Here is a 113,316-nt window from a genome sequence, read left to right as displayed (position 1 = left end):
GATGCCAGGATATCCTGATGACGTGATTATGGCAGCAGGTACATTTGTGCAGGGAGCAAGTATTGAGTTATCGGCCGATGGTCCTCTGCGCCCGCCATATACGGGTTTTTTACAGGGAGGGCTCACTTATGCACATGGGAAAGCAGGTATATTAATCGCTTTAGATCGTATGTTGACAACAGGAAAAATGAAAAAGGGGTAAAAATATGGATATATTCTGGTGGTTCGTTATTGCTGTGTTATTTGTCCTCGCATTTGCAGGTTTATTTTTGCCAGTGTTGCCGGATAGTCCGCTTGTGCTCGTTGCATTTATTGTATATCACTTTGCAATTGATCAGACACAATTAGGAATAGGTTTTTGGATTATCGCGAGTATCTTAACGGTGCTGATCATTGTGATTGATTATGCCGCCAGTGCGGTCGCTGCCCGTACCACAGGTGGATCGCGAACAGCGATGTGGTCAGCTCTTGCTGGAGCAATTATTGCTCCTTTCCTTTTAGGGCCACTAGGGCTGATAGTAGGTCCATTTGTGGCAGTTTTTTTGGTTGAACTCTATAAACGCCGTTCTTGGCAGGAGGCGTTAAAGGTTGGTGGAAGTACTCTCGTCGGGTTCTTAGGCGGTGTTTTTATGAAAGGGATCCTTATGTTTGGGATGATTGGTTGGTTTTTCTTGCTTATTTGGATATGATGTAAAAAAAACTAACATCATTTTGGTTATTAAATTGACAATAGAAGGGGAGATGAGTATAATGAAAGAGAAGAAAGTGAGAGGAGGATGTTGGAATGAACGATGATATCCGTCGTAGTATGCCTTTGTTTCCTATGCGCATAATAACGAAGTTGACCGAGCTTACTCCGAGGCAAATTCGTTATTATGAGCAACAAGGGCTCATTCAACCTTCTCGCACCCAAGGAAACCAACGTTTGTTTTCGTTTCATGATGTGGATCGCTTGCTAGAGATCCGCTCGTTGTTGGAGAAGAAAGTGAACATTGCGGGAATCAAGGAGATGTTGAGACAAGGTCGCTCGGGTGAAGCGATCGTGCAGGAGCCTTCATCTTCTGTAGATGCGAAAGCACAGCAACAAGATATGTCAGATGAAGATTTGCATAAGCTCTTGAAAAGACAACTCAGTGATTCTGCCAGCAAGAGAAACCACTTAACTCGCGGAGACTTAGCGCGCTTTTTCCACTAATCTTACCTACTATCTGAGAGGGGAATTCATTGATGGCACGTACCTTTACAAAAGATGAAATTTTGGCTTCCGTAGAACGAGAAAATGTCCAGTACATTCGCTTGATGTTTAGTGATTTGTTAGGAACCATCAAGAATGTAGAGATACCACGCAGTCAATTGGGGAAAGCCCTTGATAATAAAATGATGTTTGATGGTTCTTCGATCGAAGGTTTTGTTCGTATTGAAGAATCGGATATGTATTTGTACCCTGATTTAAACACTTGGATGATCTTCCCGTGGTCGTCTGATTCAGAAGGTGGAAAAGTAGCAGGTCTGCTTTGTGATATTTACAATGCCGATGGTACGCCATTTGCTGGCGATCCGCGCGGTATTTTAAAAAGAGCGCTGGCCGAAGCGAGCGATATGGGCTTCACTGCTATGAATGTAGGCCCAGAGCCTGAGTTTTTCCTCTTTAAATCGGATGAAGCAGGCGAACCGACAATGCGCCTAAATGATAAAGGTGGATATTTTGACTTAGCTCCTTTAGACTTAGGGGAAAACTGTCGCCGTGAAATTGTGGTAACACTAGATAAAATGGGATTTGAAGTGGAAGCATCTCATCATGAAGTGGCCCCAGGTCAGCATGAGATCGATTTTAAGTATGCCAATGCTCTGCAAGCGGCTGATAACATCCAGATGTTTAAGCTGATGGTTAAAAACATTGCACGTCAGCACGGTTTGCACGCTACTTTTATGCCAAAGCCGCTATATGGTGTGAACGGTTCAGGTATGCATTGTCATCAATCTCTATTTAAAGGAAGCGTCAACTCGTTTTATGATGAGCAAGATGAGCTTGGTTTGAGCAAAACGGCACGCCAATATTTAGCGGGTATATTAAAACATGCACGCGCGTTTGCTGCTGTTACCAATCCGGTTGTTAACTCATATAAGCGTTTGGTTCCCGGTTTTGAAGCTCCTTGCTATGTAGCGTGGTCACCGAAGAACCGAAGTCCATTAGTGCGGGTTCCGGCATCTCGAGGGATGAGCACACGGATTGAATTGCGTAATCCTGATCCTGCAGCTAATCCGTATTTAGCCTTAGCGGTTATGCTTAAAGCAGGACTAGATGGAATTAAAAACGAGTTAGATCTGCCAGAACAGACTGATCGCAATATTTATGTGATGGATGAATCAGAACGGAAGGATGCAGGAATCGAAAGTTTACCTTCTACGCTAGCTGAAGCGCTGGATGCACTTAAGGAGAGTAAAGTGATTCGTGATGCACTGGGCGATCATGCCTTCCAGCATTTTGTAGAAGCGAAAGAGATTGAATGGGATATGTTCCGTACGCAAGTACATCCTTGGGAGCGAGAGCAGTATTTATCGCTTTATTAAGAGCTTAAAACCCTTAACACCTGCAGGTGTTAAGGGTTTTTTTAGTAATAAATTGGTGGAGAACTTAAACTAGGGAAGAATGTATATTCTATGTTAGAAAACATGACATTATTTCTTGACCCTTTGCTGTTACTGTGCTAATATTGGTGACAAGAAGATTTTGTGTTAGTAAAGTTAACATAATGGGGGTAAAGAAATGGACGTAGCTAGTGTAGCGGCAGCAGTAGATATGGTTTGGGTTATGTTGGCAGCAATATTGGTAATTTTTATGCAGGCTGGCTTTGCTCTTTTGGAAGCAGGTTCTACTCGGATGAAAAACGCAGGGCATATTGCCGGGAAACAAGTGCTCAGTTTTGCGATAGCCGCGCTTTGCTTTTGGGCATTCGGGTATGCAATCACATTTGGTGAAGGAAATGCGCTTTTTGGCACCAGTGGATGGTTTCTCAACTTTGCCGGTGAACAAGAATTTCCGATCGAAATTATGTATTTATTCCAAATGGCATTTGTGGCTGTATCATTGGCGATAGCGTGGGGAGGTTTCGCTGAACGTGCTAAATTAAGTGTATATTTCATCTTTGGAGCTTTATTTACCATTATTATTTACCCGGTTGTTGGCCATTGGATATGGGGCGGAGGGTGGCTTTCAGAATTGGGTAAGCAAGATTTTGCGGGTTCGACCGTCGTCCATCTACAAGGGGGAATAGCTGCATTGATTGCTACACTTCTTCTTGGTCCTCGGCTAGGAAAATTTAATAAGGATGGCTCGTCGAACATGCTACCTGGTCACAATCAGGTGTATACGGTTTTAGGGGTATTAATTATTTGGGTTGGATGGTTTGGTTTTAACGCGGGAAGTACGTTAGGAGCTATGGACGGATTTTTTGGATATGTCGCATTAACCACTCAATTGGCAGCAGCAGCGGGTGCAATTGCTGCTCTTGTAGCCGGAAGGTTGATTGTAGGTACTTTTGAAATACCCGCGCTTCTTAATGGAGTATTGGCGGCATTAGTCGCGATTACAGCAGCATGTGCGTTTGTAGAACCGTGGGCAGCGGTTGTGATCGGAGCAATTGCAGGGTCTTTGACAGCATGGACTTCACATTTCTTTGAACGAAAAGGGATTGATGATCCTATCTATGCTTTTTCTGTACACGGGATCGCAGGGATCTGGGGGACTTTATCTACTGGATTTTTCGCATCTCCACGCTTAGTAGAGATGACGGGTGTCGGAAGAGCTGGTCTGTTTTATGGTGGAGGATGGAGCCAACTCGGGATTCAAGCTCTGGGGATACTGGTCGTCTCGCTCTACGTGGCTAGTGCAAGTTTTCTTATCTTGTGGGGACTAAAAAAGACGATTGGGTTGCGTGTGTCAGAAGAAGAGGAATGGAATGGCTTAGATTTGAGTGAACATGGTAGTTATGGTTATGGAGAGCAGATCCACTATTTTGGTCTACAAGAGACTGCCACCACTGCCTTAACAGATGAAAAGGTAATGCAGAAGACGAGCTAAAAGATAAAGTCTCACTTCTCTATATGGAAATTTCTAATCAGCTGCTTCGGCACTTGCTGAAATGAGTTAGATTACAAAAAGCTGGGTGTAAGCTGCCCAGCTTTTTGTAATCAATTAAGCTGCCGTGCTCATTTCTATATAATTTTACATATACTGGTAGAATAGAACGATAGAAAGGAGAGAATAAGGTGCCAAGAATAGGAGCAGAGGTAGAAAGAATAGAGAATGGGGCTAACGAGAGTGACGGATTTACTTTTATGGTTCGCAGGCAGTTTACATTTCTTGCCGATGATCAAACATATAGTTGTATCTTAGATGCGCTAGTAGGTGTAGGCGTTAATGTTACAGCGGTTATTACTCGGAAGTTACCATCGGGACTAAATCTAAATCTGATTGTCGTGGGTCCACCAGGTGAAAATGTACTACAGCAAAATATATTGATGCGGGGAGTATTGAGATTTTTTGGCATTCAAAGTAGGGAGAATAACGTGTTGCAAGTCTCTGATTTTCCACCCGGAATGCCTGGTATTCTTAGTCCTATTTTCGGAGGGTTATGGTGTGAAATGAGGGTAAGTACTATATATTTGGGAGAGGACAATCGTCTATACCTCGATGTCTCGGATATCCCTAAGGCAATTCGAATCTTATCGCAAACGCCGATCAAGCAGTGCCCTAAATCGTGCACGAGATGAAGAAGGTAAAGTGTGCAATAAATAAAAGGGGATGGTTTATGCTGACAAGAATTATTTTTGTGTCTCTGCAGTTGGTGAAAACACAGGGAATGCTTGGTGTTTTTCCATAAGTGTGGTCGTATTTTTCCAAGCGGCCGAGATATTGTTTTGTGGCACCTGCGGCACATCTTCAAAGGTGGGGTTCGCACTCGTAATGGGTAAGATACTAAAATGACGCTTTCCCGCTGCAGTATACTTGTGACGGTACGTTGGAATATAGGAAGCTTTTTCAAATGAAATCTGTTTTGTATGGGGGTCTTCAGTTAGGGTCACATATACTAAAATTCCTTCATCAGTATAATCGATGGTTTGTCCAGATATAGCGTTACCCATGGAGTAGATTACGAATTTTTCTTCTCCTTCTACTTCCGTCTGTTTCATCGGCTGTAAGACGTGTGGATGCCCACCTAGGACCACATCGGCTCCAAATTTAAAGGCTTGTTCCACAATTTTTTGTTGTTGTTCACTTGGTGAACGCTGATATTCGGGTCCAAAATGAAGCCCGACTATAACCGCTTCGGCTCCCAGCTCCTTACTCAGCTCAATATCTTTTTTCATTTTAACAGGATCGATTAAGTTGACTAGGTATTGTTTCTCCGCGGGTACAGGAAGTCCATTAGTGTGTTCCGCATAGGCGAGGAAAGCTAATTTAATTCCATTTTTCTCAACGATGACCGGTTTTTGTTCTGCTGCGGTAGGTGCTGTACCTACAGGGATAAGGCCACTTTTTTTCAATTGAGTATAGGTACGAATAACTCCCTTTTCGCCTGTGTCCATAGAATGGTTGTTTGCGGTGGTAACTAAGTCGAAACCAGCACGCAAAACGGCATCTGCAAAGGCATCGGGAGCATGAAAACGTGGGTATCCACTATAGGGGCGCTCTTCCCCAGCTAATGTGGTTTCAAAGTTGGCAATGGCTAGATCGGCTTCTTTTAGGTATGGTTCAATCTCAGTAAAGAAAGAGTCGTATTGGTAGCTGCCGTCTGCTTGTTTACCCGCTTGAATTTGATCACTATGCATCATTAAGTCACCCATTGCAGCAATGGTAATCGTTCGTGGAGGAGGCGGTTCTTTAGGTACCTTTGTTGTTGTTTCTTTTGGGAGATTGGCAGCAGGTGTTTCGGTGTCTGCGGACAGGGAACAAGCGGTTAGTATAACGATCATAAGAAGTAAAGTAAGGGATTTGCTTATCTTTTTAGCCATCACACATTTAGCCTCCATATTTAGATACGATATATGTATTAATGAAGTTTATAATGAAACTGCTATGAAAACAAGGATTAGTTGGGAGATAAATGAAAACAGGAGTTGCGAATATCTTTTTTCGCAACTCCTGTTGATGTTTTAATCCCTAACCAAAAATGATTCTAGCATCCAACTGTGCTTTTCAATGTTGGTACGAATGTGTGTGAGCATATCTGCTGTGGCATGATCGTCTTCGCTCTCCGCGATATGAATGCCTTGATGAAGGTCAGAGACAAGCATACGGAAGTCGTTATTTATACTTCTCACCATTTGTTCGGTACTCTCATTCCCTGTTGCCTCTGATATGGAAGCTTCACTCAGGTATTCTTTCATACTGCCGATTGGCTTGCCTCCAATGGCTAGTAGGCGCTCTGCCAGTTCGTCTACATAGGCAGCAGCTTCAGTATAAAATTCTTCAAATTTGGTGTGTAACTCGTAAAAGTGTTTTCCTTTTACATACCAGTGGAAGTTGTGCAACTTCACATACAGAACGCTCCAGTTGGCAACTTGCTTGTTTAAAACGGTTGCAATCGTTTTGGTTGCTACATCTTGGATCATTTCATCACCTTCAACTTTTTTGTGGGTGGTGGTCTATCTGTGATCATTTCCTTTAACAAAAGCTTTCATACTGGTGATTCTTTCTAGTGGTTCGTTGACGACTGGACAACCCAGCGGTATAATGGCTTAAAGTTTATATGGCTATAGGAGGAAGGCGAGTTATGCCAACGTTGATTAAAGATGTGTCTAGTCATGTAGGGGAAGAAGTAAGAATTGGTGCATGGCTCTATAACAAGCGATCAAGTGGAAAAATACAATTTTTACAATTACGAGATGGAACGGGATTTATTCAGGGTGTGCTATTGAAAAAGCAAGTACCGGCTGAAATATGGGAAGCAGTTAAAAATTTACCGCAAGAAAGTTCTTTGTATGTTTGGGGAACGATACGGGCTGATGAACGCGCCCCAAGTGGGTATGAATTGGATGTAACACAAGTAGAAGTGATTCAAGCGGCGGAAGAGTATCCGATCTCGCTTAAAGAGCATGGTATTGAGTTTTTAATGGATCATCGCCATTTATGGCTTCGCTCTCCACGGCAACAAGCGATTTTGCGTATTCGTGGTGAAATTATCCATGCGATGCAGGATTGGTTGAGTCAGCAAAGCTTTACGCTGGTGGATCCACCTGTACTTACCCCGTCTTCATGCGAAGGGACGACAGAGCTCTTTCATACAAAATATTTTGATGAAGATGCGTATCTATCGCAAAGCGGACAATTATATATGGAAGCCGCTGCGATGGCGATGGGTCGTGTCTATTCCTTTGGTCCAACTTTTCGTGCGGAAAAATCAAAAACGCGTCGTCATCTGATTGAGTTTTGGATGATTGAACCGGAGATGGCTTTCGTGGAACATGAAGAGAGCTTAGTGATGCAAGAAGAATTCCTCAGTCATATCGTAGATCATGTGTTAAAAACATGTCGATCGGAGTTAAATACATTGGAGCGTGACGTCTCTAAGCTGGAGCAGATAAAAGCCCCCTTTGCTCGTATTACATATGATGAAGCAGTGGAATTCCTTAATAAGGAAGGGTTCGAATTTACGTGGGGGGATGATTTTGGTTCCCCGCATGAGACGAAGATTGCAGAAAGCTATGATCGACCTGTTTTTATTACGCACTACCCGACAGAGTTAAAATCGTTTTATATGAAGCCCGATCCACAAAGACCTGAGGTGGTTCTCTGTGCGGATTTGATTGCGCCTGAAGGGTACGGGGAAATTATCGGAGGTAGTCAACGTATTGACGATCCTGCCTTATTAGAACAGCGGTTTGCTGAGCACAAACTATCAACAGATGTTTATCAGTGGTACCTTGACTTACGTAAATACGGCTCTGTCCCCCATTCGGGATTTGGGATTGGCTTGGAGCGCACAGTCGCCTGGATATGCGGTTTGGAACATGTACGTGAAGCGATTCCGTTCCCACGTATGCTCAATCGGATGTATCCATAGGGTAGGGATTTTGAACCATTTCTTATAATCTGAGAGTAGAAAATCAGATTGTGGGTGTTATGGCTTGACGCATCGGGGAACCCGATGCGTCTTATTTTTTCAAGCCTGTTTTTTTCTTTTTGTGGTTGCTATAGTAAGAGTAAGAGGTGGGAACGATGAAAGATGTAAATAGCGCTGTGGTTACGGTAGTACAGATCTTGGAACAGGGGAATGTATCCGTACCCGCATTGCTTATATCTGAGTACGCTCAATTGGGGCTTTCAGAAGGTCAAGTGATGTTGCTGATACAACTCATCCACTTCAAAGAAAAAGAAGGTAATTCTTTCCCGACAGTAGCAGAACTGGAGGGCCGGATGAGTGTAGCAGCAGATCAGATTGTAGGTTGGTTACACACCTTAATTGGTGAAGGGTTTCTTACAATCGAAAAGAGCGTAGATGAGCAAGGGCTTCATAGTGAACAGTATCATCTGCTACCCCTTTACCAACGATTGGCGGAATTTATTCTGGAGCGCGAAGAAAAAGTAGGGGTATCTGAGGAAAAAGCTGACTATCAAAGCGTATTTCAGTTATTTGAGCACGAATTTGGGCGTCCTTTATCACCGATGGAATGTGAGACGTTGGCTCAGTGGATCGATGAAGATGGGTACCGTGAGGATGTAATTCGGGTTGCTTTGAGAGAGGCAGTATTTTGTGGGAAAATATCATTTCGTTATATCGACCGTATCTTGTTAGAATGGCAGAAAAAAGGGATTAATTCAGCAGAAGCTGCGATTGAACATACTAAGCAATTTCGTCAGCAAGGTATGTTATATCAAACCTCTGCACAACCAGCTGCCAACTATGAATCCGGCAATTTTTCTTTTTATAAATGGGTTAAGTGAAAAATAGACAGCGTTATTATGCGCCTGTCTATTTTTATTGTTTTTTCGGGGAGCGCCCGTTCCTTTTGTCCTGTATGGCATATGGATATAGGGAAGAAGGAGGGGATCACGTGGCACAGATTGTAGGTGTATTGGTCAGCAAGGGCACCTTGAAAAACGGGCTAAAAGGGTGTTCCCCATATGAATCCTTTGCCCTCTATGATCTATATGGATCTAAGCACGGTGTCAAGCCAATCTTTTTCTCACTTGATGATATTAGGTTTTCTCGCAGAGAAGTGCGTGCTTATATACGAACAGGGGCGGGACATTACGAATCTCGTATGTTTCCACTACCACGTTGGATACACCATCGCACGCGACCTTTCGGTAAATCTGTCAAAAAGTTGATTCAGTTGAAGTCGCTTCATGGACTTACGTTGTACAATGCTAATAATCGCCTTGATAAGTGGGATGTATATTCTAAATTAGTACAAAACCCTGAGATAAAGCCGCACTTGCCAGAGACGTCACTCCTTACTTTGGAAGAGTCGGAGCGGTTATTGGATACCTACTCTTGTGTCTATTTGAAACCAACGAATAAAAGTTTGGCGATCGGTCTGGTGAAAGTAGAAAGAGTAGGCGGGGATAAAGTACGTGTTTCGTACCCCCGGAAAACGCCAACACGTATATTGGCATCATCAGATTGGAGAAAACTTCAACATAAATTGATGAAGCAAGGGAAATATCTTGTGCAACAAGCCATTCCTCTCGCCAGCCTAGAAGGATGTCCGTATGATCTGCGTGTATCAGCTTTGCGTGGTCGAGAAGGGAAGTGGCAAGTGGCAGGGCAAGTAGCTAAAGTAGGACCGAGCAGTGGGATTGCAACCAATGTATCAGTTGGGGGAAGGGCGCTACCTTTCTCATCCGTTTATCACTTAAGTGCTTATTCCTTTGAGGAGATTTCGGCTAAAATTGATGAAGTCGTACTTCGAGCTGCCGATCAACTGGGTGAAATGGATGCGGGCTTAGCAGATCTGGGCTTTGATGTGGGGATTGATCACAGTGGCAATGTATGGATCATCGAAGTGAATGGGCGGGATTTACGTATTACGTTCCGGCAAGCGCGTGAGTTTCAGTTATGGAATCGTACTTTTGAGTATCCGATGGCTTATGCGGCCTACCTAGCGGAACAAAAAGAAGAGTATGAGTGTACAGAGGAGAAAAGACGAGGAAAAGCCGTCGTAACACCTGGTAATTTACCAATGCAAGGACTTGGGGCAGGATCGGTCGAGATTTCTGTACGTGAACGGGTCTCCCGTGAAGCGGGGGAATATCCGGTTACGGTTTTCGGAAAAAATGTTCCGCCTTTAGGAAAAGCAATTGCGTTTCAGACTGGCATCAGCCCCACCTCCCTCTATCTCAAGCAGGTGACAGCAGAATTAGTGCGTTTACAGCCGGAAGTAATTCAAATCGAAAATCGCCCTTTGTTTATTTCTGCTATTCGGAGAGCGTGTCCGTCGGCGAAGATCGTATTATATCTACACTCAGAAACGTTTATTCGTCCTCCCAATGGGAAGCCGAAGACGATTGGAGCAGAGTTGGCGCAATGTGATCTGATTTTGACAAACAGTGAGTTTATGAAGAGGAGAATAGCGGAGCGTTTTCCAATGTGCCTTCCTAAGATCGATGTGTTGCCACTCGGGGTAGATGTAGATCAATTTCATCCGATAGATAAGGAGGATGAGAAAAGGATAGCGGTACGGGAGAGACTGAGGATCGCCAACAAAAAAGTGATTTTATATGTGGGCAGAATTATCGCACAAAAAAGTGTGCACGTACTGCTTGATGTATTTCCGCAGATTAAAAAAGCTCATCCTGATGCCCACCTGCTCGTGGTGGGTAGTACACACTATAGTGGGGATAAAGAAACGCGCTATCTCCAGCTGGTAAGGAAAAGAATGGAGCGTGTAAAAGGTGATGTGACATGGATTACTGCGACTGCTCATGAGAAATTAGTCACCTATTATCAAATTGCGGATCTGCTTGTTACCCCTTCACGTGGGAGTGAAGCGTACGGTCTTGTAAATTTAGAAGGTATGGCGACGGGTTTGCCTGTGGTTTCAACGACAAATGGTGGGATTCCAGAGGTGATTCAGCATGGGAAGAACGGGATCCTCATTGAACCAAAAGAGCTACAGACGCGCCTAGCAGAAGCATGTATCGAATTGTTGTATGACCCTGTAAAGGCAGAGCAGCTAGGGAAAGCGGCCCGTCAACGAGTGCAAGAAAAGTTTTCTTGGGAAGAGGTAGCAAAAAAGGAGATACAGTTGACGCGGTCATTGATCAGTTGTGATGATCAATTGAAGAAAGCAACTAACCAATAGTAAAAAGTACAAAGAAAAACCCCTGCTATATAGATGCAGGGGTTTAGTTATGCCGTTGCAGAAGTGATCGAATGATATTTTCGAAACGAAATTTGCGCGAGGCTTTAAAGTATATTGCGGCTTTTTCAGGTGCGACGCGGGCCAAGTAGGAGGCAACTTGATTGGAACTTTGAAAGTGAATCACGCGATTGCGAGCAAATCCGTTTTGAATGGCTGTATCACTAATTTTTTTGGCATGGGTGCCGACGGTAACTAGCCGATAGAGAGGCATGGTGGCGACCATTTTACCTATATGCTTATGCCAATAGGAAGAATGAGCACCTAGCTCGAGCATATCGCCTAAAACAGCGATGGCGGGTCGATGAGGAGCAATTTGCGCAAATACTTCCATTCCTGCTTTCATGGAAGAGGGACTAGCATTCCATGCATCGTTAATTAACAGTCTACCTCTACCTGCGGAAATTGGTTGCATTCTCATTTTGGGAGCACTCATTCGTAGCAGACCACTACGAATTTCCGCTAACGACAACCCCATCTCTGTTGCGATACCAATGGCCGGTAAACAATTGTATACGTTGTGAACCCCGATCATGGGGACAGTCATTTCCCCGCACTTGACTCCATTCATGGTGAGATGAAAGGACATTCCCTTGGTTGTATAACGGATGTTACTAGCCCGCAGATGCGCTTTATTATGAATAGAAAATGTTTTTACAGTCCCAGGATAGCGATTTGTTTGTAATTTAGTGGAACGTTTGTCATCTGCATTGAGAAAGATCGTGGAGTTTTTACGCATACCGTTGATCAGTTCCTGCTTAGCTTTGACGACAGTATCCATCCCACCAAGGCTTCCTACGTGAGCTTCGCCTACATTCGTAATCGCCCCGAGTTGGGGGCGTACAACAGCACATTGACGAGCAATGTTGCCAAGGGACTTCATCCCCATTTCCAACAGGAGGACACGATGGGATTTGTTAAGCATAGTTAGATATCGAGGAAGGAACGAGACAGTATTTAGATTTAGATGATACCCGTTTGATTTAGGGGAGTTCTGAAGAAAAGTATGGAGGCTCTGTGAGGGTTTATATGTGGAAGAATATTTCTAACTCAAAGTCATCCTTCTTTGTTCGCTTTGTTCGACTAAACAAAACCTTTTTAATCACCGACTTTAGTAGCTTGTTTTTTTCTTCCACATCAGTTGTATCTTCGTATCTATCAGTTATATTTTGTAATTTAGGTATTAATTCTTTTTGTTTTTTTTGACTCTCTGTCTTCAGATCAACCTCATCTTTGAGGTTTTTTATATGGTCAGAGTTTGCCTTTATTTTTTCGGTAAGCTTAGATTGTCTCTCCAAAAATGTACTAACGTCATATATTCCTTGTTCGAGAAGGTCATGCAATTTCTCTTTTTGGTTCTGGAGTTTTTTAATCTCTCCTTCTTTCTTGATAATCACGGCTTTTTTCATGGAAAGTGAAGAATCATCTTCTTGAGTTTCTACTGCACCCAATTTGTAACTCGTTATTGTCTGTTCTACAGATTCTAAGATCCTAGTTTCCACTAGCCTTAGTAAGGCTGACTTCTGTATACCTATACAGCCAGGGCTCAAGCACCTAACCATGGCGCAGTTGTTTTTATCTGATTTTCTATGCATTGAGTATCCGCAAATACGACAGTAGAGAACTCCAGCTAATGGGTTTTTCAAGGTCTTGCCTGGTTTAGTTCGTGGGCTATCCAGACCATACGAGGCATGAGCTTTGTCCCATAACTCTTGGTCGATTAGGGGCTCATGAGCGTTTTCTTTTATATTCCACTTTTCTTTTGGTAATTTTTTTGAGGTTGTTTTTCCATTTATTTTCTTAAACTTAGTCTTCCCCCATACAATGTGTCCAAGGTAGGCTTCGTTCATCAGTATGTTTTTTATAGTAACTACATTCCAATAGGGAGCGTTACCAGGGCTAGGGATGCCTAAGTTTTGCAATTCATTGAGGATACTTAATCTGCCGAAGCCTGTAGCGCACAACTCGAATATTTTTTTGACGACCCAGGCTGTATCTGGATCAGGGTATAATTTATGATTGTTGTCCCGTAGGTAGCCATATGGGGGTTTCTTTGAGATGGATTTCCCCTCGTTGACTGAAGCAATCCTGCCTCTTTGCATTCGTTTTGTGATGGATTTTAATTCTTCACGAGAAATAAGTGATTTAACTCCAAAAAGAAGCTCTGCGCCTTCATCGTTTGGGTCTATAATCTCATTAGGAGTAACTATTAAAGTATCACTATGCTGAACAGCACGATAAATACTGCCCATGTCAAACATATCACCACGCCCTAAACGATCTAAGTCCACAATTAAGATTGCCTCGACTGCTCCAGACTCTACTTGGCGAAGCATGCGTTGAATTTCAGGTCGCTCGATGATATATTCTCCGGATACCACTTCCTGAAAAATCTCAATGATTGAGTGCCCCTCTTTACGCGCAAGATCTAATAGTTGTTTGCGGTGCCTATCTAAAGTATCAAAATGATTACCTTCCTCAATAGCTTTTCGCTCCTCTTCTTCATCTGTTCGTGATTTGCGGAGATAGATAAATACATCGAGATTCTTTGGTCTGTTCATTAATCTCACCTATTTCGATTCATTATCGTTTGTGTTTTTTTGGGCTTCTAATTTAGCGAGCTTTAAAAGCTGTTTAAAATACTCGATTCCTTCAGGATGTGCAGGAGTGTTCTCATCCCACATGATGTTATCTTGATCAAGAAACTCTTCCATGCTCAAAAGAGTGGGTTGGTGTTCTTCGCGACCCAGAAGATAATCTGTAGAAACTGAGAAAAACTCACTCAGTTTTTGCAGAGTCTCGTAATCAGGATGTCTGCGATTGGTTTCATATTGGCTGTATGTGACTCGATTTATATTTAAACGGTGAGAAAGTTCCTGTTGCGATATTTTTCGTCTACTGCGTAACTTTCTAAGCCGATCACCAAGTTTCAATTGAATTCATTCCTTCCAAGTCTATATAGGCATATCATCATTATATGATGCTAATAGCATCAAGTAAAGGGAAAAGGATTGGATTTTAACGGAAAATAAGTTTCGAATAGAACCAAAAATGTTGTTGACTTGTTTCTTTTCGCATCATATAATGAATTTAATGAATGATGCGAAAAGAAACATACAGGGAGGCATGATGAGTTAATGAAACGGAAATGGCTAGTAGATATTCGAAAGAGCCAGGGATATACGCAACAAGATATAGCAGATAAAGCTGGAGTGCATAGATCAACTTACAGTCAGTACGAGCAAGGTATTAGGAACCCCAGTATTACTTCAGCAAAAAAAGTAGCAAATGCTTTAGGCTTTAGGTGGGAAAATTTTTTTGAAGAGACTAGATGCGAAAAGAATCATACGATTGCATGAAAATAGGAGGATTTGAATGCCTGTACTTATGTCCACATCACATAAGATATCCCATAGAGGTTACAAAGCAGGTGGGATTCAAAATGAAGGAAAGTAATTCAGACTATAAAAAGCCTAAAGAATATAAATTTGGGAATACTCGCTGCATAGTACATTCTATATTTTCATGGATGAGTGATGAAGAGCAAGAAGAGTGGTTTCGTGAAGAATATGCCAAGAAAAATCCATTTGTTCTTAATTTGAACAATGCAATGTCTTCCTGCTATAGGAGTATTGTTCAAAACGAACAGAAAAATGAACCTAATCCAAAGTGAACGCCATTGATTGTGACCTTCAGATATGACCGAGCTTCGGCTCGGCACAGTGGACGAGCCTAGGAGGGAGATGAGGAGATGGACAAGCTTCAGCGAGTGTTCGACTACAACGGTTCAGATGTGAGAACGCTCACCCAAAACGGGGAACCTTGGTTTGTCGCTAAGGATGTATGTGAGGTGCTGGATATTAGCAATCATCGGGATGCCGTTTATCGATTGGATGATGATGAAAGGGGGTCGGTATTAGTGGACACCCTTGGAGGCAAGCAAGAAGTAGCTGCTATCAATGAACCAGGACTATATACACTCATCCTGAGAAGTCGCAAACCCGAAGCGAAAACATTCAAACGGTGGATTACACATGAAGTTATCCCAACCATCCGAAAAACCGGACAATATCAAAAGGAACAACCGAGCCAATCTGAATTGATTCTGATGCTCGCTCAACAGAACGTCGACAACGAGAAGCGAATCAAACGATTGGAGGACAAAGCAGAGGCAGCGCATCATCGTATCGACAACTTGGACAAGCTCGATACCATTGGTGATCCGCAACAACGCTTAAACGCCATGGTGAGGAAGTATTCGACAGATAATGGACTAGGCTTCCAGAAAGGGTGGCATGATTTCAGGCAGGCGTTTAACACAGCGTATCGTACCAACCTGACCATGTTGATTGAGAACTACAAATACAAACATAGCATCAAGAAGCTGACCATGCCGGAGTACTTATCAAGAGTTGATCGCTTGGATGATGCGATTCGTGTCGCGGACAAGATGCTCAATCAGCAAAAAGCACAATAAAGGAGCTGGTCACATGGCAATGGGAACGTACTACGAATGTGACATCTGTGGGAAGACGGAGAAAGATTGCAACGCTTGGTGGATTCGAATATCTATGAGAGCTGTGGATGAGGAGTTTTTTGAACTGTACGATGGGGAGTTTCTATTGTGCAGTGAAGCATGTGCACATCAGCTTATTAAAAAGAACGAGAAAGAAAGGGAGGTGATCAAATGAACGTCAAGGTTGGGGAATGGCGCAAGCTCAGTTGGAGCGAACAGATGAATCAATTACGCCAAAAGAGCCTGGAACAAATGAAAAACCGCCACCGATTGGAGCGGTAGCGGAAACTTGAGCTTCCAAAAGTTCAACTAACAGAATCCTATCATATTTCAAGTGATAGGACAAGAGGAGGCTTAACTCATGGGGTGTATGACTGACGGAGCCTTGATTGCGCTCAACTTTGTAATAGCAGTTTTGATTTCACTTGTGATCCAATGTCTTATGGACAACCGCCGCTGAGTCAATCTTTCACTATTGACGTGATGATGATACACAATATACCCACAATGATGGGGATCAGTGCCTTTTCGAACAACATCCTTTTTAAACTTTTCCAATTACTCTCTTTGTATGTTTTTCCGTCATAAGTGACGGAGATGTCATTGAGGGTATCGTCAGCCTACTGAGAATGGGAGATGATCACTTGAAAACAGCCACATTCGAAGTCACCCATCACAATAAGCGCTATGTTTCGATCGGAGGATACCTGCAACATGAGGCGCATGTGACGGTTAGCGATCCAATTGAAGAGGACAAAGAGTCTATTGATAGATTTGCTTTTCAAGTAGCTGAGTCCGTTCGATATAGCCCATACGGATACGACATGTTCAACGTGGTAGTAGAGAGAATGAAGGAGGATCAATACATTGTCACGTGGGGTTCATGGACAACATGCGATTGAGGAGTGTGGAGATGGAAATTACTGATCAACTAACGTGTACTTGCTATAGCGACAGTGGTGGACATTTAGAACATACAGTATGGGTCAACTGTTACGAGAGGATAGTTGACAAGGAATCGATCAACAGGCTTGTCTTTCAGATCGTTTGCGAGACGGGATATGATCCCTACAGCTATGGTATGTGGAGCGTGAAAGTAAAACGGATTGACGACTATAAGTATATGGTTGACTGGAGATCGGGCTGGGGAGAGTTAAAACCGTCTGTAGAGAGCGAAACAGATCCAGGAGGGATGTTCTGATGAGCGGTTGCTACTACTGTGAGGAAGAAGAGCACATCACGCAAGTCGGGGAAAAGTTGTACGTGTGTGACGACTGTTTGGACGAGCTACTTTGTAAAGCCGCTGGGGGCGAGGTCAAATGAGCAAGGAGAATAGCGTCCAAGTCATTGAACAGCAACAACCCGCTGGACTGATTACCCCAGCGGGATCAGTTGAAGAGACGGTAAATCAGTTCAGACTTTATCAAGAGCTGAAACAGAAGATAGGACAGGATGAGGACTTTCAAAAGATCGGAGAAAAACGTCACCCCAAGAAATCCTTTGTTCGCAAGGTTCAACGCTTCTTCAATCTATCGTGTGAAATTGTCCAAGATGAGCCTTTGAAGGAAGATGGAAAGATCATCGCTTGGCTAGCAAAAGCAAGAGCCGTCCATCTTGGAACCGGGGCATATCAAGAGGCAGATGGGGCGTGCTCCTTTGATGAAAAGGTAGACAGACAAGGAAAACCAGTAAAGAAGCAGCAAACCATCCACAACATCCGAGCGCACGCAATTACGAGGGCGAAAAACCGTGCCATTCTCGACTTGGTGGGATTCGGTGAAGTATCCGCCGAGGAGATCAACCATCAAGAGTACCAGCATCAACAGCAGAGACCACAACAACAGTCGAAACAAGATCCGCTCGTTCTCAAGAAGAAAGAAGCCCTTCAAATCGGACGAAACAAGGGGCTCACAGATGAACAGATCGTTCAGCTTCTCAATGTGATCATAGACCCTGGAGACAGAGAGCCGACTGTAGCAGAAATGGACGAGCTCATTGGGCATATCAAAAGCAACACCAAGGAGGAGCTACTTGAGCTAATAGCACCACCATCTGAGGAAGATGAAGCCGAAGCGAAAGAAGTTGAAGTGTTGGATGTGAGTGATCCGAAAGAGGACGAGGTAGCGGAGGTGTTGGGGCTCAATGAGTGAGATTCGAACCCATGAGTCGCACAGCCGTTACGACGGGATGATGTTCTACTTTCAGCTTGTCAGCGAGGATGGACACTTCGATCACTGGACGATGATCCGTGAAGGTAAACACAGATGGGAAGTCTATAACCACTACCAAGGGGAGTATAGGCTTCTATACAAAGGCATGAAGATTGGACAAGCCGTTCGAGCGGCACAAGAGTCCTTATAGGAGGTGGAGGAAGATGCAGGAGTGGGGTGGGAATCAGCTTATAAAAGATACGCCATTATCTGAACGGAGGCTCTACTACTACGAAATGCTAGAAAGTGACTTAATAGCAATTAAACAGGCATGTGCGCTAGGGGAAACTGAGGCAATTACAAGCCTTGTGAGGGGAAGCGAGTGGGCACTGGAGGAGCTATTTCTACTAGAGGGGGTAGATCAATGGGATTAAATGAGTATAAGGTGCGCTGGACGTTCGATAGAGAGGGAGAAGGACTGAATTATCTAAAGGGAGGGGACAAGCTGGTAGTCGAGGGTGTCAAGGAGCAATGCGGGGTGCGCTGGGTGAGTCGACAGAATGACGAAGTGGTCTATGGATGTACGAATATTGGAATTGTGTACGCACGGGAGCTGACACGGATTTAAGTAAGCAAAGGGCGGCTACGGTCGCCCTCATCTAGGGGGAGGGGAAAGAAAATGGCTCGGAAACGAATGATTGACCCCAACTATTGGACGGATGAAAAGTTAGGCACGTGCGAACCGATGGCAAGGATGACATTTATGGGCTTGATAAGCAATGCAGACGATGAAGGAAGACTGAGCGGACACCCTGCATTGATTAGCTCACTTTTGTTTCCGTATGACTCACACATCACTCATGTACAAGTCAGTGAATGGTTAAAACAGCTTGAAGATAAAGGAATGATCCATTCATATAAGGTGGATGGACAGACCTATATCCAATTACCTAATTTCTCGAAGCATCAAACAATAAATCGCTCAACCGCATCAAAATTACCTGCCCCTAGTAAAGCAGATCCACTTGAAAATCCGGTAGAAGAGAGAGGAGAAATAGAGGTTGAAGAATCCAACGATAATCACTCATTGAATACTCACGGAGGACTCAGTGAGGGCTCACTCCTAAAAGAAACTAACGGAAGAGAAGAAAAAAGAAAAGAAAACAAACCAACAAAACAACAAAACGATGATCGTTGGTTGGACAATGATCTTCCATCAACGCCAATCATGAATCAAGAGATAGAAGCTTACTTTATTCAGAGACGGAACAAAGGGACACTGTTGTGTGCAAAAGATATGCAATTAATTCAAGAGTTGATCGACGATAAATTTACGCTTGATGAGGTTAGACGAGGGATTGACCATGCCTTTGACCACTACAAGCCGAAGCATAAACGAGATAGCATCAAGTCGTTTGCTTACTGTGACACGGTCATTCGAGCCATGAAAGCGAAGGAGGTAGGGTCTCATGCAGGCAGACGGGATGAAGAGCATAGCTCCGATGATGGAACAACTGCAGGCAAGGGTCGAAGCGCTCAAGCAGAAGAAACGGGACAGGGATACTACGACCAGTTCGACGGACTCTTCGGGAACTAAATGCCCAACGTGTAAGGGGATGGGGTACCTTCTCGATCCAGATGATAGGTGGAAGTACCTTGGGCAGTGTGAATGTTCGATTCGTGAGCAAGCCAAGCAGAGGCTTCATGCAGCGATGATTCCCGATGAATTCAAAGAGGCTTGGTTTGATCAGTACAAAGTGAGCAACGGGGCGCAGAAAACACTGTACAATGCGTCTCAGGAATACTTGAGGGACTTTCCTAAGCTATTACAAGATAAGAACGAGCATCGGCGAAGCATCGGTTTTATTGCTAAGTTCGGTGAGCAGAGGATGAAATCTATCAAGAATCTTTCTGAGAGAAGAGAGAAGAAGAAACAGCATAACAACTATGGGCTAGGGAAAACGCATCTTCAAGTGGCGATGGCGAAGGACTTGATTGCAAAGGGGAGGCGAGTGTTGATCATCTCAGACGTGTTATTCATGGACGAGTTGATGCAGTCCAAGATGATCGGTGACGGGGGAGTGGAGATGAATCGCATTCTAGGGCTGGTGACAAGGGTTCCTGTCTTAGTCTGGGATGACATCGGTAAGAGCAACCCGACCGAATCAAAACAAAGCATGTATTTTCAAATCATCAATGAGCGATATAAATCCAAGTTGCCGATTATCTACAGCTCAAACGAGGATTCAGAGACCCTAGAAGAGCGGATTGGAGGAGGAGCAACATCGAGGCTGTTTGGGATGTCACATGGTCGAATTTATCCCGTACAGGGACCAGACTATCGTTTATGGGGAGGGAAATAGATAGATGACTGGAAGAGAGATGCCTGTTGCTACACCGTTTGAGCGCAGATTGTTGTATGTGGCGTTGGAAGACCTCGATTTTGTTTGGGACGAAGCGGAGGTACCACAGGTGGTGGAGATGTGGCGGGATGGACAGAGCCTTCACGATATTGCAAAGACGCTGGACAGAGACCCAGACGAGGTGACGCTACTTGTTATGGACTTGGCTCGGCAAGGGCGGATCAGCAGACGAAAACGTGGAGCGAGAGGGGCGTGAAGAGGTGGAAGTGTTTCAAGTACTGATAATCGCATTCATGGTAGCTTCCGTCGTGTTTTATTTCTCTATAGGGAATGCGGATTTAAGTGATGACTCCGTAATTTTGCTCCTAATCATGTTCGTCGGTTCATCAATTGCTCTAGTTACTTGGACATTAGCAATGGCTTACTTTGAGAAGGGGGTGTAGAGGTGACTTTCCGCCTGGAGGATCTTGAGCCAATATTGGATGAGGCACACAATTGAGAAGAAAGGGATACGTATTATTGAGTCAGATCCTAGTGGAGGCGCACTCTGCTATGAGAAGAATTTTTTCTTTGCCTATGGCGGGAGTATTACAAGCTCTCTCACGGTTTGAAAGAGGCGCTGAGGTATAAGGATTGGCGAAACGATGAGGTTGAGTGCCCACAAGTGCAGAAGAAAGGAATGCATTCGGTAGAGGTGGAGGACATGAGGGGAGGAAGAAATGAAGATTAACTGGATTGACGAATATAAACCGGAAACATTCACTCGACCAATGTTGAACTATTCGAGACTTAAGAAGGGTGATGTCGTCTATAAGAACCAGGATGAAGAACAGATATACAAAATACTTGAGATCATTGAGATAAGAGATGAGGAGTCTTTTATCAGAGTCACAGGGCGGTGGCGACGGATGAGCCCGAACGAGATCGAGGAGGCAGACCTATCGACATTTAAATTTGATCTGAGGTGAGCGGATGGAACCTGTGTCTATGGTCTTCCGAGGTGTGAATGAGATATTCTCCCTAGCAGATGTGGCTTGGGTGAACCGAGGAAATACGATTGAGAATGAGGTCTTGGTCATTTTGAAGTGTTCAAGATGGGATTTCGAATATGAGGAATGGGCAAACATCATTGTCTTGCTGGGAGATGAAGCTGACGAATTTCTGGAGCGGTGGGTCAGCTACAAGGAAAGAGGGGGAGCAGAACAATGCTGAAGACAGGTGATCGGGTGGTCATGTACGGGTGTGGGGAGGCGGATTTGAAAAAATTCCGTGGCAAGGTGTGGATTTGTAGATCGGATGAGCAGAGATGGACTGAAGATACCATGGTTGTTTTACTCGAAGGTTACAGGGGTTATTATGCAACGAAGTATCTGAGATTAGCCACTGAGGAGGAGATTATCAATGGTTGAACGCTACGGATTTCAAGTGTTCAAACAAGGAAAGAAGAGTCGGCGATTTGTGCGTGATGGGATGATTAGCTTCACGGTAGTGGGTCGTCCTGTCCCAGCGGTGCGGATGACGCAGAGGGGGAAATGGACACGACCTAATGCCAAGCGATATCTCGCATACAAGAACAACGTGGGATGGGCGGCGAAAGGGGCGGGTGTCCGTCCCACGAAAGCCCCTGTGAGGGTGGAAATAAGGGTGTACCTGCATGGCAAGAGAGAGGGCGACGTGGACAACTACAGTAAGTCGATTCTGGACGGAATGAACGGGATTGCGTACGAGGATGACAAACAAGTTCGGAGGCTGGAGATTGAGAAGGTATCTGTTATTTCCAAGGCAGAAGAACGAGCAGAAGTCACTGTAGGGGAGGTAAATTGAATGACCGTCATCTACTATAATCCCGTGGCATTCGAGAATAGATGCGAGGTTTGCGGGGAGGATCGGGAGGTGAATTTGAAGGTGTCGGGTGTGTGGGTATCGGTACAGGACGGTAGGGGAGATCGACTGGGATTTATACAAAGGATTGATGGAGGATTGAAACCAGAAAGGAATGCGAGAGTTAAATTAAAAGGGAGATGATGGGGGGTGGGATTCAAAGTAGGAGAGTTGTTGAGCGGAGAGTTGCGATCATTCGGGTTTACATCTTGTGATTTGACAGTGGAGCAGGCAAGTGAGATTCACAAGGAGTATGGCACGAATGGAGCGATCGTATGGGATGATGAGTTGGGCGGATTCCGTAGTGCGACATTAGAAGAGGTCATAGAGAAGGTGTCGCCGTCAAATACGATGTCGCCCTCGAAGATTTTCCAACACATTCTATTGTCAAAACAGATGGATGTCAGCATAGAGCAGTTGGATCAGGCGTTGATAGGAAAGGGCTCGTTGGAAGGGACAGGTTTCACATTTAAGGCGGCGGCAGACATATATGGGGTGGATCCAGTGTATCTGATTGCACACTCGCTTCTGGAAACGAACCACGGGGCAAGTGCGCTGGCAAATGGTACGGTAAAGGACTATGAAGGGTATTACAATGTGTTTGGATTAGCGGCATATGATGGCGACGCATCAAATCTCGGTGCCGCATTCGCGAAACAGAAGAACTGGAACAACGTGAAGAAGGCGATCATTGGCGGAGCCAAGTGCATCTCTGACTGGTATACGTATTCCAGCCATGATCAGGATACGCTCTATAAGATGTTGTACAATCCAGCGAATCCAGGGGTACATCAGTATGCGACGGATATTGGATGGGCAGAGAAGCAGTCGAACATGATTTACAGGATTTGTAGAGACAATGGGATGGATGAGTTGGAAGTAGAGATCGACTATCCGGTATATAAGTAACCGTTACAATTAATCCAATATGGGGGTGCAGGTATGGAATCGGTAGCAGCAGGGACTAAAGCAGCGAACAAGAAGCCTGTGCATCGGCGAAAGGTAGAGGAGCTATTGAAAAACTATCGTACCTGGAAAGCAACCTTGCAGATGGAAGAAGAGTTCCCGTCTTGCACCCCTGTCTATGAAGAGCGGACAAGCCCTGGTTATAGTGCGTATGTGTCGACCACAGAGCAATATGGGATTCGGCGAACAGAACAGAGAGAACGGCTAGAGTGGATGGAGGTAGAGGTGAAGCGGATTGAGCGGTCATTGGCTGTGTTGGATATTGATGAGCGGCTGGTGTTAGAGGAACGGTACATGCAGAATCGGCTGGATAAAGAGGTGCAGGCGAGGTTGATGTGGAGTGAGAGTACGTATAGGAGGATTAAGAAGGAAGCGATGCGGAAGATGGCGGTGATGTTGGGGGTTGTGTGAGGGGGCGGGTAGGTTGTGTAATAGTATCTATAAGGTATTTGAATACCTTATAGATACTATTACTCATATCCTTTTGTGTGTGGAACTGGAATTATTATACTTCCATGTTATACCAACAAATGCTATAATATCTCTTTAAGAAAGTAAATATTATTACTATTTTTGAGGTGAGCTACTTGTATATGCTGTCTAAAATGCGAAACTTTTTATTGTCTCCTCGCTCTTTTTTTGAGGAGTTAAACAATGAGTCTATACCATTATGGAAGCTGTTTCTATTAACATACCTCTTGGGATTGGTAGTTGCATTCAACGGCGCATTCAAAAACTACATAGGGTTAAATCTAGACTTGCTACAAGTACTAGCAACAGTTTTGTTCAACGGACTACTAAATGGTCTTGTATTAATCGTTGTTTTTGTGCCTTTGTTCAAGTGGATAGGCAATATGCTTAAAGGTGAAGGCACATGGAAGAGAATTTATCAGATGATCTTATTTGCATCCCTTCCCCTGATAATGACGTTGATTTTATGGGTAATTGAAATCGCTATATACGGTAATTTTTTTACGAAAGGGTTTATTTACTACCATGCATATGGGAGTATGCGTGTTGACCAGCCTATACGGTTTTACATTCATTTAATCGTTTCCGTGCTTCATATTCTAGCATTTTTTCATACGCTTATTCTTCTTTTCATAGGGTTAAGTAAAGCTCACAGCATAAAATTCTGGAAGTCAGTGATTGTACTCATTTTGTCATCCGTCGTGGGCTTCTTTATTATTGCGTTGCTAGCTTCTATTGTTCATGCATCAATTGTTGTATTTGGTGGTGTGTGATGATAAAACGACTCAAAGATATTATTAGTTCTAGCAAGGGTTCTTCGACAATTGAATATGTTATCATCCTGATGGCAGGTGTACTACTTGCTACCATTCTGCTCAATGTGTTCTCAGAGGATAATGATATAACACGTGCATTACAGAATAAGGTTAAACAGACTTTGATGGGTGAGGTTAGCTCACCAGAGGATAATGGCTCTAATAGTGATCATAATGGAGCGATTTTATCCTCAGGAGATAATACTGCACAAGATGATGGGATAGAAATTGTTACGAAGTGGGATAAAGATAAAAAAACATATAATGAGTTAATTTATTCTCCATCGAATGACCCGCCTACGCTTGGAGAGCTAGGGAAGGCAACTTATTCATCGAGCATCATTGGGATTACTCCACTGGATCACGATGATGAAACAGATTCGACGAATTCATGGTGGAAAGAATTCGGAGAAGAGTCGGCGGACTACTTTGGCGACATTATTGATGAGGTTTTTGAACGACCCAAATTAGATATTAAATCACTTGCTAAGTGGACTCTCACGCGTAATCCATTTACAATTGTAGGTTCTGCTTACCTCGAGGGAGAACCAGCTGGAGAAACCCAAGGCGAAATTGATTCTGCCCTTGATAGAGGATCATGTAAAAGTTGTGAAGACGAAGATGCAGGCAATCAAAAACAAGATAAGAATTTTAGCTCTCTTAAGCCTGGAGACCCTGATTTTTCATATGATATTGTAGACTCTGAGTATGCCAATGGTGACATTAAGAAAGTAGCCGAAACATCAGATGATAGGGAAATTCCCCTGGTAAATAGTAAATATGCTGGTAAGTTGCATAACGGAGTATATTATAATGATGATGGGTTTCCGGTTTTTGACGAGTGGACAGTGGCAGAGATTAACATTCCTGATGAAAAGGTTGTGGGCAAAAGCCCTAAACAATTGGCATTAGCTACAGAGCTCTTTAAGCAAAAATATCCTGATTGGGAGACCCGTTTTGACCTTCCTGAGAAAACTAAGCAAGATATTAGAAAAGGTAAAGGTAGTCCTAAAGACTATACTTGGCATCATCATCAAGATACGGGTAGAATGCAGCTGATACCTAGAGATGTTCATGAAAGTGCACGACATACTGGCGGGCACGCCATTTGGGGAAAACAAAGCGAGACTAGTGATGAAATAGATGACATTAATAAAAAGAAAAAGAAGAAAAAGAAATAGGAGGCTGTCACGCATGTGGGAATCAGTAAACAAGAGTTTGGATGTACACAAAGTGAAGCAATCTTTATCAACATTAAATATATCTTTTCCAAACAGGTTTTACGAATGGTTATCCGAGTTTCATGGAGCTGTGGTTGAAGATGAAATTGAGATTATAACGAAGGATGGTGAAGAACAGTACTTCTATAAAGTGTTTACCCTTGATCAAATGATTGATAAATATAAAGAAGCACTAGAAGATGATGAAGGGTTTGAGTTTATTTTCCCTTTTGCATGGGATGTAGGCAAAAATCACTTCTGTTTCGATTATCGAGGCGGAGACCCAACAATCATATTTTTGGATACTGACTACTTCATTTCACATAATCCAGAGGCAGCAGAGCCCATATGCGATTCATTCGATGAGTTTCTAGATGAGTATCTTAAGTAATTACAGATAAAAGGATATATATGACCGCTATTACGAGGAAAACAGTGCTATTAAGGAGAGAAAAGCGATCCTACTCAAAGTGAGCGGATCGCTTTTCTATATAAGAAGAGCCTTCGAAGCTCTATTCATATTTATGAGGAGGATATACCCTCGTTCTGATCTTCTGTTGATACACGTACGTGGTATTCACCCCATATTCACGAGGAGGATATACCATAAGCCGTCGCTCATCCTTTTTTCTTAGTGGTATTCACCCCATATTCATGAGGAGGCTTCGACTCGAGCGACGTGGTATTCACCCCATATTCATGAGGAGGATATATCAGACCCTCAAAAAAGCCCGTGATTATGGGGATTAGGATGCTTGCTCCTCTTGAAAAATGAGATGATTCTCGGGAAATCCCGTCTAGTGACAAGATATTGACCGAGCTTAGACGGTCTACCCGACCGCAAAATTGGAATGGTCTAGAAGCGGTGCTTATGCCGATTTCTGCATGTTATCCAGGGCTTTCAGAAGGATATTTTTTGCCGCATTGATGTCTCGATCTTCAGAATAACCGCAAGAACACACATGCATTCGATCCTTTAGTGCTTTCTTGACAATCTGTCCACAAGCTGAGCAGGACTGCGTAGTATTGTATGGATCCACTTGGATCACTTCCTTACCAGCATATTCTGCTTTGTAAGTAGTGAACTGTACAAGTTGTCTCCATGCAACATCGACTATGCTTTTTGCTAGGTTGTGGTTTTGAACCATGCCTGTGATATTAAGCTTTTCGAAGGCAATGAGATCATACCGATCAACAAGGTTCCGGCTGATTTTATGGGCGAGATCTTTTCGCTGATTAGCCACTCGTTCATGTAGTTTAGCGAGTTGACTTACTCCCTTTCTTCTTCTGTTAGAACCCTTTTTTCGCCTAGAGACGATTCTTTGAAGCTGTTTGAGCTTTTTCTCTGACTTCTTAAGATGTTTGAGATTAGCAAAGAATTCTCCATCTGAAGAGATGGCGAGATGCTTTACTCCGAGGTCTATCCCTACTTGCTTACCTGTAAAGTGTGTATGATTGGTAGGTTCGATTTCACAGGATAAGCAGGCATAATACTTATTACTTTTTCGTACGATAGTGCAGGTTTTGATTTTTCCCTCCATTTGTCTGTGGCATTTAATACGTATATCCCCTATCTTAGACAACTTCAGGTATTTGCCTTCGAGAGAGAATCCGCTTTGGGGATAGGTGAAGCTGTCGTATCGTTTCTTTCCTTGAAAACGTGGATACCCTGGCTTTTCACCTAGTTTGACTCTGCGGAAAAAGTTTTGAAATGATTTGTCCACACGAGCCACGACTTCTTGAAGCACTTGGGCGTACACTTCCTTGAATGCCGTGATTTCCTTTTTTAAATCTGGTAACTCATTTTGTTGCATACGACGGTTGACAGAAACCCCTCTACGTGTGTATGCGAATCTCCGTTGTTCAAGACAAGAGTTGTACAACCAACGGCATAGATTTAAATTGAATTCAATGTTTTTGGTCTGTTGTACATTCGGCTCAAGTTTGAACTTGTATGTCCTGAACATTACTTGTTTAACCCTCCTTCTGTTGAGTGTTTTTCTGATGCTATCATGATTAATTAACTATATAGTTCCTTATGAATTTGTTTTTATGTAGGAAAGGTTAATATTTCTTTTTGTGAAGATGATTTTGATTGTACAGATCTGACCGCTTTTTGACCGGTTTCTGACCGCTATTACCGTGAAAACCGTGCTATTATGGTAGTGTGATCGTATGCCGCTAAGGGTGGCTGGGACGTTATATATTGATGAAGAATACAATCCTGTTTCTCCTTAACGCTCAAGTGTCGCTTGGGTAGGGAGAACAGGATTTAATTTTTGCTCAAATCACTTAATTTAGATATAATAGAGGTAGATTATAGAGTAGGTGGTGCATTCTGTGATTGTACGATCCTATAATGAACAGTGGGGCGGGTATCCACTAGAGCCTGTTGATACGGGTCTTGTTGAGAGCAAACGTATTGATACAGAGGGCGTGTGATTAATTTACATATGGAGGCGGTAATATGATTCGATTAATTGAAGATCCACAAGGTTCATCACCAGTTAGAGTCCAAGAAGAGTTCGATGGTAGTCCGCTTAAAATCAGTGAAGAGCCAGGCTGGAATCCGCTTAGATATACTGATCCGGTTGGTGGATCTCCAGTTAGATCTTATGAAGATGATGATGGAAGCCCGTTGAGATGTCAAGAGGAACCTAGCGGCTCACCAATACAATAACGAAACAGCGAAGCACTCTCATGGCGAGGGTGTTTTTGTTTTGCCATGAAAAGGAGAGATTTGATGGAATCCACGGAAGCGATCAAAAAGAAAATCGCACGGTTACTTGCGGACAAAGGTGTGCCTCCGTTTTTCCTAGCGGACAACATCTCATTGGCTAACTATGATGAGATCAATTTGTACAAGCGAGACGGTATGATCATTGTGGATATGTACTGTAGAGACTTGGATACAGATGTGCCGATGATGTTTCGGTACAAGTACGACATGAACGAAGTGTTGATACGGACGGAGATGACAATCGGCGGGCGAGAATCTTTGATATGGGACAAGAGGGAAGAGATCGAGGGGCTTTGGGCGCAGTGTCAGGGATAAAACGAAAGGAGGAATGAACAATGGACTTTTATATTTCATTGCTGATGTTTATGGGCATCGGTGTGTTGACTGTGATTTCGTTCAATGAGGTGAAAGGTGAAGTGAAGATTCTTAAAAACAGTGTATCGGACGTGCGCTATAGCTTGGATGAGATCAAACCACTTTTGAGGATCAGCAAGGATGGACAATGGGTATTGCTCACTGATGTGGAAGAGGTCGCTCTCTATCAGGAAAGAGGATGGGTTATCCATGATGTGAAGACGTTGCCTTCTAGAAGGTGCTACTACATTTTGAAAGCGAAAGGGAAGTCAGGAACTGCGGACGATAGGATGATCAATATCACCGGAGTAGAGCGACTGAAAGAGTACTTGGAAAATGGGTGGAATGTACAGGCGATATACCCCAAGCCAGATATTAGCGGAAATTTCCGATATACATTGCAGAAAGAAGGACGTGTGCAAGATGCCACAAATACAACCGAGTCCTTGTAACTATCCTGACGGTTAGGGAATTAGTTGGGGCTGTACTGTGGGAAACATGAACCGAAGGAGTTAGGATATAAATATTATAGGAGTGACAGCATGCAGATAGAGAGAATCGCTGTTGAACATATCAAAGAATCGACATACAACCCTCGTCAAATGAGTGATAAGGAATTAGAAAGACTTCAAATGTCTATACATGAGTTTGGCTTTGTAGAGCCACTGGTTTGGAACCGAACCACAGGGAATTTGGTCGGTGGTCACCAACGATTAAAAGTGTTGAAGGAACAGGGAATCGCGGAAGTTGAATGCTCGGTTGTTGAATTAGAGGAGACGAAAGAAAAGGCATTGAATCTTGCCTTGAATAAAATTAGTGGGGAATGGGACTTAGAAAAGTTAGTAGGTGTTTTGAGCGAGATTCAATTGTCTGGGATGGATATTCACGTAACCGGTTTCGATTCATCTGATATTAACGAAGTGATCAGTCAAGTGCTTGATTCAAGAGAGCCACAGGAAGATCACTTTGATGTGAATCAAGCTGCGAGTGAAATCGAGGATCCGACCACACGCTTAGGAGATTTATGGTTGCTAGGGAGGCATCGGCTTTTATGTGGAGATGCAACGAATAAAGGAGATGTTGAACGCCTTATGGATGGTCAGTTGGCAGATATGGTGTTCACTGATCCACCCTACAACGTGAATTACACGGGAAGCACCGAGAGGAAGCTCACGATTCAAAATGATCATATGGACAGCGAGAGCTTTTATCAGTTTCTTCATGACTCATTTGCGAATATGCAAGCCGTCACCCGAGTAGGTGGCGGCATTTATATTTGTCACGCTGATTCGGAAGGCATCAACTTTCGTTCCGCAATGATCAACACAGGATGGGAGTTGAAGCAGTGCCTGATCTGGGTAAAGAACGCGTTTGTGTTAGGGCGGCAAGATTATCAGTGGAAGCATGAACCGATTCTCTATGGATGGAAAAACGGAGGGGCGCATCAATGGTTTGGGGGGCGGAAGCAATCCACCGTGATTGAGGAGACAATTCCTTTGACCATTCAAACGGATGATGGATATTCTCTTCTTACATTCTCAAGCAATGATCAATCGGTTGTCGTCAAGGTTCCATCGTATGAAGTGGTCTATGCTGGAATAGAAGAGAATACAACGATCTGGCGATGTGAAAAGCCACAGAGAAATGCAGACCATCCAACGATGAAACCCATTGCGATTCCTGCAAAAGCGATTCAGAATTCGTGTCCACAAGAAGGCGTGGTACTGGATCCATTTCTCGGCTCAGGATCTACCCTGATTGCGGCAGAAGAAACGGGACGCTTTTGCTATGGGTTGGAATTGGATCCTGTCTATTGCGATGTGATCGTGCGTCGATGGGAGGAGAAGACAGGGGAAAAGGCGGTGAGAGCAGATGGCGCGACCCACCAAATTAACTCCTGATGTTCAACAAAAGATTTTGGATGCGATACGACTGGGAAACTATCTTGAGACAGCAGCCGCCTATGCAGGTATAAGCAAATCTACCTTATACGATTGGTTACGCCGTGGTGAACGAGAGAAGTCAGGAAGGTATAAAGAGTTTTCGGACGCAGTAGAAAAGCATTTGGCAGAAGTAGAAGTTAGAGACCTTGCCGTCATTACAAGGGCAGCTCAAGAAAATTGGCGGGCGGCTGCTTGGAGGTTAGAGAGGAAGTTTCCGGATCGTTGGGGTTATCGGAAAGGAAGTATAGAAGAGCCATAAGATTTGAATCGGTTGTCACTGATCCAACTAGGAAGAAGGTGTGTTCAGTGTGAGAAAGAAACCAGAGCCCTTCTACAGGAGTAGAGCATGGAAGAAAGCACGAGAGTTTGTACTAGCGAGGGATCATTACTTGTGTCAACGATGCTGGAGGAATGGGAAGCTCACACCAGCAGAAGTCGTGCATCATGTTCACCCTTTGAAGGAGAGACCAGAGAGGGCGTTGGATGCGGACAACTTAGTGAGTGTGTGTGCCACGTGCCATAACAAGCTCCATCCAGAGAAGGGAAAGAGGGACAAGCGGAGGTTGTATAAAGCAAGAGTGATACGGTCGGTAGCGAATGAGGAGATGGTGTGATCCCCCCTCCCTAAAAAGCGGATGGGATAGGGGCTGGAGACCGGCAGAGGCGCGTCGTTTTCACCGCAGATCATTTTCTTATGTGAGGGGGGGTATAGGATGTGACAGGGTTCAAACCGAGTAAAAACATTACAATCAAAGCGGCGAAAAATCTGTTTCATATCGTTGCGGGTGAACTTGAAAAAGAGAAGATGTTAAACGAGCGAACGATCCTCATTGTGGAGAACATGGCGCTCCTTGAACAGGTCAAAGAACGACTCCTCAAAGACATCAAAGACCGCGGTGTGGTGGAGCATTTCGTCAATGGAACACAGGAAATGTGGCGGGAAAACAAGTCCGTGGACAAGGTTTTAAAGGTCGTTGAGGGGCAACGCAAACTACTGAATGAGCTCTGTTTGACTCCATCATCCGCTAAGAAAATTGATGTTGAAATCGACGATGGTGATGACTTTGACGACTACTAAATGTTGGACGACCTCCTATGCAGAAGAGGTGATTCAGGGCAACATCATTGCCTCAGAAAAGGTGAAATTAGCGTGTGAAAGGCATCAAAACGATCTAAAAAAGCAAGAAAATGACGATTTTCCGTACCGATTTGATGAAGAAAAAGCGCTTCGACCCATCGGTTTCATTGAAAAGTATTGCCGACCCTCACAAGGGGAGTACAAACGAATTGAGCTCCAACCCTGGCAGCATTTTGTGATTGGATCGCTCTATGGATGGGTTCATAAAGAGACAGGGTATCGTAGGTTCCGTGAGGGGCTTATTTTTATTGGACGGAAAAACGGGAAAACCACGCTGGTGTCGGGCTTATCGCTCTATGCTTGTGCCAAAGACGGTGAAAATGGGGCAAGAGTGTACCAATTGGCGAACTCCAAGGAGCAGGCAAGGGAGATGTTTGAAGAGTGCAAGGCAATGGTGGAGAAGTCTCCGATCTTAGATAAACACTTTCACTCACGGCTGCATGAGATTCGATACAAAAAGACGATCTCTAAGATTCAGCCGCTCGCAAGCGATAGTAAGAAGTTGGATGGGAAGAACTGTAGTTTCGGTGCTTTCGATGAAATCCACGAGTACAAGGACTATAAGCTCATCAACGTCATTAAGAACTCCACGGGGGCAAGGAAACAGCCACTCATTGTGTATATTTCGACTGCAGGAAGTCAGTTAGATGGACCCTTGATGGATTACTACGAAAAAGCAGAGGATGTGCTCCAAGGGGTCATTGAGGCGGAGCGCACGTTTTACTATATGGCGGAGCTGGATGAAGGAGATGACATCGAAGATACAAGTACTTGGATCAAAGCGAATCCGAACATGGGTGTAACGATCGATCCGACGGAAATGATCCAGGAATGGCATGAGCGAAAGCACATCCCAGGGGAGCGCAACGACTTTATTAACAAGCGTCTCAACATCTTCACCAAATCCGATGAGCAATCGTTTGTGGATTTTGAGATCATCAAGCGCAACAAAGACGTGATGGATCTATCTGAGCTAGAAGGCAGGGCATGTGTGGCAGGCTTCGATTTATCGGACTCAGAGGACTTCACCTCCGTGTGCTTAGAATTTCCACTGGATGATGGGCGCGTCTTTGTACTCTCGCATTCTTTTATTCCTGAGAAGAAAGTGATGCTAGATAACGAGAAGATTCCCTATCGGGAGTATGTCAGAGAAGGACACTTGACGGTGTGCCCAGGAGAATATGTGGACTATTCCTATTTATACGACTGGATAATGGAACAGTCGAAACGGTATGCCATCGAGTTAATCACATATGATCCCGCGAATGCGTTTCGGTTAGTCAAGGAACTAGAGGGGTATGGGTTTTTGACAGAGTCTGTTCGTCAAGGGCATAAGACATTAAATCCAGCGATGAAAGATATTAAAAACCTTCTTTTGGATGGGAAAGTTGTATATAACAACAATCGCTTATTTCGCTGGTATTTGAACAATGTCCGCTTGGTGAAAGATCGAAATAATAACTGGATGCCGACGAAGCAAGGGAAGTACAGAAAGATTGATGGGTTTGCTGCCTGGTTAAACGCCCATACAGAAGTGATGAAGCGCATGGTGGAATCATCAGGAGGAGAGTTGGAGTTTGTTTCGATTGATGACATCCTCAGATAAGGAGGTGAGAGAGTGTGGCAACGAATGAAAGGATGGATTCGCTCACGATGGGGCGATGTGAGAAGCAGTGTCTATGGAGGTTTTGATCGCTGGTTTGTGCCGTATAACATTTTTGAAGGCACAGCTAGTAGTACGCTAGCAAGTAACGAGACGGTGTTTTCGGCGATTTCCAAGCTATCTAACTCCATGGCAACGTTACCACTTAAACTGTACAATGGGCGATTTGAGCAGGTGAACAATCGTGTAGCCGACTTGATAGGAAATGCCCCGAACAGTAATATGACGAGTTTTGACTTCATCCGTACTTTAGAAGTGCACCGTAATGAATACGGCAATGCCTATGCGCTGAAGATGAGCGACAACCGACTACAGGTAGATTCGCTTCACATCCTCGATCCGAAGAGGGTACGACCAGTGGTGGAAGCAAATACCAGAGAACTGTGGTACGAAGTCGATGGGGACAAGGGGCGCTACTACGTTCATAACTTGGATATGATTCATGTGAAGCATATTAGCTCACAGGGGCATGTAGGTATTAGTCCGATTGAGGTTCTGAAGGGAACGGTCGACTTTGATAAAGGTGTTCGGCAGTTTAGTCTGGATCAAATGCAAGGGTCGATTAAGGCATCCTTCATTTTAAAGACTAAAACACATCTGTCAAAGGAAAAGAAAAGAGAGAAGTTAGCGCACTTTAAATCGTTTTACCAAGAAAACGGCGGGGTTATCATCCAAGATTCAGGTGATGAAATCGAACCCATTGAACGTAACTTTATGGACACCAAGGTGTTTGAGGTGGAGCGTATCACTCGTTCCCGAGTGGCAAGTGTCTTTAACATCCCGCTTCACATGTTAGGCGAGACGCAAGGCGAGAGTTACAAAAGTATGGAGCAGATGGCGTTGGAATATGTGCAAGGGACTCTTTTGCCGATTGTGCGGATGTATGAACAAGAATTCAATCGAAAGCTACTTAGCGAAGTGGAGCGGCGGAAAGGATTAGGGTTTAAGTTCAATGTTGGCGGGCTTCTTCGTGGCGATGTGAAGACCCGAGGAGAATTTTACTTCAAGATGATTCGATCTGGTGGTTTTACACCCAACGAAGTGCGAGCATATGAAGAACTCCCACCAAAAGAGGGTGGAGAAAAGCTGTATGTTAGCCGAGATTTGGTTCCTATTGACCAGCTACGAGGGGGTGATGGAAGAACGGGGTGAAACAGAGAAGGGAGGGAGTTAGGCTGAAGAAATTCTGGGAAGTTAAAGCTTTGTCGGATAAGATCGGTGAGTTGTATCTCTATGGTGAAATTGTTTCATTGGGGTGGGACGATTCGGACATAACAGCCAAGAGCTTCAAAGATGATCTGGATGTGTTAGGAGAGATTGAAGAGCTCAATCTATACATTAACTCTCCTGGTGGTTCCGTGTTTGAAGGAGTGGCAATCTACAACATCATCAAGCGACATAAGGCAAGGGTTAGCGTTCATATCGACGGTTTGGCTGCAAGTATCGCAAGTGTAATCGCAATGGCAGGCGATGCTATTTTTATGCCTGAAAATAGCATGATGATGGTTCACAACCCATGGACGGTGACGTGGGGCAATGCGAATGAGATTCGTAAAGTGGCAGATGATCTGGATCGCATGCGGGAGAGTATCATGCAATCGTATCTGGCGAAGACAGGCGAGAAGCTAGTTAAGGAGCAGTTAACCGCACTATTGGACGAAGAGACTTGGCTGACTGCACAGGAGTGCAGGGAATATGGGTTGTGTGATGTGGTCGGTGAGGCAAAGAAAATGGTCGCCTGTGTGAGTGATGCGGTCATGAAGCGGTATAAGAATACCCCGAAACAGCTGGCTAGTGAGCAAAAACCGATAAATGAAAAAAAGGAAGTAGATTTACGTCAGCAGTTGGTGAGGGAAGCAGAAGCCAATAAGAAGCGAATTCAATATTATCTGGAGGGATTAGCATGAGTGAATTGTATCAGTTGAAAATGAGCTTAAAGACGGTCGGGGACGAGTTGTCCGGGACGGAGAGCAAAATTGCGAAAAAAGCGGGTGACCCTAGTGCTTCAATTAAAGAGATTCAGGAGCTGAAATCGCATAAGGTGGAGCTTCAAGAGCGATTTGACGTGCTAAAAGATCGGCATGACCACTTGGAAAAGGAGCAAAAGTCCTTGTTCCAGCAGAATAAGAGCACATTAGAGGGGGTGAGCGACCCGAAAGAGAAAGTCGTGAAGGCGAAGGCAGAGTTAATCCGCAGCACGATTCGGGAACGCCCCATTTCTACCGATGTGAAGGCTGTTCTGGGGGATCGCAACTCGACGGGTGGAGAAAAGATTCTTCCCACTACGATGACGAACGAGCTTTTGCATGAACCGTTTGTGAAAAATCCACTTCGAGGCATTTCGACGTACACGGGCATCACGAATCTGGAAATCCCGAAGATTACCTTTACGTTAAGTGATGATGCATTCATTGCTGATACGGCAGCGGCAAAGGAGATTGCAGCCGACGGCGATGTGGTCACCTTCGGGCGGAACAAATTCAAGGTGTTTGTTCCTATTTCGGAAACGGTTTTGCTGGCGACGGACACTAATCTGGTGCAGACGGTAGACCAAGCCCTTCAGAGCGGGGTGGCGGCGAAAGAAAAGAAAGTGGCATTTAATATGGCTCCTGCTGATCCATACAAGTCCCTTTCTTTTTACGGTGTGGGCATTAGTGAAGTGGAAGAGAAAGATCTATACTTGGCGATTCGCTCAGCGATTGCGGATTTACATGAGGATTATCGGGACAATGCGACGGTCGTTATGCGCTACGCGGATTATCTGGCGATAATCGAGAAGCTAGCCAACAACAGTGTGGTGTTGTACAACGCTCAGCCTGAGCAGATTCTAGGTAAGCCGGTGGTGTTCTGTGACTCGGCAACCAATCCAATTGTAGGCGACTACCGCTACTCGCACTTCAACTATGACCCTGAGATTATCTATGACCGTCAAAAAGATGTGAAAACAGGCATCGAAAACTTCGTCCTGACCGCTTGGTTTGATCATAAGATCAAGCTGAAAAGCGCATTCCGCATCGCTAAAGTTACGCCTGAAGCATAAATGAGGGGAAACCATGAAGCCGAGTTCAGAAGAAGTGAAACAGTACCTGCGTATAGACGGGGGCGAGGATGATGTCATCCTCGCTCTTTTGATTGATGGAGCCGTCGAGTATCTGCGTAATGCCGGTATAGAAGAGATAGATTCCAAGCTGTACATGCTCGCTGTGATGCTCTATGTCGCTCTCAACTATGAACATCGAGATGGAGCGGATAAGGTAGAGAGATTCAGCTATGCACTAGAGTCTATCATTGGGCAGTTGAGAGTGTGATGAGGAGGGGAGCCAATATGGAAGCAAAGGTGAAGCGCAGGTTTATCGACAGGGTGACAAGAAAGCCTTGTGCGGTTGGGGAAATCATCGAGCGAGATAAAAAACGAATCGAGGAGTTGATACAGGGTGGCTTTGTCGATCCAGTCGCATCGAGTGAGTTTGAACCTACAGAGCCAGCACAAGTCAACGAGGCTGAAAAGAAACAGGCAGAAGAGAAGTCAGCACCTAAAAAGGCGGGTAAAAAGAGGTTAAACAGTGAGAATCAGTGATCTAAGCGACCGCATCACCCTCCAGAGGAAGCAAACAACGAGAGATGAACGCGGGAACACTCGAACCGAATGGGTAGAGGTCACCACCATCTGGGCGTCAGTGCAATGGGTGAAAGGAAGGGAGTACTTTGAAGCGGCGGCTATCCAAGCAGAAAGAACCGCACGGGTGACGATCCGTCATCGTGACAATACAACGACCGACCTCCGTATCAAATACAAAGATCACCTTTTGGATATCCAGTCGGTCATTGACGATGTAAAGGGGAGGCGTAGGTTCATGGAGCTGATGTGTAAGGAGGTGGACATCAGTGTCTGAAATGACGTTTCGAGGCATGCAAGAGATGCTAGACAAGCTAGAGTCGATAGGGCAACATGCACAGCGGGTGGAAAATCGAGCACTACGAGCGGGTGGGGATGTTCTTAAAGAGACGATGTCCCGCAATGCACCTGGACCATCGGCGCGTCATACCAAACATTTGAAAGATAATATTGAGTGCTCCAATGTGAAGGTGAAAAAGGGAATGAAGTTGGTGGAGGTCGGACCCGCGAAGGAGTTCTTCTACGGTTTCTTTCTTGAAACTGGCACATCCAAGATGCCGCCTCACCCCTTTGTGGGTGTGAGCTGTGATGAGGCAGCGGGCGAAGTGTTAGATGTGATGGCAAATGAGATCCGGCAGGGGATCGGCTTATGATGGATGTGCAGGCAATCGTATATGGCGCATTACGTAACAATGATGCCCTTCTAACTTTGCTAGGCGGTGACCGGATCGAGTATCTGAAGAGTGAGCAGAATGACTTCCCTTACATCACTTACTTTTTCATGAACCAGACGGAAGGGGATTACCTGGATGATGAGGCAGTGTCAGAAGAAGTGTCGATGCAGGTGTCGATCTGGGTGAAGAACAAAGGCGATGAACAACCGATCGCTGTTGAAGTGGATAGGACGATGAAGGTACTGGGACTCAAACGAACATTAGCGATGGATCTTTTTGAGGATGATACGCAGGTGATTCACAAGCTGTTGCGATACAAAGGTATATTTCTAAAGGGGGAATAGGGCATGGCGACGCAAACGCAATCGGGTCAAGTGGGGCTAAAGGATCTCTATGTAGCGATTCTTACAAAAGATGATGGAACAGGGGTGGAGTATGAAGCGCCTTTTAAGTTAGCTCCAGCCGTAAATGCTAAGGTTAGTCCGAAAGTGGAAAGCGCAGTGGACTATGGGGATGATGGCGCAGTCGAAACAGCGACCGCGCTAGGTGAGATTGATGTGGAGTTAGAAGTGAACTCCCTTACGATTGGGTCATATGAGAAGTTGATGGGTCACACCTACATGAATGGTATGCTCGTTAAAAATGCGGATGACATCTCTCCCTATGTTGCGCTAGGGTTTCGATCAGCCAAGGGCGATGGGTCAGAGGTCTTTGTATGGTTGTATAAAGGCAGGTTCCAGGCAGCGGAGCAAGAGTACAAGACCAAAGAAGGGAATATTCAGTTCCAACATCCCAAATTGAAAGGGACATTTGTGAACCGCTCATACGATAACAACTGGATGATTTCTGGGGATTCTTCCGACACCGAGTTTGGGCTAAAAGATATGTGGTTCACAGAGGTTATTGAAAAAGATACGGTAGCGGCTTAGGGAGGCAATGCCTCCCTTTTTACATATCTGAAGGAGGAATGAACGATGTTGAAGATTGAGCTTCAATTCGATGGTGAGAAAAAGATGTACATGGCAGATTTCATTAGCGGGCGGATGTTTCGCCGTGCACTGGATTTGGTGGATAAGCAACAGAAATTCTTGAAAAAAATGAGTGAGCTTGAGGAGACAGAGGAGATTCAGGAAGAGCAACAGGAGCTACTAGATGAGTTGTTTCTCGTGATATCGGAAGTGTTCACCAAGCAATTTACCCCGCAGGAATATGAGGCTGGAACCGATGCAAGACATCTGACAAATCAGTCCTGGGCAATCGTTTATGGCATTGTGAATCAGGTGTTTAGTCCATTGTCCGAGGACGGAAATGGAGATAAAAAAAAGAAGTCCGTTTGAGGGATGCCGTCAAAGACATGTACCTGCATCTGATGGAGGCAGGGTATAAGCTTCATGAGATTGATCAGATGGACATCGCATACTTTATTGAGCTTCGAGCACATAAGCGCAAGGAAGAGGCGGGGGAAAAAGAGCTGTTCATCGAGGAGACGGGGCTCTTACATTTCGGGTTGAAAGCGAGGTGAGGATATGAGTCAATCTTTTGGTGGAATCCATGGTGAGGTGTCGCTGGACTATCGGAAGTTTCAGCAGGGCGTAACCGCTGTGAATCGAAACATGCGGGTGCTCAAATCGGAGTTTGATGCAGGGTCAGCGAAGGCGAAGGCATTTGGAGGGGCACAGCAACAGCTCAAATTTAAGTCAAAGTCGCTGGGGAAACAAATTGCGCTCCAACGACAGAAAGTGGACATGCTGACACGTGCGCATGAGAAGTACGTGCGGGAAGTGGGGCGGGACGCAAAGCAGACGCAACAGCTGGAAGTTCAGCTGAACAAGTCACGAGCTTCTCTTTCTCGTATGGAAGGCAGTTTAAAGAAAGTCAACAGTGACCTTGCACAGCACACATCGAAGATCTCCAAGCTCGGCAAGGGTTGGGCAAAAGCGAAAGGGTACTCTTTGGAAGCGGGAGCGGCGATGACAGCGATGTCTGCGGGAATTGCGGTTGCACTTGGATCGGCAGTAAAAAAAGCGGCGGATTTTGAATCGCAACTCTCAGGCATTAAGGCGGTCACAGGCGCAAGCGCAGGAGAGATGGAGAAGTTTCGGCAACTGGCACTTGACATGGGGGCGGAAACGAAGTACAGCGCAAGCGAAGCGGCACGAGCGATTGAAGAGATGGCGAAGGCGGGCATCTCAGCAGAGAAGATTATGGGTGGAGGATTAGCGGGTGCGCTGGATTTAGCGGCAGCGGGGGAACTGGAATTAGCAGAGGCGGCGGAGATAGCGGCAACTGCACTCAATGCGTTTAAGAGCGACCAGTTGTCCGTGTCGAAGGCGGCGGATATTCTTGCTGGAGCGGCGAATGCGTCTGCTACCAGTGTCTCTGAAATGAATCAAGGGTTGAGTCAAGTGGCGGCAGTTGCATCTGGAGCGGGTTTATCCTTTGAGGATACTTCAACTGCACTGGCAACCTTCGCTCAGAACGGACTAAAAGGAAGCGATGCGGGAACCTCGCTTAAAACGATGCTCTTGAACCTCACCCCTAGCTCTAAAGAAGCGAAGGAACAGATGAAAGAGTTAGGGATCGTTACCCGAGAGGGAAAGAACATCTTCTATGATACCAACGGTGAGATCAAGAGCTTTGCGGATATTTCTGAAGTCCTGAGCGAACATCTGTCGGATCTGTCCAAAGAACAACGGAATGCCGCACTTAAAACGATGTTTGGTACGGATGCAATTCGGGCGGCGAATATTGCCTTCAAAGAGGGATCTAAAGGCATCGAGAAGATGAACAAGGAAATGGGAAAGACCACGGCGGCAGAAGTGGCAGCCGAACGGATGAATAATCTAAACGGTACGCTGGAAGAGCTGAAGAGTGCATTTGAGACCGCACAGATTGAGATCGGAACCGCCTTCCTACCTGTGTTAAAGGGATTAGCGGAGGGGCTTAAGGGAGTCGTCGAATGGTTCTCTGATTTGAACCCTCAAACGAAGGAGTCTATAGCGATTTTCGCGGCGGTAACAGCTGGCTTTTTAGCGGTTGGTGCTGCCATAGCAGGGATCATCGCAGTAGCCAATCCGTTGACGGCGGCACTAGCTGGAGCGGCGGTGTTGTTGGGCGGGATGGTTGCGGTTAATCGTGAAGCGTCTAAAGAGTTGGATAAAACGAGAGAGTCTGCTAGGCGTTTTGGAGAAGGGGTGTCTGAGGAAACGATGAAAGCGGCGAGAGGGTATGTCGATTTACGAGATGCGGCTTTGGTGAATTTAAATAAACTGCGGATATCCTCGAGAGAGCAGGCAACAAAAATTGTGGATGAAACGGTCAAGATCTTCGCTAAAATGGGCGATAAAATCGTGAAAGCACTGGAAGAAGATAAAATTGCCATCCAAACGATGGTAGCCAATCTTCTTGGAGAAGTCCCAGATACACTTAAACCAACCGTCGATTTCATTGGTGATTCTGTGACAAAGAGTGTAGACCAAATGATTAGGAATGTGGAGGAAGCGAGTGAGATTATCCGAAGAGGTTTACTCGAGTATGGCGGGGACATGACCAAGATGCCTGCAGAGCTTGCAAAGGCATACCAAACCGCCTTGCTTACCATGGATGAGAGTGGTCGGGCATTCGCTAAAAAAGTAGAAGATATCTATGGACTGATGGGGAAGATCCAATCGGAACAGGGAAAGATTACCGCCGATGGTGCGAAAAAATGGTCGGGTGAAATTGAAAAAGCGTATCAGGATGCCGTAGATGCAGCAACCGATTGGGCGACAGAGATGAAGAAAAAATTAGATACAAATAGCGAACTGACCAAAGCGGAGTATGATGCTAGTTTAGAAATCATTAAACAGGTGGAGAAGGACAAAAAACAAGTTGCCCTCCAAGCAAAGGCAGATTCGTTGGAAGTGCTAGGGGAAAGTCTTTCCGAAGAGGCTCAGATGTACGATTTGCACGGACAAGAAATGGCAGAAAAGAACAAAAGGAACTATTTAGGGTATGAGGAAACGGAAGCACAATTACGTGAGAGAACGAAAAAATCTAACGAAGAGTATATACAATCAGTGAAAGAGCAAGCGGACAAAGCAGCCAAGGAAGTGGAAGAAGGATGGAGTGCACTGGAAGCAAAGTACGGGCAATTGGGAAGAGAGTCGATGGAGGCATTGACAAAAAGTTTGCAAGAAGGGGGAGTGAAAGCACGGCTAGTAGCGGAGTCACTGGGTGTTCAAACAAAGGAAGGGATGAGAATCGACCTAGGTTCCGAAGGTGAAATCAGCATCAACTCCTTCTTGGAGGGTCTGGAATCGGGTGAATATGACTCAAGGGACATTGCCGTTGCCCATATGAGTCAGTTGAGGACGATTTACGGCGAAGGAGATTTTACTGAAGAAGGAATTCGTGCGATTGAAAGCTTTACCGAGGGACTAAAAGGTAAGGACATCACAGCAATTGCGAAAGAGGTCGGACTTGATCTGGAATCGGAAATGGAAATAAACCTAGGACCTTATGGAAAAGTGACTGCTGAAAGTTTTGCCCTGGGTCTAATAAATGGAAAGTATAGTTTTGATGCGGTATATGCTTACTTCAGGAATCAGCTTCAACTGGGGATGACTTTTGATCTGTCGAAAGAGGGTAGGCAGAATATCGAGACCCTACGGCTAGGGATGCAGTCCAAAGCGATTGATGTACAAGAAGCATCTCGTTTGATGGGGCTTGACATCGAAAGTGGCGTTAAAGTTGACCTTGGCACAAAAGGCAAGCACTCTGTGCAGACGCTCCTACAGGGGTTGCAGAGTGGGAAAATCGACATCAAGACGTTTATGGACGGCGTGGGACATTTACTCGAAAAAGGAGCGGTCGTAGACCTTACTGGACAGGGGAAGCGCACGGGCGACTCGATGACCGATGGATTATCGAGAAGTAAGAATCGCTTGTTAGAGGAGGCTGGTGAGTTAAGCAACTCTGTTTCTAAAAGGTTAAGTAGTACAACGGATGGTGGCGGAGGGAAAAAAACAGGAGCCAACATGGCTTTGGGTATTCGCAGTCGCAATCCGATGGTTCGAAAAGAAGCATACGGCATTTCCCAAACAGTGTCTTCTACAATGGGGAAGACAACCGACGGTGGTGGAGGTAGTAATGCAAGCGGTCAGTTCAATAAAGGCATCTTGCGAGGAAGAGTCGGAGCTGGTAATGCGGCATCATCTGTTTCTCAGGCAGCGAGGAGAAATCTTAAGGTGAGCGGAGCGCATGGATTAGGCACCGATGTTGCCAGTGGATTTGCGGGCGGAATTCGAAGTGGAAAGTATGGTGTTATTAGGGCGGCAGCGAGCTTGGCGACAGCGGCATGGAGTGCGATTAGGTCAAACATGGCGATTCGATCTCCCTCACGGAAAACGATGGAGCTGGGGATGTTTACTGCCCAGGGGTACGAGGAAGGGATGAAACAAAGGATTTCTGAAGTGGCAAGAATGGGACATTTACTGGCGGAAGCTTCGGTTCCAAGCGGCATCCCTGGACGAGTTGGGGGGCTACAGTCGACACCACTTTCAAGTACCGGTAGCACAACAAACATCACTCGTAATTACTATATTCACATCGAAGCAGGGGCTAACCATTCAATGGGGGATAAAGTAGTAGAAGCGATTAAGCGTTACGAGTCACTTCATGGTTGAGGAGGGGATAAGTGATGGCTGAGATAATAAAACGAACGGGATTTCAGAACATCCTCCAGCACCCATCGTTGAACACAGACACCGATGGCGATGGGGTGGTGGATGGATGGGTGAAGAACGGAAGTTCAAAGTCCATGAATGATTATTTTTTCGATGAGAATTCACAGATGATCACAATTTCCTCTGCATCTGAACGATCTCGGTGTTCAGTTGATCAATCGTTGAATGTTCCAGAACAGCTCACATTTAGCCTGTCTGTTGAGGGGAAAGTTCAGGTTCAGTCAGGCAATTTTCACGGTCGAGTATACATCGCTTGGCACGATGAACTAGATGAAGTGATCTCCTACACAACAGCTGTTGAGTTTCAGCAGGAAGAATTCGAGCGCATCTCTTCTGAAAATTTATTTGCACCAAGCGGAACAGTGAAAGCACGCGTACTTCTTGAAGCGGAGGCTACTGACAGTGATAGTACGGGTTCAGTATGGTTTCGAAATGCTCAACTAGAACTGGGTGAAGAATCATCCGGTTACGATGAAGAGGATTTCTTTGAGGTAGAAGTGGTCGAGGAAGAGTGGTTTCGAGGGGTTACCGACTTGGTAACAGGGGATATGGGGTATGTATCGACTCCAGTGGCAGGTGGGATCTCAGGGGAGGCAGGGATGTTCCTATCCTATAATGTACCTGAGAATGCGAAAAACATCACCCTGCGTCTTCAAGCGGATACGTCAAAAACGGATTCCAGTGATTTTTTATATGTCAGCCTCAATGGTTCTCTCTTGCTGTCCTTGGAAGGCGGGCAATCCGAAACTACCTATACGTTTGCTGAATCCGATGACCGAGCCATCTCACGGGGTATGCAACGCGTTTCCTTGATTCATGAACGATCTGCATCGACCAATGGTAAAAGTATATGGATTGATGATGTTCAGATTTCATGGGATATTGAAGAGACCCCCATGACTGTGGAGCAACCTCAGAAAAAGATTGTACAGGTACTGGATTTTGATGGAGGGGAGGACGATGATTATTTCGAGGTGATAGAAACAGTTACGGGAAATGAGTACGGCTTTCATCCGACCTATCGAAGAAGTCATTCGGGGTTTTATTCGCTTGGAGTGGAGCCTGCCAACGAGTATCAGACCATTCCCCTCAATAATTCTGCTGGTGGGAAGATCCGTTTCAAAGTACCTGTTACGGCGATTAAACCAACACTAGGCTTTTATGCTTTGATGGATACATCGGCTGTTGGTGGAAGTGGAGAGATTACCTTAAATGGCTCGACAGTATGGAATGGCGAAACAACGTATGAATGGGATCCGGTTCAGACAGAATTAGTCCCTGGTAGTGAGTATGAATTGGGGATGACCTTTCACAAAATAGGCAGCGACCACTACGGCACCAATTCGCTCTATATTGACGATGTCGTTGTGGCATATGACATCCCGAGAAAGCCCGCCATGCTGATCGCCACAGCACCGACGAGCGACATCAATTTAAGAGAGCGAACCGTTACTTATACGTTGGGCTTTGAGAGTTCGAACCATAATGCTTTCTTTACCATTCAGGAAAGGGAGAATGTATAAGGAGGAGGTGAGAAAGTGGCTACCAGTGGTACTTTGACAAAATCAATAGAGACGCGTAGCTGGGGTGGGGGATATCGGCTACGACTGGTTTGGTCTGCAACTCAAAGTGAGACAAACAACACGAGTACCATTACAGCAAAACTATATTGGGAGAGTCTACACTCTAGCTTCGATATACAGTCAAGTGCGACAAAAACCTGTAAGATCGGAATCAACGGTTCCTCTGATTATCACCGTGCTGCGGGAATGGCGAACCTCAGCGGTGGACAGATCAAAAAGATCCATGAATGGAGGAAGACGGTCATCCATAAATCAGATGGGACAAAAACCGTACCATTTGACTGCTATATTGATTTAGCAGGGATTCTTATTTATAGCTCGGGGAAGCGACATTACAAAATCCGAATTCAAAAGTCAGTTACTTTAGACAAGATTACAAGGTCTGATCCTGATCCACCCCAGCCGAATGAACCAAGAACGAGCGCTGGATGGTATCGAACCCCTCTGATATCAAATCGGGATGGAGATTATGGAGAAAAGCCCACTTCGGATGGGTCTATGTTCAGGTCAGACAATCGGAGCACAAGGAACAACGAAAACGCAGTCTCATCCATCTCATTTTCTATCCCGCACAACGTCAAAAACGCCAAAGTGACATGGTGGAACCTTGTGGAGTCGGAACGCGGGCAATATGGGAACATCACGAAGTCCAAGCAATGGTATGGAGATGATGTCCCAGATACACTGGTTTACTATGACCTCTTTGAAGAGTATCGGATCTACATCAACGGCGACAGTTGGAAGCGCTTTGAATGGTGCAATCCGAACCGAACAACATCTCAATATGCTTACAATCAGTGGGGGTGCCCGTGGGGGAAATGGTGGGAGGAATCGTTGGTACTTACACCAGGTAGAACCTACGAAATGACATTTGAATTCAAGCGAGACGCAGGGGATTCAAGTCCCATTCACGGTCGGAATTTGATGGCGGTGGATGATTTAAATGTCACCTGGACAGAACAGTCTGGCGAGATCATCACTCATCCACCTAATCCCCTCATATATCTTGACGGACGCGATGGCTACCGTGATGTGATTCCTCATTCGGGTTCAGATGCTCCACCTATTGAATTCACCGAATACGAAACCAATTCCCAACAAGGGTCGGTATATCAGTTTACGAACGTGAAGCCCAGGGATGTCATTCGGACGGTTTCTGTACAAGGGTTCAGCGAGGAAGACTTGAGAGAGAAAGTGAGAAAGATGACTTCCACCCTTGTCAACAAACCACTTACTCTTCTATGTCTGTATCCTGAAGGCGAACAGCGACAGCTCGTATGCAGATATATGAATGGCTTGGAGGGAGAGCAGACACGTAGCCGGTTCGGATTTCAGAAGAAGATGTCCCTGAAGTTTCGAGCTTTCGACCCGATGTGGTACGGAGAGTATTCTAAGGTGGATCGGGATAGCACGATGGCGATGAGCTCCACACGGATGAAAGTATATAATGCTGGTGATACGGAGCTATATCCAATCCTAAGGCTATATGGACCAGGGACAAATCCACTGGTAAAGTTGACAACAACCTGGAATGATGACCCGATCCATCAACTGAAGCTCAACTATAGCATTCCGACTAATCGTTATGTACTAATAGACATGCGACCAGGGAAGAAGCTGATCATTCTTGACGACGGTACCAACCTGTACGAGCACATCAACGCAACCTATAGTCAATTTTTCACGGTTCCGCGGGGAGTGTGGTCGGTAGATTTGGACTATACGGGTGGTACAGATGATAATAGCAGGTTGGAAATTGAATACCAGCTGGCATACTGGGGGGTGTAGCAGCATGGAGGCTCTAAAATCTCATTATCGAATCAGGGTAAGGAATAAGAAGTTTGAGTTCGTGGGGGAGGTAGACGAGTATATTTCTCTTCAAGTGGAGCTCAAATACAACGAAGTTTCAAAGTGGACACTCAAGCTGGATGCCACAAGTGATGGTGCCCAGCTTTTTTATAATCTGATGGATGACCCGAACAATGGTGGAATCGGCGGGGTATACATCGAACGCAACGGATATTTACTTCTATCGGGACCCTACTTGGACGCGGAAGAAGAGGCATCTGTAGCGGGTGAATATCTTACCTTATCCGGTTCATGCGATATGATCTGGATTCAAAACCATCTTGCGCTCCCACATCCGAAGTTCATGGCGAGTCCGAAAATGAGCTCTTCCCTCTACCCGGATAGCACAACCAATTACCATACAGACCAATATCCAAATGAAGGGGATAGCAACAAGAGGTATGCCTCGAATCACATCCACTCCTTTGTGGTGGACAACTTTGGACAGACCCAAGAGGAAAGCTTGCGTAGATTGGATTTCTTGAACTGTGTGGATAATGACAATGGATATCTGATCCCGAACGCAGAGAAGTCGAGAGCACGAGGCGAGTCGATGCTCCCTTTCATACAAGGAATAGCGGACTACTCGGAGTACAAAGGTTATCCTCTTCAAATTCTCTGTAGGCAATACTTGAATGCAGGTGATTGGGAAGTTCGCTTCGAAACGATAGAACCTTCGATTGCTGGCAACGCTGTTATGAGCATGAGCCTGGGGACCATTGTGAGCTACACCTACAAGCGAATCCGACCGAAAGCAACTCAGATATTGGTGGGAGGTTCTGGCGAAGGAGTAGATCGAGTGTTTGCCTACACGAAAGATGATGCATCAAGGTCGATGTATGGACGGATTGAAGCCTTTGAGGAGTACACGGGTGAGAAACCCGATGATGGAGAAGAAACGAAAAACTTAATTAAATATGCGAATCAACGATTGTCTGAGTACGGAGAGCAGACCTCGTTTCAGTTTCAATTTCAGGAGACGGAGGCGGTTCGATACGGTAGGGATTTCAAGCTAGGTGACAAGGTACGAGTGATATTGAAAAGACAGACCACTACGAACATCGTGCGAGCGGTGTCTTTTTCTGTATCGGGAAATCAAGAGGAAATCCAGATAGCTGTAGGGAAAACGAATGCGGTTCATACAGGATTACGTCTCTTTGATCGCCTGAGGAACCTTGAGCACCGCTACGATGGATTGACCAAGAGGACGCTAGGCGAGTAAAGGAGGTGATGCTGTGGAGACACCTACGTTCCACGTGTACCCGCTTGAGAAGGACAAAGTGGTCTACATCGAGCTTGATCCACAAGACGGAGGAAACTTTCAATCCCACCAGGTTGCGATGATCAAGGAAGAGAAGGTAATCGAGAAGGGTGAAGAAAACAACGATGTGGAGAGAGTGGAGTATAAGTTACTACTTCGGAAGTTCGAGGACACTGGGATTATCGCACAAACAAAGGATGAGGCGACCAAGAAGGCGTGTAGTCAGCTGATGTCTGCTTGGCTGGGTGAGTAGTGGAGAGGGGGAGGGGATGTGACGCAAAAAGCAGGTGTGACGATCACCCTAGATGATATTTATAAAAAACTGGAGGGAGTTGAGGCTTCACAAAATCAGATCCTAACTGAGACGAAGCTACAGACCAAGGACATTGAGAACCTGAACAAACGTGTTGAGGCAATAGAAAAGCACGAACGGTGGGCAATTGGCATCATTGTAAGTGCAGTTATAACAGGCATAATGAGTGCCTATTTTTTTTGAGCAAAAATGAGGAGGATGATAGTATGGCACACGCATATATCGCCTTAGATGACGGGCATGGGATGAGCACAGCGGGGAAGCGTACACCTTACATTGCCAGCTTGAAGCGCACGATCAAGGAGAACGAATTCAACCGTGCGGTTGTGTATTATTTGGATAAAGAACTCCGACATAACGGATTTAAGACGTTGTTGGTAGCTCCAGGGGATAAAGACCACAGTCTAAAGTCACGTACTGACCTTGCTAATAAAAAGAAGGTAGACGCATATATCGCATGCCACTACAACGCCTACGACTCCAGCTTCAAAGGGGCGAATCCATCGGGGGTAGAGACTTATGTGCATCCCGATGCCCCTGGAAGCACAGTTAAGCTGGCGAAGTGCATTCACGGGGAGGTAATCAGGGGCACGAAGCAAAAGGATCGGGGCGTGAAGAAAGCCGACTTCCACGTTCTGCGAGAGACAAAAATGCATGCCGTTCTGGTCGAATGCGGGTTTATGGACAACGAGCGTGAAGCGCTCCTGATGTTAGACAAAGGCTTTCAGAAGGAGACCGCCATAGACATCTGTAAGGGAATCTGTGAATTTTATGGCGTGAAGTACAAGTCTGAGGAGAAGCCGAAGCCAAAGCCGAAGCCTGAACCAAAGCCAGAGAAGAAAGATGGGAAGCTCTATGCTGTGCAAGCGGGGGCATTTGAGGAAAAGAATAATGCAGAAGAGCGACTAGAGAAGCTCAAAGATGCGGGTGTGGAGGCATTCATCTATACAAAAAAGAAGTGAGGAGTGGTCACGTGGACAAACTAAAATCACGCAAGCTGTGGATGGCGATCTTAGCGGCACTCTACCCGATCGTATCCGAGGTGGTCGGTATTCAGCTGGATGAAGAGACTTACTTAGGGTTTACGGGGGCGGTCGTGGCGTACATCCTAGGGCAGTCTTTTGTGGACGGGAAGCAAGCAGATAAAAAACATCGCTAGGGCAAAAAAGGAAATGAAAGCATTGGTGAAGAATAGAACATTAGATAATCGAGACCAAAGCATCAAAAGAAGAGACCGGACGTGGGTAAATTGTACCCATGTCCGGTCTTTTTTACTTACCTGTGAACGAAAATGATGAAGGCATCCCTCTTTCCCAAGACAACTCAACTATGATCCCCTCGACTCTTACTGTTCTTTCGAATTTTTCTTCACCAGTACTAATAGCCTTATTTAGATCTAGAACAAGTCGATCAATTTCATAGGTAGAGTATATACCCAATGCATCGCACACAGTGAGGAATGTGGCTAGATCAAAGGTTCCACCTGTGTAAGTGACTGAGTGTAACGAATGATCTTCCTTGTTCAATTTCAAATTAAAAACCTCAATGGCAGCTAATGCTTCTAGGGGGTTAGAGTTCCCTGATTTATCGATTCGTTCGCCCAGTCTGATGAAGTTGAACGGATGCTCTTTACTCTCATCGATCTCGTAGTCGGCAGGGATCACGATTGGATCGCTATCAAGTTTATTTATTGTAGACAATCTGGCATCATTGTATTTATCAATAAATTCGTCGACTGAGAGTGGCAACCTTTCTAGTTCACCCGTATCAGGTACCATTTGAAGGCTGTGCTCCTTAGAGGAATCTTCTTCAACTCCAGCTTCGATGGTTTTTCCCTCATCAGATCCTCCAGATTCAAATCCTATCAAGAGGTTGAACAGAAAGAATAGCCCCCCGAAGAAAACGAGGAGGAGTAAACAACTTCCTCCGACTATCAACCCGATGACATTCCCTTTTTTCAAACCTCATCAGCTCCCTGCTTTTCTTTACTTAGCTTCTTGGTGATCAAATGAATGATCTCACCGTAAAAAATGAATTGCGCTGAATTTGTTACGCCCATCATAATGTAGCTGATTACATTTGAATTACTATATAACTCATCTAATCTGAAGCTGATGAACATTTGGCAGAGGGTTAAGATGAGGACTAATGCGGCAATCGACCAAAAGAAAATACGAAAGTTGAACTTCATAGGAAATTCCCTCCTTTTCCTGTTTACACGCATTTTATACCGAACATTGGACAAATTCAAACATTAATTTACCTTTACCGTGGGAGGTGGAGCCATTTTAGCGATAAACGGCTTCATGGTTCCCTCGCCTGTATGAACGACATTGATCGCATGATACTTTGGAAGCCGTACTCCATCGTCCGCTGTGAACGGCTTGATTTCATGTTCCAGCTCTTTGTATGTTTTAGGAGAGCTCTGATAGACATGATAGTGCGGATTCGCCGATCGCATGATCTCACGAAGTTCACGGGGTTGAATCTGCTCCCAAGAGTGGAATGTCCAGATGTAACCCACCCGCCACTTCCTTGACTCGACAACAGCTGATTTCCAAAGCGAAGCCGATCGTAAAAATTGGTGTGGTTCATCAAGAAGAACGAAACACGGGAATTGATCCTCTTCTTTTCGGAGCGTCATGGCAAGGTCAATTTTGGTGGAGAGCAGGTTTACAATGATATCGACCACCTCCCGACCAAGCTGGCTTGATGGCACGTCGAAGACAAAAGCATGCCCTGGCTTTGACATAAGTTCCACCATATCGATTCCTTCGGTGATGTTCATACATTCACCCAGGTACTGGTCTCCCATGATGATATCTAAACGGTTGTAGATCGGGGCGGCTAGCTGTTGTTGTTTACGATCCGTGGACTGATCAAATTCGTTTAACGTGTCGCAATGGATACCAGGAGGCATTTTCAAGATGCATTCCTTCCGATATTTCTCGTCACTTAGTATCTTTAGTATTTCGGATAGTTCTCCCGTTTGCATTCCCATGATTGTCGCTCGTATGAATCGTCCTGTCTGCATTCTGTTTTCTTCTTCCCCATTCGCAAAAAAGGAGAGCATAGCAGAAGCGAGGCGAGCCCTTCCGCGGGGGGAGTGATATACCTCTCTCCAGTCTAGGGATATAGGTCGATCACCAAATCGGATTCGAGTGAGCGGAACCCCAGCGGCTTCAAGTTCATCACCAATTTCTCCTTTGTTCGGATCAATGGCAATTGCCCCATATCCGTTCTTTACTGCCTCTACTAGCCAGTTTGCACCAAAACCACGTGTTTTCCCTGTGCCCATTCCCCCGATGACAATGCGAGGGAGACAAAGTGCATCGAGGTTATTTGTCGGCATGTGAACGGGATGATCGACCTTCTTGTAAGAGACTGTCCCAATCTCGATACCCTTCTTGATCAGATTCTGAGCAGGCGCATCTTGTTTCCCAGTGACGGTTTCCAATACATCATGGAATTCTTCTTGCACGTCAGCTGTTGGGAGCTGAATAAGTTTTCCGATTTCATCTACACTCATCAGGCATTTATCTCCCCTGGCAGGCACCTCCCATCGCTTCATGCGGTTGTATTCATCATGGGAGCCGATATTAATTTTGATGCGTTCCAGTTGATTATCTCCGCCTAGTGTATCGAATGCGCCAGAAAGAGAGTGGGCTAATACTTGTCGATGGACAGGATCGGGGGAGTGGATCATGGCACGGATCGAAGTTCCCATGATGGGAAGGTTTCGCTTTCTCTTTGTCATCGTGCTTAACTCCCCGATCTCTGCCATTTCCGCACTCATCTGAGAATAGGATTTCTCTTTCTGCTGGCTCTCTTCATTGAAAAAGCTTTTGCTAAAAGCATCTAAAACATCCTCGACTAGCGACCTCACTTCACCCGCAATCTGACCCACCATACCGTATAGATCATTTGTTAAGCGTTTTGGGTCAAAGCCAGGACGTGGGGGGATTTTGCCCTTTTTCCATTGCCCCCATGCATATTCGCCGATTCGCTTCCATTTCACGCGGGGCATTGCTGTACAGCGAACGAACAAGTCGATGGATTCACCTGATTGAACCTCATTTGCTATTCCAACGATGTCACGGGCTGGTATGGTTTGTTCTTTGTAATCGAAAGCGAGCGAAAAAATGTCATGTCGGGCATAGCATAAACGGTGGATGTCGGTGTCTTTTTCGGGTGGGAAAGAGTATTCGTCTGCATCAATTTCTTCGATAGTGCACTTCTTCCATTGCTCATGGTTCGAGATTTTGGACGTAAACGATGGTACAAAGTCTGTCGGCATGGAGGCGAAGTATTCGACACTCTTCCCATCTTCATTGCCGTGGATCTTCGTGATGAACCATATGTCCGGCTTGGGGTGAATGCGTAAGTATATCCCGTCCTCGTTTTTGAGTTGGAAGCGGGTACGATCCGTGGAGAGGAGGGAGTGGATATGTGTCATCAGCCGGCGGTTCATTGAGTTCAATACGGAAGTATGAGGTACAATCCGCACAATCGACCGTTCAGGATTAGTCTTCTCATAGATCTTCATACGAGTATCCTCCATACCACTCCACCAAACAGAACGAATGCGAGCCGTCCCCACCACTTGCCAGCATGGTCGCCGATAAACGGCGCGATCATGACCCCGCCTGCGCACACAATGGTAGCAAGGGTGATGATTTCCGCGGAATGAATGTCAATGGCATGGATCAGATTTTGGGCTGCGACTTGAAAACCGTCAGTGATCTTTTCTGTTATCGCATCACCTGTCCAGTCGGCACCACTTTGTATTTTTTTCTCGACCCAATTCAGGTGTTCTTCAGGCGGAACACCGTTGATACGAACGATCATTGTGCTCACCCCCTATAGACTAGCTAACCAGTGCTGGATGTCCATGGAGTGACGAATCACAACATACCCAGTCGCTCCACCGATCATCCGATTGAGAGCATCGGTGCGATGGGAGAGCATCCACGTTGCTCCTGCGAAGATGAAGACTCCCACGCAGAGCCAATCTGAGATGCCCATAGCCGTATGAAAGACGTTGTTCCATGTCTGACTTGCCGCTGCCGATTCTGTTCCCGTTGCAGCCATCACTTTCATGGGTGTGAACAGAGCCCACGTAGCGGCGAATGCTTTTGGTGCGATCGATCCTTTCATCTCCTTAGGGACGATTTCCCCTTGAAAGAAGCGATCCCAATCCAACACAACCGTATTTGCCACTTGAATCCCTCCTGAATGTTATTTGCCCACAAGGGCAGAATTGGGGGTAAGTTCATTTGTTAATTGAGAGGTGCTAAAGTATGTGGGTTTGGTTTGTAATTGGTGGAGCCATCGGTGGGTTAGCAAATTTTCTTGAACACGGCTCCTTTTTCTAATCGGAAAAGGACAGACATATTTTTACACATGAGTGAATAGACTAGCCGCAAATGGCTCCCGTCGGGAAAAGCGGCTAGTCTAACTTTTCGATGACCACCGCATTTCCTCCAAAGTGGAGGCTTTTTTGTGCCTAAATGAACCCTTCGACGATATCCTCACTGACCTCGACTTCCTTCTGCACAGGTGGCGGGGGAACATACCCATAGCCACCCTCCATATCCCTTTGTACAAGCGACCTGATATATGCCGAGCGGTTCTTATGCTTCGAGATGTGATCCCACAAACGTGACTGAAATGGATCACGCACGTTGAACACGGCTTGAGCGATCTTTTTTCCCATTGTGATAAACCTTCCTTCCTATCTCATAAAACCCTATAGCGTTGGCGTATACGGGGTCTAAGCCGTTTGTAAGGGTGATGACCACTGCGTTGGGGAAGTGCGCTTTCAGAGGCTTGATAAACGCCTTCGCACCGCCGCCTACCAGAATAACGTGATCACCCTTCTTCCACCGTCTACTGGTGCAGGCATTGGCGATGCGTCTGGCTATAGAAGCCTCATCGGTCGTTTGTAGGGTCGATAGCCCGAACGGTTCCGTGAAGCTCTCCCTATCAAGGTACTTCATATCGTTTAGGGAAGCGCAGTTCACCGTACCCGATCCAATGTCGATGATCCTTACAATACCCTTAACTGGATTGATCAGCCCTGCAACGGCTCCTTCTGCTGCCACTTTAACCTCGCTGATGTGAAACTTCTTCTTGTCGCCATTGATCGTAAGCTCATGCCAGCCGACCAACATTTCGATAATCTTCTGCTTCTCCTCAATGGTGTGGCGATCAATCGGCTGACCGACGACGATTTTGACCGAGTTTCCGATGAACTTATTTAAGTACCTGTGCACTGCAAAAAGTATCCGCATCTTCCCATCGTAATGCGCCTTTGTGCCTCCCTTTGTTGATCCGCCCAGCTCCGATTCCCAGCGGGCAAGAGAGCCTGCAAACCCTTTGTGACCCTCGTACTCCCAGACCATGTCGTCCTCTCCGTGTTGATTCTTGAGCTTTAACTCCCTATATTCGCCAATGTCCGCTAAGAAGGAGTCAAAACCACTACTTCCACCGTAGACTTTCACCCGTTCGTTACCACCGTCGATTCCTAGGATCATGGAGTTCTCTCCTCTGTGATGCCATGGTATTACCTAGGGTTGATTTCCGCTGTCAGGACAATCTCTGTTCAACCCTTGGTAATATCATGATATGCGCCTATGCTTGGACAATTTACATATGTAAGAAAATTTTTATGAATGTTAGAAGGACTTGTCCAATTTTGTGTGTAAACTAGTAATAGGTGATGCGAATGGAAAAAGAGAGGTACATACCACGTATTAAAGAGTTGCGTACTCAAAAGGGAATAATGGCTAGTTGGATTGCGGATAAAATAGGAGTGTCTAGCGCAGCAATGTCAAAGTGGGAAAAAGGTACTAGCTATCCGACATATCCGTATTTAATTAGGTTGAGTAGGGTTTTAGGAGTGACTATTGAGGAGTTATATGAAGAACAAAAAAATGACCACCCGTGAATGGGTGGCTTTTTATGTCTTCAATATTAAGGTCCATCTGGTTCATAATACTGAATGGGCGGTACTTTGGTAGCTATGTCTTCAGATGTTGGCAGGGAAGGAAGAAGAATAGTTAGTACAGCGATTAGCAGTATAGATAGTTTATACTTCTTCATAAGTATCCTCCTTTAATGAAGATCTATATTCGAGTTCAAGATCCATGATTCTTTTACCTAGCTGTTTGTACTCTTGAGTGTTGTCTGCGATCTGGGAGTGTTCAGCTAGTTTTATTATGGATTCATACTCTTGTCGGTTAAGTCCATACTTATGTGAGATTTGCGCTGCTTCTTTATAAAGCTTTAGACTCTCAGTGTGTTGACCCTGCATTTTCTTCAGATCCCCGGTTAGGTGTAAGGTGCCAACGAGTTGGATGTGATCATTAAGGTCGTTTGCAAGACGTACTGCTTCATTGAAGCACTCATCTGCTTTGTTGAGGTTTGCCTGCTCCATATATAGTACACCCATTTGTTCATATGTTGTAATTAGTATGCGAGGCTCCGTTATTCTTTCTTTTAGCTTTAGTGTTGTTCCAAAACACATTTGAGCGCTATTAAAGCGTTTTAACTGTGTTTTGATAACCCCTAATTTTGTCCAAAAATCAGCCAACCTGTTCTGATTGCTATTTATTCTTGCTAATTCGATTCCTTCTCTAACAACTTCCTCTGCCAAATCAAGATTTGTATCTTCAACAGCGAACTCAGCATAAAGCTCGTATAGGTTTAGAAGTGAATTGAGTTTTTTAATTTCATTTCTTATTGACCACAATGAGTTGACTATTTTTAAGGAGCCCCCTCTAAAACCCATCTTCTTCAGATAGATTGCCTCATTGATATCCATTGAGGGTTGGAAATATTGAAAAGCACCTTCAGGGTCAAAGGAATCGGATGCATTTTTATGCCATATGAGAGCTTCTCTTACATTGTTTTTTTTATAAAGGCATCGCCCGATTTCATGATAACACATTGATATTAAATTTGACTTGTCCTTATATTTGTTCTTGATTACTTCATGAAACGCCTCTTCAGCATTTTTTTCTTGTCCTTTCTCTAAATAACACTTCCCCTTGAGGAAGTTTATATAACCCGGGAAAAATCCTGTTTTAAGTTGTTCTAGCTCTTTTAAAGCAGGCTCTATTTCAAAAGTTTCGATCAAAGAATTAATAGAGTCTAATAATAATTCTATATCGGCTCTATCATCTTTCAATGATCTGATCTCTTCTTTTGAAATTCCTAAGATAACTTTTAACTGGTCTATTTTTTTTGTTGAAACGGTTGGATCCCCATTTTCAATTTTGCTAATGGTTCCAATAGATATTTCTCCGAGGGAAGCAGTATATTCGATTTTCCAGCCCTTTTTCTCTCTGTATACTCGCAATACTTCCCCTAGTTCAATACACGAATCTATTTTCACTCTAAATCACTCTCCTGCAATTCATTTTTTTGTTTAACAAAAAATGAATGTTGTACATTGCATAAATCGGTAGGCGATGGAATGTAACAACAATTAAGAGATATACCTTTGTATGAGTTGGCACTAAGACTATATATTCATATTTTAAAATGAAAATGTTTTTGTTGATCTTTCATAGTAGCCTAGATACAATGTTTCCATAAATAAATATTAACAGAAATTAACCTCGTAGGAAATGCAAGGATTGAATAATATTTTCGAAAAACAAAAATTGATATTAAATTACAATAAATATATAGATTAATGTATATCTAGATGATAAAAGCATGTACATATGAATAACTTAGAGACTTAAGGAGGCTTCCTCATGGAGCATAAGAGGATCACACGGGAAAATGGATGCAGAGTAGAGGACTTAAGCCAACCTGATAAATGGTGCGCAAGCTCCCAAGGAGAACGGATACTAATAAGTGTAATCGCAAGTAACCTTGTTGAAGAAGGGTTAATTACATGCGAGCAATATGAACAGCTGAAAAGAAAGTGCTTAAAAGCCGATTGAATTCGGCTTTTTTTAATTAGGGTATCATCTAAATTTAAATGTATTTAAATTCCCAGTTGTTTTTACCATGGAGAATTTTTGTTTTAGCATACCGGCGAGCATAGCGGTAGTGGTTGATTTTCCTGAGCTCCCTGTGATACCGATGACGGTAGGATTATACTGTTGCCAATTCCATTTGCCTAAAGTCCAAAAGGCACGATAAGCATCCTTTACAACAATGAGGGCTACTTTCGATGGAAGCGAGGAGTCTTTGAGAGAATAGGGGAGAACGACCGCTATGGGTTGGACTTGACGAATCGCTGCAAGTTGTCGCTCCCAGGAAGTCTGTTTGGTATAAAAATAGACTTGATTTCTTTGTAAACGACGATAGTCACCAAAGTTACACGCGTTTATCCATTGCTTGCCGTTCCCCCTGATCAGCTTTCCTCCGATAAGGTTTACACAAGCATGAAGAGATATCGTTTTCGTACGGGATCCCCCCTCTTGATACAAAAAGAAAATCCAAATGCGATCCCTAATAAGGTATTCATCAACAGAAGAGTTTGGTTGGGCAAATGAAGAAAATGGCTAGTAGGGGTCTTATTTTTAAGTAAGATATGGTAATATACAAATGGTACCATCATGCGGAATGCAAAATGTGAGAGGGGTTGAAAAGCGAAAAATGAGACGTGTGTTACAGTGGATAACTGCTTTTAGCATATTGATGATTCTTTCTGGTTGTGGCACTCTGATGGCAGTTTCCCTAGAGCAACAGAATGAGGAAATGAAAAAAAGAAAAGAAGCAGTAGAGAAGGAAATATTAGCTAATAAGGAACAAGAGCAAAAGGAAGCTGAGATTGAAGATACGACAACCGTGCAAGGTGATGAAGAAGATTTAGAGCCGATTGATCCTACCGATAGTGGAGGAGATCAAGCAGCGGTTTCGAGTGAAGAAGTATTTGGACTACAATTAAGCTTCGATGAGCAGAATTGGGAGATAACTGGGGAAGAGGATCGAGGGGATAATGGAGAAATACGTACCTTCGGAATTGAAGACTTGCGTGAAGATCAACAGATTGAGCGCATTCAAGTACTCTATTTTTCAGATGATAAGTTACCGGTTAATCCCTTCCCAGCTGGACAAGCGATGAAAGATTTAATAAAAGAAATGAAAGCAAATACGGAAGCGAAGCAATCATTTGAAGTCATTCATGAGCAGAATCAGGATGCGATGTTTCGTTACACCTCAGAACCAGTAGACGAAGAATATGCGGATCATTCAGCTTTGGTACGTGTGGTTTCATCAGAGAAGGGGATCCATGTTATTGAATATGTGTATAAAGGAATTCCGATAGAAAGTGATAGAGAAGAAAAGTGGATGCAGCTATTAAATCAAGCGCATATTGCAGGTAGCGATACTTCTTTATAGCAAATACGAATCCCCCTTAACCCGTTTTGGAGGTTAAGGGGGATTTATTAAGGTGCTTGAGTAAAAATCAACTGAATAGCGATCAAAACAAAAATAGTCGCCTGAATAAGATGAACCGTGCGCTGGGCCCGTGCGTTTTGTAAGAATTTTGCTCCAACCCATTCAGCTCCAATAGAGATGAGGCTAAAAATGATGAGGGCTTGAATCATAAAGATGAACCCTAGGACGAAGGTGTAGAATGTTGGGTTTTCTACGCTTGTAGGAATAAATTGTGGAAATAGAGCGAGAAAGAAAAGAGCGACCTTAGGGTTAATCACATTCATAATAAAACCACGACGATAAAGGGCACCTGCTGTTAAGGTAGACTGTTGTGACTGGAGGGTGCTGATCTGGGGTTTTTCTTTTACGGATTTCCAAGCAAGATATAGAAGGTAGGCGGCTCCTAACACTTTTAAGATGAAAAAGGCGAGTTCAGATTGCTGTACAATGACAGAGATGCCAAGGGCAGCAGCAGTTGTATGTACGATCACACCAGAACATAAGCCTAAAGCAATAGCGAACCCGGCCCGTGCATTTTGTGAGATGCTTTGGGTGATGACATAGAGGAAATCAGGTCCGGGAGATAAGGTAAGGAGAATAGAGACTACTATAAAAGGAATGAGAGTGGATATATCCATGATTTCACCGTCCGTTTCGTTTCAATCTCTCTATTATAATGCAAGAAAGGGCAATTGACGACCCGTTTAATTTAAACAAGTTTGTTATACAAACTAATGTAAAACATGAAACAGCATCGACATGCTATTTTAGACTAGTCCAAGAAAAATATGGGCGCATATCTGATACACAACTGACTCCCCGCGAATACCCTAGAAGGGATGATTGGTGTGAAAGAGGGGAAGTGCAAATGAAGGGAGTTATTTTGGCAGGGGGAACCGGTTCGCGGCTATATCCATTGACAAAGGTAACCAATAAGCATTTATTACCCGTCGGACGCTATCCCATGATTTATCACCCTTTGATAAAGATGGTGAGAGCAGGAATCGAAGATGTATTAATTGTTACCGGGGTAGAGCATATGGGTGATGTTGTACGATTATTAGGGAGTGGACAAAACTTTTCCGCTCGTTTGACGTACAAAGTTCAGGATCAGCCCGGTGGAATTGCCCAGGCACTTTCGCTAGCGCGTGACTTTGTGAACGGAGAACGTGTGCTTGTCATTTTAGGAGATAATTTATTTGAAGATGAATTAACTTCTTATGTGAGAAAATTTCGAGAGCAGTCTGAGGGTGCTCGTATTTTAGTCAAAAAAGTAGAAAATCCTGGGCGATTTGGGGTTGCAGAGATTTCTCAAGATCAGGTGTATTCTATTGAGGAGAAACCACGGAACCCGAAGAGTGATTACTGTGTGACAGGAATCTATTTTTTTGATCCACAAGTGTTCACCTTTATTGAGTCTTTGCAACCTTCTAAGCGAGGAGAGTATGAGATTACTGATGTGAATAATTTGTATATTCGGCATAGTGTATTAGCGTATGATCGCTTACGAGGATGGTGGACGGACGCAGGCACGCCAGATTCCCTCCTCCGTTCTAATCAATATGCACAGGATATTTATTACCATGAATTAGAGGAGGGATTGGATTGAAGAAAACGATTCTGGTGACGGGAGGAGCCGGTTTTATTGGGAGTCGTTATATCCGTTATTTATTGCACACATATGAACATATTGATGTGATTAATGCGGATGCACTTAAATATGCTGCACAATTGGAGAATGTTGCTGCTTTTGTAGAAGATCCGCGGTATCAGTTTTTGAAGTGCGATTTAACGGATGAGAGCGCGATGCGTAATCTGTTTAAATTCCCGATTGATGAAGTTGTTCATTTTGCGGCTGAAAGCCATGTGGATCGTAGTATTGATCATGTAGATCCATTTGTGCAGTCCAATGTCGTTGGAACGACCAGACTGATTGAGGCGGTACGGCGTATGGGTGTAAAACGGATGGTGCATGTATCAACAGATGAAGTGTATGGTAGCGTCTCTCATGGTTACTTGGATGAGAGTGCCCCACTTGCCCCGAGAAACCCTTACGCAGCGAGTAAAGCTAGTTCAGATCTGTTATGTATGGCAGCAGTGCACACTCATGGTTTGCCTATTGTAATTTCGCGCTGTACTAATAATTACGGCCCTCATCAACATCAGGAAAAATTGATTCCAAAGCTAATCGGTCGGGCGCTGCAACATCGCTCACTACCTCTTTATGGAAATGGAGAGCAGATACGGGATTGGATTCATGTGGATGATCACTGTACAGCTATAGATGCTATTCGGTGTAGGGGAAGAACAGGGGAAATTTATCATGTTAGTGCAGAAGAGACAAAAACAAATATCGAAATGGCTAAATCCATACTAGAGATACTAGAAAAGCCATCTTCACTCATTCAATTTGTGGGGGATCGACCTGGACATGATGAACGCTATGCTTTGTCCGCCCAGAAATTGCGTTCCGAACTTTTCTGGCAACCCCGTATCTCACTAATGCAGGGATTAAAAGAGACGGTGAAGTGGTATCGCCGGCAGGAAGAACGCAGGGAGGGGTGGAGGTGAAGATATGGGTGACGGGTGCCGAAGGGCAGTTGGGACAGGAGATTGTACGAACTTGGAATCCACGATTTCATGTTCAAGGGTTTGGTCGTCAGCAATGGGATGTGGGTGTGAAAGAAGAATCTACCGAGCTATTTCGAAAAGATGCTCCCGATATTCTCGTTCATTGTGCTGCTTATACGAACGTAGATGAGAGTGAAGATCAGCCTGAGCGTGCGTATCAGGTAAATGCGGCAGGAACTCATCACTTGGCACGACTTTGTGAGGACAAAGGTACATTAATGGTATATGTGAGTACAGATTATGTCTTCGATGGTAAACAAACGGATGGATATTGTGAAAACGACGATCCTTCACCTCTTAATGTATATGGCCGGAGCAAGCGTGCAGGTGAACTATCTGTGCAATCACAATGCTCGCGCTATGTCATTGCACGAACGTCCTGGTTGTACGGACGGGGAGGAAATCACTTTGTGAAGGCAATATTGGCTCGCGCAAAGAAAAAGAAGAAACTACGCGTGGTTACAGATCAAGTGGGTACTCCAACCCATGTGGGTTATGTTGCTCGCACATTAAAGAGGCTGATTGAGTCGAATGCACAAGGGATCTATCATGTTTCCAGTAGTGGGGCGTGTTCATGGTTTCAATTTGCAGAGGAAATCATGAAGCAAAGTGAGATGGAACATGTTGAAATCGAAGCAATTTTAGCTAAGCAGTTACAGAGGAGGGCGAAACGTCCTGCTGTTTCGATCTTGCGCACGGTGCGTTTGCAAGAACATGGATTGGTGCCAGCTCCGCACTGGAAACAGGGTCTAAAAGATTACTTGTCACAAAGGGGGAAGGATGATGATTAATGGTGTAGTGGTGAAAAGGTTAGAGAAATATTGTGATGATCGTGGGACTTTCATGGAAATTGTACGCGATGACGAGGAACTGCTAGAGCACTTTGGGCAAGCTTCTGCTTCGATGTCTTATCCAGGGGTGATTAAAGCATTTCATTACCATGAACGTCAAGATGATCTGTGGTACTTTTCCAGCGGAAATGCGCAAGTAGTCCTATATGATTTGCGTACTCACTCCCCCACTGAAGGCGAAACGAATGTGTTTTACTTAGGAGAAGAGAATCCTTGCACTGTACTCATTCCTAAAGGGGTGGCTCATGGTTATCGCGTATTGGGAAATAAGCCAGCCACTATTCTTTATTTTACTACCCGATCTTATAACAGAACTTGTCCAGATGAACATCGTATTCCATGGGACGATGCTCGAATAGGCTTTGATTGGAGTACACAATTTCGGTAGAGAGGGGGGATCAGGTTGAGGGTTTTATATATCGCGTCTTCGATAAAACGACCTTTTTCTTTTTTGGATCGAGCGATCGTCCATGGAATGAAAGAATTGAACATCGGTGTTAAAACTATGCTTGTCAATAATGACTTTTCCCGTACGTGGATATCTACGATTAATCGCTGGAAACCAGATATGATATTGGTTATGCTGGGTTGGAAGCTAAAAGCAAAACATTTGCGCTTATTGGATAAAGTCTCTATTCCGAAAGCGATTTGGTATACGGATGATCCGTATGCAATTGATCGAGCGGTAAAAACATGTCGTCATTTTGATGCTGTTTTTACAATTGATTCAGCTGCAATTCCTGTGTATAAAGAGCGCGGATGTAAACATGTGTATCATTTGCCGTTAGCGGCACCACATTCTTTCTTCACTCCACGGTCGGTAGCAGCTAAGTATCATAGTCAAGTACTCTTACTAGGAATGTCGTTTGATAACCGTAAAGATGAGATTCGACGATTGATGCCGTTGTTGCGTAAATATAAAACTTTATTGGTTGGACCAGGGTGGGACAAGGTGGTACGCCGAAGAAAGGGTTCACCAAAAGTAGTAAATGAGTGGGTATCTCCCTTAGAGGCGATGCGCTACTATAATGGGGCAGATATCGTATTAAATATCCATCGCTCTTCCGACGACTCTTTTTTAAAGTTGAATACATTAAAAGTGGCAGCATATACACCAAATAACCGGATATTTGAAGTTGCTTCATGTTCATCGTTTCAATTGACTAGTTACCGTCCTGACCTACCGAAACTATATGAACTCCCGGATGAGATGGTGGCGTATAAAGAGTGGGAACAATTGCATGATTTAATTCCCTACTATATCGAACATGAAAATGAGCGATTGCAGATAAAACAAAAAGCGTATCAACGAACGTTAGCCGATCATCTCTATGCCCATCGTTTGCGCAATTTGTTGCAACGAATGAAAAAGATTAGCGGTTAGCTTTTATTTCTCGAGAGGCGCGCAAGCGGTTGACGATGTCTTCCATAAATAGATTGCGCGAAGCTTTGAAGTATACAATGGCCCCTTGCGGAATCTCTTTTTCGAGATACCGTAATGCATGCCATTTCATATCAAAAGAATGGACAGCACTTTCTGGGAAACCATTAAGAATGGCACTGTTGGCGATCTGTTTGGCATGTGTACCGATGGTGAGTAATTGATTTGGTTTGTATTCAGCTACGGCACGTCCGACTTGGCGATGACCTTTTATGGAGAGTGATCCTAACTCTGACATTTCACCTAAGACAGCAATGGTATAACGATTTTGTGCTATTTTGGATACGGTATTTAATCCTGCGATCACTGAGGAGGGGTTTGCATTATACGCATCATTAATCAACAATGAACCGCGGATACCTGTAATTTGTTGCATACGCATATAGGGAGGGCGATAAAAGCGGTGGATTCCTTTTTGGATAGCGACTGGCCCCATCTTTAAATGCTTGGCTACAGCGATGGCTGCTAAGGCATTGTAAACATTGTGCTCACCGTACATGGGGATCGAATAGGAATGGCCGTCTACCTTAAAGCGCATGCCTTGGGGGTGATAATGTACATGGGTAGCACGTAGATTCGCTTTGTTTTTTATCCCTATTGTGATCAATTTGCCTCGATGCCGCTTGAAGGAAAGTTTTTTACTCCCTTGATCGTCCGCGTTGATCACAAGAAGTCCATGTGGTAATACGCCATCTACTAATTCTTGCTTGGCACGTACCACATTTTGAAGTGAGCTGCCTAAGCTTCCTACGTGAGCCTCTCCGACATTGGTTACGATGCCTATGTGGGGGGTAGCAGTTAAGCATTGGCTTTTGATATTTCCTAAACTAGCCATTCCCATTTCAAGTACGACGGCTTCGTGTTTTCGTTGTAAATGAAATAATGAATAAGGAATATACTGGAATACATTAAGGTTATCAACTGATTTTAATGTGCAATATTTCTGACATAAAATAGCGGTTAATAGTTCTTTGGTGGTTGTCTTCCCCGCACTGCCAGTGACACCGATAAAAATAGCTTTTGATTGTTTGCGATGCCATTTAGCGAGGCGATAAATGGCTACTTTTACATCTGGTACTACGATAACAGAATGATGACTGGGTACTCGCTTTGCCCAACTAGCGGGTACGATGATACCAGCACTCTGTTTGCGCTTCAGGCTTGCGAAATTGCGTGCATTATCGGTAGAGGGAACGACTTTAGAAGGTGAGTAAAAGAAGACAGATCCGGCATTCAAATGTTGGGTACTAAGATAGAGGGCATGAGAGACTTTGGTCGTATGCTTGCCACGTATGAGCTGCCCATTAAGGATGTTTGTCAACTGTCCAAGAGTCATGGGAAACAATATTTCTCACTCCTATACCTTGACATTTAGCTATATCATTATATGTAAATTGAATTTGAAAGTTCTAGGCGTTGTCCCTTCTTTGTGTGCTCATAGGCAAAAGGGCGTTTCCCTGTCACGTACAAAGGCATATCTTACTGCTATAACGGAGGTGTCGTCATGAGGCAAAAAGGAATAACATTGTGGTTAACAGGGTTATCAGGAGCTGGGAAAACAACAATTGCTTGTCACGCGGAAGCAATATTGAAGCAAAGAGGTATGCGAGTCCAGCGTTTGGACGGCGATATTGTCCGGGCGGGGTTAACAAAAGATCTTGGTTTTTCTAAGGTGGATCGCGCAGCCAATATCGAGCGCGTAGCTTATGTCTCGCAGCTACTAACAAAGCATGATGTCATTGTACTTGCCTCTTTCATTTCTCCGTACCGTAATATGAGAGAACACTGTCGTCAAGTGATTGATTCTTTTGCTGAAGTATATGTAAAGTGCTCCTTGGATCGCTGTGTGAAAAGGGACGTGAAAGGTTTATATAAACGGGCGATCAATGGGGAGATTAAAGATTTTACTGGAATAAGTGACCCATACGAAGAACCGCTTTATCCGGAATTAATATTGGATACAGAAAATGAGAGTCCAGAGGGTAGTGCTCGCAATCTCATTTTGTTCCTGGAGAAACGAGGGGTTATTCCGACAGAAGGGGAGAAAGAATGATGAGGGTAAGAGAGAAGAAGGTGATGGTGATTGGCCTGGATTGTGCCGATCCTGAGCTTGTTTTTACCCGTTTTCTCGATAAATTGCCTCATCTTAAGCGTTTGATACAATCAGGTGCCTCTGCTCGTCTGCGCAGTACAGATCCTCCTATCACAGTTCCTGCTTGGGCATCGATGGTGACGGGAAAAGATCCCGGTCAGTTAGGATGTTACGGATTTCGTAATCGCTTTGACTATGGGTATAACTCTGTTGGAATTGTAGATAGCTCTGTGATTACAGAACCTACGATCTGGGATGTTCTAGGTGAACATGGATTCCAGTCACTGGTAATGGGGGTTCCGCCCACATATCCAGTTAAGCCGATAGAAGGAAATATGATCTCATGTTGCCTTACTCCAGACGCCTCCTCTCCTTATACGTATCCCTCAGCATTAAAACATGAGATAGAAAGAAAAATAGGTACGTACTTATTTGATGTAGATAATTTTCGGACAGCTAAGTATGATGAACTGCTTACCTCTATATACGAGATGACTCGACTACGCTTTCAAACCGCACGCTACTTATTGCAAGCGAAAGAATGGGATTTTTTTATGATGGTAGAGATGGGGATAGATCGGATTCATCATGCTTTTTGGCATTTGATGGATTCGAAACATGTGTTGCATGAGCCATCTCAATATCGTGATGCTATTTTGCAGTACTATCAATATGTGGATCAACAGATTGGGGAGCTGATTGCCTCTGTGCCAGGAAACCCTATGATTATGGTAGTTTCCGATCACGGGGCAAAACGCATGGATGGAGGTTTTTGTATCAATGAATGGTTGCGGAAAGAAGGGTACCTTACCCTTAAAAAGGAGCCAACACAACTAGGTCCGCTCGACTTATCTGAAGTGGATTGGAGACGTACGAAAGCGTGGGGATACGGAGGATATTATGGCCGTATTCATCTCAATGTAAAGGGGAGAGAGCCGCATGGATTGGTAGATGCCAGCCGTTATGAACGTACGCGAAATCAATTGATTAAAAAGCTAAGATCACTTAAAGATGATCACGGCGCTCGTTTTCCGGTGACGGTGTTTAAGCCGGATAAAAAATATGAGACGACCAATAACATTCCCCCCGATCTGATTGCCTACTTTGGGGATCTGTATTGGCGTTCGATTGGCTTGGTAGGTGGGAACCAGATATTTACGCATGAAAATGATGTTGGTCCAGATGGTGCCAATCATGATTACGAAGGAATTTTTATTTCATCGTGGAAAAACAACTCGCAACGCGTGGATGGAGGGCTATTGTTGCATGGATTGCAAATTGCTGATATTGCACCTACTGTGCTAAATGAATTCGGCATCTCACCATTAGCGGGAATGGTGGGAAAGGTGATTCGTACACAAGAATCATGATTAAAACGAAAAAGGAGGAGAGATATGGGGGCATGCATTCCCCATATCTCTCCTCCTTTTTATCTATCGGGTTAGTAGCCGAGCTCGGTTAAGCGTTTTTTTACTTTTTCCTCCTCATTCGCGGTTAAAGGATGAAGATGTTCACGTACCCCTATACGTAGTGGATCTTCCCTTTTATATTTTTTCAGCATATAGCGCACCCAGCGAGTCATTTGTCGGTGCAAAGTTTTCACGATTTGAGGATGTTTTGCTGCTAGATTTGAATTCTCTAATGGATCATTTACTAGATCATACAATTCAAAGCGTGGATTACCATAAGCATCCTTATCGAAGGCTTGAATAAGCTTCCACTTATGTGTGCGAATAGAGCGCTTCAAGTGCCAATTAGCTTCACAGGAGATGACGAAGGGGTGAATTTCTTTTTTTCGTTCATGGATTAAGGGGATAAGAGGTTTGCCGTCCATAGGTGTGAAGTGTCGTGGCGGCTGAATGTTGGCTAAGGTAAGAATGGTGGGAGTAATATCGGCTTGTTCTACTAGAGCGGGTATCCGTTTGTGTTGGGGGAATTGGCGTGGGTAGCAGAGCATAAAAGGAACGTGGATCATGCTATCGTATAAAGAGTGATGATTAAAATAAATTTGGTGGTCTCCCATCCCCTCTCCATGATCGGCAACGAGTAGGAGAAGGGTATCTTCAAAGATCTGTAACCGTTTCAACGTGGCAATCACTTCGCCGATGGCTCGATCTACTTGGGAAACAGTTTGATCGTACTGCGCACAAATGTAGTCGGGATTATTTGTTTCGGGGTTCCACTCTTTTACATAACTGTAGAGAGGCTCCCGCATCACATTTTTTAACTGAAGATGGTCATCTCGAATGGGCTCAATGGTAATGGGGACATCTGATTGAGGACGGTAAGGGTAGTGTGGATCCCAATAATGTAAGAAAAGAAAAAAATTTTCTTTATCATAATGCTCTTCCAACCAAGGAAGTGCATGTTCGTTAATTTCATCTGCTGAGGTTGTTAAGTGCGTGGTGCGATCCCGAGCAGGGTCGATATACGTTTGATACCCGCGGGTAAACCATGGATTTTCGGGACCGGTAATACGGTAGTTACAATCAATAGCGCCAGTTTGATAGCCGTGTTTTCGTAAAAGCAAGCTTAAAGGGTGTATTTTTCGAGGGATGCTACGTGGTTTCATATTAACAATCCCATGTTGATAGGGATGTCTTCCACTCATCATGGTTACAAAAGCACTTTGGGTTACATTGTTTTCTGCAATCATTTTTTCAAATAAGATGCTTTCTTCCGCTAGTGAATCCATATGAGGGGTTAAGGATTCTTTTTTTGGTTGGTAGCAACCCACCCGATCGGCTCGCAAGGTATCAACAGCAATCCAAACAATTTTCACACGCTCACACCTCGCTTCTGTTTATGTTACCGGTTATCTACACTATATGTTATTTGCTTTGCGCCTGTGATTCCTCCTACTAGGAAGATAGGGTATGAGCGGAATTTTGTCGCTCCTGCCACAGCTGGGAAATATGATGGGATATAAAGTACTTCGTGAACGGAACGATGGAAAGTTGGGAGTAGGTAAAATGCGTCTTTTTTATCTCTCATCCGGTTGCGGGTTTACCTTTAACAAAGAGTTAGCAGACGAAGATCAGGCGATTATATTAGGTTTGCGGCAACTCTCCTGTTCCTTACGCAATTTTCGCTTCAGTACATTTCTTATTGGGAGGGAGTCGAATCGGCAGTTATTAAGGCGGATACGCGCTTTTTCTCCTGATGTCATTTTAGCATTTCGTGGGATGAGGATATCGTCAGATAAGGTTCGGGAAATAAAGCGGAAGGTGGGTGTGCCTATCGGGATATGGGTGGTAGATGATCCGTACCGTCTTCAAACGCATGCAACCTTGACTATCCCTTATGATTTTGTGGTGACGCAAGATGCAGCTAGTCTCCCTTTTTATCAGAAGCGGGGAAAGCCGTGTGTTCATGTACCGCTTGCTTATAATGAAGAGAAGTATGTTCCAGCGCAAGTTCCCTCACAATATCATTCTGATCTCTGTTTTATCGGCAGTGGATTTCCTGCTCGTCTCCACGTTTTTGATCAGTTGGCTCCTTTTTTGCGGGAGAAGAAATTTATCTTAATCGGACAATGGTGGGAGAAGTTGAAGCATTATAATGCTCTACGCACTCACATCTATAATCGCCCCATTCCTCCAACTGAGGTAATGAAATATTATAACGGTGCCAAGATTGTTCTTAATATCCATCGGACTCGCAATGACCGCAAAGAGAATCTAGAGAATTTGCCGGCTGTCACCCCTAATAGCCGTACATTTGAAATTGCGGCATGTCGTTCTTTTCAATTGGCTACGTGGAGGCGCGGGCTACAAAATTATTATCGCATCGGAGAAGAGATTATTTCTTATCGAGGAGTTCATGACTTGCGAGAAAAAATCGAATATTACCTCCCCCGTCAGAAGGAACGGGTGTTGATCTCATCTGCAGGATATATGCGTACACAAAGAGATCACCGCTATAAACACCGTTTGCGTACGCTGCTAGCTTTTATGGAACAGTATGCAGAAGGGAAGAAGAGGTAAGGTAAGGTGGGGAAAGAAGCATGAAAGAGAAAAAATGGTTGTTCTTTTCACATTTTTGTCAGCAAGAACGAATGACGGGTGCTGAACGGCTCATTTTATTGATGGGAGAGAAAGTGAAACGGCTTTTCCCACAAGATCAGTCCATATTGGTTGTACCTCAGGAGGGGAAGTTGGCACGTATGGCGCGTGCGCAAGGAATTGAGGTACGGAGGTTAGCATATTCACTTTCTTGGACAATGATTAAAGGTAAGAAGTCATTAGGAGATGACTTGTTTCTTGGGAGAAGTCCAGTAATTGACCCACAAGAGATGAAGAGAATGGTACAATTTTTGCGGACAGAGAAACCAACTGCCATCGTCGTAAATACGGCAGTAAATGTACTGCCAGCACAAGCAGCAAAGAGACTAGGAATCCCAGTAATATGGTGGATTCAAGAAGTGATCGCAGAGGAGCGACGAGCGTTTGCTGTTCGTACGATACACCGCTTTGCTGATGTGATATTGGCATCATCGCAGGCTGCTATACAAGCCTTGCATTACAATAATCAGAATAAAAGTAAGTTGGAACTATTGTATCCTACCTGGGATCAGTCCATCACCGCTCCACGGCGGTGGTCTTCGATTCGTAAACAAGAGCGTGCACAGTGGGGAGTGGGGGAAGAAGAATGTGTGGTTGGCTATATTGCACCCCAGATGTCAGAAAAGAAAGGAACATTAGATTTTGTAAATTTAGGCTTGTCATTGGATGAAAAGAAGGTAAAGGCACAGCTTGCGGTGCGAGCAGATACGACGGATGAGGTTTATGCCGAGCAATGTATCAGTTTGATCAAGCATTCACCTGCTTGTAATAATTTTCGTATAATACCCTTCATGCATCAGGTGGAGCGCTTTTATACAGCGATTGACCTATTGGTCGTTCCTAGTCAGGTAGAGGAGGGGTTTGGTCTGACTGCTTTAGAAGGCATGCTGTTTGCTAAACCGGTTGTGGCCTATGAAGCAGGGGGGCTGGCTGAAGTGATGCGTCGCACGAAAAATCAGTACTATCTTGTCGATAAAGGAGATATTGAGACTTTGACTGAAAAAGTAGCTCTTTTAGTTAATGATGCACAGAGGCGTCAGCGAGTAGGAACACAAAATCGTGAATTGGCTCAAAACTCGTTTTCACCTGCCTCGTTTCAACACGCAGTGCGAACGTTGCTTACCCGGTTTCGATAGAGAGCTAATCTTTCCATGGCTCGATCTTATCTTGTATCGCAGCAAGTTGTTCCCAATGTTTTTGAATCGCTCGTTGCCCGCGGGGGGTGATCTGAATAGTAGTATGAGGGATTTTGTTGCGGATAAATTGTTTCTCTATTTTCACTAGTTCTCCTTTTTCTAGCTTTGCTAAGTGAGAAGATAAATTTCCTTTTGTCATTCCTGTCAATTCTTGCAGAAACAAAAATTCAGCTATTTTACAAGCGGCTAATGCGGATAAAATAGCTAATCTTGCCGGTTCATGTACAAGCTTATCCAGTCGAGTAATTTCCTTAAATGGCATCATATTCATCTCTCCCCTTTGCAACCAGTATATAATGCCAATTCAATTTGATCAACTAGTTTGTTGTACAAACTAAGGGAAAACAAAAGAAAAGACCCTGGTTTCCAGAGTCTTTCACATGGTATGATGAAGTAGAAAGTGCAGTTGAAGGATATGTGAAAAGTGGGCAGTTTTACTGTTTATCCACTTTTCGCACTTGAGACAACTGCTCTTTAACGCGACCACGAATGGTTTTAAGGTATTGTGCACGCAGGTGCGCTTGTTCTTCTTTTTCGTTAGAGGTGAGTCCCTCGCTTTTTTGTTTGTGGGCTAAAGTGTTAATTCGCTCGATCATCTCTTTGGTAATCATAGTTGGTCACTCCTTTCCCATACTGTAGCGGATTGAGGCTCATCATGCAAATAGATTGGGAGGAGCACTATATTTAGGATAAAAGGTGTGAGCAGACGATGGATTGGAAGCGATTTGAAAAGTTGACGCAGTTACCGGGAGCCCCCGGTGTTGAGGGAGCAGTTCGTTCCTTTATGAAGAAAGAAATGATCAAAAACAGCATTACGATGAAACAGGATGGATTGGGAGGCTTGTTTGGAACTGTACCCGGAAAAGAAGAGTCCCCACGCGTGATGGTGGCCGGTCATATGGATGAAGTGGCTTTTATGGTGACCCGTATCTCAAAAGAAGGGTTTCTCCACTTTACTCCACTTGGTGGATGGTGGTCACAAGTATTGCTAGCGCAACGTGTTGATGTATATACAGCAACAGGAGAGAGCGTACCAGGTGTGATCGGGTCGATTCCTCCCCATCTCTTGCCAGCAAATAAACGGAAGGATCCTTTTCCATTAGAGGAGATGTTTATCGACATTGGCGCGCGCAATGAAGAAGATGTGCATGCGTTTGGGATTCGACCAGGCGACTCTATTATTCCTCGCGGTTCGTTTGAGTGGATGGAAGGCGGACATCGTCTTATGAGTAAAGCATGTGATAATCGCTTCGGATGTGCCATGAGCTTAGAAGTATTGGATGAGGTGCAAAACGCTAAATATGAGAATACGGTGATTGCAGGGGCAACTGTGCAGGAAGAGGTGGGATTGCGTGGGGCAAGGACAGCAACGACCATGATGCGTCCCGATGTTTTCTTCGCAGTTGATGTTGGACCAGCAGGAGATACGCCTGGGGTTACAGACGGATACGGTGAGATCGGCAAAGGGGTCGTCATTCGCCTGATGGATAGTGGGTTAATCATGTCGCCCGGGATGCGCCAATTTTTGATTGACACAGCAGAAGCAGAGGGAATTCCGTATCAGTTTTTTGTTTCTAAGGGAAGAACAGATGCCGCTGCTGCTCATTTACAAGGAAAAGGTGTTCCTTCCGCGGCGCTTGGCATATGTGGTAGGTACATACATTCTCATACGTGCGTTTACGATAAAGGCGACGTAGAAGCAGCACGTGCATTTTTGATGGCGATCATTAAGCGGCTCGATACAGATCGTCTTAAAGCGATCCTGGGAAGGTAGTATAGGTGCCTCGCTGAGATGGATGGACGGAAGTGTTCAGTCTATCCATCTCATTGTTTTTTTGGAGAGGCTACTTTTTCGAATAGATTACCTGGCGGTGATGGAAGAGTGGGGGTTGGTGCGTCATCTTGGAGAGACGCAAAGTCAGCTCGGGTGAGCGGTTTTTTGTGATCCATTAACTCATATCCAATTTGACCGCTCGGTTCAAGTGTTGCCCATTTCACATCGGAAATAAATGCGATGCCCTCTTGACGTAAACGTGTTTCTAATTGAGCGGTGGTAAGGCGTAATTTACGCATATTTTTTATGTGGAGGGTTCCGTTTTCGATGACGACTACCGCTTTTCCTGTAATCCAGAGCTCCAATGGGTGAAAGAGGAGTTGCCCCAGTTCCATTGCTAAAAGGGTGAGGATGAGGGAGGCGGCAATAGCAAAAGTGGTTCCCATATCTTTGTTACTAACCGGTTGGATTAAGAGGGTGCCCAGTGAGATCATGATGATGGTTTGGGCAAGGGTCATCTGAGATATCGATTTGCGACCTGCAACTCGTAAGAGTAGCGTGCCGGCTAATATAATTAGAACGCCTTTTAGAAGCCAAATCAAATGGATCATCCTTTAAATACAAGTATGTTCTCTCCATGAGCTTTCCCTGCGATTTCCCAAGACATGCGCTATAATGGTAGCAAGATATAGAGAGAGGGGTTAAAGAAATATGTCGACGTTTCGTGTGGGTCCCATGAAATTTGGGGAGGTGCTAGATGCAACATTTCGTATCTATCGAAAGCAATTCCTTCCTTTCTTTTTGCTGGGATTGCTATTCGTCTTACCTAGTCAATTTGTGATGGATTGGTTTTATACGCAGATTCAAATTAAAGCTGAATATATGGCAATGACAAATAGTTTTACAGGAGTAACTTCCCTTATTGGAGGGATTTTGTCAGGTTTGTTGTTGATGATGATACTTTATCCTCTCTTCTGGGCGGCGGTAACGGAAGGTACGCGTCGGCAGCTGTTGGAGAACGAGCGCACAACTTTTAAAGAACTGATCCAGTCAATTCCGAAAATAGCTGGGAAAAGTATTCTTACCAACATTCTATATTGTCTCTTTTTTGGACTGGTTATTTTTTTTATTGCCGTTTTGATTGCTGCGACAATGGTTCTTATCAGTATTATTTTTGGGGCAGGAGATATCGGTTCTGATCAAACGATTGGGTTTGTAATGGGGGCACTATTCCTATTCTTCGTTCTCCCGATCCTCTTCTTCACTATTTCCTTTTTTATCATTCGGTTTTGTCTTTATATTCCTGTGATTGTAAATGAAAGGAACGGATACATTAAAGCTTTGCAGCGTAGTTGGGTACTTACCCGATGGTCGTTTTGGCGTACTTTTGGACTGGTACTCCTTGTTTCGATAGTAGCTGGGATTATTGAAGTTGTGCCCATGGGTGTGAGTCAAGTGCTGGCTTTTTCCATGACAGGGGATGAAGCGATCTATTTACCCACCTATTTGCTGCTTCTGATTACCCTCCTATCCGGAATATTAATCAGCCTTACAGCTTCGCTCCTCCCTACATTGTACACTGTTATTTATTTTGATCGTCGGGCACGCCGAGAAGGGATGGATCTAGAATGGGCGTTGTTAAGCCCAAAAGAAGGAAGTGAAGAGAGGGAGTGAATGAACAAGAGCGAGCACGCGTACAACTGGAAGAAATATTACGAGCGGATGAATTTACAGATGAGAGTAGATTGGGTCGCATCGTGGATAGCGTCCGTAACTGGATTGATACCTATATTTACTCGTGGATTGAGAAATGGTGGATTCAGATGTTTGGAGAGGAGACCTCTTCATCATTACAGTGGCTCTTACCGCTTCTGGCAGGTATATTTGTTGCTTGTCTTATATGGTGGATGCGTGGGCGCATAGAGTGGGGGATGAGAAGAGGTTCTGATTCTGTAAGGAGGGAAGAAGAAAAAGATCCCTTTATGAGTACACGTGACTGGTGGCATGAGGGGGAGGTATTGGCAGAAGAGCGTGCCTATCGGGAGGCAATGCGCTTTTTGTTCCTAGCGGTGTTACAAGCACTGGAGGAACGGGGGGCATTATTACGCATGGTGGAGAAGACCAACCTAGATTATATAGAAGAGGTACGAAGAAACTCTCCGGAATTACGTGAGGTTTTTGGGCAGTTAACAGCTCAATTCGATTCGGCATGGTATGGGATGGTCCATACGAGTGCAGCAGATTATCGTTCTTTTTACCAGCTGGCCCGTACGATGGTGAAAGGGGGCGAGGAAAATGAAACAACGTAGGATTTGGTTTTCGCTCGCACTGATGGCGGCCATTACTCTGCTGTTCTTCATCGTGTTTTTGTTTACTCCTAACCAAGTACCTCCTTATTCTGTACATAGTGCTGATGGAGAGGGAACAAAAGCATTGTATCGCTTATTGGACGAGCGAGAGAGTAACGTAGAGGTTTGGGGAAAATCGTTTGGCGAGCTACCGCGAGCTCACAAAGGGAATATATTGTTTCTCTTATCCCCTGTGGAATTTGACTTAACAGATACGACTAAGGCTCAGTTAGAAGAGTGGGTCAAAGAGGGAAACGTTGTCGTCCTCTGGTCGGAACCAGAACATTTGCTCAGTGAACAGTTGGGCTTTGTGGGCATCAGTGGTGAAGAGGAATCAGAAGTAGTAAAGGTAGATTCAGGAGACTCACCGTGGCTATCTTCTATTCAGCAACTTCAATGGGAGAGGAATTATGATGTCGTACAAACTTCGGAAAGTGTGACGCCTGTCCTGAAGATGGAGAATGGAAAAGCGTTAGTAGGAAAGCGAGAGATGGGGGAGGGTAGCTTCTACTTTGTACCTAATCCTGATTGGGTGACGAATGCTTCGATTGGAAAAAAAGACCACCTGTATCTCCCGCTTTACTTTGCTTCTCTAGTAGGGGAGAAAGGAACTCTTTTGTTGGATGAAACAGGTCATGAAAAAGGGAGTTGGGGACCTGTAAAAGAGAAGCCTTCATCTACATTAGAGCTAATCACACGTGATGGGTGGTTTGTGCTGGCAGCAATGGCTGTACTCTTCTTGTTGTGGTTATATCGCCAAGGTAAACGGTTTGCCTCTCCCCGCTGGGAAGGGAGTAAGCAAGAGCGTTTGGCTGATGAGTATCTGCATGCGCTAGCAGGTTTATATGAAAAAAATCATTTGCGCCGCGATACACTTGAAATCCTGTATCAGCGATTACTACAAGAGGTTAAGAATGGTCTGTTTATACGAGAGCAAGTAGAATCACGTGAGATGATGGCCATCGTGAGGACGCAAATCGGGAGCGAGATGGCAGAAAGATTGGAAGCGATCCAGTTGGAATTGCAGCAGGAGCAGAGATTGAAACGGAAGGACATGCTCTCTCTTCAAAAAGAGATGGAGCAATTACGAGAGGAGATACAGCAATGGAGAAACAAGCAGTGGATGCACAAGGAATCGCTCAACAAAGCGAAGTCGTCTTGAGGGAACTAGCAAAAGCGGTACATGGTCAAGAAAAACAACTGGAGTTTCTGTGGGCAGGTTTTTTAACAGGCGGACATGTTCTCTTGGAAGGTGTTCCTGGTTTGGGGAAAACGATGATGGTACGAGCCTTGTCTAAGGTGATTAAGGGCTCTTATGGTCGTATTCAATTTACTCCAGATATGATGCCTGCTGATGTGACGGGGACAAAGGTGTTCGATCTCCAATCGGGACAGTTCTCTTTTAAAAAGGGGCCGATTTTTGCTCAAATTGTGTTGGCAGATGAGTTAAATCGTACTCCTGCAAAAACACAGGCGGCTTTGTTGGAAGCGATGGAAGAAAAGCAGGTGACAGTAGATGGCGTTGCTATGCCGCTACCTTCTCCCTTCTTCGTGGTGGCGACGCAAAACCCGATAGAGTATGAAGGAACTTATCCATTGCCAGAGGCCCAATTAGATCGGTTTTCGTTACAGTTATCGGTCGATTATCCCACAGAGGAACAAGAAGAAGCGATTTTGAGTGGGTATCGACTCACTTCTCGTGCGGAGGAAGCACTGACGGCAGTGATTGAAAGTGAAGAGATCATTGAGATGCGGAGGGTTATTGACCAGGTGACGGTGGAGTCGTCAGTATTACAATACCTCTTACACATCGTGCGCAGAACGAGGGAACATCCCCAACTGGCACTCGGGGGAAGCCCGCGGGCGGGGATCAGCCTGCTAGCTATCAGCCGCGCGTTGGCTGCGCTTGCTGGGCGAAGTTTTGTCATTCCTGATGATGTGAAGCGTGCGGCGCAACCTGTTTTACGACATCGCTTAATATTGAGTCCGGATGTGGAACTGGAGGGATACAGGGCAGATGACATCATCCAAGAAATTATCCATGCGCTCCCGGTTCCGAGATAATGCTTACATACCAACGACAAGACTTCTCTATCTGCTAACTGGGGCGATCGTGTTAACCCTGTTTGTTGCGATGTTGTGGCAAAAAGGGTGGATCGTGTTTATCTTTTTGTATTCGCTTCTTCTTGTGCTTGTCTTGCTCGATCGTCGTTCACTCGTGAAGATGACGGAGGTGAAGGCAAGACGTGAAAGTCGCTCCCATTTTGAGTTGGGTCTAGATAATCCTATCTCTGTCTATATCTATAATCCACTTGATTTCCCTGTGCGAGTACAGGTGCGTGATGATTATCCAGAGGGTTTCTCGGTGGATGGACGCAATTTTACGCTGGCGATTCCTAGTGGGGAAGAACGGAAGATTACCTATTCTGCGCGTCCTCATCGCCGCGGGGAACACTTATTTGGTTCGATTCATGTGCGTATGAGTGGCAGTTTTGGTTTGCTTGAGCGGCAGCGTGCTGTTGCTACTGAAGAGAAGAAAAAAACGTACCCCAACTTAACGGAAGTCCGTCGGGTTCGTGGGGGGGCATATCAACGGCTGTTAATGCGATCAGGTGCTCATCGCTTCCGTGGAATGGGTCGTGGGATGGAGTTTTCTCATATTCGAGAATATGTACCCGACGATGAGCCGCGCAGTATTAACTGGAGTGCGACAGCACGCACAGGACATCTCGTAACGAATGTATATCAACTTGAACAGGGTCAACATATTACGATTGTACTTGATTGTGGTCGGATGATGGGGGTGAGCGATGCGTATGGCACTCGCTTAGATCGTTCATTGGAAGCGGCATTAGTGTTTGCAGCCATTGCGCTGGAACAAGGGGATCACGTCAGTTTGCTGGCGGTATCTAACAAGGAGAAGGCATGGGTTCCGATGGGAAAGGGAACGTCTCATTTTAAGCGCCTGCTTGAGGCCACTTACTCTTTGCAACCCGATATGGTAGAAACAGATTATCGTACTGCTTTGGAAACAGTTGCGCGTAAACATCAGCGCCGGATGTTGGTTGCTGTATTTACAGATGCAACGCAACTTACTTTTGTGGATGAATTGGCGCAGGCGATTCATATGCTAAATCGTCGTCATCTCGTTTTGACGGCATCGATGGAGGATCCTCTTATTATGCAAGAGGTTACGCAAAAAGCGGTGGATGAAAAGGGTGTTTATCGTCAAGCGGTTGCTCTTCAATTTCTAGAGGAGCGCATGCAAAAATTGCGCCAGCTAAAGCGCCGCGGCATCATTACAGTTGATGTGCCGCCGACGCAGTTGTCTGGCGCAGTCATGCATCAGTATATAGCAATTAAGAATCGAGGGATGCTTTAACTTTACCGCGCTTCCAGGCGACGCGTCCAATGTAGAGTGTAAGAAAAAGCAAGGTGATCAGTGCAACCCCATATTTACTCCAGTGTGGCCAGGGGAGCGGGGTAATATATCCTTCAATGAGGCCTGCTATGATAAAGAGGGGGATGACGCCAAGCACTAATTGGATCGTAATTAATCCTTCTTCTTTAAAGGCATGAAGACGTGTTCGTTCTTTAGGAACAAAGAATGAGTAAGCGAGTGAGAGTCCTGCTCCACCAGCGATAAAGATGGCGAACAGCTCAATCACACCATGTGGAAGGATAAATGCCCAAAATGCATATGATTGCCCTGCTTGTTGAAAAAGGGCGGCTAATGCTCCGATGAGGACACCGTTAAGCCACAGCATCCAGATGGTTCCCACTCCGAACAATGCCCCGAGGGCGAAGCAGAATAGAGCAACCCGGATATTGTTCAGCATGATTTGTCCTGAGACCACGGTGCCATTCCAGCTTCCTTCCCCCACTCGCGAAGGATCAATTTGCGCCAGTATCTCTGCAGGTAAAAACGCAGCTACGTTATCTGCATTGGCGAGGGTAAAGAGATAGGCGAAGCCTGCTCCACAAAAGAAGATGAAGCTAGCGATAAAGATAAAGGGCAGTCGTTCATATAATCGTTCAGGAAATTGATCGCGTAAGAAAGAGTAGATCAGGCGCATATCTCCTTTTTTCTTTGTCGCATAGACGGTATTGTGGGAGCGAACGACGAGGTCATTTAAGTAGTGGGTCACTTCATGATCGGGAAAGTACGTTTGGGCATATGCTAATTGGGCCGCTACTTTACGATAAGAAGATCCCAGTTCGTCTAGTTCTGCTTTCGCTACTCTCTTTTTCTCTGCTTGGGTAAGTAGTTCTTCAAGTCGTTTCCATAGTGATTCTTGTTGGTGAACGAAATGGTGTAAACGGTGTGAAGATGATATCGACATATTCTCCCTCCTTACGCCCATTGTACATGATATTGAGGTGAAGTTGGAAAGTGAAAAATCAAATTGAGGTAGCAACTCCGGAATATGTGAAAGTTCGTTTTGAGATTGCAGGATTAGGCACGCGTCTAATCGCTCAGTTAATCGATCTATTGCTGTTGGCACTCATCCTCATTTCCTTGTCAATTGCTGCGGCGTGGTTTCTGGGGACGTGGGGAGTAGATCTTTTTATCGGAAATACATGGTCCTCCCAATCGTTTATTTTTGTCATCTATTTAGTGATCCTTATGGTGTTCCCTTTCGCTTATTTTGTTGCTTTTGAGTATTTTATGAAAGGGCAGACGCTAGGGAAGCGCATGCTGGGAATTCGGATTGTGATGGATGATGGTCGATCTGCTAGCTTTTTTACGATTTTCTTACGCAATGTTATGCGCCTTGTCGATCTCCTTCCCTCTGCTTATCTTGTAGGTGTAATCTGCATGTTTATTAATAAAGAGGAGAAGCGTTTAGGGGATGTTGTAGCAGGCACGCTGGTAGTAAGAGAGAATAAATCAAAGCAGAGGAGTTGGAAGCCTGGTGAAGCTGTACAAGCCTCTGAATCCACAACGAATAAGGTTCGATTACAACCTCACACAGAGTCAACTGTCTCTTCTTTTCTAGCACGTCGAGAGCAACTTACTCCTGAAAAACGGCAACAACTAGCCAAACGTTTGGCAGAGCAAGTAGCAGCAGAGAGTGGTTATCTCTTTGTCGAGGGGAATGAAGAGAGTTACTTAGAAGAAATGCAAAACGAAAAATGACGTCCCCCTATATGATGTACTTGTTTATATAATGAGACGGAGGAGAACAAGTGAGTAGTTATACTAGTAAATCGTTTTTGCAATCGATTGTAGACTCGGACTATCAACAGCCAGAGGGGATAGAGCTATATCCTTTTTTATCAGATCTACTTGCAAACTTTTCTTCGACAGATCCTGAATTGCGAGATTCATTGACATACGCTGTTTTTGCACGATTTGTAAACGAGAGCGAATGGACGCGGGAAGAGCTGACGCGATTACTCTATCAATGTCTAGATGAAGAGCATTTATTTTATCGCATTGGAGAAAAAGAAAGTGATTCTGTATTGATGCGTAGCTTTTCTTTGTTGGCATTGGCAGTTATTATAGGTGCTGATCGCAGGCTTCAAATACTGGCAGATGAGGCTATACAACGAGCTCATGAATGTGTGCTTAACTATGTAGGAGAAGAACTAGATTATCGTGGTTATCTAGGAGAAAAGGGATGGGCGCATGCAGTCGCGCACGCGGCTGATGTATTGGATGAATTGGGGCTTCATCCTACTCTCTCAGAAGGTAATCGCACCCAGTTGTTGGCGGGAATATCACGTTTGGCAACAGTTACTACACCTTTAATATGTGATGAAGATGATCGATTGGCGTTTGCAGCGAGAACAATAATCAATCGTTGTTCGATGGATGCTTTTATGAACTGGTTGGAACAGTTTAAGCTCATAGGGGGGAGGAGCGAGGAAGAGTATATTGCGATTGCTAATAGCAAGAACTTCTTGCGTAGCTTATACTTACAGATGAAGTGGCAAGGTAAAAATGAAAAGGCAATGAAGGAAATTGAAAAGGTATTGATGAGAGGGAAATATTCGTAATTGAGGCTATCAGGCGGAGTCAAAACTCCACCTGGTTTCTCGATGTTTTTAACTAAAGCTGAGATGATTTTGATACAGCAAGAATAATTCATTTAAAGACAAATGGTTGAGGTGAACAGATGTGAAGACAATGGTAATGACAGGTGGGGGTACAGCAGGTCATGTGACTCCTAATATGGCACTTATTCCAGAGCTAAAGAAAGCAGGATGGAGCATTCATTATATCGGTTCGCATGAAGGGATGGAGAAAGATTTAATTCAGCCCCTCGGTATTCCATATCACGGAATTTCATCAGGGAAACTAAGACGGTATCTTGATTGGCAAAACATCAAAGATCCTTTTAAAGTGTTAAAGGGTGTTTTTGATGCTTATGTGATCTTACGAAAATTAAAGCCACAGATGGTATTTTCCAAAGGTGGTTTTGTTAGCGTACCCGTTGTGATAGCAAGTCGTTTATTACGTATTCCTGTCATTATTCATGAATCAGACATTACCCCCGGATTAGCTAATAAGTTGGCAGTTCCTTTTGCGACTAAGGTGTGTGTAACGTTTACAGAAGCAAAGGATCACTTACCAAAAGAGAAGACTGTTGTTACAGGGACCCCTATACGCCCATCTGTGTTTGCCGGAGATGCGGAACAAGGAAGGTTGTTGTGCGGCTTTACGAAAGAGAAACCTGTATTAATGATTATGGGTGGAAGTCTTGGTTCTCACAAGATTAATGAATCGATCCGTGCTAATCTGGATTCTTTACTCCGCCATTTTCAAGTGGTTCATCTCTGTGGGAAAGGTCATGTGGATGAAAGTTTACAAGGTAGAAAGGGGTATGCACAGTTTCCTTATGTAAATGAGGAATTACCGCATATTTTCGCTATGACGGATATGATTGTCTCTCGGGCTGGCTCCAACGCGATCTCTGAGTTTCTAGCTCTGCAGATCCCACATCTTCTAATTCCACTCACACGGGAACAAAGCCGCGGTGATCAAATCTTAAACGCACAAGCTTTTGAGAGGAAAGGCTATAGCCAAATTTTATTTGAAGAAGATTTAGCTCAAACGGATTTAGCCCAGATGATTATTGAGACCTACGAAGATCGTCATGAGTATATAGAAAAAATGAAAGCGAGTCCACAGCAACAAAGCGTAGACAAGATTTTGCATATGATAGCAGAATCAGCGAAGAAGTAAATAGATAAAAACACCCGTCCTAATATATAGGGGCGGGTGTTTTTATCTTTGATTAACAATGTATAGTGAAGACAAGTTTGTAAAGCAAACCATTAAATTGTTGAGAAATAGTGCGGTGCACTAGTTCACCATTATGGAAAACTGCCGAATACGGGCCTCAATGTCATCACGGACTCGCTGAAAGACTGTCCATTTTTCCTCCTCGGTACCCTGGGCTTTAGCAGGGTCATCAAAAGCCCAATGATCCCGATGTACATGTGGAGGGGTGATTGGACATTTATCGTTGGCATCTCCACAAAGAGTGATCACATAATCGACATGATTGAGTAATTCTGGATCGATGATATCTGAAGTCTGATTGGATATATCCACCCCTTTTTCATTCATTACTTTTACAGCCGTGGAATTTAATCCATGAGCTTCGATTCCAGCACTATACACTTCAAAATGATCTCCTAAGTATTTCTTTCCGAATCCTTCTGCCATCTGACTGCGACAAGAATTTCCTGTACAAAGGAAGTAAATGATTTTTTTATCCTTCATCTGACTCTTCCCTTTCGTGTAAGTATCCGTATATCCAGGTAGCTAGTACTGCCCCAAGAAGAGGTGCAACGATGTAAATCCACAAGCCATGTAGGTTTCCTGAAGTAAGGGCAGGTCCTAACGAGCGAGCAGGATTCATGGAGGCTCCAGAAATAGGACCTGCAAACATAGCTTCTAAACCAATAGTTGCTCCAATGGCTAATCCAGCAAAAGATTTTACTGCTTTCCCATGTATAGCAGATCCTAAAATAACTATCATAAGCACAAACGTAAGGATGATTTCTAAAACAAATGACTGTTGCCAAGAAGAATGGGGAAGGGTTGCTCCCAGATTGGCTGCACTTCCCAATATAAGACGAACGGTTATACTCGCTACGATAGCAGCAACCATCTGAATAATGACATAGAAGAGTGCCAGTTTTTTAGTAATTTCCTTACGGAGTAGAAAAGAAAGGGTAACGGCTGGATTAAAATGAGCTCCAGAAATATGTCCAAATGTATATATAAGTGCCATAACAACGAGCCCAAATGTTAGAGCAACTCCCATGTGTGTGAGACTATGGGTGATCTCATTTACAACGATCGCACCCGTTCCCGCAAATACAAGAAAAAAAGTGCCGATAAATTCTGCTAACAGTTTTTTGCTCATAGAAACACCTCTACTGACAAATAACCTTCAGTCCCTTTTGTTTTAACGTTTGTATCTCTTCAGTAACATCAGGAAGAGAATCTAAACAAGCGGTTAGAAACGGATAAGAAGAAGAATCTAAAGAATAGATCACCCATTGACCACTTCGGCGTTCTTTTACTAGTTTCGCATTTTTTAGCTTACGCATATGTTGGGAGACGGCGGGTTGAGTAACCTGTAAGATTTCTACTAATTCACAGACACATAACTCTTCTACTTTTAATAGGGAAAGGATGTGTAGTCTAGTCTTATCGCCTAGTGCTTTGTGACACTCAGCTAATTGTGCCAAATTCATAATGAAATCACCTCATTCTTATATAAGCATATCCTTATATTTGATGTCAAAAGAATAAGCTATTTTTACATGAATTTATCAATATGCAACAAATGAAAGGATAACCTCAAATACATAAACAAGTTTGCGATACAAACAATATCTTAAGGCCCAATCATGTTTCCAACACCATTTTCTCCTTCTCCTTGTTACAAGGAAAAAAGCGTTGGTTTGTCACTAAAAAAAGAAAAGGCGTAATGCCTAATAAAGGTGACCCTAATTGTCCAAGAACTATTTTCCTAGAATTCATAAGCTATGTTAGTACGAGAGGAGGTTTAGTTTATTGAGTCATCATTTTAGTAAGAAAAAACTTAAGAAGAGAAGAACCGATCCCACAACTATTTTTCCTAGTGACCCTGCAGCGGTCCCGGGGGATACCACGGTTGACCCTCGTGGAGTTGCTCCAGCTCCAGGGGCTTTCTTTGATGATCCTGGTAATATTACTCCAGAAGGTGTTGGCCTCGAAGGCGTTGCTCGAGAGGATGTTCTTAGAGAAGGTCCAGGTACGGTTGATCCCGGAGTTTCAGTAGGTATCTTATCCCCGGATCTGGTTGCTGAACTTGGGAATATTTCTGTATTTAACTTGCGAAATTTTAATTCATTGCGTAGTCAAGTGATTTTGTTAAGGGGAAGATCAGTGGTTGTGTCGGTAGGCACCGCCGTTCGAGAAGCTGCTCCAGTAAGATTAGGAAATGGAGAAGGAGTAACTTTAATATACCCTGATTCTACGGGAACGATGAGTTCCGTTATAGTGGTACAAGGCAATCTAACTGTTAATACGAGGTTACGCCGTGTTTTAATGACAGCGGGAGAATTTGCAGCTGTTATTAGAGCTCAACGTTAAATCAATATACAGCTTTGAGGGGGGATCTTCCCCCTTTTCTTATCATGATTCATCACGATATTGGAGGATTATATCTATGCATATAGCACTTGTTAATATGCCATTCGCTTCATTAGGGCGACCGTCAATCGGGATTGGTTTATTAAAATCTCAAGTGGAACAGCATGGGCATACATGCAAAAATCATTATCTCAACCTTCATCTCATCGATTATATTGGAATAACGACTTACCGTCGTCTCTCTGCTACATTGCCGTCATTGTTACTAGGGGAATGGATTTTCTCCTCATCACTTCGTCCAAGTTCCCGTGAAGATGATCTTGCCTATTTAAAATTGGTAAACGAGCGAATAGGAGATACACGAGGAAGTTGGTGTGAGTCGGAAAATTTGCTACGTATGAAAGAATTAATGCCTCGCTATTTAGATGACTGCTTACAGAATGTAGACTGGGAGCAATATGATCTTGTCGGCTTTACTTCTGTTTTTGAGCAAAATCTTGCCTCATTAGGGATGGCGCAACGAATCAAACAAAAGTGGCCACATATTAAAATTGTGATGGGAGGGGCCAATTGTGAAGGACCGATGGGAGTGGCCATGATCAAGGCATTTTCTTTTCTTGATTTTGTATGTCAAGGTGAAGGGGACCTTTCTTTACCTACGCTTCTTAAACGGATGGAATGTGGTGAAACAACAGAGGATATCCCTGGGATTCTTACACCTACCAACTTAGATCATAAGTTTTCTCATAAGGCCAATATGATGACTGATCTCGATCAGCTTCCCTATCCAGATTACAACGATTACTTTGATGGTTTTGAAAAAATAGGGTTAGATTCATTCTTGCGTCCTTCTATTCCCTTTGAAACGTCACGTGGATGTTGGTGGGGAGAGAAATCACACTGCACATTTTGTGGTTTAAATGGTTTAAATATGCGCTTTCGCAGTAAAGATGCCGATAGGGCTATTGATGAAATCGTGTACTTACTTAAACGCTATCAAAAACATACTACGAGCATGGCAGCAGTGGATAATATCATTGACTACAAGTACTTTCAAGACTTTATTCCTCGTCTGATCGAACTTGATTTGGGGATTGATTTGTTTTACGAAACCAAAGCAAATATTAAAAGAGATCAACTGGAAGCGATAAAAAAAGCTGGTTTTACTTCTATCCAACCTGGAATTGAAAGCTTGATTACAGATGTACTCAAGCGAATGCGCAAGGGAATCACCATGCTGCAAAATGTGCGTTTACTCAAATGGTGCGAGGAATTTGGGATTGTTCCTTCATGGAACATCTTATATGGATTTCCGGGTGAAGATCCTGCGGATTATCAATATGTGGCTGAGGAGATCATTTCTAAACTGGTTCATTATCACCCTCCGATATGCTGTGCACCCTTTCGGTTAGATCGTTTTAGTCCTTACTTCGATTTCTCAGATCAATTTGGCATTATTAATATCAGACACAATCGCTCCTATCGATACCTATATCCTCAATTAAGTAAAGCAGAGCGTTTTCAAATCGCTTACTATTTTGAATTTGATTATGATGATCAGCGCAATCCTAGTGAATACGCCGATCAACTGAAGAAGAAAATAGATAGATGGAGTGGTAGATATGATTCTAGCTTCTTTTGTTATATTCAAATAGAAGATCGGATTCGCTTTTTTGATAACCGTACACAGGAGGATGGAGAAATTAGCGAATTGAGTGGATGGAAAGCAAAGCTATATCAAAGTACAGATGATATTAAGACAGCCAAAAGCTTATTACAGGAAATGACGAAACAGGGGTGGAAGGTAAGCTTGGAAGAGTTGACAGCGGCTCTACAGGAGTTTGTTGATCGGGGATGGATGTTACATGAAGAAAGGCGCTATCTTGCTTTAGCTATTCCAGAAGGGATATATGAGATTCCAGAAGAGATGAAAGAACTTTTGCTCACTCAAAAGGGGGAGGGAGTACTACAAGAATGAAAACAATAAAAGCGTCTCCTCGACAAAAAGAGGAGACGCTTTTACTTGAAAACACCTGATCCCTCGATGCATTCGCTTATTTTGAATTACTTTGTGTTTCTATCTACATAAGGGTAAAGTGGATCTTTCAGATGAAACTCATATGTTATGCCATCTACAATCCCAACCACTTTTTCGCTATCGTAGAGGTCGAGTAAGAACGCTGCCATCTCTTTGGCAGTATGGTACTTGGGTACGGCACCTTCGTATTCAAATGAATCAACGTCTAAAGAACGTAGAGCAAATTCGGTTTCCGTTGCGGCGGGTGCAAGCACTTTTGCTTTCATTTTGGAACCTTGACTGCGAAGTTCTTGCGCAAGCCCCTCGGTAAATGCGCTGACGTAAAATTTAGTGGCACAATACGTGACAGCGTCAGCAACAATCGTATATCCACCACCAGAGGAGATATTGATTAGCTGTGTACCTTCCACATTGGCATATTGACGAACATAAAGGGAGGAAAGAATAGTTAGCGCCTCGGTATTTAGGCGTAACATGGTTTCGATTTTAGATAGCTTTTGCTCGCCCACGGTAGCAAAGTTGCCAAACCCTGCATTATTGATCCAAGTTTCAATCTGAATCTCTTTAAGATTTTCATACAGTTTATATACATTCTCACTAATAGATAAATCCAAATTATGAATAATCACATCAAGCTTTGGATCTATGTTGTTAACTTCTTTTTTCAACTCGAGGAGCTGTTCTTGTCTACGAGCGATGACTACAAGGTTTTTACCGCGTTTTGCGAAAGCGAGCGCTGTCTCATATCCTATTCCAGAGCTAGCCCCTGTAATAACGGTGTATTTCATTTAAATACCCCCATCACTTTAATATTTGTGTGTTTCGATGTTAGTATAGACGTTAGAGTAAACTCTAAGTCAAATAAAAATTTAAGTTTGTGGGGGAAAGTATGTATACCATTAGTGAAGTAGCTAAAAAGCTAGATATAAGCGCTCATACTTTACGCTATTATGAGAAAGAAGGAATCGTTATTCCTGCACGAGATGCTCATGAAGTAAGAGTATATGATGATTCCCATATTCGATGGCTAGGGTTTGTGAAGAAATTAAGAGAAACGAAAATGCCGATTGCACAGATAAAAAAATATGCACATCTTTTGCAAGAAGGCGATCATACGACAGCTGCACGGTTGCGATTATTAGAAAAACACCACGACTCTATTCAAAAGCAGCTTCATGATCTTATCGAGACTGAAAAGATGTTAGAAAGAAAGATTGTAGCTTATAAAGAAATTATGAAGCAAACAGAAGAAGAAGAGGGTAGCGGCGCACTTTAAGTCGCTCCTGTTTTGTAGGCGGTAAAGCTCTCAAGAAAAGCTCCTCACTGATCTTGTCTATATGCTAACGCTTAAAACAATTTTTCGTTGCTTTTAACCTTGGATGGATGTTGCACATAAGATAAAGCGGCATTGTGTTATTCATTGGAGGGATAAAAGTGAAATCAATAAAAGCTGAATCACAAGAGAAGAATACCTATTTCGTGACAACAGAAGGAATCCGGTATACGTTTCTGTCGGAAGGAGTACGAATTGCACTAAGTGATACGGAGGAGTTGTTCCTTCGGTTTGTAGATGCATGTAGGGGAACTTTCCCTAAGGGGATGAATCAAAACGGAGCGGGATACGAACGAGTGATCTACGAAGGTGTGTGGCCTGGGATTGATGTCATATTTTCTAACCAGGAGGAACATCTCAAATATGATCTCCTCGTTCAGCCAGGAGCGTGTGTAGATAATATTCGCTTAAAATATGAAGGAGGATGTAACCTTACTCTTACTGAACAGGGTGATCTGCTCATCCCGATGTCAACGGGATTTCTCTGTGAAGGTAAGCCTATCAGTTTTCAGTGGATGCATGGAAAGAAGCAATTCGTATCAACCGCGTTCCACCTCTTTGCTGATGCATCCATAGGGTTTGATGTTGCTGACTATGATGCTACTCAGCCGCTTTTGATCGATCCGGTGGTCTTTTATTCAACCTATCTGGGGGGAAGTAACTTTGACCAGGGAGAAGGAATAGCGGTTAATAGTAGCCAAGAGGCGTTTCTTATAGGTCAAACCATTTCGCCTAATTTTCCTGTAACATCGGGAGCGTTTCAAACGACATTAGCTGGGTCATTTGATTCATTTGTAACAAGACTAAACGCTACCGGATCTTCCTTGCTGTATTCAACTTATTTGGGGGGCTCTGGGTCGGAGGCAACTACGCTTGTATTTACAGGGATTGCAGTAAATGAGAGCGATGAAGCTTTTGTTACCGGTACGACCACATCAGCCAATTTCCCGGTTACATCCGGTGCATTTCAAACGATGCGTAGAGGCACTCAAGATGTATTTGTGACTCGACTTAATGATACTGGTTCTGCCCTTATCTATTCCACTTACTTAGGAGGAATCGGAGAGGAACAGGGAACGGATCTTGCGATTGATGACCCTGGGAATGCTTATGTCACAGGATTTACAAATTCTACGAACTTCCCAGTAACAACAAGTGCGTTTCAAACTCTATTTGGGGGAGGTACGGATGGGTTTGTGACAAAGCTAAATACGACGGGAAGTGCGTTAGTCTACTCTACTTACCTAGGTGGGAGTGGATCGGATAGGGGCTCGGGGATTGCGTTAGATGAGGCAACCAACGCCTATATAGGAGGGCAGACAAATTCAAGCGACTTTCCAACGACTACGGGGGCATTCCAAACAGTATTGACAGGAGGTACGGATGGGTTTGTATCAAAGCTGAGTGCGACGGGGAGTAGCTTGATTTATTCCACTTTTTTGGGGGGGAGTTCACTAGACTCGGTGGGTGGGATCGCTCTAGATGAGGCGAATAATGCTTATGCAGGAGGATTTACCGATTCCACGGATTTTCCAACAACACCTAATGCCTTTCAAACTGTACTAAGTGGAACTCGCGATGGGTTTGTCTCTAAGTTGAATCCATCAGGGAGTGCGTTGGTTTACTCCACTTACTTGGGAGGAGGTAGCACCGATCTGATTTTCAGAATCGCGGTTGATTCCTTTGGTTCAGCCTGGGTAACTGGAAATACTACTTCTACCGATTTCCCGCTTACTTCAGATGCCTTTCAAGATAGCCTCAATGGCACTCAAGATGCCATCATTACGCAATTGAGTTTTTCGGGGCAAGGCATCTCTTTTTCCTCCTATTTGGGTGGAAGTGCCTCTGATCAAGGCAATGGTGTAGCGCTGGATAGTCAAGATAATGCCTACTTTACTGGAGGAACCAGTTCAACGAACTTCCCGGTTACTTTTGCTGCTTTCCAGAGTCAATTTGGAGGAGGACTGGATGCTTTTGTAACGAAAGTGGGTCAACCTTCTATCGGTGTTACCGGTCCAACGGGAGCGACTGGCCCTACAGGGGCGGCCGGAGCTACAGGAGCAACAGGGCCACGAGGGCCAAGGGGACGGCGCGGACCGAGAGGGCCGAGAGGGCCACGTGGGGCTAGTGGTGGCGAGATGGGATTGTAGGGTAAACAAAAGAAACAAAAGGAATAGGAGTACTATCATGTCAATAAAGCTCGTTTTGGGAGCAGGAGAGTATCATAATAACCCAGGTTGGATTCACACTCATGAGTCGGAAGTAAATTTATTATCTGAAAAAGATTGGTCCAGCCGTTTTCAACCTGCTTCTATCTCTGCGATAATAGCAGAACATGTGCTGGAACATCTCACTTATGAGGAGGGGCTAGAGGCGATGAGACGATGTTATCGTTACCTCAAGCCTGGTGGACACTTTCGCTGTGCTGTTCCCGACGGCTATTTTCCTGATGAGGGATATCAGCGGGTCGTACAAGTGGGAGGCCCAGGACCAAGAGATCATCCTGCAGCCGGTCATAAGATTTTATATACCTATAAAACATTGTCTCAACTATGTGAACAGGCGGGTTTTATGGTGAGGCTATTGGAATACTTCGATGAAGAAGGGGATTTTCATGCTGTAGCATGGGAAGCTAAGGATGGAGTTATCTACCGCTCACGACGGATTGACCCTCGTAATAGTGAGAAGATGGTATTCCCTTCACTTATTGTAGATGCCATGAAGTAGAGCTGAGGGAATAAGCTCCTTAGCTCTAGTTGGCTTATTATGGCCGAAAGTATTGTGTTAAGCGTCCTCGCCCTTCATTTACTTCCACTTCAGCGTAGGCACCATTAATGAAAGTGACTTGTGGAGGTTGGTGACCGCAGTCAATATCATAAATGATAGGAACTCCTAGTTCGTCAGCCAGCTCATGATAGACATCTATTTCAGTGTATTCCTGTAGGGTAGATTGAACATTACTGCGCCCAAATAAGATTCCGCTACATTTTTCAAACCATCCTGCCAACTTCATTTGTACGAGTGAACGTCTTAGATCAGTGGAAGAAAGCTCGCAGTTCTCAAAGTACCACAATAGCGGTTCATCATGAAGATGTACTCGTTGAAACGTGGCTACATCGCCGTAAGGGGTACCCATCAGGTGACGAATGATGTCGATACAGCCGCCGAGAACGCGTCCAGCAACGTGGATTGGCTGTGGTGAAATAGATTTCCACTCGGTGGGCTCGGTTAAATGAAAGACAGAGGTTGCAGAAATATCGTGTTTCCATTCCGTTTGGAAGTGGGAAGAAGAAGACTGCACAATAGCAGATCCTACTTCAGTGGAGAGCGCCTGTTCCCACATGGCAGTTGTCTCGTCCCAAATCTGACCACGCAGATCTATAAAGTTGGTGCCATGAGCGGTGGCTATCCCCGTTTGTAACGTCATTGCCATTAAGAGAAGACTTAGGTCAGAATAACCGAGTACCCATTTAGGGTTTATTCTAGAAAAGTCTAATTTATCGAGGACTTCAATCAGGAGTTCACCTCCAAATGGTGGGATGATAAGATGAATTGTATCATCTTCCATCATCTCCATCAGTTCGCGAGCACGCTCGTCAGCAGGAGCTGATTTTGCTTTTTCTTGCTGCCAAGCTGTTTTCCCAATTTGAACAGTGTAGCCCGCTTGCTCTAAGCGAGTGGATGCTTGCTGTAAAAGGTAATGGAACTCTGTTCGTACACCTGAAGAAGGAGCTGTTACCCCGATTGTCGAATGTGCTGGTAGGAATGGATATCGGATCATCGTATTCTTCCTTTCTATAATATTTACTAGATTATACATGGGAAGCTATCTATTAACAATACTAAATGGAGACAGGGGAGTAAACATGGAAAAGTTACGCGTTGGAATTATTGGAACTGGGTTTGGAGCTCAAGTACATGTACCGGTTTTTCAGTCTCATCCTGGTTTTGAAGTGAGAGCAATTTCGTCCGTTTATCGTCTGCAACATGGGCTGAATACGGAAACAGGACTAAAAGACGTGTATCGTGAAGGAATAAAAGTGTATACTGATTGGAAGAAGATGATGGAGTCAGAACAACTGGACTTGGTCACGATCGTGTCAAATCCAAGCCACCACTATGAGATGACACTAGCTGCGATTGAAATGGGGTATCATGTGTTATGCGAAAAACCGATGGCCCTTCATTCACAGCAGTCCCAAGAGATGATAGATGCGTTGACGAAACAACAACGAGTTGGGGCAATCAATTTTGAATTTCGCACTCTACCTGCTCGTAAAAAGGTGAAAGAGATAATAGAAGAGCAGCGTTTAGGAAAAATTCTACATAGCAACTATTTTGTCAGCCGCGGTGGTTATCTTCCTGCGATCGAGAAAACAATGGGATGGTTGGGGCAAGCAGATGTTGGCGGAGGATTACTAGGTGCACTGGGTTCTCATATGATTGATTCTCTCTTATGGTGGATGGACGAAGATATCATTGAGGTTAGCGGTCAACTAACTACCCATATCGAGAACGATCGACAAATGAGAGAGCAACGTACGGCAGATGACACATTTCAGGCAATGGGGCGGTTTGCGGGTGGAGCAACATTTTCATTTGGATTGTTACGTCCGAGTCGCGATGATAGGCGCACTCAACTAGAGATTTATGGTACAGAGGGAACAGTTCTTGTCAACGATGATGAAACAGTGTTATTTAAAGAAAAAGAGGAGCCCTATAAGGAGCTTTCATTAGCAAGTGGGGTGCTCGTACCAGATCACCTAGATAACGAGATGGCACGCTCGCATTATGATATCTTTTATCCGTTTGTGGAAGAGCTACACACATGTATTACGGAAAGAAAATCATCTTCACTCGTCGCCACCTTTCAAGACGGTCACCGTGTCCAACAAGTGATAGATGCAATAAAACGGTCTAATGAAACAGGAATGAGGCAAACGTTAAAATACTAAACAAAACCTGTTTGCATAACAAACCTTCAACATTCCTCTATACCTTAAGAGCAGGTGAAAACCATTTCAAATAGATATCTTTTTAAGATAGACAAAGCCTCCCCTGAAGATAGAAACATACAAATGCTGTTACGAGATGCCATTGACCCTAACAAGCGATGGTGTAACTCTCGAATTCAACTTGCTTATCAAACTTCCTTTACTAATGAACATGCGTCGATATTTGGATGGAAAGAAAGATGTCTATCGTCGGTCTAGTGGGGATAGAAGAAGTTCAACCCCGTAGTGTGATTATTCAACACATAGCAACGGACTCACTCGCACGATATAAAGGAATAGGGAGGTTGATGATTAAAGAAATCATCGCTTACACAAACGCTATTTATATAGAGGCGGAAACGGATAACGTGGCTGTCCACTTTTATCGTAAATGTGGTTTCACCATTTTTTCATTAGGGGAGAAGTATCCCGGGGTTATCCGGTATAAATGTGTTCTGAAGTTACAATACACATAACTCTCTTATTTTTCTCATATCCTTTCCTAACTCCATCGGTCAGGAAAGGTGATTAATATGAAGCATTTACGCCGTCCAAACTTTCTTCTGTTTATAGTGGATCAAGAGCGATATCCGACTGTGTATGAAACTGAAAAGCTACGACAATGGCGTACACAATATCTTAAAACACAAACACTTCTTAAACAAAATGGTTTTGAGTTTCATCGCCATTATGCAGCTAGTACTGCCTGTTGTCCCAGTCGGGCTTCCCTTTTCACAGGGCAATACCCTTCCTTGCACGGGGTTTCGCAAACACCAGGTGCTGCTAAAAGCCGGTTTGAAAAAGATATGTTTTGGCTTGATCCCAATACCGTTCCTACTATAGGAGATTATTTTCGTCAAGCAGGATATCAGACATACTACAAGGGGAAGTGGCATATCTCCCAGGCTGATATCCTCATTCCTGGGACACGTGATGCCTGGCTTACATATGAGGAGCGAACAGGTGTTCCGATACCGGAGAAAGAGCATGTTTATTTAGAAGCAGATCGTTTGTTTGACTATGGATTTTCTGGCTGGATCGGTCCGGAACCATCAGGGGAAAATGCACATAACTCTGGTTCATCTGCTGCGGTTGGGGTGAGTGGACGTGATGTGGTATATGCTGATGAGTCAGTCTCTCTTATCCATTCTCTGGAACAACAAGCGAATGAAGATCAACCTTGGTTCTTGGTCTCCTCCTTTGTCAATCCTCACGACATCGCATACTACGGGTTATATAGCCGCCTCAGTCCAGACTGGCGTTTTACTGTGCTCCCTGAAGTACCTTATGTCCCACCTGCGCCAACTGCATATGAAACGTTAGAGCGAAAACCTAGTGCACAACGAAGCTATCGAGCTCTTTATCCCTATGCCGTTCAACCATTACAAGATGATCTCCATTATCGACGTCTGTATTACTCACTGCAGGAAGAAGCCGATCAAAACATGATGAAGGTATTTCAGGCTTTACAGCAGTCTCGCTTCTATGATAATACGATTGTGATCTTTACTTCCGATCATGGAGAGTTGTTAGGCGCTCACGGAGGCCTGTTTCAAAAGTTTTATCAGGCTTATGAAGAGTCTATTCATGTCCCACTCATTATTCATCACCCTTCCATCCCAAAGAACAGGGGTACCGATACGTTAACCAGTCATGTCGATCTTCTCCCGACTATGTTAAGCCTAGCTGGGTTAGATGAGGAAGAATTACGGAGTCAGTTAATGAATGATCATACGGAAGCTCGACCTTTGGTTGGGCGAAGTTTAACCCCAATATTAAGAGAAGAACGAAGTTGTCAGGAAGAACCGATCTACTTTATGACAAATGATGACCTATTTAAGGGTGAGCAACAAGTAAGTGCTTTGGGCATTCCCTATCAAGCAGTTGTACAGCCAAATAATATTGAAACTGTTATCGTTCGCCTTCAAACGGGAGTGGGTGGGGCGATGGAGTTGTGGAAGTATAGCTGTTATTCAGATGATCCTAAGTTTTGGAATAGCCCTAACCAATATGATCAGATGACGATTCCTCAACTTCCTCCGGGACGAGAGGTATGCACAAACATTTGTCAGTATGTGAAACGTCAACCTCTTCCATCTCAGTATGAGATGTATAACTTAAGTTGTGATCCGCTAGAAATCCAGAATCTCGCTCTTGATCCCCGTTGTCAATATATTCAAACCGTATTGGCAACAATCCTGAGGCAAGAACGAACAAAAAAGAGACTATCCCCGCAAACCCAAACCCAGGTGTATTAAGGAGAAATGTATACCCTTAGTCTGGCTAGTAAATAAGATTGTCACCTCCCATATGGTACAATATAAGGGAGGTGACAAATAATGAACCCGAAGACGACGAATACAAGATGGTTCCGGTACGCACTTCAGGCTCTCGTGGTGTTGGCTAAACATGATGGTGTTTGCGCCAGTGTAGAAATGGCTGGGAAAATGGATTCACAATCTGCTTATCTGCGAAAGATTCTTCCTTCCTTGGTAAAAGCCAACCTTATTCAAGCGAAAGAGGGGCGTGATGGGGGATATTTATTAGTGCGACCTCCTCATGAGATTACGGTCGCTGATGTATATGAAGCGATGAACTTACAGGATTCGATTACAAAAGAATTGTTAGAGTCATCCTTCAATCAGTGTGTACCACGTGAGATACAAGGTACTTTCGCCCAACTAGGAAAAGAGATTGAGCAAGCTATCGTCCATACGCTCCACCAAAAAACGATTCAGGATTTCATTGATTAAGGATTGAAATACACATCATTTACACGATGTGTATTTTTTATGGAATAAAAGCGTTCAATCCTTTTGAATAGAACTTACATTCGATATATAATATCAAGATAGTTAAATGATATGGGAGTGTATAAGATGAAAATTAATTTAGACAATACTCAGATACATTATAATATTTATGGATCGGGAACAGCAGTCTTGATGATTCATGGTTTCACACCGGATCACCGTTTGATGAAGGGTTGTCTAGAGCCCGTTTTCGACGGAAAAAGAGGATACAAAAGGATATATTTTGATTTGCCTGGGATGGGAAAAACGAGAAGGTATGAACAGATAAGCACCACGGACGAGATGTTAGAGGCTGTTTTGTTCTTCATAGATGAGGTGATCGGCGATGAGCCGTTCATTATTATTGGCGAATCCTATGGTGGTTATCTTGCTCGTGGAGTGATTGCAAAAAGAAAAGAACAAATCATCGCAGCCGCGTTTATATGTCCTCTAATTAATCCGAATGAAAGAAGTCTACCTCCTCATTTTATTTGTGAACGGGATGAAGAATTTCTAACTCAACTAAGTCAGGAAGACCGAATCAATTTCGAAAAGGTGTGTGTTGTACTTAATGAACATACTTGGAATCGTTATCGAGATGAAATTTTAGCGGGCTGTAAGCTAGCTGACCATCCGTTTTTGGAGAAAATCAGGATGAATTACGCTTTTTCTTACGATATAGATAGCAAAGTAGGTTCATTTGATGAACCTACGCTTTTTCTATTAGGAAAGCAAGATTCGATAACGGGGTATGAAGATGCTTTTAACATTCTTTCCCAATTTCCCCGCGCGACTTTTGCCGTTCTTGATCAAGCAGGACATAATTTGCAAATTGAACAGGAGGGCTTATTTCACTCTTTAGTCGAAGAGTGGCTAAAGAGGGTAAGTAATAGACCCTCAGTATAGTTTACGTGTTCTCTTTTATAACTGTTCTTGACAAAAGTGCAGTTTACCTATAAACTGTTCCATGTGGAAGAACAATTAACGTTTTAAAGGAGAATGTACAATGTCCCAAAAAAGAATGGATAAGCAAGATTACTTTGATAAAATAAACGAGATCAAAGTGGAGGATAAACCACAACACCACGTCGATCCCGATTTCTTTAGTGTAGCAGAAGGAAGAAGCTCTGTTCGCCATTATGATCCTACCCATAGCATGACCGATTCGGAAATTAAAGAATTGATTGAGGTTGCTATTCAAGCTCCATCATCCTCTAACCTTCAACCTTGGCGGTTTCTTGTTATTCAAGAACCATCATTAAAAGAAAAATTATTTCCTATTGCCAATAATCAACAACAAATAAAGGATGCTTCAGCTGTCATCGCAGTCTTTGGTGACACGGAGTGGTACCAGCGGGCAGAAGAAATCTATGATATTCCCGTGCAACGAGGTTCTATGACCGAAGAGATTAAGTCCTTCTATGTTAATCAAATAATGCAACATTACGGGGAGCTATCGCTTGCTGATGCGACCCGCATGGTGATGGTTGATGGCGGCTTGGTATCGATGCAATTAATGCTAGCAGCAAAAGCAAAAGGATACGACACTGTTCCAATGGGTGGGTTTGATCCAGCTAAGTTTGCAGAAGAATTTAATGTCCCACAAACGTACTTGCCAGTGATGTTGATTGCCATAGGGAAAGCCGCTAAAGCAGGTTTTGCCAAGTTCCGGTTGCCACAAGAAGAAGTTACATTCTGGAACAAGTTTTAATCTGAATTACCTATGAGAAAAAGGCAGGTGGCTTTATGCCAACCCTGCCTTTTTCTCATAGGTTAAAGCATCGCATCCGATACATGTAGGTGCTATAATGGGATGGAAGAGATGATGGAGAAAGAGTGATTTACACATGACTGAGGCTCAAACATATCAGATTTTACTCTACTATAAATATGTTCCGATCATTGATCCGGAAGCGTTTCGTGATGAGCAGTACGCTCTTTGTGAAGAGCTCGGATTGAAGGGACGCATCCTCGTTGCAGCAGAGGGTATTAACGGGACAGTCTCTGGGCCAAGGAGACAGACGGAGCGCTACATGGAAATAATGCATGCGCACAAAAATTTTGCTGACATGCCTTTTAAAGTGGATGATTATGATGGACATGCGTTTAACCGTTTGTCGGTAAAGGTAAAAAAAGAGCTTGTCACTTTCCGCTTCGAAGATGATCCCGATCCCAATACGGATGGAGGCAAGCACCTTTCACCGAAAGAATTTTATGAGCATCTGCTTCAAGATGATGTTATCGTCATTGATGGACGCAATGACTATGAATATGAAATTGGTCATTTTCGTGGTGCCATTCGCCCTGAAGTGAATACATCACGTCAATTTGAAAAGTGGATACGAGAAAATCTGGCAGACAAGAAAGAGAAGAAAATTATCACTTACTGTACGGGCGGAATTCGCTGTGAGAAAATCACTGCGTTTATGAAGAAAGAAGGATTTCAAGATGTCGCACAACTTGATGGGGGGATTGTTTCCTACAGTAAAGATCCCGAGGTTAAAGGGAAACTCTTTGATGGGAAATGTTATGTCTTTGATCAACGTATCGCTGTGTCTATCAATCAAGAAGAGGATAAAGTTATAGGAAAGTGTCACCATTGTGGCCAGCCTTGTGATCGGTATATCAACTGTGACTATCAACCGTGTCATACACAGCATATTAGTTGCGTTTCATGTGCAACAGAGCATGATCAATGTTGTAGCCAGGCTTGTCAAGAAGCAAAAGCAGAAGAGCGCGAACTAAACAAAGTATGATGGGGGAATAAAAGAGGAAGGGTGGACACTCTTCCTCTTTTATTTATATAGAAACGAAAACGAAAGGAAAGGCCATCTATGATACCCTTAGCTGAAAAAGATGTACAACTACTTCACCGTATATATGGAGAGCAAGGACAGAAGTGGATTAAAGAGCTTCCTTTACTCTTAAAGCATTGTGAACAAGCATGGTCACTCAACATAACCTCTTATTTTCCCATTAGCTACAACATCGTAGCTAATGCCATTCAAGGAGAACGAACGGTGGTAGTAAAACTATCTCTTCCTGGGAAAGAGTTTGAACGGGAAGCAGCGGCTCTAGCTTATTACGAAGGTAGAGGGGCAGTTAACCTGTTGGAGATGGATGTAACACGGGGAGCGTTATTATTAGAACGAGTAGAGCCGGGGGAGTCTTTAAAAAGTGTACCTGACGATGAAGAAGCAACTCTCATTGCGGCTACGTTAATACAAGAGCTTTATCAACCTAAGCCGCGACATTCTACTTTTGTGCACACACGTGCGATGGAAGTAGAATGGGGGAAAATGAAAGCAAATCCTCCGTTTGCAAGCGAGATGATTATACGTGGGGAACAATTATTTTCCATTTTACACCAAACGATGCCGTCCGAACAATTCCTACATGGTGATCTCCACCATGACAATATTTTACGTTCAACGGAGGGGACATGGCGGGCGATAGACCCCAAAGGAATGGTGGGAGAACCTACATACCAAGTACTCTCCTTTTTGCTCAATCATTTGCCACCGAAAATAGAAGAGCGGATTACGCTGACTCGTCGTCGCATCGAAATTTTTGCTTCTGAACTTCAGTTGGATCCAGTACGAATCATGCAGTGGGGTTATTGCCAAGCTTTAATTTCCGCTTGGTGGCATATCGAAAGCCGTACTGAAGGTGAAACGGATGCACTACAGATGGCTGAAATATTTACTGCCTTAGAAGCTGAAATAAGCTAATAGAGCACGACGGTTGGGCGCCGTCGTGCTCTATTTCTCACCTTAGCGTACAAGTTTCTTTTCCAGGTACGGTGACTCTTATCTACGCGACTTCTTCTTTTTCTTTGGATAAGAACCATCCACCAATCGCGATGGTCAGCAGAATTCCCCAGAAAATCGCTTTCCATGCAAGGGAACTAGGGAAGGATTCATCAAGAACAGCGAGCTGAGGATGAGAAAGAGTATAAACAGCTAGTTTCACTCCCACCCAACCAACGATTAGAAAAGCGACCGTCTCTAAAGCTGGGCGTGTCTCTAGGAGAGAGCTGAAAAAAGTGGCGGCAAATCTCATTAGCACAAGGCCGATTAGCCCACCGATGAGCACGATTAGAAATTGCCCTCCATCAATTCCGCCTACTTGCGGCAAAGGGGTTTGAGGTAAGCTTACCGCGAGTGCGACTGCAGCTAAAATGGAATCTACTGCGAACACGATATCGGTTAATTCTACCTTAAACACAGTCATCCAAAAACCTGACTGAGAGGAGGGGGGAGTCGTTTCCTCTACTTTCGCCGACCTTCTTTTAATAAGCCACTTTTTCACTACATGATTAAGTGATATTACAATGAGGTAAAAAGCACCGATCGCTTGTAGCTGCCACACATGAATAAGGAACGAGATGGCAAAAAGAGAGAGAAAGCGAAAAACAAACGCCCCTGCTAATCCATAAAACAGCGCTTTCTTTCGTTCTTTTTCAGGAAGGTGTTTTACCATAACCGCAATAACCAATGCGTTGTCGGCTGCTAAAATTCCTTCGAGTATAATTAAGACCAATAAAATCCAACTATATTCTAGAATTAAAGCAATATCCATTTAAGGCACCCCTTATATGAGTTTTTTTAATAAGGGCATAGAAAAGACCTCTGCCCTTTCTTCAGCAAAGGTCTCACTAGCAACCAACTTCGTTGCCAACAAAGCCGGGGAGGAAATCCTCCCGTATTGACGACTTTATTGTACAGTTACTCCCCTTTGACTTGGTAACCATCTGTTTGAGACAACCTTGATTTTCTCTTGCTGCTTAGATCAGCCTCCCCAATGTGAGAGCAGAACCTGCCCCATCTGTATAAGCTACTTTGTCAGTGAAGGGGAAGCTTTTTTCTCGGTGAAAAACCATTTCATCATTGGAGGAGTAGCAATCGTCGTGATTAATACTACCACTACCACCACCGCAAACAATTCTTCACTTAATAATGCTGTTTCTAGACCGATAGCAGCGATGATCAAGGCGACTTCTCCTCTAGAAACCATTCCAGAACCAATGCCAAAGGAGCTTCTCCAACCAAATCCAGAGATTTTGGCCCCGATACCTGCCCCGACTAACTTGGTTAGAATGGCAATCATACTGAGAATAACGATCAAGCCTACTTGATCACCAATTCCAATAAACTCAATTGCTACACCGATGGATGTAAAAAACACGGGGACAAAAATGGAGTAGCTAATCGTTTCCACCTTTTCAAATACTTCATGCTTGTAGTCTGTTAAACTAATGCCCACCCCGGCAATATACGCACCAATAATAGCAGCGACTCCTGCAAACTCAGCAACGAAAGCATATACAAAGCAGATAATAAGCGCTGCAGAAATAACGGACTCTGTTACTTTTAGTGGGGCGAAAAGTTTTAGCACCCAGGGAATCACCTTCCAAGCAACCACAATAGCAATTGCAAAGAAAAGCACTTTTTTAATGACTACTTCCGCTAATTGAATGTCTCCACCTGCAAAGCTCATCAGAAAAGCCAAGGAGACAATAACCAGAACGTCGTCAATCACGGCTGCTCCTAAGATTGTGGTACCTTCTCTGGTTTTTAATCGATTCATTTCTTTTAGCGCTTGTACGGAGATACTTATACTGGTCGCAGAAAGAAGTAATCCTAGGAATATAGCTTCAAATTGGGGTAATTCCAACCATAATCCGGCAAGATAGCCTCCTGAGAAAGGGAGAATAATTCCCAGTATCCCTACACTGGTGGATGCTTTGCCCGTGCTCTTCAATTTATCTAGATCCGTCTCTAATCCTGCAATAAACATGAGCAGGATCACACCAATCTGGCTAATCTCCTTCAATATTTCTGTATTGGTAACAATCCCTAAAACGGTTGGGCCTAAAACGATTCCAATCAATAGTTTCCCTAATACAGCTGGTTGGCCTAATCGGACACTTAAATCGCCCGCTATTTTAGAAGCAAATAAGATTGCAGCTAACTCGATAATCAGCAAATCTTCTTCCCCTTTCCATTCATGGTTTTTATCAGTTAAAGCTTACTTCCTTCTGTTGATTGATTACATATAAGCGATTGTATCGTTACTCGAGATGTAGAGAGGAGCCATTCCGCCTTATATATACCCATTGTGGAAAAAGGATAATCCGGAAGTGACATGGTGTTCACCTTTTGTACATTTTTCGTTAGTTTCATGCTTATCTATATTTGTTGTGGGTGGGTTTGAATAAATCTTCTTGAGTATTTCGGACGATGGAAAAGTGATCAACGTTGTAATGACCGTGAAGGATTTCATTATGGTGATTGACAATATCTTCGGCAGGTAGTGATGAAGAGCCTGTTGTCGAGTGACCATCTCCAACCAGAGTGACATCGAAGTTATTGATTGTAGCAGTACGAACGGCTGTATCAATACAATGTTCCGTTTCACATCCCATAATAACAAGATGTTCAATATCTTTTTGTTTTAAAAATGCCATTAATGGTGTTCCGTAAAATGAATTAGTAGCAGTTTTATCGAATATTTTAGCAGTGGCGGGCACTTTTACTCGCTCGTGTATTTGAAAGCCCGGACCATTGCCATTTGCTACATCTTTGTCTCTTACAAAAACAACTAAAATTTGTGATTGAGTTGCCTTACGAATAACTAAATTAATATTATTCAATAGTGCTTCTTTATTATAGACACCACTCATTTCATTATTTCCCTCAACTAATTCTTGTTGAACATCAATAATAAGTAAAGCCTGTTTCAATATGAAAACCCCTTCTCAAGTTAATCAAACTAATCTTTGCCAATTATATCATAGGGCTAATGAAATAGGCGCTGTATTATGCCTACGGTAAATTAGAATTCCAATCTTTAAGGGGAGGAATATGACGAGAGGCTTTTTACTATAATCATAAGGGTATGACGTTGGAGCAGAACCTTTGTGGGCTACGAACTTTATGCAACAAGCCTCTCTGGAAAATCAGGGGCAAGACAGGTAAGATGGTAGTAGAGTACAACTATGAGGAGGAAGATGATGATGAGTGAACAAGTAAATAGTAACAGGTTACCTTTACGCTCTGAAGTAGAAGAAAAGGATACTTGGCGTTTAGAAGATATTTTCGCCACAGATGAACTATGGGAAGAAGAGTTTCATAAGTTAGCAAAGATGATTCCACAAGTGGAACAGTACAAAGGGAAATTAGGAAACTCGGCAAGTGATCTATATGCTGCGCTACAGTTTCGTGATGGGTTATCTGAGCGCCTCGGTCAGTTATATACATATGCTCATATGCGCTTTGATCAAGATACGACCAATTCTGTTTATCAATCACTTGATGATCGGGCCAAGGGCCTTCTAACGAAAGCATCCAGTCACATGTCTTTTATTGTTCCGGAGATTTTATCTCTATCTGAAGAACAAATCACAAACTACTTACAGGAGAATAAAGACTTGCAACTCTACACTCAAGAGTTAGCAGAGCTGAATCAGCAGCGTCCTCATGTTTTATCCGAAGCAGAAGAGAGTATAATGGCACAACTTTCCGAGGTAACACGCGCTTCTAGTAGCACTTTCTCAATGCTAAATAACGCTGATCTCACCTTCCCCGAGATTAAAGATAGCGATGGCAACCCGCTACAAGTGACGCATGGACGTTATAGACAGTTGCTGGACTCCACCGATCGCCGCGTTCGTCGGGATGCTTTTCAGGCAGTATACAGCACGTACGGTAGCTATATTAACACTTTTGCTAGTACGTTAAGTGGTCAAATAAAGGGACATAATGTAAAAGCACGCATTCGCAAATACGATAGCGCAAGACAAGCCGCTCTAAGTAACAATCATATCCCAGAGACGGTATACGATCAGTTAGTAGAAGGGACCAATGAACATCTTTCTCTTCTCCACCGTTATATTGCACTTCGCAAGAAAGCATTGGGGTTAGATGAGCTGCACATTTACGATATGTATACCCCGCTCATCTCAGAAGTGGAGTTTAACGTAACCTATGAAGAGGCAAAGGAAATCTTAATCGAAGCGCTCCAACCTCTCGGTGAGGAATACATCTCTATTTTAAAAGAAGCATTCGACAATCGTTGGGTGGACGTTTACGAGAACAAAGGCAAGCGAAGTGGAGCTTACTCTTCTGGAACCTATGGTACCAATCCGTATATACTGATGAATTGGCAAGATAATCTAGATAGTCTGTTTACGCTAGCTCATGAATTTGGTCATTCCATTCATAGTTACTATACACGTAAAGAGCAGCCATATCCGTATGGAAATTATACGATTTTCGTAGCTGAAGTCGCCTCTACCTGTAATGAACAGCTACTGTTGGAGTATTTGCTGAAAAAGACAGACGACCCACGTAAACGCCTCTATCTGATCAATCATTATTTAGAGTCTTTCCGGGGGACGTTTTTCCGTCAAACCATGTTTGCTGAATTTGAACATCTCATTCATCAGAAGGTGGAAGCAGGGGAAGCGCTCACACCTGACACATTAACATCTTCTTATTTAGCATTAAATAAGAAGTACTTTGGTCCTGAGGTCTCCATGGATGATGAAATCGGTCTCGAGTGGGCACGTATACCACATTTTTACTACAACTATTATGTATATCAGTATGCAACAGGATATACTGCAGCCGCGGCTCTGTCGAAAAAAATCCTAGAAGAAGGAAAGCCTGCTGTAGATCGCTATCTAGGTTTCTTAAAAGCAGGAAGCTCAGATTATCCAATCGAGGTGCTGAAAAAAGCGGGCGTCGATATGACAACTTCCGTACCTACTAAAGCATCCCTCAATCTGTTTGAAGAAAAGCTGATTGAGATGGAAAAGGCACTGGAAGCAACGAATTAAACAAAGGAAGGGAGGAGATAAATCCTCCCTTCCTTTTTTGTAAACCGTCTAATAGGATTAGTAGCTATTCGCCGAACTCTCCTTCTCTAATCCCACGAGGCCCTCTTGGTCCTCTTGGCCCTCGTCTACCCCTTGGTCCTCTTACTCCTTGGGCCCCAGTCGCCCCAGTCGCTCCAGTAGGCCCCGTTGCTCCGATGGCTCCTGTACTGCCAGTAGGTCCAGTAGGACCCGTCGGTCCGGTAGCAAGGCGTGTGCCTAGTTTAACAACAAATGCGTCTCGATCTCCTCCGAATTGAGATTGTACCACGCCAGGAGTGGTAGGAAAGTTAGCGGATTGTGTATCTCCTGTTACGTAGGCATTACCGAAGCGATCCAGTGTGATAGCTCTGCCTTGATCAGCGCCACTTCCCCCAAGATAAGTGGAGAAGGAAATTCCCGTTCCAGCAAAACTAATCTGGGTGATGAAAGCGTCATTTGTTCCTCTCAAATTATCTTGAATGGCGTCAGGTGTGATGGGAAAGTTTGTTGACTCTGTATTTCCCGTGGTCCAGGCGCTTCCAAATGAATTGACAGAAATACCAAACCCATCATCCTCGCCAGCGCCACCAAGATACGTGGAATAGACAAGCGCGGATCCACTCGGGTTTAGTTTGGCTACAAAAGCGTCGTTTTGTCCTCCACCAAAGATGGTTTGGAATGCATCGGTTGTAATAGGAAACCCATCTCCAGCTTCTCCTGCGATATATGCTGCACCATCAATATCAATATCGATCGAATTCCCTTCATCATTACCAGGTCCGCCGAGATAGGTGGAATAAATTAAAGCAGTACCAGTCGCATTTAACTTTGTGACAAAAGCATCCTCTACTCCTCCGGCAAACATGGTTTGAAAGGCACCAGATGTAACTGGAAAGTTAGTAGAAGAGGTATCTCCTGCTACGTATGCATTTCCAACCGAATCGACCTTTATGCTTTCTCCTTCATTGGTTCCATCGGAGCCATTTCCACCGAGGTAGGTGGAGTAAGAAAGAGTGCTTCCTGAAGGAGAAAGTTTGGAAACAAATGCATCTGTAGCGCCTGCAAATATTGTTTGAAAAGCACCGGTTGTGACGGGGAAATCAGTGGATGTGGTCTCTCCTGTTACATAGGAAAAACCCAAAGTGTCAACTGCGATACTTTGACCTATATCAGAATTTGATCCACCTAGATAAGTGGAGAAGAGAAGGGAGGATCCCATCGCATTTAGTTTTGTAATGAAAGCGTCAATTCCACCTGCGAGAAAAGTTTGAAAGGCGTTAGAAGTAATCGGGAAATTTGTTGATTCTGTGCTGCCCGTTACATAGGCAGAGCCAGTATCATCGACGGTAATCCCTCGTCCATTATCAATATCGCTTCCGCCAAGGTAGGTAGAGTATATGAGAGACGAGCCAGTTGTATTAAGTTTTGTAACAAAGGCATCTCGGTTTCCACGAAGAGTGGTTTGGAAAGCACCCGAGGTAGTAGGAAAGTTTGTCGACTCCGTAAACCCCGTGATATAAGCAGATCTAAAGGAGTCGACGGCAATGCTATTTCCTCGATCCATATCCATTCCCCCAAGGAAGGTGGAATAAAATACCTCAGGGTCAATAATAAGGGGTTGATCATGATTGTATTCCTCTTCGACGATAAAACGAATGTGGTTGTCTTTATGCAAATAAAAACGAGTGGCAATCTCATGTTCCCGAAATTGTTGGTAGCTTACCGGTTTTCTTTCAAACAAGATTCCACCTGATGTCTGGATGTAGAGGTTTCCTATTGAATCGGGTGTTACTCGGTCTATCCCCTCATAAGAGAGTTGAATATCGCTAATGTGGGCTCCAGGATTCACGATAAATTCGTATTTGAACCTATGCTTTGTACAATAAAAGAGGGCATCAATATTGGGCCACAACTCTTTATATAAGATAGTGTTTTTGCTTCCCTCTTGTTTTTGAATAAGGGTATAAGGGTTGCTCTGATGAAAGAGAAGCGTAATTGTTGGTAACTCTGTATTTTTAGATAAATAAACGGGCTCTATTGAGAAGTGAATCTTCTCAGGAAGAAAAAGATACCCATCCTCTTCGCAATATAAAGCAGCGTATGTGCGGTATTGATGACTCGCTTGTAGCATATTGAGTTCCTCCTTTCACAATTTCCTCTCACTACATTATGTGGATAAGATGTAGGGGGTAACGGTTTATGGCTTTTAATGCCTTGAAAAGGCGATGGTGGAGAGTAGTAGGTAACTTACAACAGGACATAATCTAAAATTACATATTGACACATCAATAAAAATTGATGCATAATAACATTACATCAATAATTTTTGATGTAATGAATTAGTGTTACCCATACCATCATATGAGAAAAAAGGAGCGTGTCAGATGACCTTAAAACCACACGTAGCGATCAATGTTTCAGACCTGGATGCATCTGTTCATTTTTATCGGCATTTGTTTGGGGAAGAACCCGCCAAAGTGCGAGCAGATTATGCAAAGTTTGATTTGGATGAGCCTGCATTAAATTTTACTCTCAATGTAGGTGGGGAAGTACAAGGTGGTATTAATCATTTGGGTATACAAGTAGGATCCAAAGAAGAAGTATTAGCGAGCAAAGAGCGACTACAACAGGCGGGTTTGGCCACTTTTGACGAGATGGACACATCCTGCTGTTACGCTCGTCAGGATAAAATCTGGGTTACCAGCCCTGATGAACATCGGTGGGAAGTCTTTTATGTTAAAGAAGATATAGAGCAGCAAGAAAAAAGTAACTGTTGCACTTCTGCTTAAGGGAAGGAGTAGAAAAAATGGATGAAGCAAAGAGCAGCTCGCTCTCTCTTATTGGGCGTGCACTCGCTGATCCTATCCGCATCCGCATATTAGATTTAATCGCAGCCGGAGAAGTGATGGATAAAGAGACTTGTTGTTCCATCGGTATGTGCGTTTGTGACCTACAAGAGGCATTGGATTTAAAACAGTCAAAGGTATCGTACCATTTAAGAGAGCTCAAACAGGCAGACCTGGTTCATGAGCGCAAGCAAGGAAAGTGGAACTATTACACTATTAATACAGTCACACTACAAGCATTTTGCCAGGATCTCTCACATCGGTTTCACCTTGCGTAAACATAAATAAAAGAGCCGCTTCCTTCAGGAGGCGGCTCTTTTAGAACACGGATAATAACGAAAAAAAGGCTGTATAACCTGCAACAATGAGTCCGACGATTCCGTAGATAATCCAAGTGGCGCACGTTTTTAACAACAAGTGCTCTCACCCCCAACAAAGACGCGGAACGCTTCTTCTATCTTATGAAAGGGGAGGGCGATGGTGTAGGCTAAAAAGGAACAGTGATGAAAATACGACAGGAGGACTATGAATCTTCTCTTTGCCTTAGCTATAATGAAGAAAATGAGGGGGGATAAAAATGGAACACCCATCACCATCGATCAGAGCAGTAGGCCAAGTGAGTACAGATTTTTTGCGGCAAGGGATCACCACATTCGATGAAGCGAAAGAGTGGGTATGTTCGCTCCCGTATCAGCGCATATTGGATCCTTCTGATCCGCTTCGTGTTATAACAGAAAGGCGCGGAACGTGTAGTAGTAAGCACGCGTTACTCGCCTTTTTGGCAAAAGAGATGGGACTTCAGCTCCCTTTGATGTTAGGGATTTATCGAATGAATGAACAGAATACTCCCGGGGTGGGAAGGGTGCTACGCTCGTATCAGCTCGCCTATATTCCAGAAGCTCATTGTTATGTGAAAATAGGAGAAAAAAGAGAAGATTATACTCGTCAGGTGACAAGTGATCACTCTCCCTTTGCTGAACTACTTTATGAAGAAGAGATCTCTCCTGATCAAATCGGTCAATACAAAGTTTCGTTACATCAACGTTTTCTGCGTGAATGGAGCTATTCGATTAATACGAGCTACTCATTTTCTGAATTATGGCAGATACGTGAAGCATGCATTGCATCGTTATCGATGCTAAGTAGTAAAAATGGGGTACAGGTGCGAGAATATAATAGGGGAAAGAGTGATTAAATGGAATCAACAGCAGCTCAAGTAAAGCCGAGATGGAAGCGTAAGCGATGGCGTATTCTCTCTGTTAGCTTGATTACACTCCTTCTTGTTACTGGCGTGCCCGCATCATATGGTTATTGGGTGTGGCAAAAAAGCTTGCCCCAAATAGAAGGGGAGCTCCAAGTGGAAGGATTATTGCAGGAAGTCTCCGTGTGGCGTGACACGATGGGAGTGCCTCATATCAAGGCCGGTAACGCTCACGATCTCTACTTTGCACAAGGCTTTGTCACAGCTCAGGATCGTCTGTTTCAAATGGATTTAAGTCGACGACAAGCATCTGGTCAATTGAGTGAAGTGATTGGGGAGAAGACGATTGAGCGGGACAAATTTTTCCGCACGTTGGGCTTGCGACGTGCTGCTGAAGCCTCCGCTAAGATATACTCAGAGGAAACACAGGGGGTAGTTGCTGCATATGCGGCTGGAGTAAACGCCTATATACAGAGGGCGAAAGAAATAGATTCCCTTCCAGTTGAATTCCGTTTGTTAGGTTATGAACCAAAACCGTGGCAAGTAATTGATTCAATTACCATTAGTAAATACATGGCCTATGATTTGGGTGGTCACTGGGAGGGGCAAGCATTTCGTTACTACCTCCTGCAAAATTTCTCAAAGGAAAAAGCCTACGATTTGTTCCCTTCTTATCCCGCTGATGCAGATACGATTATGGAAGCAATAGAAGATAGTCCGGTAGATGTGATGACCAGTTTACCATCCGTTCCTATTCCGAGCGAATGGAATGGAAGTAATAACTGGGTAATTGCGGGAAGCAAGACATCGTCGGGGAAGCCAATTTTGGCTAATGATCCACATTTAGACCTAGGTACTCCTTCCATCTGGTATGAAACTCACTTAGAAGCACCTGATCTTGAAGTGGCAGGAGTTATATTTGCTGGTATTCCAGGGATTTTGTTGGGGCATAACCGACATATCGCTTGGGGTGTTACTAATGTAGGGCCTGATGTACAAGATCTCTATATTGAGAAACGAAACCCTGAGAACCCACAAGAAGTGAAGTATATGGATAAATGGGAGAAGATTAAAATAATTGAGGAAAAAATAAAAGTAAAGGAGAGTAACACAATCCCGCACCAGGTTCACATCACGCGTCATGGGCCAATCATCTCAGAGTTTATCGATAATGACATTTCGGATAGCGCATTCTCTTTACGGTGGACTGCTTTAGACCCCTCTAATGAGATGGAGGCTGTACTCCGTTTTAACCGTGCGAAAAATTGGGATGAATTTAAAGAAGGGCTTACGTTATTCCATACCCCGGCACAAAACTTCGTCTTTGCGTCAATAGACGGGACGATTGCCTATCGCGCTAATGGATTGATTCCTATTAGAAAAAAAGGGGATAGTATGCTTCCCGTACCAGGATGGACAAATGAATATGAATGGAAAGGATATATTCCATGGGATAAATTGCCTACCCTTCTTAACCCAGATGAAGGGTTTATCGCAACGGCTAATAATAAAGTGATCGACGATGCTTATAGCTTTCATATCTCTAATACATGGGCAGATCCGTACCGTTATCAACGAATCGCGGAGGAGTTACGCAGTAAAAATGATTGGACGGTGAAGGAGAATCAAGCACTACAATTAGATAGTCATAACTTGAGGGCAAAAGAGATGGTTCCTTCTTTACTAGTGGAGATAAACAAAAAGAAGAAAGAATTACGTAGAATTGATCAAAAGGCTCTAAAGATATTGATGGAATGGAATTATGAAGATAGTCCAAAGCTTGGAGCTCCTTTACTTTTTCATCTATGGATGGACGAACTAGAAGACCAACTCTATGTTGATATTGATCGTAAGATGATGCCCTTATTTGAGCGTAAAGGGGGGATTACGGATCAGCTTCTGCGCCAAGCGGTTGTAGGCGAACCGGGGCCATGGATAACGGAACAAGGAGGTGTGACAAAATTAGCAATGACTTCCTTTAAAAACGCGGTAGACCGAGCGGTAGAGCTACAAGGGGATTCTCCCGCAGAATGGTCGTGGGGTGAGTACCATCAAGTAAAGTTTCAACATCCTCTCGCCGCTGTTGAGCCTTTAAACTATCTTTTTAATCCGAAATCGTATCCCTTTCGAGGAAGCGAAGTTACAGTCGCTGCTGCTCGTTATGCCAAAAACGGTGAAGTAGTCCATGGTGCCTCGTGGCGGACAGTAGTAGACCTGAATGATCTTAGTCGCAGTTGGAATGTAATTGGCCCAGGTCAAGTAGGGCACCGCTTAAGTCCTTGGTATGATACCATGGTTGGATGAGAAGGCGTATGCCGAATTGGTTGCTTTATGCCAATTTTTGCCGGGTCCAGCTAGTAGTCAGGTTGGGATGGCGATTGGTTTGATCCGAGCGGGGATTCCAGGTCTCATTGCATCATGGATTGGTTTTACTCTCCCCTCAGTCATAGTCCTTACCTTCTTTGCTTTTCTATTACAGCACCTCTCTGTTACAGAAATGGGGTGGATTCACGGATTATTGGTCGCTGCGGTAGTGATTGTGGCTCAAGCATTGTGGGGAATGGCAAAAAATTTAGCTCCAGATCCAGCGCGGGCAACAATGGCTATCTTTGCTGCAATTGTGGCTGTTCTCTGGCAAACGACACTATCGCAAGTGATCATCATTGTGATTGCCGCCCTCATTGGATGGAGATTCCTTCCCCGAAAAGCGATGTCTGTTTCACCTACATTTCAAGTTTCGTTGAGCAAAAAAGTGGCTCTGTTCTCCTGGGTATTATTTTTCGCCGTACTAGGTCTGCTCCCAATGATACGATATGTTTATCCTGCGCAATGGATAGCCATATTAGATAGCTTTTATCGAACAGGTTCACTTGTCTTCGGGGGTGGCCATGTGGTTCTTCCTTTGTTGCAAACGGAAGTGGTTTCAGCAGGTTGGGCAACGACCGACCAGTTTCTAGCTGGATATGGTGCTGCCCAAGCAGTACCGGGACCTCTTTTTACATTTTCCTCCTATTTGGGAGCGCTGGCGAGTGGTTGGTTGGGAGCAATATTGGCTACGGTAGCAATATTTTTACCTTCTTTTTTTATGATAGTGGGGACTTTGCCAATATGGGAGTGGGTTCGTAAGCAGTCAAAATTTCAATCCGCATTACATGGGGTAAATGCAGCTGTTGTGGGCATTTTATTGGCAGCCCTTTACGATCCTGTGTGGATCAAGGCGATTCAGTCTGGAGCTGATTTTAGTCTGGCGCTACTCGTTTTTGCTCTTTTAAAGATCTGGAAACTCCCTCCTTGGTTGGTGGTGGTGCTCGCTGCTATTGGTGGGCATTTCCTCTCTGTGTTAGGATGATCTGATTCCGCGAGGGAAGCGGCTTATTCCTAGCAAATAATTGCGAGTATATGAATCTTGTATTACAATGAAGCTACCTACTTTTTCATTTTAAACTAAAATTAATCGTGATGGATGCGCATAGATGGTTGGATTACATATTAGAAAGGATGATGACGATGATTATATGTAAACAGGCGAACGTAAAAATGATGACGTTGACAGGAACAAAGATGGTGTCGAGGAGAGTAGGTAAAGGATAGAGCGCATCTATCCGCAGGAGGAAGTCTATTGGTAATCGAAAAGCTGGGTTGGAATCAATCTTGGGAGAATATTCGAAGCGAACTAGGATTGGGAGAACGAGCAGTCGGGCGTGTCGCTCTCGAGCATAAACATTTGTATCGTGTATGGACGCAGGAAGGGGAAGTGTTAGCTCACGTCTCCGGGAGTATGCGTTATAAAGCAGAAGGAAGAGAAGCGTACCCTGCTGTTGGGGATTGGGTAGCATTAGATATTCATCCTGAAGAGGAGAAGGGCTATATTCATGCGATCTTACCCCGTAAAAGTCACTTCTCCCGTAAAGTAGCAGGTAATGTGACGGAAGAGCAGATCGTGGCTGCAAATGTAGATACGATTTTCCTTGTACAAGCATTAGATGAAGATTTTCATGTGCGTCGTTTGGAAAGGTATCTTATTGCTGCATGGGATAGTGGTGCTAGCCCAGTTATCATTCTTTCCAAAGCGGATTGCGGTGAGAATGTTGACGAAAAGGTAATGAAAGTTGAAGCAGCTGCTATGGGTGTGCCTATTCATGTGATTAGCGCACAGAGGGATCAAGGATTAGAAGAACTGCTCCCCTATTTAGAAGAGGGGCACACCATTGCGCTCACCGGTTCTTCTGGAGTAGGGAAATC

133 protein-coding genes and 1 pseudogene (2 of these 134 only partly in view) are annotated in these 113,316 nt (G+C 44.1%); 102 read left to right on the top strand and 32 right to left on the bottom strand.

Annotated features, from left to right (window positions below):
• From NXZ84_RS06395 to NXZ84_RS06370, 6 genes are all read left to right on the top strand, one after another.
• A protein-coding gene (locus NXZ84_RS06395) for a methionine gamma-lyase family protein (RefSeq protein ID WP_258839437.1) crosses the window boundary here: on the top strand, positions 1-202 show its 3' end. Its footprint begins 1,073 nt before the window's first position; only the last 202 of its 1,275 coding nucleotides appear in the window; the start codon falls outside the window, past its left edge; its stop codon occupies positions 200-202.
• A gap of 4 nt (positions 203-206) precedes the next feature.
• Complete coding sequence (locus NXZ84_RS06390) at positions 207-689, top strand: DUF456 domain-containing protein (RefSeq protein ID WP_258839436.1); 483 nt, start codon at positions 207-209, stop codon at positions 687-689.
• A gap of 95 nt (positions 690-784) precedes the next feature.
• On the top strand, positions 785-1,195 hold the full coding sequence (locus tag NXZ84_RS06385) for a MerR family transcriptional regulator (RefSeq protein ID WP_258839435.1): 411 nt from the start codon (positions 785-787) through the stop codon (positions 1,193-1,195).
• Between the two features lie 32 nt (positions 1,196-1,227).
• Positions 1,228-2,571, top strand: coding sequence for a type I glutamate--ammonia ligase (glnA, locus tag NXZ84_RS06380; protein ID WP_258839434.1), 1,344 nt, complete (start codon positions 1,228-1,230; stop codon positions 2,569-2,571).
• Between the two features lie 196 nt (positions 2,572-2,767).
• On the top strand, positions 2,768-4,081 hold the full coding sequence (locus NXZ84_RS06375) for an ammonium transporter (protein WP_258839433.1): 1,314 nt from the start codon (positions 2,768-2,770) through the stop codon (positions 4,079-4,081).
• A 188-nt stretch (positions 4,082-4,269) separates the two neighbouring features.
• The gene (locus tag NXZ84_RS06370; RefSeq protein ID WP_258839432.1) at positions 4,270-4,773 is read left to right on the top strand and encodes a hypothetical protein; all 504 of its coding nucleotides are present in this window, start codon (positions 4,270-4,272) and stop codon (positions 4,771-4,773) included.
• A gap of 51 nt (positions 4,774-4,824) precedes the next feature.
• Here NXZ84_RS06370 and NXZ84_RS06365 read toward each other — a convergent pair whose 3' ends face one another.
• Entirely contained in the window at positions 4,825-6,015 is a 1,191-nt protein-coding gene (locus NXZ84_RS06365; RefSeq protein WP_258840352.1) for a CapA family protein, read from the bottom strand.
• A 141-nt stretch (positions 6,016-6,156) separates the two neighbouring features.
• Positions 6,157-6,615, bottom strand: coding sequence for a Dps family protein (locus NXZ84_RS06360; protein ID WP_258839431.1), 459 nt, complete (start codon positions 6,613-6,615; stop codon positions 6,157-6,159).
• Between the two features lie 161 nt (positions 6,616-6,776).
• On the opposite strand from NXZ84_RS06360, the gene asnS reads away from it, so the two are divergent.
• The 3 genes from asnS (at position 6,777) to NXZ84_RS06345 (ending at position 11,310) form a co-directional block, all read left to right on the top strand.
• Positions 6,777-8,066, top strand: a complete 1,290-nt coding sequence (asnS, locus tag NXZ84_RS06355) for an asparagine--tRNA ligase (RefSeq protein ID WP_258839430.1) — start codon at positions 6,777-6,779, stop codon at positions 8,064-8,066.
• Positions 8,067-8,221: 155 nt separating this feature from the next.
• Entirely contained in the window at positions 8,222-8,947 is a 726-nt protein-coding gene (locus NXZ84_RS06350) for a DnaD domain-containing protein (protein WP_258839429.1), read from the top strand.
• Positions 8,948-9,057: 110 nt separating this feature from the next.
• Positions 9,058-11,310: a YheC/YheD family protein gene (locus NXZ84_RS06345; RefSeq protein ID WP_258839428.1), complete on the top strand. Its 2,253-nt coding sequence runs from the start codon at positions 9,058-9,060 to the stop codon at positions 11,308-11,310.
• Between the two features lie 43 nt (positions 11,311-11,353).
• Here NXZ84_RS06345 and NXZ84_RS06340 read toward each other — a convergent pair whose 3' ends face one another.
• The 4 genes and pseudogenes from NXZ84_RS06340 to NXZ84_RS06325 form a co-directional block, all read right to left on the bottom strand.
• Positions 11,354-11,782 carry a glutamate ligase domain-containing protein gene (locus tag NXZ84_RS06340; RefSeq protein WP_258840351.1) on the bottom strand — a complete coding sequence of 143 codons (429 nt, stop codon included), beginning with the start codon at positions 11,780-11,782 and terminating at the stop codon, positions 11,354-11,356.
• A gap of 81 nt (positions 11,783-11,863) precedes the next feature.
• Positions 11,864-12,328 (bottom strand): annotated as a pseudogene (locus tag NXZ84_RS06335) (Mur ligase family protein); the annotation flags it as partial.
• Between the two features lie 64 nt (positions 12,329-12,392).
• Positions 12,393-13,928: a recombinase family protein gene (locus NXZ84_RS06330; protein ID WP_258839427.1), complete on the bottom strand. Its 1,536-nt coding sequence runs from the start codon at positions 13,926-13,928 to the stop codon at positions 12,393-12,395.
• Positions 13,929-13,937: 9 nt separating this feature from the next.
• Complete coding sequence (locus tag NXZ84_RS06325; protein WP_258839426.1) at positions 13,938-14,300, bottom strand: helix-turn-helix domain-containing protein; 363 nt, start codon at positions 14,298-14,300, stop codon at positions 13,938-13,940.
• Between the two features lie 204 nt (positions 14,301-14,504).
• On the opposite strand from NXZ84_RS06325, the gene NXZ84_RS06320 reads away from it, so the two are divergent.
• From NXZ84_RS06320 to NXZ84_RS06200, 25 genes are all read left to right on the top strand, one after another.
• The gene (locus NXZ84_RS06320) at positions 14,505-14,726 is read left to right on the top strand and encodes a helix-turn-helix transcriptional regulator (protein ID WP_258839425.1); all 222 of its coding nucleotides are present in this window, start codon (positions 14,505-14,507) and stop codon (positions 14,724-14,726) included.
• A gap of 83 nt (positions 14,727-14,809) precedes the next feature.
• Positions 14,810-15,040: a hypothetical protein gene (locus NXZ84_RS06315; RefSeq protein ID WP_258839424.1), complete on the top strand. Its 231-nt coding sequence runs from the start codon at positions 14,810-14,812 to the stop codon at positions 15,038-15,040.
• A gap of 78 nt (positions 15,041-15,118) precedes the next feature.
• Entirely contained in the window at positions 15,119-15,844 is a 726-nt protein-coding gene (locus NXZ84_RS06310; RefSeq protein WP_258839423.1) for a BRO-N domain-containing protein, read from the top strand.
• A 13-nt stretch (positions 15,845-15,857) separates the two neighbouring features.
• Complete coding sequence (locus NXZ84_RS06305) at positions 15,858-16,058, top strand: hypothetical protein (protein ID WP_258839422.1); 201 nt, start codon at positions 15,858-15,860, stop codon at positions 16,056-16,058.
• Between the two features lie 469 nt (positions 16,059-16,527).
• Positions 16,528-16,785, top strand: coding sequence for a hypothetical protein (locus NXZ84_RS06300; protein ID WP_258839421.1), 258 nt, complete (start codon positions 16,528-16,530; stop codon positions 16,783-16,785).
• An 11-nt stretch (positions 16,786-16,796) separates the two neighbouring features.
• On the top strand, positions 16,797-17,084 hold the full coding sequence (locus tag NXZ84_RS06295) for a hypothetical protein (protein ID WP_258839420.1): 288 nt from the start codon (positions 16,797-16,799) through the stop codon (positions 17,082-17,084).
• Positions 17,084-17,206: a hypothetical protein gene (locus NXZ84_RS06290; RefSeq protein WP_258839419.1), complete on the top strand. Its 123-nt coding sequence runs from the start codon at positions 17,084-17,086 to the stop codon at positions 17,204-17,206. Before NXZ84_RS06295 ends, NXZ84_RS06290 begins: the two co-directional genes overlap by 1 nt.
• Positions 17,203-18,033, top strand: a complete 831-nt coding sequence (locus NXZ84_RS06285; RefSeq protein WP_258839418.1) for a hypothetical protein — start codon at positions 17,203-17,205, stop codon at positions 18,031-18,033. The genes NXZ84_RS06290 and NXZ84_RS06285 overlap by 4 nt, the downstream gene beginning before the upstream one ends.
• A complete protein-coding gene (locus NXZ84_RS06280; RefSeq protein WP_258839417.1) occupies positions 18,026-18,244 on the top strand; it encodes a hypothetical protein in 219 nt (72 codons plus the stop codon). The genes NXZ84_RS06285 and NXZ84_RS06280 overlap by 8 nt, the downstream gene beginning before the upstream one ends.
• Before the next feature lie 13 nt (positions 18,245-18,257).
• The gene (locus NXZ84_RS06275) at positions 18,258-18,467 is read left to right on the top strand and encodes a hypothetical protein (protein ID WP_258839416.1); all 210 of its coding nucleotides are present in this window, start codon (positions 18,258-18,260) and stop codon (positions 18,465-18,467) included.
• On the top strand, positions 18,458-18,661 hold the full coding sequence (locus tag NXZ84_RS06270) for a hypothetical protein (RefSeq protein ID WP_258839415.1): 204 nt from the start codon (positions 18,458-18,460) through the stop codon (positions 18,659-18,661). The genes NXZ84_RS06275 and NXZ84_RS06270 overlap by 10 nt, the downstream gene beginning before the upstream one ends.
• A gap of 51 nt (positions 18,662-18,712) precedes the next feature.
• Positions 18,713-19,630: a hypothetical protein gene (locus NXZ84_RS06265; RefSeq protein ID WP_258839414.1), complete on the top strand. Its 918-nt coding sequence runs from the start codon at positions 18,713-18,715 to the stop codon at positions 19,628-19,630.
• Positions 19,518-20,396: an ATP-binding protein gene (locus NXZ84_RS06260; protein ID WP_258839413.1), complete on the top strand. Its 879-nt coding sequence runs from the start codon at positions 19,518-19,520 to the stop codon at positions 20,394-20,396. Before NXZ84_RS06265 ends, NXZ84_RS06260 begins: the two co-directional genes overlap by 113 nt.
• A 4-nt stretch (positions 20,397-20,400) precedes the next feature.
• Entirely contained in the window at positions 20,401-20,652 is a 252-nt protein-coding gene (locus NXZ84_RS06255) for a helix-turn-helix domain-containing protein (protein WP_258839412.1), read from the top strand.
• A complete protein-coding gene (locus tag NXZ84_RS06250) occupies positions 20,633-20,839 on the top strand; it encodes a hypothetical protein (protein ID WP_258839411.1) in 207 nt (68 codons plus the stop codon). Before NXZ84_RS06255 ends, NXZ84_RS06250 begins: the two co-directional genes overlap by 20 nt.
• Before the next feature lie 276 nt (positions 20,840-21,115).
• On the top strand, positions 21,116-21,364 hold the full coding sequence (locus tag NXZ84_RS06245; RefSeq protein WP_258839410.1) for a hypothetical protein: 249 nt from the start codon (positions 21,116-21,118) through the stop codon (positions 21,362-21,364).
• A gap of 34 nt (positions 21,365-21,398) precedes the next feature.
• Positions 21,399-21,608 carry a hypothetical protein gene (locus NXZ84_RS06240; protein WP_258839409.1) on the top strand — a complete coding sequence of 70 codons (210 nt, stop codon included), beginning with the start codon at positions 21,399-21,401 and terminating at the stop codon, positions 21,606-21,608.
• Positions 21,602-21,805, top strand: a complete 204-nt coding sequence (locus tag NXZ84_RS06235; protein WP_258839408.1) for a hypothetical protein — start codon at positions 21,602-21,604, stop codon at positions 21,803-21,805. Before NXZ84_RS06240 ends, NXZ84_RS06235 begins: the two co-directional genes overlap by 7 nt.
• A complete protein-coding gene (locus NXZ84_RS06230; RefSeq protein ID WP_258839407.1) occupies positions 21,798-22,220 on the top strand; it encodes a RusA family crossover junction endodeoxyribonuclease in 423 nt (140 codons plus the stop codon). The genes NXZ84_RS06235 and NXZ84_RS06230 overlap by 8 nt, the downstream gene beginning before the upstream one ends.
• 69 nt (positions 22,221-22,289) lie before the next feature.
• On the top strand, positions 22,290-22,421 hold the full coding sequence (locus NXZ84_RS06225; protein ID WP_258839406.1) for a hypothetical protein: 132 nt from the start codon (positions 22,290-22,292) through the stop codon (positions 22,419-22,421).
• 6 nt (positions 22,422-22,427) lie between these two features.
• On the top strand, positions 22,428-23,186 hold the full coding sequence (locus NXZ84_RS06220) for an N-acetylglucosaminidase (protein ID WP_258839405.1): 759 nt from the start codon (positions 22,428-22,430) through the stop codon (positions 23,184-23,186).
• 33 nt (positions 23,187-23,219) lie between these two features.
• Positions 23,220-23,654, top strand: a complete 435-nt coding sequence (locus tag NXZ84_RS06215) for an ArpU family phage packaging/lysis transcriptional regulator (protein ID WP_258839404.1) — start codon at positions 23,220-23,222, stop codon at positions 23,652-23,654.
• Between the two features lie 194 nt (positions 23,655-23,848).
• Entirely contained in the window at positions 23,849-24,487 is a 639-nt protein-coding gene (locus tag NXZ84_RS06210) for a YIP1 family protein (RefSeq protein WP_258839403.1), read from the top strand.
• Positions 24,487-25,710, top strand: a complete 1,224-nt coding sequence (locus NXZ84_RS06205) for an HNH endonuclease (RefSeq protein WP_258840350.1) — start codon at positions 24,487-24,489, stop codon at positions 25,708-25,710. Before NXZ84_RS06210 ends, NXZ84_RS06205 begins: the two co-directional genes overlap by 1 nt.
• Before the next feature lie 13 nt (positions 25,711-25,723).
• The gene (locus NXZ84_RS06200) at positions 25,724-26,140 is read left to right on the top strand and encodes an SMI1/KNR4 family protein (protein WP_258839402.1); all 417 of its coding nucleotides are present in this window, start codon (positions 25,724-25,726) and stop codon (positions 26,138-26,140) included.
• Positions 26,141-26,618: 478 nt separating this feature from the next.
• Here the strand turns inward: NXZ84_RS06200 and NXZ84_RS06195 are convergent, their stop codons facing one another.
• Positions 26,619-27,716, bottom strand: a complete 1,098-nt coding sequence (locus tag NXZ84_RS06195; RefSeq protein WP_258839401.1) for an RNA-guided endonuclease InsQ/TnpB family protein — start codon at positions 27,714-27,716, stop codon at positions 26,619-26,621.
• 513 nt (positions 27,717-28,229) lie between these two features.
• On the opposite strand from NXZ84_RS06195, the gene NXZ84_RS06190 reads away from it, so the two are divergent.
• From NXZ84_RS06190 to NXZ84_RS06060, 27 genes are all read left to right on the top strand, one after another.
• Positions 28,230-28,391, top strand: a complete 162-nt coding sequence (locus NXZ84_RS06190; protein ID WP_258839400.1) for a hypothetical protein — start codon at positions 28,230-28,232, stop codon at positions 28,389-28,391.
• A gap of 101 nt (positions 28,392-28,492) precedes the next feature.
• Positions 28,493-28,804, top strand: a complete 312-nt coding sequence (locus NXZ84_RS06185; protein ID WP_258839399.1) for a hypothetical protein — start codon at positions 28,493-28,495, stop codon at positions 28,802-28,804.
• A gap of 20 nt (positions 28,805-28,824) precedes the next feature.
• Positions 28,825-29,295: a hypothetical protein gene (locus NXZ84_RS06180; RefSeq protein ID WP_258839398.1), complete on the top strand. Its 471-nt coding sequence runs from the start codon at positions 28,825-28,827 to the stop codon at positions 29,293-29,295.
• Between the two features lie 90 nt (positions 29,296-29,385).
• Positions 29,386-30,744: a site-specific DNA-methyltransferase gene (locus NXZ84_RS06175; protein ID WP_258839397.1), complete on the top strand. Its 1,359-nt coding sequence runs from the start codon at positions 29,386-29,388 to the stop codon at positions 30,742-30,744.
• Positions 30,716-31,045, top strand: coding sequence for a hypothetical protein (locus NXZ84_RS06170; protein ID WP_258839396.1), 330 nt, complete (start codon positions 30,716-30,718; stop codon positions 31,043-31,045). The genes NXZ84_RS06175 and NXZ84_RS06170 overlap by 29 nt, the downstream gene beginning before the upstream one ends.
• A gap of 40 nt (positions 31,046-31,085) precedes the next feature.
• A complete protein-coding gene (locus NXZ84_RS06165) occupies positions 31,086-31,400 on the top strand; it encodes an HNH endonuclease (RefSeq protein WP_309495636.1) in 315 nt (104 codons plus the stop codon).
• Positions 31,401-31,501: 101 nt separating this feature from the next.
• A complete protein-coding gene (locus NXZ84_RS06160; protein ID WP_258839394.1) occupies positions 31,502-31,864 on the top strand; it encodes a P27 family phage terminase small subunit in 363 nt (120 codons plus the stop codon).
• Entirely contained in the window at positions 31,845-33,530 is a 1,686-nt protein-coding gene (locus NXZ84_RS06155; RefSeq protein ID WP_258839393.1) for a terminase large subunit, read from the top strand. The genes NXZ84_RS06160 and NXZ84_RS06155 overlap by 20 nt, the downstream gene beginning before the upstream one ends.
• A 12-nt stretch (positions 33,531-33,542) precedes the next feature.
• Positions 33,543-34,739 carry a phage portal protein gene (locus NXZ84_RS06150; RefSeq protein ID WP_258839391.1) on the top strand — a complete coding sequence of 399 codons (1,197 nt, stop codon included), beginning with the start codon at positions 33,543-33,545 and terminating at the stop codon, positions 34,737-34,739.
• Positions 34,740-34,789: 50 nt separating this feature from the next.
• Entirely contained in the window at positions 34,790-35,494 is a 705-nt protein-coding gene (locus NXZ84_RS06145; RefSeq protein WP_258839389.1) for a head maturation protease, ClpP-related, read from the top strand.
• A complete protein-coding gene (locus NXZ84_RS06140) occupies positions 35,491-36,627 on the top strand; it encodes a phage major capsid protein (protein ID WP_258839387.1) in 1,137 nt (378 codons plus the stop codon). Before NXZ84_RS06145 ends, NXZ84_RS06140 begins: the two co-directional genes overlap by 4 nt.
• Positions 36,628-36,640: 13 nt before the next feature.
• Positions 36,641-36,895: a head-tail connector protein gene (locus tag NXZ84_RS06135; protein ID WP_258839385.1), complete on the top strand. Its 255-nt coding sequence runs from the start codon at positions 36,641-36,643 to the stop codon at positions 36,893-36,895.
• Between the two features lie 17 nt (positions 36,896-36,912).
• The gene (locus NXZ84_RS06130; protein WP_258839383.1) at positions 36,913-37,164 is read left to right on the top strand and encodes a hypothetical protein; all 252 of its coding nucleotides are present in this window, start codon (positions 36,913-36,915) and stop codon (positions 37,162-37,164) included.
• Positions 37,151-37,480, top strand: coding sequence for a phage head closure protein (locus NXZ84_RS06125; protein ID WP_258839381.1), 330 nt, complete (start codon positions 37,151-37,153; stop codon positions 37,478-37,480). Before NXZ84_RS06130 ends, NXZ84_RS06125 begins: the two co-directional genes overlap by 14 nt.
• Position 37,481: 1 nt before the next feature.
• Positions 37,482-37,856: an HK97-gp10 family putative phage morphogenesis protein gene (locus NXZ84_RS06120; protein ID WP_258840349.1), complete on the top strand. Its 375-nt coding sequence runs from the start codon at positions 37,482-37,484 to the stop codon at positions 37,854-37,856.
• Positions 37,853-38,221, top strand: a complete 369-nt coding sequence (gene gp17, locus NXZ84_RS06115) for a tail completion protein gp17 (protein ID WP_258839380.1) — start codon at positions 37,853-37,855, stop codon at positions 38,219-38,221. Before NXZ84_RS06120 ends, gp17 begins: the two co-directional genes overlap by 4 nt.
• A 3-nt stretch (positions 38,222-38,224) precedes the next feature.
• The gene (locus NXZ84_RS06110) at positions 38,225-38,806 is read left to right on the top strand and encodes a major tail protein (protein ID WP_258839379.1); all 582 of its coding nucleotides are present in this window, start codon (positions 38,225-38,227) and stop codon (positions 38,804-38,806) included.
• Positions 38,807-38,851: 45 nt separating this feature from the next.
• Positions 38,852-39,214 (top strand): phage tail assembly chaperone G, encoded by a 363-nt coding sequence (gpG, locus tag NXZ84_RS06105; RefSeq protein ID WP_258839378.1) that lies wholly within the window; start codon positions 38,852-38,854, stop codon positions 39,212-39,214.
• Between the two features lie 32 nt (positions 39,215-39,246).
• Complete coding sequence (locus NXZ84_RS06100) at positions 39,247-39,399, top strand: hypothetical protein (RefSeq protein ID WP_258839377.1); 153 nt, start codon at positions 39,247-39,249, stop codon at positions 39,397-39,399.
• 4 nt (positions 39,400-39,403) lie between these two features.
• Entirely contained in the window at positions 39,404-43,543 is a 4,140-nt protein-coding gene (locus tag NXZ84_RS06095; protein WP_258839376.1) for a phage tail tape measure protein, read from the top strand.
• A gap of 14 nt (positions 43,544-43,557) precedes the next feature.
• Entirely contained in the window at positions 43,558-45,126 is a 1,569-nt protein-coding gene (locus NXZ84_RS06090) for a hypothetical protein (protein ID WP_258839375.1), read from the top strand.
• A gap of 15 nt (positions 45,127-45,141) precedes the next feature.
• Positions 45,142-46,974: a phage tail family protein gene (locus tag NXZ84_RS06085; protein ID WP_258839374.1), complete on the top strand. Its 1,833-nt coding sequence runs from the start codon at positions 45,142-45,144 to the stop codon at positions 46,972-46,974.
• A 4-nt stretch (positions 46,975-46,978) separates the two neighbouring features.
• A complete protein-coding gene (locus tag NXZ84_RS06080) occupies positions 46,979-48,256 on the top strand; it encodes a Gp37-like protein (protein WP_258839373.1) in 1,278 nt (425 codons plus the stop codon).
• Between the two features lie 13 nt (positions 48,257-48,269).
• Positions 48,270-48,548: a hypothetical protein gene (locus NXZ84_RS06075; RefSeq protein ID WP_258839372.1), complete on the top strand. Its 279-nt coding sequence runs from the start codon at positions 48,270-48,272 to the stop codon at positions 48,546-48,548.
• An 18-nt stretch (positions 48,549-48,566) separates the two neighbouring features.
• Positions 48,567-48,791: a hypothetical protein gene (locus tag NXZ84_RS06070; RefSeq protein WP_258839371.1), complete on the top strand. Its 225-nt coding sequence runs from the start codon at positions 48,567-48,569 to the stop codon at positions 48,789-48,791.
• Positions 48,792-48,814: 23 nt separating this feature from the next.
• The gene (locus tag NXZ84_RS06065) at positions 48,815-49,570 is read left to right on the top strand and encodes an N-acetylmuramoyl-L-alanine amidase (RefSeq protein ID WP_258839370.1); all 756 of its coding nucleotides are present in this window, start codon (positions 48,815-48,817) and stop codon (positions 49,568-49,570) included.
• A gap of 11 nt (positions 49,571-49,581) precedes the next feature.
• The gene (locus NXZ84_RS06060; RefSeq protein ID WP_258839369.1) at positions 49,582-49,767 is read left to right on the top strand and encodes a hypothetical protein; all 186 of its coding nucleotides are present in this window, start codon (positions 49,582-49,584) and stop codon (positions 49,765-49,767) included.
• A gap of 112 nt (positions 49,768-49,879) precedes the next feature.
• Here NXZ84_RS06060 and NXZ84_RS06055 read toward each other — a convergent pair whose 3' ends face one another.
• The 6 genes from NXZ84_RS06055 to NXZ84_RS06030 form a co-directional block, all read right to left on the bottom strand.
• Positions 49,880-50,569, bottom strand: a complete 690-nt coding sequence (locus NXZ84_RS06055; RefSeq protein ID WP_258839368.1) for a hypothetical protein — start codon at positions 50,567-50,569, stop codon at positions 49,880-49,882.
• The gene (locus NXZ84_RS06050) at positions 50,566-50,799 is read right to left on the bottom strand and encodes a hypothetical protein (RefSeq protein ID WP_258839367.1); all 234 of its coding nucleotides are present in this window, start codon (positions 50,797-50,799) and stop codon (positions 50,566-50,568) included. The genes NXZ84_RS06055 and NXZ84_RS06050 overlap by 4 nt, the downstream gene beginning before the upstream one ends.
• 63 nt (positions 50,800-50,862) lie before the next feature.
• Complete coding sequence (locus tag NXZ84_RS06045) at positions 50,863-53,154, bottom strand: type IV secretory system conjugative DNA transfer family protein (RefSeq protein WP_258839366.1); 2,292 nt, start codon at positions 53,152-53,154, stop codon at positions 50,863-50,865.
• Positions 53,151-53,456, bottom strand: coding sequence for a hypothetical protein (locus NXZ84_RS06040; protein WP_258839365.1), 306 nt, complete (start codon positions 53,454-53,456; stop codon positions 53,151-53,153). Before NXZ84_RS06040 ends, NXZ84_RS06045 begins: the two co-directional genes overlap by 4 nt.
• Positions 53,457-53,468: 12 nt before the next feature.
• Positions 53,469-53,828: a hypothetical protein gene (locus NXZ84_RS06035; protein WP_258839364.1), complete on the bottom strand. Its 360-nt coding sequence runs from the start codon at positions 53,826-53,828 to the stop codon at positions 53,469-53,471.
• A gap of 455 nt (positions 53,829-54,283) precedes the next feature.
• Positions 54,284-55,144, bottom strand: coding sequence for a ParM/StbA family protein (locus NXZ84_RS06030; protein ID WP_258839363.1), 861 nt, complete (start codon positions 55,142-55,144; stop codon positions 54,284-54,286).
• A 185-nt stretch (positions 55,145-55,329) separates the two neighbouring features.
• On the opposite strand from NXZ84_RS06030, the gene NXZ84_RS15215 reads away from it, so the two are divergent.
• Positions 55,330-55,557, top strand: a complete 228-nt coding sequence (locus tag NXZ84_RS15215; RefSeq protein WP_396654032.1) for a helix-turn-helix domain-containing protein — start codon at positions 55,330-55,332, stop codon at positions 55,555-55,557.
• A gap of 26 nt (positions 55,558-55,583) precedes the next feature.
• On the opposite strand, the gene NXZ84_RS06025 is transcribed toward NXZ84_RS15215, so the two are convergent.
• Both NXZ84_RS06025 and NXZ84_RS06020 read right to left on the bottom strand, forming a co-directional pair.
• Complete coding sequence (locus NXZ84_RS06025) at positions 55,584-55,712, bottom strand: hypothetical protein (RefSeq protein ID WP_258839362.1); 129 nt, start codon at positions 55,710-55,712, stop codon at positions 55,584-55,586.
• Positions 55,699-57,006, bottom strand: a complete 1,308-nt coding sequence (locus NXZ84_RS06020; RefSeq protein WP_258839361.1) for a helix-turn-helix domain-containing protein — start codon at positions 57,004-57,006, stop codon at positions 55,699-55,701. The genes NXZ84_RS06025 and NXZ84_RS06020 overlap by 14 nt, the downstream gene beginning before the upstream one ends.
• A 367-nt stretch (positions 57,007-57,373) precedes the next feature.
• Here NXZ84_RS06020 and NXZ84_RS06015 point away from each other — a divergent pair, with 367 nt between their 5' ends.
• A complete protein-coding gene (locus tag NXZ84_RS06015) occupies positions 57,374-57,565 on the top strand; it encodes a hypothetical protein (RefSeq protein ID WP_258839360.1) in 192 nt (63 codons plus the stop codon).
• A 24-nt stretch (positions 57,566-57,589) separates the two neighbouring features.
• Here the strand turns inward: NXZ84_RS06015 and NXZ84_RS06010 are convergent, their stop codons facing one another.
• The gene (locus NXZ84_RS06010; protein WP_258839359.1) at positions 57,590-58,057 is read right to left on the bottom strand and encodes a Mur ligase family protein; all 468 of its coding nucleotides are present in this window, start codon (positions 58,055-58,057) and stop codon (positions 57,590-57,592) included.
• A 178-nt stretch (positions 58,058-58,235) separates the two neighbouring features.
• Between NXZ84_RS06010 and NXZ84_RS06005 the strand changes: the two genes are divergently transcribed.
• Positions 58,236-58,973 (top strand): hypothetical protein, encoded by a 738-nt coding sequence (locus tag NXZ84_RS06005; protein WP_258839358.1) that lies wholly within the window; start codon positions 58,236-58,238, stop codon positions 58,971-58,973.
• Positions 58,974-59,020: 47 nt separating this feature from the next.
• Here NXZ84_RS06005 and NXZ84_RS06000 read toward each other — a convergent pair whose 3' ends face one another.
• Positions 59,021-59,650 carry a LysE family translocator gene (locus tag NXZ84_RS06000; RefSeq protein ID WP_258839357.1) on the bottom strand — a complete coding sequence of 210 codons (630 nt, stop codon included), beginning with the start codon at positions 59,648-59,650 and terminating at the stop codon, positions 59,021-59,023.
• Positions 59,651-59,880: 230 nt separating this feature from the next.
• Here NXZ84_RS06000 and NXZ84_RS05995 point away from each other — a divergent pair, with 230 nt between their 5' ends.
• From NXZ84_RS05995 to NXZ84_RS05975, 5 genes are read left to right on the top strand one after another with little or no spacing between them, the layout of a single operon-like run.
• The gene (locus tag NXZ84_RS05995) at positions 59,881-60,621 is read left to right on the top strand and encodes a sugar phosphate nucleotidyltransferase (RefSeq protein WP_258839355.1); all 741 of its coding nucleotides are present in this window, start codon (positions 59,881-59,883) and stop codon (positions 60,619-60,621) included.
• The gene (gene rfbB, locus NXZ84_RS05990; protein ID WP_258839353.1) at positions 60,618-61,583 is read left to right on the top strand and encodes a dTDP-glucose 4,6-dehydratase; all 966 of its coding nucleotides are present in this window, start codon (positions 60,618-60,620) and stop codon (positions 61,581-61,583) included. Before NXZ84_RS05995 ends, rfbB begins: the two co-directional genes overlap by 4 nt.
• A complete protein-coding gene (gene rfbD, locus NXZ84_RS05985; protein ID WP_258839352.1) occupies positions 61,580-62,434 on the top strand; it encodes a dTDP-4-dehydrorhamnose reductase in 855 nt (284 codons plus the stop codon). Before rfbB ends, rfbD begins: the two co-directional genes overlap by 4 nt.
• Positions 62,427-62,882 (top strand): dTDP-4-dehydrorhamnose 3,5-epimerase family protein, encoded by a 456-nt coding sequence (locus NXZ84_RS05980; protein ID WP_258839351.1) that lies wholly within the window; start codon positions 62,427-62,429, stop codon positions 62,880-62,882. The genes rfbD and NXZ84_RS05980 overlap by 8 nt, the downstream gene beginning before the upstream one ends.
• A 15-nt stretch (positions 62,883-62,897) precedes the next feature.
• On the top strand, positions 62,898-63,878 hold the full coding sequence (locus NXZ84_RS05975) for a CgeB family protein (RefSeq protein ID WP_258839350.1): 981 nt from the start codon (positions 62,898-62,900) through the stop codon (positions 63,876-63,878).
• Here the strand turns inward: NXZ84_RS05975 and NXZ84_RS05970 are convergent.
• A complete protein-coding gene (locus NXZ84_RS05970; protein ID WP_258840348.1) occupies positions 63,868-65,271 on the bottom strand; it encodes a UDP-N-acetylmuramoyl-tripeptide--D-alanyl-D-alanine ligase in 1,404 nt (467 codons plus the stop codon). The two genes, NXZ84_RS05975 and NXZ84_RS05970, sit on opposite strands and share 11 nt — an antisense overlap.
• Positions 65,272-65,439: 168 nt before the next feature.
• Between NXZ84_RS05970 and cysC the strand changes: the two genes are divergently transcribed.
• Entirely contained in the window at positions 65,440-65,988 is a 549-nt protein-coding gene (gene cysC / locus NXZ84_RS05965) for an adenylyl-sulfate kinase (protein WP_258839349.1), read from the top strand.
• On the top strand, positions 65,988-67,397 hold the full coding sequence (locus tag NXZ84_RS05960) for an alkaline phosphatase family protein (protein WP_258839348.1): 1,410 nt from the start codon (positions 65,988-65,990) through the stop codon (positions 67,395-67,397). Before cysC ends, NXZ84_RS05960 begins: the two co-directional genes overlap by 1 nt.
• A 71-nt stretch (positions 67,398-67,468) precedes the next feature.
• On the opposite strand, the gene NXZ84_RS05955 is transcribed toward NXZ84_RS05960, so the two are convergent.
• Entirely contained in the window at positions 67,469-68,809 is a 1,341-nt protein-coding gene (locus tag NXZ84_RS05955; protein WP_258839347.1) for a sulfatase family protein, read from the bottom strand.
• A gap of 94 nt (positions 68,810-68,903) precedes the next feature.
• On the opposite strand from NXZ84_RS05955, the gene NXZ84_RS05950 reads away from it, so the two are divergent.
• Together NXZ84_RS05950 and NXZ84_RS05945 are read left to right on the top strand one after the other, a co-directional pair.
• Positions 68,904-70,013: a CgeB family protein gene (locus NXZ84_RS05950; RefSeq protein WP_258839346.1), complete on the top strand. Its 1,110-nt coding sequence runs from the start codon at positions 68,904-68,906 to the stop codon at positions 70,011-70,013.
• A gap of 20 nt (positions 70,014-70,033) precedes the next feature.
• Complete coding sequence (locus tag NXZ84_RS05945) at positions 70,034-71,227, top strand: glycosyltransferase family 4 protein (protein ID WP_258839344.1); 1,194 nt, start codon at positions 70,034-70,036, stop codon at positions 71,225-71,227.
• Positions 71,228-71,231: 4 nt separating this feature from the next.
• Here the strand turns inward: NXZ84_RS05945 and NXZ84_RS05940 are convergent, their stop codons facing one another.
• Positions 71,232-71,552 (bottom strand): transcriptional regulator, encoded by a 321-nt coding sequence (locus NXZ84_RS05940; protein WP_258839341.1) that lies wholly within the window; start codon positions 71,550-71,552, stop codon positions 71,232-71,234.
• Positions 71,553-71,721: 169 nt separating this feature from the next.
• A complete protein-coding gene (locus tag NXZ84_RS05935; protein ID WP_258839339.1) occupies positions 71,722-71,898 on the bottom strand; it encodes a DUF896 domain-containing protein in 177 nt (58 codons plus the stop codon).
• Positions 71,899-71,996: 98 nt separating this feature from the next.
• On the opposite strand from NXZ84_RS05935, the gene NXZ84_RS05930 reads away from it, so the two are divergent.
• Complete coding sequence (locus tag NXZ84_RS05930) at positions 71,997-73,061, top strand: M42 family metallopeptidase (protein WP_258839338.1); 1,065 nt, start codon at positions 71,997-71,999, stop codon at positions 73,059-73,061.
• A gap of 50 nt (positions 73,062-73,111) precedes the next feature.
• On the opposite strand, the gene NXZ84_RS05925 is transcribed toward NXZ84_RS05930, so the two are convergent.
• On the bottom strand, positions 73,112-73,672 hold the full coding sequence (locus NXZ84_RS05925; RefSeq protein WP_258839337.1) for a DUF421 domain-containing protein: 561 nt from the start codon (positions 73,670-73,672) through the stop codon (positions 73,112-73,114).
• Between the two features lie 100 nt (positions 73,673-73,772).
• Between NXZ84_RS05925 and NXZ84_RS05920 the strand changes: the two genes are divergently transcribed.
• Genes NXZ84_RS05920 through NXZ84_RS05900 form a run of 5 tightly spaced genes read left to right on the top strand, consistent with a single transcriptional unit; the run spans position 73,773 to position 78,791 of the window.
• On the top strand, positions 73,773-74,735 hold the full coding sequence (locus NXZ84_RS05920) for a DUF7847 domain-containing protein (protein ID WP_258839336.1): 963 nt from the start codon (positions 73,773-73,775) through the stop codon (positions 74,733-74,735).
• Entirely contained in the window at positions 74,732-75,370 is a 639-nt protein-coding gene (locus tag NXZ84_RS05915; protein ID WP_258839335.1) for a DUF4129 domain-containing protein, read from the top strand. The genes NXZ84_RS05920 and NXZ84_RS05915 overlap by 4 nt, the downstream gene beginning before the upstream one ends.
• Positions 75,357-76,571 carry a DUF4350 domain-containing protein gene (locus tag NXZ84_RS05910; protein WP_258839334.1) on the top strand — a complete coding sequence of 405 codons (1,215 nt, stop codon included), beginning with the start codon at positions 75,357-75,359 and terminating at the stop codon, positions 76,569-76,571. The genes NXZ84_RS05915 and NXZ84_RS05910 overlap by 14 nt, the downstream gene beginning before the upstream one ends.
• The gene (locus NXZ84_RS05905; protein ID WP_258839333.1) at positions 76,514-77,473 is read left to right on the top strand and encodes an AAA family ATPase; all 960 of its coding nucleotides are present in this window, start codon (positions 76,514-76,516) and stop codon (positions 77,471-77,473) included. Before NXZ84_RS05910 ends, NXZ84_RS05905 begins: the two co-directional genes overlap by 58 nt.
• Positions 77,427-78,791, top strand: a complete 1,365-nt coding sequence (locus NXZ84_RS05900) for a DUF58 domain-containing protein (RefSeq protein WP_258839332.1) — start codon at positions 77,427-77,429, stop codon at positions 78,789-78,791. The genes NXZ84_RS05905 and NXZ84_RS05900 overlap by 47 nt, the downstream gene beginning before the upstream one ends.
• On the opposite strand, the gene NXZ84_RS05895 is transcribed toward NXZ84_RS05900, so the two are convergent.
• A complete protein-coding gene (locus NXZ84_RS05895) occupies positions 78,769-79,752 on the bottom strand; it encodes a stage II sporulation protein M (RefSeq protein WP_258839331.1) in 984 nt (327 codons plus the stop codon). The genes NXZ84_RS05900 and NXZ84_RS05895 overlap by 23 nt on opposite strands.
• A gap of 50 nt (positions 79,753-79,802) precedes the next feature.
• Between NXZ84_RS05895 and NXZ84_RS05890 the strand changes: the two genes are divergently transcribed.
• The 3 genes from NXZ84_RS05890 (at position 79,803) to NXZ84_RS05880 (ending at position 82,601) form a co-directional block, all read left to right on the top strand.
• Entirely contained in the window at positions 79,803-80,549 is a 747-nt protein-coding gene (locus tag NXZ84_RS05890; protein ID WP_258839330.1) for an RDD family protein, read from the top strand.
• 50 nt (positions 80,550-80,599) lie between these two features.
• Positions 80,600-81,412, top strand: a complete 813-nt coding sequence (locus NXZ84_RS05885; RefSeq protein ID WP_258839328.1) for a DUF2785 domain-containing protein — start codon at positions 80,600-80,602, stop codon at positions 81,410-81,412.
• A 121-nt stretch (positions 81,413-81,533) separates the two neighbouring features.
• Positions 81,534-82,601 (top strand): undecaprenyldiphospho-muramoylpentapeptide beta-N-acetylglucosaminyltransferase, encoded by a 1,068-nt coding sequence (locus tag NXZ84_RS05880; RefSeq protein ID WP_258839327.1) that lies wholly within the window; start codon positions 81,534-81,536, stop codon positions 82,599-82,601.
• Between the two features lie 120 nt (positions 82,602-82,721).
• Here the strand turns inward: NXZ84_RS05880 and arsC are convergent, their stop codons facing one another.
• The 3 genes from arsC to NXZ84_RS05865 are packed head-to-tail and all read right to left on the bottom strand — an operon-like array spanning position 82,722 to position 84,127.
• A complete protein-coding gene (gene arsC, locus NXZ84_RS05875) occupies positions 82,722-83,144 on the bottom strand; it encodes an arsenate reductase (thioredoxin) (RefSeq protein WP_258839326.1) in 423 nt (140 codons plus the stop codon).
• Positions 83,134-83,793, bottom strand: a complete 660-nt coding sequence (locus NXZ84_RS05870) for an MIP/aquaporin family protein (protein ID WP_258839325.1) — start codon at positions 83,791-83,793, stop codon at positions 83,134-83,136. The genes arsC and NXZ84_RS05870 overlap by 11 nt, the downstream gene beginning before the upstream one ends.
• Before the next feature lie 10 nt (positions 83,794-83,803).
• The gene (locus tag NXZ84_RS05865; RefSeq protein WP_258839324.1) at positions 83,804-84,127 is read right to left on the bottom strand and encodes an ArsR/SmtB family transcription factor; all 324 of its coding nucleotides are present in this window, start codon (positions 84,125-84,127) and stop codon (positions 83,804-83,806) included.
• Between the two features lie 322 nt (positions 84,128-84,449).
• Between NXZ84_RS05865 and NXZ84_RS05860 the strand changes: the two genes are divergently transcribed.
• Together NXZ84_RS05860 and NXZ84_RS05855 are read left to right on the top strand one after the other, a co-directional pair.
• Entirely contained in the window at positions 84,450-85,010 is a 561-nt protein-coding gene (locus NXZ84_RS05860) for a hypothetical protein (protein WP_258839323.1), read from the top strand.
• Between the two features lie 76 nt (positions 85,011-85,086).
• Positions 85,087-86,988 (top strand): RiPP maturation radical SAM C-methyltransferase, encoded by a 1,902-nt coding sequence (locus NXZ84_RS05855; protein WP_258839322.1) that lies wholly within the window; start codon positions 85,087-85,089, stop codon positions 86,986-86,988.
• Between the two features lie 86 nt (positions 86,989-87,074).
• Here the strand turns inward: NXZ84_RS05855 and NXZ84_RS05850 are convergent, their stop codons facing one another.
• Positions 87,075-87,836, bottom strand: a complete 762-nt coding sequence (locus NXZ84_RS05850; protein WP_258839321.1) for an SDR family NAD(P)-dependent oxidoreductase — start codon at positions 87,834-87,836, stop codon at positions 87,075-87,077.
• Positions 87,837-87,937: 101 nt separating this feature from the next.
• On the opposite strand from NXZ84_RS05850, the gene NXZ84_RS05845 reads away from it, so the two are divergent.
• The 3 genes from NXZ84_RS05845 to NXZ84_RS05835 all read left to right on the top strand — a co-directional run bounded on the left by NXZ84_RS05845 (position 87,938) and on the right by NXZ84_RS05835 (position 91,108).
• Positions 87,938-88,324: a MerR family transcriptional regulator gene (locus tag NXZ84_RS05845; protein ID WP_258839320.1), complete on the top strand. Its 387-nt coding sequence runs from the start codon at positions 87,938-87,940 to the stop codon at positions 88,322-88,324.
• Positions 88,325-88,482: 158 nt separating this feature from the next.
• The gene (locus tag NXZ84_RS15095; RefSeq protein ID WP_309495627.1) at positions 88,483-90,531 is read left to right on the top strand and encodes an SBBP repeat-containing protein; all 2,049 of its coding nucleotides are present in this window, start codon (positions 88,483-88,485) and stop codon (positions 90,529-90,531) included.
• A gap of 37 nt (positions 90,532-90,568) precedes the next feature.
• Positions 90,569-91,108: a class I SAM-dependent methyltransferase gene (locus NXZ84_RS05835; RefSeq protein ID WP_258839319.1), complete on the top strand. Its 540-nt coding sequence runs from the start codon at positions 90,569-90,571 to the stop codon at positions 91,106-91,108.
• 37 nt (positions 91,109-91,145) lie between these two features.
• Here NXZ84_RS05835 and NXZ84_RS05830 read toward each other — a convergent pair whose 3' ends face one another.
• Complete coding sequence (locus tag NXZ84_RS05830; protein ID WP_258839318.1) at positions 91,146-92,162, bottom strand: S66 family peptidase; 1,017 nt, start codon at positions 92,160-92,162, stop codon at positions 91,146-91,148.
• A gap of 85 nt (positions 92,163-92,247) precedes the next feature.
• Here NXZ84_RS05830 and NXZ84_RS05825 point away from each other — a divergent pair, with 85 nt between their 5' ends.
• The 8 genes from NXZ84_RS05825 (at position 92,248) to NXZ84_RS05790 (ending at position 99,898) form a co-directional block, all read left to right on the top strand.
• Positions 92,248-93,336, top strand: coding sequence for a Gfo/Idh/MocA family protein (locus tag NXZ84_RS05825; protein ID WP_258839317.1), 1,089 nt, complete (start codon positions 92,248-92,250; stop codon positions 93,334-93,336).
• A gap of 227 nt (positions 93,337-93,563) precedes the next feature.
• Complete coding sequence (locus NXZ84_RS05820) at positions 93,564-93,851, top strand: GNAT family N-acetyltransferase (RefSeq protein WP_258839316.1); 288 nt, start codon at positions 93,564-93,566, stop codon at positions 93,849-93,851.
• 57 nt (positions 93,852-93,908) lie between these two features.
• A complete protein-coding gene (locus NXZ84_RS05815; RefSeq protein WP_258839315.1) occupies positions 93,909-95,633 on the top strand; it encodes a sulfatase family protein in 1,725 nt (574 codons plus the stop codon).
• 81 nt (positions 95,634-95,714) lie between these two features.
• The gene (locus NXZ84_RS05810; protein ID WP_258839314.1) at positions 95,715-96,128 is read left to right on the top strand and encodes an RrF2 family transcriptional regulator; all 414 of its coding nucleotides are present in this window, start codon (positions 95,715-95,717) and stop codon (positions 96,126-96,128) included.
• Between the two features lie 126 nt (positions 96,129-96,254).
• Positions 96,255-97,073: an alpha/beta fold hydrolase gene (locus tag NXZ84_RS05805; RefSeq protein WP_258839313.1), complete on the top strand. Its 819-nt coding sequence runs from the start codon at positions 96,255-96,257 to the stop codon at positions 97,071-97,073.
• Between the two features lie 100 nt (positions 97,074-97,173).
• Positions 97,174-97,878, top strand: a complete 705-nt coding sequence (locus NXZ84_RS05800) for a nitroreductase family protein (protein ID WP_258839312.1) — start codon at positions 97,174-97,176, stop codon at positions 97,876-97,878.
• A gap of 136 nt (positions 97,879-98,014) precedes the next feature.
• Positions 98,015-98,923, top strand: a complete 909-nt coding sequence (trhO, locus tag NXZ84_RS05795) for an oxygen-dependent tRNA uridine(34) hydroxylase TrhO (RefSeq protein WP_258839311.1) — start codon at positions 98,015-98,017, stop codon at positions 98,921-98,923.
• A gap of 78 nt (positions 98,924-99,001) precedes the next feature.
• A complete protein-coding gene (locus NXZ84_RS05790) occupies positions 99,002-99,898 on the top strand; it encodes an aminoglycoside phosphotransferase family protein (RefSeq protein ID WP_258839310.1) in 897 nt (298 codons plus the stop codon).
• A gap of 82 nt (positions 99,899-99,980) precedes the next feature.
• On the opposite strand, the gene NXZ84_RS05785 is transcribed toward NXZ84_RS05790, so the two are convergent.
• From NXZ84_RS05785 to NXZ84_RS05775, 3 genes are all read right to left on the bottom strand, one after another.
• The gene (locus NXZ84_RS05785) at positions 99,981-100,748 is read right to left on the bottom strand and encodes a TerC family protein (RefSeq protein WP_258839309.1); all 768 of its coding nucleotides are present in this window, start codon (positions 100,746-100,748) and stop codon (positions 99,981-99,983) included.
• 255 nt (positions 100,749-101,003) lie between these two features.
• Entirely contained in the window at positions 101,004-102,155 is a 1,152-nt protein-coding gene (locus NXZ84_RS05780) for a cation:proton antiporter (protein ID WP_258839308.1), read from the bottom strand.
• Positions 102,156-102,354: 199 nt separating this feature from the next.
• Positions 102,355-102,912 (bottom strand): cysteine hydrolase family protein, encoded by a 558-nt coding sequence (locus tag NXZ84_RS05775; RefSeq protein WP_258839307.1) that lies wholly within the window; start codon positions 102,910-102,912, stop codon positions 102,355-102,357.
• A 273-nt stretch (positions 102,913-103,185) separates the two neighbouring features.
• On the opposite strand from NXZ84_RS05775, the gene pepF reads away from it, so the two are divergent.
• Positions 103,186-105,009 (top strand): oligoendopeptidase F, encoded by a 1,824-nt coding sequence (gene pepF, locus NXZ84_RS05770; protein ID WP_258839306.1) that lies wholly within the window; start codon positions 103,186-103,188, stop codon positions 105,007-105,009.
• Between the two features lie 64 nt (positions 105,010-105,073).
• On the opposite strand, the gene NXZ84_RS15090 is transcribed toward pepF, so the two are convergent.
• Positions 105,074-107,158 carry an SBBP repeat-containing protein gene (locus NXZ84_RS15090; protein ID WP_309495623.1) on the bottom strand — a complete coding sequence of 695 codons (2,085 nt, stop codon included), beginning with the start codon at positions 107,156-107,158 and terminating at the stop codon, positions 105,074-105,076.
• 253 nt (positions 107,159-107,411) lie between these two features.
• On the opposite strand from NXZ84_RS15090, the gene NXZ84_RS05760 reads away from it, so the two are divergent.
• The 6 genes from NXZ84_RS05760 to rsgA all read left to right on the top strand — a co-directional run.
• Positions 107,412-107,816 (top strand): ArsI/CadI family heavy metal resistance metalloenzyme, encoded by a 405-nt coding sequence (locus NXZ84_RS05760; RefSeq protein WP_258839305.1) that lies wholly within the window; start codon positions 107,412-107,414, stop codon positions 107,814-107,816.
• A gap of 17 nt (positions 107,817-107,833) precedes the next feature.
• Positions 107,834-108,151, top strand: a complete 318-nt coding sequence (locus NXZ84_RS05755; protein ID WP_258839304.1) for an ArsR/SmtB family transcription factor — start codon at positions 107,834-107,836, stop codon at positions 108,149-108,151.
• Between the two features lie 299 nt (positions 108,152-108,450).
• Complete coding sequence (locus NXZ84_RS05750) at positions 108,451-109,068, top strand: hypothetical protein (RefSeq protein ID WP_258839303.1); 618 nt, start codon at positions 108,451-108,453, stop codon at positions 109,066-109,068.
• Entirely contained in the window at positions 109,069-111,378 is a 2,310-nt protein-coding gene (locus NXZ84_RS05745; protein ID WP_258839302.1) for a penicillin acylase family protein, read from the top strand.
• A complete protein-coding gene (gene chrA, locus NXZ84_RS05740) occupies positions 111,359-112,423 on the top strand; it encodes a chromate efflux transporter (protein ID WP_258839301.1) in 1,065 nt (354 codons plus the stop codon). Before NXZ84_RS05745 ends, chrA begins: the two co-directional genes overlap by 20 nt.
• Before the next feature lie 270 nt (positions 112,424-112,693).
• Positions 112,694-113,316: the 5' portion of a ribosome small subunit-dependent GTPase A gene (rsgA, locus tag NXZ84_RS05735; protein ID WP_258839300.1), read on the top strand. 442 nt of this gene lie beyond the right edge of the window; the window shows 623 of its 1,065 coding nt (coding positions 1-623); it begins with the start codon at positions 112,694-112,696; its stop codon lies beyond the right edge, outside the window.

The sequence above is a fragment of the Mechercharimyces sp. CAU 1602 genome (genome assembly GCF_024753565.1).
Lineage (GTDB): Bacteria > Bacillota > Bacilli > Thermoactinomycetales > JANTPT01 > Mechercharimyces.
Note: the sequence above shows the minus strand (reverse complement) of the source record. Positions and strands in the feature narration are given on the sequence as shown.

Excerpts from the sequence above, each read along its gene's own strand:
- NXZ84_RS06390 (WP_258839436.1), top strand. The coding sequence starts at position 207 with ATGGATATATTCTGGTGGTTCGTTATTGCTGTGTTATTTGTCCTCGCA.
- NXZ84_RS06385 (WP_258839435.1), top strand. The coding sequence starts at position 785 with ATGAACGATGATATCCGTCGTAGTATGCCTTTGTTTCCTATGCGCATA.
- glnA (WP_258839434.1), top strand. The coding sequence starts at position 1,228 with ATGGCACGTACCTTTACAAAAGATGAAATTTTGGCTTCCGTAGAACGA.
- NXZ84_RS06375 (WP_258839433.1), top strand. The coding sequence starts at position 2,768 with ATGGACGTAGCTAGTGTAGCGGCAGCAGTAGATATGGTTTGGGTTATG.
- NXZ84_RS06365 (WP_258840352.1), bottom strand. The coding sequence starts at position 6,015 with ATGGCTAAAAAGATAAGCAAATCCCTTACTTTACTTCTTATGATCGTT.
- NXZ84_RS06360 (WP_258839431.1), bottom strand. The coding sequence starts at position 6,615 with ATGATCCAAGATGTAGCAACCAAAACGATTGCAACCGTTTTAAACAAG.
- asnS (WP_258839430.1), top strand. The coding sequence starts at position 6,777 with ATGCCAACGTTGATTAAAGATGTGTCTAGTCATGTAGGGGAAGAAGTA.
- NXZ84_RS06350 (WP_258839429.1), top strand. The coding sequence starts at position 8,222 with ATGAAAGATGTAAATAGCGCTGTGGTTACGGTAGTACAGATCTTGGAA.
- NXZ84_RS06340 (WP_258840351.1), bottom strand. The coding sequence starts at position 11,782 with ATGCAACCAATTTCCGCAGGTAGAGGTAGACTGTTAATTAACGATGCA.
- NXZ84_RS06330 (WP_258839427.1), bottom strand. The coding sequence starts at position 13,928 with ATGAACAGACCAAAGAATCTCGATGTATTTATCTATCTCCGCAAATCA.
- NXZ84_RS06320 (WP_258839425.1), top strand. The coding sequence starts at position 14,505 with ATGAAACGGAAATGGCTAGTAGATATTCGAAAGAGCCAGGGATATACG.
- NXZ84_RS06315 (WP_258839424.1), top strand. The coding sequence starts at position 14,810 with ATGAAGGAAAGTAATTCAGACTATAAAAAGCCTAAAGAATATAAATTT.
- NXZ84_RS06310 (WP_258839423.1), top strand. The coding sequence starts at position 15,119 with ATGGACAAGCTTCAGCGAGTGTTCGACTACAACGGTTCAGATGTGAGA.
- NXZ84_RS06305 (WP_258839422.1), top strand. The coding sequence starts at position 15,858 with ATGGCAATGGGAACGTACTACGAATGTGACATCTGTGGGAAGACGGAG.
- NXZ84_RS06295 (WP_258839420.1), top strand. The coding sequence starts at position 16,797 with ATGGAAATTACTGATCAACTAACGTGTACTTGCTATAGCGACAGTGGT.
- NXZ84_RS06290 (WP_258839419.1), top strand. The coding sequence starts at position 17,084 with ATGAGCGGTTGCTACTACTGTGAGGAAGAAGAGCACATCACGCAAGTC.
- NXZ84_RS06285 (WP_258839418.1), top strand. The coding sequence starts at position 17,203 with ATGAGCAAGGAGAATAGCGTCCAAGTCATTGAACAGCAACAACCCGCT.
- NXZ84_RS06280 (WP_258839417.1), top strand. The coding sequence starts at position 18,026 with ATGAGTGAGATTCGAACCCATGAGTCGCACAGCCGTTACGACGGGATG.
- NXZ84_RS06275 (WP_258839416.1), top strand. The coding sequence starts at position 18,258 with ATGCAGGAGTGGGGTGGGAATCAGCTTATAAAAGATACGCCATTATCT.
- NXZ84_RS06270 (WP_258839415.1), top strand. The coding sequence starts at position 18,458 with ATGGGATTAAATGAGTATAAGGTGCGCTGGACGTTCGATAGAGAGGGA.
- NXZ84_RS06265 (WP_258839414.1), top strand. The coding sequence starts at position 18,713 with ATGGCTCGGAAACGAATGATTGACCCCAACTATTGGACGGATGAAAAG.
- NXZ84_RS06260 (WP_258839413.1), top strand. The coding sequence starts at position 19,518 with ATGAAGAGCATAGCTCCGATGATGGAACAACTGCAGGCAAGGGTCGAA.
- NXZ84_RS06255 (WP_258839412.1), top strand. The coding sequence starts at position 20,401 with ATGACTGGAAGAGAGATGCCTGTTGCTACACCGTTTGAGCGCAGATTG.
- NXZ84_RS06245 (WP_258839410.1), top strand. The coding sequence starts at position 21,116 with ATGAAGATTAACTGGATTGACGAATATAAACCGGAAACATTCACTCGA.
- NXZ84_RS06235 (WP_258839408.1), top strand. The coding sequence starts at position 21,602 with ATGCTGAAGACAGGTGATCGGGTGGTCATGTACGGGTGTGGGGAGGCG.
- NXZ84_RS06230 (WP_258839407.1), top strand. The coding sequence starts at position 21,798 with ATGGTTGAACGCTACGGATTTCAAGTGTTCAAACAAGGAAAGAAGAGT.
- NXZ84_RS06215 (WP_258839404.1), top strand. The coding sequence starts at position 23,220 with ATGGAATCGGTAGCAGCAGGGACTAAAGCAGCGAACAAGAAGCCTGTG.
- NXZ84_RS06210 (WP_258839403.1), top strand. The coding sequence starts at position 23,849 with ATGCGAAACTTTTTATTGTCTCCTCGCTCTTTTTTTGAGGAGTTAAAC.
- NXZ84_RS06205 (WP_258840350.1), top strand. The coding sequence starts at position 24,487 with ATGATAAAACGACTCAAAGATATTATTAGTTCTAGCAAGGGTTCTTCG.
- NXZ84_RS06200 (WP_258839402.1), top strand. The coding sequence starts at position 25,724 with ATGTGGGAATCAGTAAACAAGAGTTTGGATGTACACAAAGTGAAGCAA.
- NXZ84_RS06195 (WP_258839401.1), bottom strand. The coding sequence starts at position 27,716 with ATGTTCAGGACATACAAGTTCAAACTTGAGCCGAATGTACAACAGACC.
- NXZ84_RS06185 (WP_258839399.1), top strand. The coding sequence starts at position 28,493 with ATGGAATCCACGGAAGCGATCAAAAAGAAAATCGCACGGTTACTTGCG.
- NXZ84_RS06180 (WP_258839398.1), top strand. The coding sequence starts at position 28,825 with ATGGACTTTTATATTTCATTGCTGATGTTTATGGGCATCGGTGTGTTG.
- NXZ84_RS06175 (WP_258839397.1), top strand. The coding sequence starts at position 29,386 with ATGCAGATAGAGAGAATCGCTGTTGAACATATCAAAGAATCGACATAC.
- NXZ84_RS06170 (WP_258839396.1), top strand. The coding sequence starts at position 30,716 with ATGGCGCGACCCACCAAATTAACTCCTGATGTTCAACAAAAGATTTTG.
- NXZ84_RS06155 (WP_258839393.1), top strand. The coding sequence starts at position 31,845 with ATGACTTTGACGACTACTAAATGTTGGACGACCTCCTATGCAGAAGAG.
- NXZ84_RS06140 (WP_258839387.1), top strand. The coding sequence starts at position 35,491 with ATGAGTGAATTGTATCAGTTGAAAATGAGCTTAAAGACGGTCGGGGAC.
- NXZ84_RS06135 (WP_258839385.1), top strand. The coding sequence starts at position 36,641 with ATGAAGCCGAGTTCAGAAGAAGTGAAACAGTACCTGCGTATAGACGGG.
- NXZ84_RS06130 (WP_258839383.1), top strand. The coding sequence starts at position 36,913 with ATGGAAGCAAAGGTGAAGCGCAGGTTTATCGACAGGGTGACAAGAAAG.
- NXZ84_RS06120 (WP_258840349.1), top strand. The coding sequence starts at position 37,482 with ATGACGTTTCGAGGCATGCAAGAGATGCTAGACAAGCTAGAGTCGATA.
- gp17 (WP_258839380.1), top strand. The coding sequence starts at position 37,853 with ATGATGGATGTGCAGGCAATCGTATATGGCGCATTACGTAACAATGAT.
- NXZ84_RS06110 (WP_258839379.1), top strand. The coding sequence starts at position 38,225 with ATGGCGACGCAAACGCAATCGGGTCAAGTGGGGCTAAAGGATCTCTAT.
- gpG (WP_258839378.1), top strand. The coding sequence starts at position 38,852 with ATGTTGAAGATTGAGCTTCAATTCGATGGTGAGAAAAAGATGTACATG.
- NXZ84_RS06100 (WP_258839377.1), top strand. The coding sequence starts at position 39,247 with ATGGAGGCAGGGTATAAGCTTCATGAGATTGATCAGATGGACATCGCA.
- NXZ84_RS06095 (WP_258839376.1), top strand. The coding sequence starts at position 39,404 with ATGAGTCAATCTTTTGGTGGAATCCATGGTGAGGTGTCGCTGGACTAT.
- NXZ84_RS06090 (WP_258839375.1), top strand. The coding sequence starts at position 43,558 with ATGGCTGAGATAATAAAACGAACGGGATTTCAGAACATCCTCCAGCAC.
- NXZ84_RS06080 (WP_258839373.1), top strand. The coding sequence starts at position 46,979 with ATGGAGGCTCTAAAATCTCATTATCGAATCAGGGTAAGGAATAAGAAG.
- NXZ84_RS06065 (WP_258839370.1), top strand. The coding sequence starts at position 48,815 with ATGGCACACGCATATATCGCCTTAGATGACGGGCATGGGATGAGCACA.
- NXZ84_RS06050 (WP_258839367.1), bottom strand. The coding sequence starts at position 50,799 with ATGAAGTTCAACTTTCGTATTTTCTTTTGGTCGATTGCCGCATTAGTC.
- NXZ84_RS06045 (WP_258839366.1), bottom strand. The coding sequence starts at position 53,154 with ATGAAGATCTATGAGAAGACTAATCCTGAACGGTCGATTGTGCGGATT.
- NXZ84_RS06040 (WP_258839365.1), bottom strand. The coding sequence starts at position 53,456 with ATGATCGTTCGTATCAACGGTGTTCCGCCTGAAGAACACCTGAATTGG.
- NXZ84_RS06030 (WP_258839363.1), bottom strand. The coding sequence starts at position 55,144 with ATGATCCTAGGAATCGACGGTGGTAACGAACGGGTGAAAGTCTACGGT.
- NXZ84_RS15215 (WP_396654032.1), top strand. The coding sequence starts at position 55,330 with ATGCGAATGGAAAAAGAGAGGTACATACCACGTATTAAAGAGTTGCGT.
- NXZ84_RS06025 (WP_258839362.1), bottom strand. The coding sequence starts at position 55,712 with ATGAAGAAGTATAAACTATCTATACTGCTAATCGCTGTACTAACTATT.
- NXZ84_RS06015 (WP_258839360.1), top strand. The coding sequence starts at position 57,374 with ATGGAGCATAAGAGGATCACACGGGAAAATGGATGCAGAGTAGAGGAC.
- NXZ84_RS06000 (WP_258839357.1), bottom strand. The coding sequence starts at position 59,650 with ATGGATATATCCACTCTCATTCCTTTTATAGTAGTCTCTATTCTCCTT.
- NXZ84_RS05995 (WP_258839355.1), top strand. The coding sequence starts at position 59,881 with ATGAAGGGAGTTATTTTGGCAGGGGGAACCGGTTCGCGGCTATATCCA.
- NXZ84_RS05980 (WP_258839351.1), top strand. The coding sequence starts at position 62,427 with ATGATTAATGGTGTAGTGGTGAAAAGGTTAGAGAAATATTGTGATGAT.
- NXZ84_RS05970 (WP_258840348.1), bottom strand. The coding sequence starts at position 65,271 with ATGACTCTTGGACAGTTGACAAACATCCTTAATGGGCAGCTCATACGT.
- cysC (WP_258839349.1), top strand. The coding sequence starts at position 65,440 with ATGAGGCAAAAAGGAATAACATTGTGGTTAACAGGGTTATCAGGAGCT.
- NXZ84_RS05960 (WP_258839348.1), top strand. The coding sequence starts at position 65,988 with ATGAGGGTAAGAGAGAAGAAGGTGATGGTGATTGGCCTGGATTGTGCC.
- NXZ84_RS05950 (WP_258839346.1), top strand. The coding sequence starts at position 68,904 with ATGAGCGGAATTTTGTCGCTCCTGCCACAGCTGGGAAATATGATGGGA.
- NXZ84_RS05945 (WP_258839344.1), top strand. The coding sequence starts at position 70,034 with ATGAAAGAGAAAAAATGGTTGTTCTTTTCACATTTTTGTCAGCAAGAA.
- NXZ84_RS05940 (WP_258839341.1), bottom strand. The coding sequence starts at position 71,552 with ATGATGCCATTTAAGGAAATTACTCGACTGGATAAGCTTGTACATGAA.
- NXZ84_RS05935 (WP_258839339.1), bottom strand. The coding sequence starts at position 71,898 with ATGATTACCAAAGAGATGATCGAGCGAATTAACACTTTAGCCCACAAA.
- NXZ84_RS05930 (WP_258839338.1), top strand. The coding sequence starts at position 71,997 with ATGGATTGGAAGCGATTTGAAAAGTTGACGCAGTTACCGGGAGCCCCC.
- NXZ84_RS05925 (WP_258839337.1), bottom strand. The coding sequence starts at position 73,672 with ATGATCCATTTGATTTGGCTTCTAAAAGGCGTTCTAATTATATTAGCC.
- NXZ84_RS05920 (WP_258839336.1), top strand. The coding sequence starts at position 73,773 with ATGTCGACGTTTCGTGTGGGTCCCATGAAATTTGGGGAGGTGCTAGAT.
- NXZ84_RS05910 (WP_258839334.1), top strand. The coding sequence starts at position 75,357 with ATGAAACAACGTAGGATTTGGTTTTCGCTCGCACTGATGGCGGCCATT.
- NXZ84_RS05905 (WP_258839333.1), top strand. The coding sequence starts at position 76,514 with ATGGAGAAACAAGCAGTGGATGCACAAGGAATCGCTCAACAAAGCGAA.
- NXZ84_RS05900 (WP_258839332.1), top strand. The coding sequence starts at position 77,427 with ATGACATCATCCAAGAAATTATCCATGCGCTCCCGGTTCCGAGATAAT.
- NXZ84_RS05895 (WP_258839331.1), bottom strand. The coding sequence starts at position 79,752 with ATGTCGATATCATCTTCACACCGTTTACACCATTTCGTTCACCAACAA.
- arsC (WP_258839326.1), bottom strand. The coding sequence starts at position 83,144 with ATGAAGGATAAAAAAATCATTTACTTCCTTTGTACAGGAAATTCTTGT.
- NXZ84_RS05870 (WP_258839325.1), bottom strand. The coding sequence starts at position 83,793 with ATGAGCAAAAAACTGTTAGCAGAATTTATCGGCACTTTTTTTCTTGTA.
- NXZ84_RS05865 (WP_258839324.1), bottom strand. The coding sequence starts at position 84,127 with ATGAATTTGGCACAATTAGCTGAGTGTCACAAAGCACTAGGCGATAAG.
- NXZ84_RS05855 (WP_258839322.1), top strand. The coding sequence starts at position 85,087 with ATGCATATAGCACTTGTTAATATGCCATTCGCTTCATTAGGGCGACCG.
- NXZ84_RS05850 (WP_258839321.1), bottom strand. The coding sequence starts at position 87,836 with ATGAAATACACCGTTATTACAGGGGCTAGCTCTGGAATAGGATATGAG.
- NXZ84_RS05845 (WP_258839320.1), top strand. The coding sequence starts at position 87,938 with ATGTATACCATTAGTGAAGTAGCTAAAAAGCTAGATATAAGCGCTCAT.
- NXZ84_RS05835 (WP_258839319.1), top strand. The coding sequence starts at position 90,569 with ATGTCAATAAAGCTCGTTTTGGGAGCAGGAGAGTATCATAATAACCCA.
- NXZ84_RS05830 (WP_258839318.1), bottom strand. The coding sequence starts at position 92,162 with ATGATCCGATATCCATTCCTACCAGCACATTCGACAATCGGGGTAACA.
- NXZ84_RS05825 (WP_258839317.1), top strand. The coding sequence starts at position 92,248 with ATGGAAAAGTTACGCGTTGGAATTATTGGAACTGGGTTTGGAGCTCAA.
- NXZ84_RS05820 (WP_258839316.1), top strand. The coding sequence starts at position 93,564 with ATGGAAAGAAAGATGTCTATCGTCGGTCTAGTGGGGATAGAAGAAGTT.
- NXZ84_RS05815 (WP_258839315.1), top strand. The coding sequence starts at position 93,909 with ATGAAGCATTTACGCCGTCCAAACTTTCTTCTGTTTATAGTGGATCAA.
- NXZ84_RS05810 (WP_258839314.1), top strand. The coding sequence starts at position 95,715 with ATGAACCCGAAGACGACGAATACAAGATGGTTCCGGTACGCACTTCAG.
- NXZ84_RS05805 (WP_258839313.1), top strand. The coding sequence starts at position 96,255 with ATGAAAATTAATTTAGACAATACTCAGATACATTATAATATTTATGGA.
- NXZ84_RS05800 (WP_258839312.1), top strand. The coding sequence starts at position 97,174 with ATGTCCCAAAAAAGAATGGATAAGCAAGATTACTTTGATAAAATAAAC.
- trhO (WP_258839311.1), top strand. The coding sequence starts at position 98,015 with ATGACTGAGGCTCAAACATATCAGATTTTACTCTACTATAAATATGTT.
- NXZ84_RS05790 (WP_258839310.1), top strand. The coding sequence starts at position 99,002 with ATGATACCCTTAGCTGAAAAAGATGTACAACTACTTCACCGTATATAT.
- NXZ84_RS05785 (WP_258839309.1), bottom strand. The coding sequence starts at position 100,748 with ATGGATATTGCTTTAATTCTAGAATATAGTTGGATTTTATTGGTCTTA.
- pepF (WP_258839306.1), top strand. The coding sequence starts at position 103,186 with ATGAGTGAACAAGTAAATAGTAACAGGTTACCTTTACGCTCTGAAGTA.
- NXZ84_RS15090 (WP_309495623.1), bottom strand. The coding sequence starts at position 107,158 with ATGCTACAAGCGAGTCATCAATACCGCACATACGCTGCTTTATATTGC.
- NXZ84_RS05760 (WP_258839305.1), top strand. The coding sequence starts at position 107,412 with ATGACCTTAAAACCACACGTAGCGATCAATGTTTCAGACCTGGATGCA.
- NXZ84_RS05755 (WP_258839304.1), top strand. The coding sequence starts at position 107,834 with ATGGATGAAGCAAAGAGCAGCTCGCTCTCTCTTATTGGGCGTGCACTC.
- NXZ84_RS05750 (WP_258839303.1), top strand. The coding sequence starts at position 108,451 with ATGGAACACCCATCACCATCGATCAGAGCAGTAGGCCAAGTGAGTACA.
- NXZ84_RS05745 (WP_258839302.1), top strand. The coding sequence starts at position 109,069 with ATGGAATCAACAGCAGCTCAAGTAAAGCCGAGATGGAAGCGTAAGCGA.
- chrA (WP_258839301.1), top strand. The coding sequence starts at position 111,359 with ATGATACCATGGTTGGATGAGAAGGCGTATGCCGAATTGGTTGCTTTA.